Origin of the sequence: Microbacterium marinilacus (genome assembly GCF_019753765.1) — a bacterium.
GTDB lineage: Bacteria > Actinomycetota > Actinomycetes > Actinomycetales > Microbacteriaceae > Microbacterium > Microbacterium marinilacus.
In genome coordinates, this window is record NZ_JAIJZW010000002.1 from 261,036 (window position 1) to 346,371 (window position 85,336).

General features: G+C 71.7%; 82 protein-coding genes, 3 tRNA genes, 1 pseudogene and 1 riboswitch. Of the genes and pseudogenes, 51 read left to right on the plus strand and 35 right to left on the minus strand.

What is annotated here, in order from left to right; translation table 11 throughout:
• Positions 1 to 99: 99 nt before the first annotated feature.
• The 4 genes from qcrB to ctaE are packed head-to-tail and all read right to left on the minus strand — an operon-like array spanning position 100 to position 4,357.
• A complete protein-coding gene (gene qcrB / locus K5S26_RS04665; protein WP_221856450.1) occupies positions 100 to 1,779 on the minus strand; it encodes a cytochrome bc1 complex cytochrome b subunit in 1,680 nt (559 codons plus the stop codon).
• A complete protein-coding gene (gene qcrA / locus K5S26_RS04670) occupies positions 1,779 to 2,852 on the minus strand; it encodes a cytochrome bc1 complex Rieske iron-sulfur subunit (protein WP_221856793.1) in 1,074 nt (357 codons plus the stop codon). The genes qcrB and qcrA overlap by 1 nt, the downstream gene beginning before the upstream one ends.
• 47 nt (positions 2,853 to 2,899) lie before the next feature.
• On the minus strand, positions 2,900 to 3,706 hold the full coding sequence (gene qcrC, locus K5S26_RS04675; protein WP_221856452.1) for a cytochrome bc1 complex diheme cytochrome c subunit: 807 nt from the start codon (positions 3,704 to 3,706) through the stop codon (positions 2,900 to 2,902).
• 21 nt (positions 3,707 to 3,727) lie between these two features.
• Positions 3,728 to 4,357: an aa3-type cytochrome oxidase subunit III gene (gene ctaE / locus K5S26_RS04680; protein ID WP_221856454.1), complete on the minus strand. Its 630-nt coding sequence runs from the start codon at positions 4,355 to 4,357 to the stop codon at positions 3,728 to 3,730.
• 131 nt (positions 4,358 to 4,488) lie between these two features.
• On the opposite strand from ctaE, the gene trpD reads away from it, so the two are divergent.
• From trpD to K5S26_RS04695, 3 genes are read left to right on the plus strand one after another with little or no spacing between them, the layout of a single operon-like run.
• Positions 4,489 to 5,562 carry an anthranilate phosphoribosyltransferase gene (trpD, locus tag K5S26_RS04685; protein WP_221856456.1) on the plus strand — a complete coding sequence of 358 codons (1,074 nt, stop codon included), beginning with the start codon at positions 4,489 to 4,491 and terminating at the stop codon, positions 5,560 to 5,562.
• A 31-nt stretch (positions 5,563 to 5,593) separates the two neighbouring features.
• Complete coding sequence (locus tag K5S26_RS04690) at positions 5,594 to 6,586, plus strand: PHP domain-containing protein (RefSeq protein WP_221856458.1); 993 nt, start codon at positions 5,594 to 5,596, stop codon at positions 6,584 to 6,586.
• Positions 6,544 to 7,812, plus strand: a complete 1,269-nt coding sequence (locus tag K5S26_RS04695; protein ID WP_221856459.1) for an MFS transporter — start codon at positions 6,544 to 6,546, stop codon at positions 7,810 to 7,812. The genes K5S26_RS04690 and K5S26_RS04695 overlap by 43 nt, the downstream gene beginning before the upstream one ends.
• 78 nt (positions 7,813 to 7,890) lie before the next feature.
• Here K5S26_RS04695 and K5S26_RS04700 read toward each other — a convergent pair whose 3' ends face one another.
• The 5 genes from K5S26_RS04700 to K5S26_RS04720 all read right to left on the minus strand — a co-directional run bounded on the left by K5S26_RS04700 (position 7,891) and on the right by K5S26_RS04720 (position 15,015).
• Positions 7,891 to 8,826, minus strand: a complete 936-nt coding sequence (locus K5S26_RS04700; protein WP_221856461.1) for a 5'-3' exonuclease — start codon at positions 8,824 to 8,826, stop codon at positions 7,891 to 7,893.
• A gap of 29 nt (positions 8,827 to 8,855) precedes the next feature.
• Positions 8,856 to 12,293 carry an error-prone DNA polymerase gene (locus K5S26_RS04705; protein WP_221856464.1) on the minus strand — a complete coding sequence of 1,146 codons (3,438 nt, stop codon included), beginning with the start codon at positions 12,291 to 12,293 and terminating at the stop codon, positions 8,856 to 8,858.
• On the minus strand, positions 12,293 to 13,948 hold the full coding sequence (locus K5S26_RS04710) for a DNA polymerase Y family protein (protein WP_221856466.1): 1,656 nt from the start codon (positions 13,946 to 13,948) through the stop codon (positions 12,293 to 12,295). Before K5S26_RS04710 ends, K5S26_RS04705 begins: the two co-directional genes overlap by 1 nt.
• Complete coding sequence (imuA', locus tag K5S26_RS04715) at positions 13,945 to 14,685, minus strand: DnaE2-dependent mutagenesis accessory factor ImuA' (protein WP_221856468.1); 741 nt, start codon at positions 14,683 to 14,685, stop codon at positions 13,945 to 13,947. The genes K5S26_RS04710 and imuA' overlap by 4 nt, the downstream gene beginning before the upstream one ends.
• 111 nt (positions 14,686 to 14,796) lie before the next feature.
• Positions 14,797 to 15,015: an SCO4848 family membrane protein gene (locus K5S26_RS04720; RefSeq protein ID WP_221856470.1), complete on the minus strand. Its 219-nt coding sequence runs from the start codon at positions 15,013 to 15,015 to the stop codon at positions 14,797 to 14,799.
• 230 nt (positions 15,016 to 15,245) lie between these two features.
• On the opposite strand from K5S26_RS04720, the gene K5S26_RS04725 reads away from it, so the two are divergent.
• From K5S26_RS04725 to K5S26_RS19130, 3 genes are read left to right on the plus strand one after another with little or no spacing between them, the layout of a single operon-like run.
• Positions 15,246 to 15,605: a helix-turn-helix domain-containing protein gene (locus K5S26_RS04725; RefSeq protein WP_221856472.1), complete on the plus strand. Its 360-nt coding sequence runs from the start codon at positions 15,246 to 15,248 to the stop codon at positions 15,603 to 15,605.
• A 38-nt stretch (positions 15,606 to 15,643) separates the two neighbouring features.
• The gene (locus K5S26_RS04730; protein WP_221856474.1) at positions 15,644 to 16,102 is read left to right on the plus strand and encodes a nucleotidyltransferase family protein; all 459 of its coding nucleotides are present in this window, start codon (positions 15,644 to 15,646) and stop codon (positions 16,100 to 16,102) included.
• A complete protein-coding gene (locus K5S26_RS19130; protein WP_221856476.1) occupies positions 16,099 to 16,437 on the plus strand; it encodes a HepT-like ribonuclease domain-containing protein in 339 nt (112 codons plus the stop codon). Before K5S26_RS04730 ends, K5S26_RS19130 begins: the two co-directional genes overlap by 4 nt.
• 78 nt (positions 16,438 to 16,515) lie before the next feature.
• Here K5S26_RS19130 and K5S26_RS04740 read toward each other — a convergent pair whose 3' ends face one another.
• From K5S26_RS04740 to K5S26_RS04750, 3 genes are read right to left on the minus strand one after another with little or no spacing between them, the layout of a single operon-like run.
• Complete coding sequence (locus K5S26_RS04740; protein WP_221856478.1) at positions 16,516 to 16,821, minus strand: hypothetical protein; 306 nt, start codon at positions 16,819 to 16,821, stop codon at positions 16,516 to 16,518.
• A 39-nt stretch (positions 16,822 to 16,860) separates the two neighbouring features.
• Positions 16,861 to 17,793 (minus strand): hypothetical protein, encoded by a 933-nt coding sequence (locus tag K5S26_RS04745; RefSeq protein ID WP_308122759.1) that lies wholly within the window; start codon positions 17,791 to 17,793, stop codon positions 16,861 to 16,863.
• A gap of 50 nt (positions 17,794 to 17,843) precedes the next feature.
• Positions 17,844 to 18,536, minus strand: coding sequence for a phosphocholine cytidylyltransferase family protein (locus K5S26_RS04750; RefSeq protein ID WP_221856479.1), 693 nt, complete (start codon positions 18,534 to 18,536; stop codon positions 17,844 to 17,846).
• A gap of 271 nt (positions 18,537 to 18,807) precedes the next feature.
• Here K5S26_RS04750 and K5S26_RS18630 point away from each other — a divergent pair, with 271 nt between their 5' ends.
• From K5S26_RS18630 to K5S26_RS04765, 3 genes are read left to right on the plus strand one after another with little or no spacing between them, the layout of a single operon-like run.
• Positions 18,808 to 20,346, plus strand: a complete 1,539-nt coding sequence (locus K5S26_RS18630; protein ID WP_308122760.1) for an ATP-binding cassette domain-containing protein — start codon at positions 18,808 to 18,810, stop codon at positions 20,344 to 20,346.
• Complete coding sequence (locus K5S26_RS04760) at positions 20,322 to 21,911, plus strand: hypothetical protein (RefSeq protein ID WP_246603591.1); 1,590 nt, start codon at positions 20,322 to 20,324, stop codon at positions 21,909 to 21,911. The genes K5S26_RS18630 and K5S26_RS04760 overlap by 25 nt, the downstream gene beginning before the upstream one ends.
• Before the next feature lie 50 nt (positions 21,912 to 21,961).
• Positions 21,962 to 22,228, plus strand: coding sequence for a DUF3039 domain-containing protein (locus K5S26_RS04765; protein ID WP_221856481.1), 267 nt, complete (start codon positions 21,962 to 21,964; stop codon positions 22,226 to 22,228).
• 42 nt (positions 22,229 to 22,270) lie between these two features.
• Here K5S26_RS04765 and K5S26_RS04770 read toward each other — a convergent pair whose 3' ends face one another.
• Entirely contained in the window at positions 22,271 to 23,593 is a 1,323-nt protein-coding gene (locus K5S26_RS04770) for a nicotinate phosphoribosyltransferase (RefSeq protein WP_221856483.1), read from the minus strand.
• 62 nt (positions 23,594 to 23,655) lie between these two features.
• Here K5S26_RS04770 and murI point away from each other — a divergent pair, with 62 nt between their 5' ends.
• The 3 genes from murI to rdgB all read left to right on the plus strand — a co-directional run bounded on the left by murI (position 23,656) and on the right by rdgB (position 25,913).
• The gene (murI, locus tag K5S26_RS04775) at positions 23,656 to 24,498 is read left to right on the plus strand and encodes a glutamate racemase (RefSeq protein ID WP_221856485.1); all 843 of its coding nucleotides are present in this window, start codon (positions 23,656 to 23,658) and stop codon (positions 24,496 to 24,498) included.
• Positions 24,499 to 24,579: 81 nt separating this feature from the next.
• Positions 24,580 to 25,317 carry a ribonuclease PH gene (gene rph / locus K5S26_RS04780; RefSeq protein WP_221856487.1) on the plus strand — a complete coding sequence of 246 codons (738 nt, stop codon included), beginning with the start codon at positions 24,580 to 24,582 and terminating at the stop codon, positions 25,315 to 25,317.
• A 2-nt stretch (positions 25,318 to 25,319) separates the two neighbouring features.
• Positions 25,320 to 25,913, plus strand: coding sequence for an RdgB/HAM1 family non-canonical purine NTP pyrophosphatase (gene rdgB / locus K5S26_RS04785; RefSeq protein ID WP_221856489.1), 594 nt, complete (start codon positions 25,320 to 25,322; stop codon positions 25,911 to 25,913).
• A gap of 55 nt (positions 25,914 to 25,968) precedes the next feature.
• On the opposite strand, the gene K5S26_RS04790 is transcribed toward rdgB, so the two are convergent.
• Positions 25,969 to 26,598 carry a LysE family transporter gene (locus K5S26_RS04790; protein WP_221856491.1) on the minus strand — a complete coding sequence of 210 codons (630 nt, stop codon included), beginning with the start codon at positions 26,596 to 26,598 and terminating at the stop codon, positions 25,969 to 25,971.
• Between the two features lie 132 nt (positions 26,599 to 26,730).
• Positions 26,731 to 26,794: riboswitch (guanidine-III (ykkC-III) riboswitch) on the plus strand.
• 10 nt (positions 26,795 to 26,804) lie between these two features.
• Here K5S26_RS04790 and K5S26_RS04795 point away from each other — a divergent pair.
• Positions 26,805 to 27,116 (plus strand): annotated as a pseudogene (locus K5S26_RS04795) (DMT family transporter); the annotation flags it as partial.
• A 41-nt stretch (positions 27,117 to 27,157) separates the two neighbouring features.
• On the opposite strand, the gene K5S26_RS04800 reads toward K5S26_RS04795, so the two are convergent.
• A complete protein-coding gene (locus K5S26_RS04800) occupies positions 27,158 to 29,593 on the minus strand; it encodes an ATP-dependent DNA ligase (protein ID WP_221856493.1) in 2,436 nt (811 codons plus the stop codon).
• A 77-nt stretch (positions 29,594 to 29,670) separates the two neighbouring features.
• Between K5S26_RS04800 and ku the strand changes: the two genes are divergently transcribed.
• Positions 29,671 to 30,546: a non-homologous end joining protein Ku gene (gene ku / locus K5S26_RS04805; RefSeq protein ID WP_221856495.1), complete on the plus strand. Its 876-nt coding sequence runs from the start codon at positions 29,671 to 29,673 to the stop codon at positions 30,544 to 30,546.
• A 37-nt stretch (positions 30,547 to 30,583) separates the two neighbouring features.
• On the opposite strand, the gene K5S26_RS04810 is transcribed toward ku, so the two are convergent.
• Both K5S26_RS04810 and K5S26_RS04815 read right to left on the minus strand, forming a co-directional pair.
• Complete coding sequence (locus K5S26_RS04810) at positions 30,584 to 31,330, minus strand: DedA family protein (RefSeq protein ID WP_221856497.1); 747 nt, start codon at positions 31,328 to 31,330, stop codon at positions 30,584 to 30,586.
• A 52-nt stretch (positions 31,331 to 31,382) separates the two neighbouring features.
• Positions 31,383 to 31,464 (minus strand) — tRNA-Leu (locus K5S26_RS04815).
• A gap of 122 nt (positions 31,465 to 31,586) precedes the next feature.
• Between K5S26_RS04815 and K5S26_RS04820 the strand changes: the two genes are divergently transcribed.
• The 7 genes from K5S26_RS04820 to K5S26_RS04850 all read left to right on the plus strand — a co-directional run bounded on the left by K5S26_RS04820 (position 31,587) and on the right by K5S26_RS04850 (position 36,222).
• Positions 31,587 to 32,792: a TadA family conjugal transfer-associated ATPase gene (locus K5S26_RS04820; protein ID WP_308122761.1), complete on the plus strand. Its 1,206-nt coding sequence runs from the start codon at positions 31,587 to 31,589 to the stop codon at positions 32,790 to 32,792.
• Positions 32,789 to 33,655, plus strand: a complete 867-nt coding sequence (locus K5S26_RS04825; RefSeq protein ID WP_221856498.1) for a type II secretion system F family protein — start codon at positions 32,789 to 32,791, stop codon at positions 33,653 to 33,655. The genes K5S26_RS04820 and K5S26_RS04825 overlap by 4 nt, the downstream gene beginning before the upstream one ends.
• Positions 33,652 to 34,593, plus strand: a complete 942-nt coding sequence (locus K5S26_RS04830; RefSeq protein ID WP_221856500.1) for a type II secretion system F family protein — start codon at positions 33,652 to 33,654, stop codon at positions 34,591 to 34,593. The genes K5S26_RS04825 and K5S26_RS04830 overlap by 4 nt, the downstream gene beginning before the upstream one ends.
• Before the next feature lie 91 nt (positions 34,594 to 34,684).
• Positions 34,685 to 34,885, plus strand: a complete 201-nt coding sequence (locus K5S26_RS04835; RefSeq protein WP_221856502.1) for a hypothetical protein — start codon at positions 34,685 to 34,687, stop codon at positions 34,883 to 34,885.
• Positions 34,882 to 35,328, plus strand: a complete 447-nt coding sequence (locus K5S26_RS04840; protein ID WP_221856504.1) for a TadE/TadG family type IV pilus assembly protein — start codon at positions 34,882 to 34,884, stop codon at positions 35,326 to 35,328. The genes K5S26_RS04835 and K5S26_RS04840 overlap by 4 nt, the downstream gene beginning before the upstream one ends.
• Complete coding sequence (locus K5S26_RS04845; RefSeq protein ID WP_308122762.1) at positions 35,303 to 35,782, plus strand: TadE family protein; 480 nt, start codon at positions 35,303 to 35,305, stop codon at positions 35,780 to 35,782. The genes K5S26_RS04840 and K5S26_RS04845 overlap by 26 nt, the downstream gene beginning before the upstream one ends.
• Entirely contained in the window at positions 35,779 to 36,222 is a 444-nt protein-coding gene (locus tag K5S26_RS04850; RefSeq protein ID WP_246603593.1) for a pilus assembly protein TadG-related protein, read from the plus strand. Before K5S26_RS04845 ends, K5S26_RS04850 begins: the two co-directional genes overlap by 4 nt.
• 9 nt (positions 36,223 to 36,231) lie before the next feature.
• Here K5S26_RS04850 and K5S26_RS04855 read toward each other — a convergent pair whose 3' ends face one another.
• Positions 36,232 to 37,551, minus strand: a complete 1,320-nt coding sequence (locus K5S26_RS04855; protein WP_246603594.1) for an MFS transporter — start codon at positions 37,549 to 37,551, stop codon at positions 36,232 to 36,234.
• Positions 37,552 to 37,783: 232 nt separating this feature from the next.
• Between K5S26_RS04855 and prfB the strand changes: the two genes are divergently transcribed.
• From prfB to serA, 4 genes are all read left to right on the plus strand, one after another.
• Complete coding sequence (prfB, locus tag K5S26_RS04860; RefSeq protein ID WP_221856506.1) at positions 37,784 to 38,893, plus strand: peptide chain release factor 2; 1,110 nt, start codon at positions 37,784 to 37,786, stop codon at positions 38,891 to 38,893.
• An 82-nt stretch (positions 38,894 to 38,975) separates the two neighbouring features.
• Entirely contained in the window at positions 38,976 to 39,542 is a 567-nt protein-coding gene (locus K5S26_RS04865; RefSeq protein ID WP_221856507.1) for a DNA polymerase III subunit gamma/tau, read from the plus strand.
• Entirely contained in the window at positions 39,539 to 39,892 is a 354-nt protein-coding gene (locus K5S26_RS04870) for a bacitracin resistance protein (RefSeq protein WP_308122764.1), read from the plus strand. Before K5S26_RS04865 ends, K5S26_RS04870 begins: the two co-directional genes overlap by 4 nt.
• Positions 39,893 to 40,116: 224 nt before the next feature.
• Positions 40,117 to 41,706, plus strand: coding sequence for a phosphoglycerate dehydrogenase (gene serA, locus K5S26_RS04875; RefSeq protein WP_221856509.1), 1,590 nt, complete (start codon positions 40,117 to 40,119; stop codon positions 41,704 to 41,706).
• 17 nt (positions 41,707 to 41,723) lie between these two features.
• Here the strand turns inward: serA and K5S26_RS04880 are convergent, their stop codons facing one another.
• Positions 41,724 to 42,266 (minus strand): TetR/AcrR family transcriptional regulator, encoded by a 543-nt coding sequence (locus K5S26_RS04880; protein WP_221856511.1) that lies wholly within the window; start codon positions 42,264 to 42,266, stop codon positions 41,724 to 41,726.
• A 90-nt stretch (positions 42,267 to 42,356) separates the two neighbouring features.
• Between K5S26_RS04880 and K5S26_RS04885 the strand changes: the two genes are divergently transcribed.
• The 7 genes from K5S26_RS04885 (at position 42,357) to K5S26_RS04915 (ending at position 50,063) form a co-directional block, all read left to right on the plus strand.
• Complete coding sequence (locus K5S26_RS04885; protein ID WP_246603596.1) at positions 42,357 to 43,883, plus strand: MFS transporter; 1,527 nt, start codon at positions 42,357 to 42,359, stop codon at positions 43,881 to 43,883.
• Positions 43,884 to 43,962: 79 nt separating this feature from the next.
• On the plus strand, positions 43,963 to 45,015 hold the full coding sequence (locus tag K5S26_RS04890; RefSeq protein ID WP_221856516.1) for a 3-isopropylmalate dehydrogenase: 1,053 nt from the start codon (positions 43,963 to 43,965) through the stop codon (positions 45,013 to 45,015).
• A gap of 46 nt (positions 45,016 to 45,061) precedes the next feature.
• Positions 45,062 to 46,171, plus strand: a complete 1,110-nt coding sequence (locus tag K5S26_RS04895; protein ID WP_221856518.1) for a branched-chain amino acid aminotransferase — start codon at positions 45,062 to 45,064, stop codon at positions 46,169 to 46,171.
• Positions 46,172 to 46,303: 132 nt separating this feature from the next.
• Positions 46,304 to 47,077, plus strand: coding sequence for a fumarylacetoacetate hydrolase family protein (locus K5S26_RS04900; RefSeq protein WP_221856519.1), 774 nt, complete (start codon positions 46,304 to 46,306; stop codon positions 47,075 to 47,077).
• Positions 47,074 to 48,342: an MFS transporter gene (locus K5S26_RS04905; RefSeq protein ID WP_221856522.1), complete on the plus strand. Its 1,269-nt coding sequence runs from the start codon at positions 47,074 to 47,076 to the stop codon at positions 48,340 to 48,342. Before K5S26_RS04900 ends, K5S26_RS04905 begins: the two co-directional genes overlap by 4 nt.
• Positions 48,343 to 48,387: 45 nt before the next feature.
• Positions 48,388 to 49,902 (plus strand): glutamate--tRNA ligase, encoded by a 1,515-nt coding sequence (gene gltX, locus K5S26_RS04910; RefSeq protein WP_221856524.1) that lies wholly within the window; start codon positions 48,388 to 48,390, stop codon positions 49,900 to 49,902.
• A gap of 89 nt (positions 49,903 to 49,991) precedes the next feature.
• Positions 49,992 to 50,063: transfer RNA gene (locus tag K5S26_RS04915), tRNA-Gln, on the plus strand.
• A gap of 86 nt (positions 50,064 to 50,149) precedes the next feature.
• On the opposite strand, the gene K5S26_RS04920 is transcribed toward K5S26_RS04915, so the two are convergent.
• The 8 genes from K5S26_RS04920 to K5S26_RS04955 all read right to left on the minus strand — a co-directional run bounded on the left by K5S26_RS04920 (position 50,150) and on the right by K5S26_RS04955 (position 57,678).
• A complete protein-coding gene (locus K5S26_RS04920; RefSeq protein ID WP_221856526.1) occupies positions 50,150 to 50,569 on the minus strand; it encodes a DUF6389 family protein in 420 nt (139 codons plus the stop codon).
• Between the two features lie 18 nt (positions 50,570 to 50,587).
• Positions 50,588 to 51,442: an ABC transporter ATP-binding protein gene (locus K5S26_RS04925; RefSeq protein WP_372454383.1), complete on the minus strand. Its 855-nt coding sequence runs from the start codon at positions 51,440 to 51,442 to the stop codon at positions 50,588 to 50,590.
• Positions 51,439 to 52,521 carry a FecCD family ABC transporter permease gene (locus K5S26_RS04930; protein ID WP_308122765.1) on the minus strand — a complete coding sequence of 361 codons (1,083 nt, stop codon included), beginning with the start codon at positions 52,519 to 52,521 and terminating at the stop codon, positions 51,439 to 51,441. Before K5S26_RS04930 ends, K5S26_RS04925 begins: the two co-directional genes overlap by 4 nt.
• The gene (locus K5S26_RS04935; protein ID WP_308122766.1) at positions 52,518 to 53,591 is read right to left on the minus strand and encodes a FecCD family ABC transporter permease; all 1,074 of its coding nucleotides are present in this window, start codon (positions 53,589 to 53,591) and stop codon (positions 52,518 to 52,520) included. The genes K5S26_RS04930 and K5S26_RS04935 overlap by 4 nt, the downstream gene beginning before the upstream one ends.
• The gene (locus tag K5S26_RS04940; protein ID WP_221856527.1) at positions 53,588 to 54,505 is read right to left on the minus strand and encodes a siderophore-interacting protein; all 918 of its coding nucleotides are present in this window, start codon (positions 54,503 to 54,505) and stop codon (positions 53,588 to 53,590) included. The genes K5S26_RS04935 and K5S26_RS04940 overlap by 4 nt, the downstream gene beginning before the upstream one ends.
• On the minus strand, positions 54,502 to 55,584 hold the full coding sequence (locus K5S26_RS04945) for an ABC transporter substrate-binding protein (RefSeq protein ID WP_221856529.1): 1,083 nt from the start codon (positions 55,582 to 55,584) through the stop codon (positions 54,502 to 54,504). The genes K5S26_RS04940 and K5S26_RS04945 overlap by 4 nt, the downstream gene beginning before the upstream one ends.
• Positions 55,584 to 56,660, minus strand: coding sequence for an iron-siderophore ABC transporter substrate-binding protein (locus K5S26_RS04950; RefSeq protein ID WP_221856531.1), 1,077 nt, complete (start codon positions 56,658 to 56,660; stop codon positions 55,584 to 55,586). Before K5S26_RS04950 ends, K5S26_RS04945 begins: the two co-directional genes overlap by 1 nt.
• 157 nt (positions 56,661 to 56,817) lie before the next feature.
• On the minus strand, positions 56,818 to 57,678 hold the full coding sequence (locus K5S26_RS04955) for an AraC family transcriptional regulator (protein WP_221856532.1): 861 nt from the start codon (positions 57,676 to 57,678) through the stop codon (positions 56,818 to 56,820).
• A gap of 144 nt (positions 57,679 to 57,822) precedes the next feature.
• Here K5S26_RS04955 and K5S26_RS04960 point away from each other — a divergent pair, with 144 nt between their 5' ends.
• Complete coding sequence (locus tag K5S26_RS04960; RefSeq protein ID WP_221856534.1) at positions 57,823 to 59,520, plus strand: ABC transporter transmembrane domain-containing protein; 1,698 nt, start codon at positions 57,823 to 57,825, stop codon at positions 59,518 to 59,520.
• Complete coding sequence (locus K5S26_RS04965) at positions 59,517 to 61,271, plus strand: ABC transporter ATP-binding protein (RefSeq protein ID WP_221856536.1); 1,755 nt, start codon at positions 59,517 to 59,519, stop codon at positions 61,269 to 61,271. Before K5S26_RS04960 ends, K5S26_RS04965 begins: the two co-directional genes overlap by 4 nt.
• Before the next feature lie 25 nt (positions 61,272 to 61,296).
• On the opposite strand, the gene K5S26_RS04970 is transcribed toward K5S26_RS04965, so the two are convergent.
• Positions 61,297 to 61,974, minus strand: a complete 678-nt coding sequence (locus K5S26_RS04970) for a TetR/AcrR family transcriptional regulator (protein WP_221856538.1) — start codon at positions 61,972 to 61,974, stop codon at positions 61,297 to 61,299.
• A 126-nt stretch (positions 61,975 to 62,100) separates the two neighbouring features.
• Between K5S26_RS04970 and K5S26_RS04975 the strand changes: the two genes are divergently transcribed.
• From K5S26_RS04975 to K5S26_RS04995, 5 genes are all read left to right on the plus strand, one after another.
• The gene (locus K5S26_RS04975) at positions 62,101 to 63,945 is read left to right on the plus strand and encodes an ABC transporter ATP-binding protein (RefSeq protein ID WP_221856540.1); all 1,845 of its coding nucleotides are present in this window, start codon (positions 62,101 to 62,103) and stop codon (positions 63,943 to 63,945) included.
• Positions 63,942 to 65,714 carry an ABC transporter ATP-binding protein gene (locus K5S26_RS04980; RefSeq protein ID WP_221856542.1) on the plus strand — a complete coding sequence of 591 codons (1,773 nt, stop codon included), beginning with the start codon at positions 63,942 to 63,944 and terminating at the stop codon, positions 65,712 to 65,714. Before K5S26_RS04975 ends, K5S26_RS04980 begins: the two co-directional genes overlap by 4 nt.
• The gene (locus K5S26_RS04985) at positions 65,714 to 66,454 is read left to right on the plus strand and encodes a siderophore-interacting protein (protein WP_221856544.1); all 741 of its coding nucleotides are present in this window, start codon (positions 65,714 to 65,716) and stop codon (positions 66,452 to 66,454) included. Before K5S26_RS04980 ends, K5S26_RS04985 begins: the two co-directional genes overlap by 1 nt.
• Complete coding sequence (locus K5S26_RS04990; protein ID WP_221856546.1) at positions 66,451 to 67,026, plus strand: ECF transporter S component; 576 nt, start codon at positions 66,451 to 66,453, stop codon at positions 67,024 to 67,026. The genes K5S26_RS04985 and K5S26_RS04990 overlap by 4 nt, the downstream gene beginning before the upstream one ends.
• 259 nt (positions 67,027 to 67,285) lie before the next feature.
• Positions 67,286 to 68,062: a Pr6Pr family membrane protein gene (locus K5S26_RS04995; protein WP_221856548.1), complete on the plus strand. Its 777-nt coding sequence runs from the start codon at positions 67,286 to 67,288 to the stop codon at positions 68,060 to 68,062.
• Positions 68,063 to 68,081: 19 nt separating this feature from the next.
• Here the strand turns inward: K5S26_RS04995 and K5S26_RS05000 are convergent, their stop codons facing one another.
• From K5S26_RS05000 to K5S26_RS05020, 5 genes are all read right to left on the minus strand, one after another.
• Positions 68,082 to 68,639, minus strand: coding sequence for a DUF308 domain-containing protein (locus K5S26_RS05000; RefSeq protein ID WP_221856549.1), 558 nt, complete (start codon positions 68,637 to 68,639; stop codon positions 68,082 to 68,084).
• Between the two features lie 109 nt (positions 68,640 to 68,748).
• Positions 68,749 to 69,387, minus strand: coding sequence for an MBL fold metallo-hydrolase (locus K5S26_RS05005; protein ID WP_221856551.1), 639 nt, complete (start codon positions 69,385 to 69,387; stop codon positions 68,749 to 68,751).
• Positions 69,388 to 69,471: 84 nt separating this feature from the next.
• Positions 69,472 to 69,544, minus strand: a tRNA-Glu gene (locus K5S26_RS05010).
• A gap of 140 nt (positions 69,545 to 69,684) precedes the next feature.
• A complete protein-coding gene (locus K5S26_RS05015; RefSeq protein WP_221856553.1) occupies positions 69,685 to 70,794 on the minus strand; it encodes a DUF4349 domain-containing protein in 1,110 nt (369 codons plus the stop codon).
• Positions 70,791 to 71,354 (minus strand): RNA polymerase sigma factor, encoded by a 564-nt coding sequence (locus K5S26_RS05020; protein ID WP_221856555.1) that lies wholly within the window; start codon positions 71,352 to 71,354, stop codon positions 70,791 to 70,793. The genes K5S26_RS05015 and K5S26_RS05020 overlap by 4 nt, the downstream gene beginning before the upstream one ends.
• 318 nt (positions 71,355 to 71,672) lie before the next feature.
• Here K5S26_RS05020 and K5S26_RS05025 point away from each other — a divergent pair, with 318 nt between their 5' ends.
• The 7 genes from K5S26_RS05025 to K5S26_RS05055 all read left to right on the plus strand — a co-directional run bounded on the left by K5S26_RS05025 (position 71,673) and on the right by K5S26_RS05055 (position 79,387).
• Positions 71,673 to 72,671, plus strand: coding sequence for a TerC family protein (locus K5S26_RS05025; protein ID WP_221856557.1), 999 nt, complete (start codon positions 71,673 to 71,675; stop codon positions 72,669 to 72,671).
• 230 nt (positions 72,672 to 72,901) lie between these two features.
• Positions 72,902 to 74,416 carry a 3-isopropylmalate dehydratase large subunit gene (gene leuC / locus K5S26_RS05030; RefSeq protein ID WP_246603597.1) on the plus strand — a complete coding sequence of 505 codons (1,515 nt, stop codon included), beginning with the start codon at positions 72,902 to 72,904 and terminating at the stop codon, positions 74,414 to 74,416.
• Between the two features lies 1 nt (position 74,417).
• A complete protein-coding gene (gene leuD, locus K5S26_RS05035; protein WP_221856560.1) occupies positions 74,418 to 75,014 on the plus strand; it encodes a 3-isopropylmalate dehydratase small subunit in 597 nt (198 codons plus the stop codon).
• A 114-nt stretch (positions 75,015 to 75,128) separates the two neighbouring features.
• Entirely contained in the window at positions 75,129 to 76,511 is a 1,383-nt protein-coding gene (gene murA / locus K5S26_RS05040) for a UDP-N-acetylglucosamine 1-carboxyvinyltransferase (RefSeq protein ID WP_221856562.1), read from the plus strand.
• 11 nt (positions 76,512 to 76,522) lie between these two features.
• Entirely contained in the window at positions 76,523 to 77,266 is a 744-nt protein-coding gene (locus K5S26_RS05045; RefSeq protein ID WP_221856564.1) for a lysophospholipid acyltransferase family protein, read from the plus strand.
• The gene (locus K5S26_RS05050; protein WP_308122767.1) at positions 77,263 to 78,393 is read left to right on the plus strand and encodes an NAD(P)H-dependent glycerol-3-phosphate dehydrogenase; all 1,131 of its coding nucleotides are present in this window, start codon (positions 77,263 to 77,265) and stop codon (positions 78,391 to 78,393) included. The genes K5S26_RS05045 and K5S26_RS05050 overlap by 4 nt, the downstream gene beginning before the upstream one ends.
• Positions 78,293 to 79,387, plus strand: coding sequence for a D-alanine--D-alanine ligase family protein (locus K5S26_RS05055; RefSeq protein WP_221856568.1), 1,095 nt, complete (start codon positions 78,293 to 78,295; stop codon positions 79,385 to 79,387). The genes K5S26_RS05050 and K5S26_RS05055 overlap by 101 nt, the downstream gene beginning before the upstream one ends.
• A 15-nt stretch (positions 79,388 to 79,402) precedes the next feature.
• Here K5S26_RS05055 and K5S26_RS05060 read toward each other — a convergent pair whose 3' ends face one another.
• Entirely contained in the window at positions 79,403 to 79,882 is a 480-nt protein-coding gene (locus K5S26_RS05060; RefSeq protein WP_308122768.1) for a DUF3515 family protein, read from the minus strand.
• Positions 79,883 to 79,977: 95 nt separating this feature from the next.
• Here K5S26_RS05060 and thiL point away from each other — a divergent pair, with 95 nt between their 5' ends.
• A complete protein-coding gene (gene thiL / locus K5S26_RS05065) occupies positions 79,978 to 80,973 on the plus strand; it encodes a thiamine-phosphate kinase (RefSeq protein ID WP_221856570.1) in 996 nt (331 codons plus the stop codon).
• Between the two features lie 11 nt (positions 80,974 to 80,984).
• Here thiL and K5S26_RS05070 read toward each other — a convergent pair whose 3' ends face one another.
• Positions 80,985 to 81,557 (minus strand): RsmD family RNA methyltransferase, encoded by a 573-nt coding sequence (locus K5S26_RS05070; RefSeq protein WP_221856572.1) that lies wholly within the window; start codon positions 81,555 to 81,557, stop codon positions 80,985 to 80,987.
• Positions 81,558 to 81,609: 52 nt separating this feature from the next.
• Between K5S26_RS05070 and K5S26_RS05075 the strand changes: the two genes are divergently transcribed.
• The 4 genes from K5S26_RS05075 (at position 81,610) to rpmF (ending at position 85,248) form a co-directional block, all read left to right on the plus strand.
• Complete coding sequence (locus K5S26_RS05075; RefSeq protein WP_221856574.1) at positions 81,610 to 83,790, plus strand: ATP-dependent DNA helicase RecG; 2,181 nt, start codon at positions 81,610 to 81,612, stop codon at positions 83,788 to 83,790.
• A 111-nt stretch (positions 83,791 to 83,901) separates the two neighbouring features.
• Complete coding sequence (gene coaD / locus K5S26_RS05080) at positions 83,902 to 84,414, plus strand: pantetheine-phosphate adenylyltransferase (protein WP_308122769.1); 513 nt, start codon at positions 83,902 to 83,904, stop codon at positions 84,412 to 84,414.
• A gap of 131 nt (positions 84,415 to 84,545) precedes the next feature.
• A complete protein-coding gene (locus K5S26_RS05085; RefSeq protein WP_221856816.1) occupies positions 84,546 to 85,034 on the plus strand; it encodes a YceD family protein in 489 nt (162 codons plus the stop codon).
• Positions 85,035 to 85,038: 4 nt separating this feature from the next.
• Entirely contained in the window at positions 85,039 to 85,248 is a 210-nt protein-coding gene (gene rpmF / locus K5S26_RS05090; protein WP_050721097.1) for a 50S ribosomal protein L32, read from the plus strand.
• The last annotated feature ends 88 nt before the right edge of the window (positions 85,249 to 85,336 follow it).

Here is an 85,336-nt window from a genome sequence, read left to right on the forward strand (position 1 = left end):
TGTTTTCGGGGGTGTTGCGGGGCCTCGGGGTCATCCCGGTGCGGGGGGCTGGTCGATTCCGCGGAATCGACCAGCCCCTCTCTTTCGGCTCTCGAGCCGTCAGTGCTTGTCGTCGTGGCCCGACTCGAGCTCGGACGGACCGGGACCGTACTCGTGCAGCTCGTGCTTCTGGTGCTCGACGGCGGCGGTGAGCTCGGTCTGGGTCAGCGGAGCGAGGCGGTCCTCGAAGAACCAGCGCGAGAAGCCGGCGCGCATCCGCTCGCTGAGCGGGATCCGCCCCCGATCGTTCGGACGCAGCACGAGAGGCGCGTAGTTCTCGACGTCCACGAGCTTCCAGCGCTCGTACTCGTCCACGGGGCGGTGCACCTCGCGGTACTCGCCGCCGGGCATCCGCACGATGCGTCCCGACTCGTAGCCGTGCAGCGCGATCTCGCGATCCTTCTTCTGCAGGGCGAGGCACACGCGCTTCGTCACGAAGTACGCGATGACCGGGCCGAGGATGAGCGTCGCCTGGAGGAAGTGGATGACCCCCTCCATGGTGAGCATGAAGTGCGTCGCCACGATGTCGGACGAGGCCGCGGCCCACAGCACCGCGTAGAAGACCACGCCGGCGGCGCCGATCGCCGTGCGCGTCGCGGCGTTGCGCGGACGCTGGGCGATGTGGTGCTCGCGCTTGTCACCGGTGATCCACGCCTCCAGGAAGGGGTAGATCGCGACGGCGACGATGAACAGACCCAGCACGGCGACGGGCACCAGGATGCCGAGCGACAGCGTGTACTCGCCGAGTCGGATGTCCCAGTTGGAGGGTGCCAGGCGCAGGGCGCCGTCCGCGAAGCCGATGTACCAGTCGGGCTGGGTGCCGGCGGAGACGGGCGAGGGGTCGTACGGGCCGTAGTTCTGGATCGGGTTGATCTGGAACAGCGAGGCGATCAGGACGATCACGCCGAACACGATGAAGAAGAAGCCGCCCATCTTGGCCATGTACACCGGCATCATCGGGTAGCCGACGACGTTGCCGTTGGTCCGACCGGGGGCCGCGAACTGGGTGTGCTTGTTCACGATCATCAGCAGCAGGTGCACCGCGACGAGCGCGATGACGAGCAGTGGCAGGATCAGGATGTGCAGCGTGTACAGGCGCCCGACGATGTCGGTGCCGGGGAACTCGCCGCCGAACAGCATGAACGAGGTCCACGTTCCGATCAGGGGGAGGCCCTTGATCATGCCGTCGATGATGCGGAGGCCGTTGCCCGACAGCAGGTCGTCGGGGAGCGAGTAGCCGGTGAAACCCTCGGCCATGACCAGGACGAACAGCACGAAGCCGATGACCCAGTTGAGCTCGCGCGGCTTGCGGAACGCGCCCGTGAAGAACACGCGCAGCATGTGCACGCCGATGCCGGCCACGAACACCAGGGCGGCCCAGTGGTGGATCTGGCGGACCAGGAGGCCGCCGCGCAGGTCGAACGTGATGTGCAGCGTCGACTCGAGGGCCGAGGACATGGCGATGCCGCGCATGGGCTCGTACGCGCCGTTGTAGTGCGTCTCGACCATCGACGCCTGGAAGAAGAACGTCAGGAACGTGCCGGAGAGCAGGACCACGACGAACGACCAGAGGGCGATCTCGCCGAGCATGAACGACCAGTGGTCGGGGAAGACCTTGCGGCCGAGGGCCTTGACCATGCCCGAGATGCTGGTGCGCTCGTCGATGTAGTTCGCGGCGGCGCCGACGAAACGTCCGCCGAGCGGAGCCTCGGTCTTCTCAGGGGCTGTGGTGGTGCTCATCAATGACGCTCCCAGAAGCTCGGGCCGACGGGCTCGGTGAAGTCGCTCTGCGCGACGAGGTAGCCCTCGGCGTCGACGGCGATGGGCAGCTGCGGCAGCGGGCGCGCGGCCGGGCCGAAGATGACCTTGGCGTGCTCGGTGACGTCGAACTGCGACTGGTGGCAGGGGCAGAGGAGGTGATGGGTCTGCTGCTCGTACAGGGCGACGGGGCAGCCGACGTGGGTGCACACCTTCGAGTACGCGACGATGCCGTCGTAAGACCAGTCCTTGCGGTCCTCGTCCTCCTTGAGCTGCTCGGGCAGCAGGCGCATCAGGAGGACGATGGCCTTCGCCTTCTCCTCGAGGTAGCCGTTGTCGTGGCTGAGGCTCGCGAGCGACTCGGGGATGACGTGGAACGCCGAGCCGAGGGTCACGGACGACGCCTTGATCGGGGTGCCCTCGGGGTCGAGGGCGAGGCGCTCGCCCTCCTTCCACATCGTGTGCTTGAGCAGCGCGACGGGGTCGCCCGCGGTGGGGTCGTCCGGCGTGGAGTGCGGCGCGAGGCCGCGGAACAGAGTGATGCCCGGGATGATCGATGCGGCGACGGCGGCGAACAGCGAGTTGCGGATCATCTTGCGACGACCGAAGCCCGACTCCTCGTTCGCGACCCGGAACACCTCGACGGTGGCGTCGCGGGTCTCGTCGCTGCCGCGGGTCGTGTGGCGCTCCTCGATGTACTCCTTGTCGCTCATCAGCGCCTTGGACCAGTGGATGGCGCCCACGCCGATGGCGAGCAGCGCGAACGCGATGCCGAGCCCGATGTAGAGGTTGTTGTTGCGGATCGACATCATCGACCCGTCCTCGATCGGGAAGAGCATGTAGGCGGCGACCGCCCAGATGCTCGCCGCCACCGAGAGGTAGAACAGGGTGTAGACCGTGCGGTCGGCGGCCTTCTCGGCCTTCGGGTCCTTGTCGGTCATCCGCACGCGGTGCGGGGGCAGACCGGGGTTCTGCACGGGGTCGGCCACCGAAACGGCGAGCCCGGGGGAGGGCTTGTACGCCTCCACCTCGTGCGTGTCGCTCTCGTGCGCCATGGTGCTCCTCGTCACGTCCTCTTCGTTCGCCATCAGTTCGTCAATGCTCAGTTCGATCGCGCGGTGATCCACACGGTGATCGCGATGAGCGCACCGATGCCGAAGATCCACACGAAGAGACCCTCGGACACGGGGCCGAGCGATCCCAGCGTGAACCCGCCCGGTGCGGGCTGGTTCTGCTGGTAGAGCAGCGCCGAGATGATGTCGCGCTTGTCCTCCGGCGTGAGGTTCATGTCGTTGAACACGGGCATGTTCTGCGGGCCGGTCACCATGGCGGCCCAGATGTGCTGCGCGCTGGTGTCCTGGATGTCCGGCGCGTACTTGCCCTCGGTCAGCGCGCCACCGGCGGCGGCGACGTTGTGGCACATGGCGCAGTTGATGCGGAACAGCTCCGCGCCCCGCGAGACGTCGCCCTCTCCGTCGAGGTAGTGCTCATCGGGGATGTCGGGGCCTGGGGCCACCGACTGCACGAAGTCGGCCATCGCGAGGATCTGCTCCTCGGTGAACTGGACGGGCTTCTGCGGCGCCTGCACGTCCTGGCGCTGCATCGGCATGCGGCCCGTCGAGACCTGGAACTCGACCGCGAGCGCGCCCACGCCGTAGAGCGAGGGGCCGTTGTCGGTGCCCTGCAGGTCGAGGCCGTGGCAGGTGGCGCAGTTGGCCTGGAACAGCTTCTCGCCGTCGTCGACGGTGAGGGTGCTCTGCGCGGCGGTCGGCTCGGTGGCGGCCACCGCGGCCGTCGCGCCGGCGTACACGCCGCCGGTCAGCAGGAGGCCGATGCCGATGAGCGCGGCGGCGGCGAGGGGGGAGCGACGGCCCTTGCTCTGTCGGGACATCTTCTTCTCTCGTGACATAAGGGTGATGCAGCTCCGCTCTTACTTGAGGAAGTAGATGACAAAGAACAGGGCGATCCAGACGACATCGACGAAGTGCCAGTAGTAGGACACGACGATGGCGGTGACCGCCTCCTTGTGACGGGGGCGCTTGACCGCGTAGAAGCGGCCGATCGTCAGCAGGAACGCCACGAGTCCGCCGGTCACGTGCAGGGCGTGGAAGCCCGTCGTGATGTAGAACGCGGAGGCGTAGGGGTCGGCGCTGATCGGCATGCCCTCGATGACGAGCGTGGCGTACTCCCAGACCTGACCCGAGACGAACACGGCGCCGAGGCCGAACGACACCCAGAACCACGGCACGACGCCCCAGCCGATGAGCCTCTGCAGGAAGCGGCTCTTGAACGTGAGGCCCTCGGCGGCGAACACGCCGAGCTGGCAGGTCACACTCGACAGCACCAGGATGATCGTGTTCACCAGCGCGAAGGGCACGTTCAGCAGGTCGGTGCGCTCCGCCCACAGCTCCGGGGACGTGCTGCGCAGCGTGAAGTAGATCGCGAAGAGGCCCGCGAAGAACATCACTTCGCTGCCGAGCCAGACGATCGTCCCGACGGCGACAGGGTCGGGTCGCTTGACTGTTCTCGGTGCCGGGGCGAACGTAGCTGATGTCGTCACCCGTCCATTATGGCCGATCCGAGGGGGTGATCTTGGCAACTTCGACAACGCGTCGAAGTAAGGGGAGCCTAAGTGCCGCCTGGGATCGGGGCGTGAGAACGCCGTCAATACGCCCTGGCTAGGATCGTCCTATGGCGGAACCGACCTGGCCGGATGTGCTCACCAGCGTCCTCGCGCGACGCGACCTCAGCGTGTCGGAGGCCACCTGGGCGATGCGCCAGGTGATGCAGGGCGCCGCGACGCCGGCCCAGCTCGGCGGCTTCCTGCTCGCGCTCCGCGCCAAGGGCGAGTCGGTCGAGGAGATCATCGGTTTCCGCGACGCCATCCTCGAGGCGGCCGTGCCGCTCGACGTCGATCCGAACGTGCTCGACATCGTGGGAACGGGCGGAGACCGTTACGGGACCGTGAACATCTCGTCGACCGCGTCCATCGTGATCGCCGCCACCGGGGTGCCCGTCGTCAAGCACGGCAACAAGGCGGCCAGCTCGAAGTCCGGCTCCTCCGACGTGCTGAGCGCGCTGGGCATCGACCTGCGCCTCCCGCCGGAGGCGGTCGCCGGCGTGCTCGACCGTGCCGGCATCACGTTCGCGTGGGCGGCGGCGTTCCATCCGGGCTTCCGCCACGCCGGGCCGGCGCGCGCCGAGCTCGGCGTGCCGACGGTGTTCAACTTTCTCGGTCCCCTGGTGAACCCCGCACGCGCCGAGGCGAACGCGGTGGGCGTGGCGAACCCGGACGTCGTGCCCCTCATCACGGGCGTCTTCCGCACCCGCGGCGCCACGGCGCTCGTCTTCCGCGGCGAGGACGGCCTCGACGAGCTCACCACCACGGGGTACAGCCGCATCTGGGAGATCTCCCGCGGCGACGTGCACGAGTTCGACATCCACCCGCGCGACGTGGGTCTCGCGACCGCCTCGATCGACGATCTGCTGGGCGGCGACCCCGACCACAATGCCGGCGTGCTGCGTCGCACGCTGGACGGCGAGCAGGGCGCGGTGCGCGACATCGTGCTGCTGAACGCCGCGGCGGGCATCGTCGCGTACCGGCTGTCGCAGGACCCGACGCAGATGCAGCGGGGCATGGTCGATCGCCTGGTCGAGGCGCTCGACGAGGCGGCCTCGGCGATCGACGACGGACGCGCCACGGCCAAGCTCGACGCTTGGGTCGCGGCCTCGCAGGAGCTGTCGGCGACGCAGCCGCCCGCATGAGCCCGCTCGACCCTTCCGGAGGGAGGCATGCGTGGACCCGATCGAGGCGCTGAACGAGATCGCGTTCCTGCTCGAGCGAGAACGCGCCTCGACGTTCAAGGCGAAGGCGTTCCGCAATGCCGCCGCGACGGTGTCCGCGCTCGACGAGGACGCGCGTCGCGACCCCGAGCGACTTCGCCGGGCGAAGGGGATCGGGGCGTCGACCTTCGCGGTGATCGAGCAGGCCCTCGCCGGGGTGGTCCCCGACTATCTCCACGACCTGCGAGAGCGCACGGGAGGCGTCCGGCGGTCTGAGCTGCGGGGCCTTCTGCGAGGCGACCTGCACGCGCACAGCGACTGGTCGGACGGCACGACCTCGATCGGCGACATGGTGACGGCCGCGCGCGGTCTCGGGCACGAGTACCTCGCGCTGACGGACCACTCGCCGCGGCTGAAGGTCGCGCGGGGCCTCTCGCCCGAGCGGCTGCGGCGGCAGCTCGACGAGGTCGGGCGATTCCAGGAACAGGACTTCGTGCTGCTGAGCGGCATCGAGGTCGACATCCTCGGCGACGGCGCGCTCGACCAGGAGCCCGAGCTCCTCGACGAGCTCGACGTCGTCGTGGCCTCGGCCCACTCGGAGCTGCGGATGGACGCGGGCGCCATGACGCGGCGCCTCGTGACCGCCGTGTCGAACCCGCGCGTGACCGTGCTGGGGCACGTGACGGGCCGGCTGGTGTCCGGGGCGCGCGGGACGAGACCGCCGTCGACGTTCGACGCCGACGCGGTCTTCGAGGCCTGCGCGACGTCCGGCGTGGCGGTCGAGATCAACTCGCGCCCCGAGCGGGAGGATCCGCCGGACGAGCTCATCGTCCGTGCGCTCGAGGTCGGCTGTCTGTTCGCGATCGACTCCGACGCCCATGCACCCGGCCAGCTGTCGCTGCTGGACCACGGCGCCGAGCGTGCAGAGCGGCTGGGAGTGCCGGCCGAGCGGATCGTGACGACGTGGCCGCTGGCCCGCCTGCGGGCATGGGCGTGGGGCGCATGAGCGGGCGCGTGGCGGCGCGCGCGGCCTTCCCCTGGCTGGTGGTCGCGGGCGTGCTGGTCGCGGCGCTGAGCCTGCGCGGGCCGATCCTGTCGGTCACCCCGGTGCTGCGCGACATCGAGCACACGTACGCCCTCGACGCGGCCACCGCGTCGCTGCTGACGACCTTCCCCGTGCTGATGTTCGCCGCGATCACCCCGATCGCCGCCGTGGTCGTCCGGCGGGCGGGCGCCGAGATCGCCCTGCTCGCGTGCCTCGTCGCGGTCGCGGTGGGGACGCTGATCCGCGCGATCCCCGGTTTCGGCTGGATGCTGGTCGGGATGATCGTGATCGGCGCGGGCATCACGGTCGGCAACGTCGTCATCCCGGTCATCATCGGCCGCGACGTCCCGCCCGCCCACGTGGCCACCGTCACGGCCGCGTACACCGCCGCGCTGAACGCCGGATCGCTGGCCACCACCCTCGCCACGGCTGGGATCGCGCAGGCGACCGGCTGGCCGCTCGCACTGCTGCTGTGGATCGTGCTCACGCTGCTCGGCATCCTGCTGTGGGCGCTGCACCTGTGGCGCGACCGCCTGCCGGACGTGCCGTGGGACGAGCGGGGGTCGGGCGAGGCGCCCCTGACCACCGCCACGGTCCCCGTGGTCATGGGAGCGCGGCCACGAGGCATCCTGCGGCAGCCCGTCGTCTGGCTGCTGCTCGCGGCGTTCGGCTGCCAGTCGGCGGCCTACTACGGCATGTCGACCTGGCTGCCGGCGATGCTCGGCGACCTGACGGGCGCCGACGCGACGGCCGCGGGCGCGCTCGCGTCGCTGTTCCAGGGCGTCGCGATCCTCGGCCCGTTCATCGTCCCCGTGCTCGCCCGGCGGCTGCCGCTGGCGGTGCCGGCGACGCTCATCGCACTGTGCTGGCTCGGGTTCGCGGGCGGGATGCTCCTGGCGCCCGAGCTGTTCGTGCTGTGGGTCGTGCTGGGCGGCGTCGCGCATTCGGGCGGCTTCGTCGTGATCTTCACCGTCATGGTGGGGGCGTCGCGGACCACCGCGGAGACGGCGACGATGTCGGCGGTCGTGCAGGGAGGCGCCTACGTCGTGGGCGCCTCGAGCGCGCCCTTGCTGGGTGCGCTGCACGACGCCACCGGCGGATGGGCGGCCCCGCAGTCGGTGGTGCTCGGCCTCACCGTCGCGTTCGCGGCGTGCCTGCTGGCCGCCGTCGCTCGCGTGCGGCGCTGACGCGAGAGGCTCCGCGGAGGCTCTCGGTCTGTCCGGTCTGGTCATCGGCCGGCGGGCCGCCGACGTGAGGCGCGGGCGTCAGCCCAGCGCCGCGATCGCTCGCTCCATCGCCGTCCCGAGGTTCCAGCGGTCGGCGAGCTCCCGGGCCGCCGCGATCGCCTTCTCGTCGAGGCCGGGCAGCGCGTCGTCGACCGCGCCCAGGGCGAGATCCGTCGCGACCGCCACCACTCGCGGCGCGACGTCCAGGTAGTCCGCCGCCTCGGCGAGCTTCGCCCGCACGCCGGCCGACATGCCCTCGCCCGCGTCGGCCGCCGCCCGGATGCCGGCGAGATCGCCGTGGGCGGCGAGCAGCGTCGCCGCCGTCTTCTCTCCCACGCCCTTCACGCCCGGCAGGCCGTCCGAGGCATCGCCGCGCAGCGTCGCCAGGTCGGCGTACTGCGCGGCATGCACGCCGTACTTGGCCACGACGACCTCGTCCGTCACGATCTCGAGGTTGCTCATGCCGCGAGCGGTGTAGATCACCCGGACGTCGCGCTCGTCGTCGACGAGCTGGAACAGGTCCCGATCGCCGGTGACGATGTCGACGGGGTGCGCCGACGTGGTCGCGAGGGTGCCGATGACGTCGTCCGCCTCGTGCCGCGCGGCGCCGACGACCGCGATCCCGAGCGTCGCGAGCGCCTCGCGGATGACCGGGATCTGCGCCTCGAGGGGATCGGGCACCTCCTCGACGTCCGGGCCCGAGGCGACGTCCGGGCCCGAGGCGACGGTCTCCTCCACCCGGTGCGCCTTGTACGACGGGATCAGGTCCACGCGCCACTGCGGGCGCCAGTCGTCGTCCCAGCACGCCACCAGGTGCGTCGGCTCATAGGCGGAGACGAGCTTCGCGATCATGTCGAGCAGCCCGCGCACCGCGTTCACCGACGTCCCGTCGGGGGAGTGCACCTTGTCGGGCACGCCGTAGAAGGCCCGGAAGTAGAGGCTGGCGGTGTCGAGCAGCATCAGGCGCGAGGTCACGGGATCAGTGTCCCAGATCCCCGCACGGCTCACCGGAAGTCCCGGGAGTTGTGGCTCACGCCCACGCGGAGGTCCTCGAAGCCGTCGGCGACGAGGTTCGTGACCCCCTCGGGGGACCGCTCGAGGATGCCGCGCGCGATGAGGGCCGGGCTGTCGCGCACGACGCGGCGATGACGACCCCACACGCCCGCCGAGCAGATCACGTTGACCAGCCCGTGCTCGTCCTCGAGATTGAGGAAGGTGATCCCTGAGGCCGTCGCCGGCCGCTGCCGGTGGGTCACCAGTCCCGCCACCTCGACGCGTCTGCCCGACTCGTGCGTGCGCAGCCGGTCGGACGACAGCACCCCGCGAGACTCCAGCGCCCCACGGAAGTGCGCCAGCGGGTGATCCGTGGTCGACAGGCCCGTCGCCCACAGGTCGGCGGCGAGCACCTCGTAGCTGCTCTGATCGGGGAACAACGGCGGCTGCACGCCGTCCACGCCGAACGGGGCGGTGCTCTGAGGGGCGGAGTGCGGGAGGAACTCGGGCCGGTCCTGGGCAGCCGACCCGGCGAGCCAGATCGCCTCGCGGCGGGACAGCCCGAGCCCGTCGAACGCGCCGGCCGTCGCCAGCGCCTCGACATGGGCCTGCGTGATGCCGGTGCGGCGCACGAGCTCGTGCAGGTCGCGGTACTCCCCGCCCCGCTCGCGCTCGGCGACGATCTGGCGCGCGGTCTCCGGACCGATGCCCGTCACCGCGCCGATGCCGAGCCGTACCGCGAACGCGCCGTCCCGTCGGTGCGCGACCGACTCGTCCGGCGCATCGGGGTCGTACCTCGTCGGCGCCGGGTGGGCGCGGACGACGCAGTCGTCCCGCCCGGTGGCCGCTGCCAGCGCATGATCCTCCACCGGCTCGAGCGACTCGGTCGCGCCGGAGCGGTTGATGTCCGGGCGCCGCACCGTCACCCCGTGACGCCGGGCGTCGGCCGTGAGGGTCGCGCCGGAGTAGAAGCCCATCGGCTGCGCACGCAGCAGCCCGGCGAGGAAGGCGGCGGGGTAGTGCAGCTTGATCCAGGACGAGGCGTACACCAGCAGCGCGAACGACAGCGAGTGCGACTCGGCGAAGCCGAAGTGCGCGAAGGCCTGGATGCGAGAGTAGATCGCGTCGGCGACGTCGACGGGGATGCCGTTGGACGCCATCCCGGCGTAGAGCTTGTCCTTCAGCCTGTCGATCTTCTCGAGCCCGCGCTTGGACCCCATGGCGCGCCGCAGCAGATCCGCGTCCTCGGCGCTGCAGTCACCGACGGCCACGGCCATCTTCATCAGCTGCTCCTGGAACACGGGGATGCCCAGGGTGCGCTCCAGCACCTCCTCCAGCTTGGGGTGGTCATACGTGACCTCCTCGTCGCCCATCTTGCGGCGCACGAACGGATGCACGGCGCCGCCCTGGATGGGGCCGGGCCGGATCAGCGCGATCTGGATCGCGAGATCGTAGAACTCACGCGGCCGCAGGCGCGGCAGCAGCCCCATCTGCGCGCGGGACTCGACCTGGAAGACCCCGATCGAGTCGGCACGGCACAGCATGTCGTAGACCGCGGGCTCCTCCTTCGGCAGGGTGTCGAGGGTCCAGGACTCGCCCGTGGCATCGCGGATGAGATCGAAGCAGTGCTGCAGCGCCGAGAGCATCCCGAGGCCCAGCAGGTCGAACTTGACCAGGCCCATCGAAGCCGCATCGTCCTTGTCCCACTGGATCACCGTGCGCTTCTCCATGCGGGCGTGCTCGATCGGCACGATCTCTCCGATCGGCCGCTCGGTGAGGACCATCCCTCCCGAGTGGATGCCCAGATGCCGGGGCGCCTTCAGCAGCTCGGTCGCGTAGACGATCACCTGGTCGGGGATGTCGTGGTCGGCGCCGGTCTCGAGCACCGCGCCCCACCCCTCCACCTGTTTCGCCCAGGCGTCCTGCTGCCCGGGCGAGTAGCCGAGCGCACGGGCCATGTCGCGCACGGCGTTCTTGGGGCGGTACTGGATGACGTTGGCCACCTGCGCGGCGTTCTCGCGCCCGTACTCGTCGAACACCCACTGGATGATCTCCTCCCGCCTGTCGGAGTCGAAGTCCACGTCGATGTCGGGCTCCTCGTCCCGCAGCGAGGACAGGAAGCGCTCGAACGGCAGCCGGTACTGGATCGCGTCGACCGCCGTGATGTCCAGCAGATAGCAGACGGCGCTGCTGGCAGCGGATCCCCGGCCCTGGCAGAGGATGCCCCGGCGCCGGGCCTCCTGGACGATGCCGTGGACGATCAGGAAGTACCCGGGGAAGTCCTTCCTCTCGATGACGTCGAGCTCGCTCTCGATGCGGTGCCGGTCCTCCTCCCGGAGCCCGGGATACTTCGCCGGCACGGCGTCCCACACCAGCTTCCGCAGGTAGGACATGGGCGTGTACCCCTCCCGGACCCTCTGCTTCGGCAGCGCGGGCTTCATGCTGCGCAGCGAGAAGGCGAGCTCGTCGGCGAGGGGCACGGTGCGGGAGACGGCGCCGGGGTAACGGGCGAAACGCGCGGTCATCTCGGCTCCGTCGCGCAGGTGCGCCGAGTCATGGGCAGGCAGCCAGCCGTCGAGGTCGGCCATGCTGCGGGTCGCCCGCACCGCGGCGACCGCCTCGGCCAGGCGCGCCTTCTCGGGGGAGGCGTAATGGACGTTGTTCGTCGCGATCAGCGGCAGGCCGCGCTCGCCGGCCAGGGCCGCGAGCACGTCGTTGCGGCGGCTGTCGAGCGGATCGCCGTGGTCCGTCAGCTCGACGTGCACGCTGTCCCGGCCGAACAGGTCCACGAGACGGTCGAGCGCCGCGGCCGCCTCGGCGGGCGCGCTCGCCGCCGTTCCCCGCGCGAGCGCACGCCTGACCGCTCCCTTGCGGCAGCCGGTGAGGATCACCCAGTTCCCGTCCGCCCGCTGCGCGAGCTCGTCGACGTCGTAGAGCGGGCGGCCCTTCTCGGCGCCTCGCAGCTGGGCGCTCGTGATGGCGGCGGCGAGGCGATGGTAGCCCTCCTCGCCGCGGGCGAGGACGAGGAGATGCTCGCCGACGGGGTCGGGCACTCCGTTCTGCGGCGCGGACAGCCCGAAGGACAGCTCTGCCCCGAACACCGTCCTCAGCCGGGTGGACTCCGCGGCCTCGGCGAAGCGCACCAGGCCGTAGAAGCCATCGTGATCGGTGATCGCCAGGCCGTGCAGGCCGAGCCGCTCGGCCTCCTCGGTCAGCTCCTCCGGCGAGGAGGCGCCGTCGAGGAACGAGAACGACGAGTGCGCGTGCAGCTCGGCGTACGGCACCGCGTCGTCGGGGCGTCGGATCTCGGGTGCCTCATAGGCACCGCGCTTGCGGCTCCACGCCGGGCTGTCGCCGCCGTCGGCTCCCACGGGACGCGGGTCGGGCCGGCGTCCGCTGAGCGTGCGCTCCAGCTCCGACCACGGGATCGCCGGGTTGTTCCATCCCATCAGCCGTACCGCCCCTCCACCCGCCACCCCTCGCCGTCGAGGACGAGGAGCCAGGCGGTCTCGGTCTCGTCGACGACCTGAAAACGGAACGCCCGCCGCGCCGCCGTCCGATCCCATTGCCGCTCGATGACCGGCCACGGGCCCGCCCAGGCGGTGATCCTCCGTCCGTCGACGAGAGCAGGGGGCGCCGAGAGCCGCTGGCGCTCGTCGACGAGGACGGGAGCGCCGTCCGATGCCGTGACGACGGCGGCGCGCCGATCGCGGAACACCTCGCTGGGAAGGGGTGACGGAAGCGACCCCGGCCAGGGCAGGTCACGGGCGCGGGCGGGGCGCTCGGCGTCTCCCCACGGCACGCGGCGTTCGCGCTCGCCGAGCCAGCGCCCGCCGGCGAGCATCGGGGTGACGACGCCGCGGTGGCCGAGCAGCGCCTGTACGCGCGACATGGCGTGGTGCAGGCGCTCGTCGGGCCCCTGGCCGAGCAGCGCGGGCTGGTGATGCGTGACGTCGTCGACGGCCTCGGGCTCGATGCGCACGAGGGCGACGCCGCCCCTCAGCCGCCGCGCGGAGGAGGTCGCATCGGGGTGGGAGGACTCGTCTTCGAGGGCGGCCTGCAGCTGCCAGCGCACCCGGTCGACCAGGGCGGCGGCGTCGAAGAACGTGGGGTGCAGCCAGACGCGCTCGCTGCGACCGCCTCGATCGTCGAGCAGGGTGATCCGGGCCTCGGTGCACACCAGGTCGGTCTCGTCGAGCCCCGCCGAGACGGCATCCGCGGTCGTGCGCACGGCGAAGGCGACCTGATCGGCGAGCTCGAGGGGCGGCTCGAACTCGATCTCGCGGGCCAGCTCGGGCGGTGGGACCCGTGGCACCACGACCCGGGAGTCGGCTCCGCCGGCCAGGGCGTGCAGACGTGCGCCGTGCTCGCCCAGCCTCTCGCGCACCGAGGAGACGTCGAGCGCGGCGAACTCGCCCAGGGTCTGCACCCCCAGGCGTGCGAGCAGGGAGACCAGCTCCTCGTCGCCGCCCAGTGGGGACAGGGCGGCGATGGTGAGCGGGCGGAGGAAGTCGGCGGAGGCGCCGCGGGGGACGATCGCGACGCGCCGATCCGTGTGGAACGGCGTGGGGCCTCGCAGCCTCACCGCCTGTTCGGCGGTGAACAGACCGTCGGCGACGGCGGCGCGGGCATCCGGAACGCCCGATGCCGCGAGCTCGTCGAGCAGGGCTCCGGCCGCCTCCCTCTCGCCGCCGTAGAAGCGGGCGGGCCCGCGGGCGCGGATGGCGCACAGCCCGGAGCGCAGCGGCTGGACGCCCGGCGCGAGCCGTTCGAGACCGGCGAGGAGGGGCAGGAAGGCCCTCTCGTCGCGTTCGGGGTCGGCGGCGACCAGCCGGAGCGACGGGCAGGCGCCCTGGGCGTCGCGTCGTCGCTGGTTGCGGCGCACGCCCTCGAGACGTGCGGAGGCCGAGCAGGCGACGACCCTGTTCGCATGCATGATCGCGATCGGGGGGACGTCCTCCGGCGGCCCCTGCGAAGCCGCGGGGGAGACCCCGGCATCGTCCGTCGCTCCCGCCCGTGCGGCGGTGCGGGCCTCGCTGCGCAGCAGAGCGGTCACCGGCCAGTCGGGCAGCCATAGGACGATGACGCGTGTGGAGGAGGTCACCCGGCCACCGCCTCGAGGGAAGCGGGGTCGGCACGCCTCACCGTCCGCCAGGCCGGCCGCACGGCGGCGACGACGGAAGCGGGCGCGCCCAGCGGGCCGGGAAGCTGCACGCGCACGGACCGGGGGACGGGGAAGCGCCGTCCGACGGCCGTCACGGTGACCTCGCGCACCGCGAGCAGGCCGTGGCCCTGCCCGAGGCCGCTCCATGCGGCGTCGTGCAGGCGCAGCGTCGCCTCGGCCTGGGGCCAACGGCCCTGGACGAGCAGCACGCCCCCGCGATCACGGAGCTTGGCGCCGATGCGGGCGGTCTCGGAGTCTCGCGCGGAGTGCGACGGCCGTACGGCGACGACGGGGAAGACCTCGGCGACGGCGGCGGTGACGGCAAGCCAACGGTCTCCCGGGGAGGGGACCATCGCGAACCGCTCGAGGTCCACGCCGTAGCCCTCGGCGGCCTCGGCAGCCAGCTCGGGCATGCCGATGGCCGCGCACCACGACCCTGCACGCGACGGAGCGGCCATCAGCGCGAGGAGGAGCCCGGTGCCGCCGTCGACGCTGTACACCGAGCCGGGACGCAGCCCGCCGTCGGGGAAGAGCGAGGCGAGGGCGTCGTGCACGGGGATCGCGTCGACCTGCGCGCTGCGACGCTGCATGCGCGTGATCTGACCGCGCAGGCGCTGGACCTCAGCCGCGGTATGCGGCCTCGCCGTGGCCGTCTGCGTGGGATCGTGAAGTGCCATCCCCATCCCTCAAGAGTAGAACGCGTGTTCGAAGAAGTCGATCTTCCATCGAACGATAGTTCGTACATCCGACATCCCGCATCGGGCTGCCGGAGGGTGGGAATGCGGCGGTCAGAGCCGAGTGAGCGCGACGACCCCCGCGACGGCGGAGGCGGCGGCGAGCAGCAGCGCGAAGCCGATCAGCACGGCGTGCACGGTGAGGAAGCGCGTGGGACGCCCGGCGGCGTCGCGGGCGCGGGGGTCGCGGGCGACGCGGCGGAAGAAGGTCGGCCAGACGAGCGCGTTGAAGACGGCGTTCGCGAACAGCAGCACAGCCAGGAGAAGGGTCACGCCACGAGCCTAGGACGCCCGTTCCGGTGATGCCGATGTCACCCGCCGAGCCCGTACGACTCCGGCGAGCCCGCAGCGGATCTGGTGCAGGCTCGCCGGACGGGTGCGTGCTCGGTGCAGCCTCACCGCATCACGTCGACCCACGCGATCGCCTCCCGGTGGAACCTCTAGGACGCCCGTAGGGGAGTTGTCCCCATGCCGGAATGCGGGATATCGCCCACCATGACCGCATGGACAAACCGACTCCTGCGGCGCGTCTCATCGACCCGCATTCCCCCGCCGCCGCCAAGGTGGGCGAGCGCATCGCGGTGCTGCGGCGCGAGGCGCGACTCAGTCGCCCCATGCTCGCCGACTGCGCCGACCTCGACGTGAGGCACCTGCAGCGCATCGAGCGCGGCCACGGCAATCCCACGCTGCTGAGCCTGATGCAGATCGCCGTCGCCCTCGAGGTGCCGCTCTCGCGGCTCGTCGAGGGGCTCGAGCCCGAGGACATGCCGCAGACCCGGCGTCCCTACGGGCACTCGGCGAGGGACAGGCAGACGCGTCGTCGCTATTTCGCCGGTAACGGAGCCCTCGACTATAAACGTTGATCATGTACATATTCATGTACATGATTTAGGATCGCCCCATGGTCGCCGCCGAACGAGTGCTGGGCGTCGCGGAGGCGCGGGCGCAGTTGTCCGCGCTCCTCAGCGGCTTCCGTGAGGATCCGCATGCGGGGCCGGTGGCGATCGGCGCGCACCGTCGCCCCGTGGCCTACCTGGTCCCGGTCGATAGCGACCTGCAGGTCGCGTCGCGTCCTCTGCTCCCTGAGCTCCGACGGCTGGCGAGAGTGATCGAGCGCCTCGCTCAGGCGAGCGGGCTGGCCGATGTCCGCGTCTTCGGATCAGTCGCGCGCGAAGAGGACAGAGGTGACAGCGACCTGGATCTGCTCGTGACGCCGAGCGAGGGGGCGACGTACTTCGACTTCGCACGGTTCGCCCAGGACATGGAGTCGCTGACGGGCCGCACGGTCGACGTCATGAGCGATCGGTCGCTGCGAGCCGGGGCCGATGACGTCATCCTTCGCGAGGCCGTCGCTCTGTGAAGCGCGCGGACCGCGTGCCGCGGTGGCTCGACGACCTCGCAGAGGCGCTGGACACGGCGGCGTCCCTCGTCGCGCGGGGTCGGCGGGCGTATAACGGGGATCCTGCGATCCCGCTGGCGTTCGAGGCGCTCAGCATCCGCGTCGGTGAGATCGCCAAGCGGCTGACGACCGCCGATCCCGGCAGATTCTCCGCGGAGATCTGGTCGGATGCGGCGCAGCACCGCGACTTCGTCGCCCACCACTACGACCGCGTCGACCGCGACGTGCTCTGGGAGACCGTCGCGCGCGCGTTCCCCGCGCTGCGCGCGGAGCTCCAGCAGGTTAGAGAGGCCTGAGGCATCTCAGCGTCGGATGTCCATTCGTCCGAGGGGGGCGTCGGATCCGCGCCGCCGGGGCGATCCACGTCTTCGTCGTCAGACGACGAAGGACCACACCCACTCCCGGTCGTCGTCGGGGAGGAACCAGGCGAGCGTGACGGTGGTGTCGTCGAGATCGCAGCCGCACAGGCACAGCTCCCGGGACTCGCCCGGGGGCATCCGTCCCCACGCCTCGAGCTCGGGCGGCGTCGCGTCGTCGGCGACGTACACGCGCACGTACTCGAGCGCCTCGGAGCCCTCATTGACCAGCAGCGGATGCGCGGCGTCGTCGCGGACCACATGCCAGGGAACGCGGTGGGCGGAAGGGGCGGGGGACTCGGCGGGGTCGACGGCTCTCAGCATGCCGGCGACGTTACGAGCGGCCCTCGACGCGGGGTGGCGTCAGGGCTCTTCGCGCGACGTCTCGGGGGAGGACTCGACTGATTTCGGAGCTGTGGACGACCGATGCGGCAGGATCCTGCCCACGCCCCGCCCCATGGCGCCGGCGCCCGACGCCACCGCCGAACCGGCGCGCCTCACGCCCCGCAGCGCGCTGTGCTCGAGGCGCTCCGCGCCCGGAGACGGCTCGAGCTCTTCGGGGAGCCGGGAGGGCGCCGGCCCGAACGCCTTGCGCGACGCGACGACCACGCGCCGCCCGAGGAGGTGGTTGCCCGCCCCGCCGATCGCGGCGCCGACCCCGAACGGCAGCGCCTTGCCGATGATCGAGGCCCCGCCGCGCTTGGCGAACTGGCGGATGAACGAGGCCTTCAGGCGGTCGAGCGCCGGTCCCACGGCGGCGCGGGGCAGGGTCTTCGTGATCATCTCGCCCCAGTAGGACGAACGGCTGCTCGTCCCGGCCGCCTGGCCGGCGAGCTGGCGCACGAGATCGACGCCCTCGTCGCCCAGCATCAGCGTCAGCACCAGGGCGCGAGCGCGATCGGGAGAGTCCAGTGCGATGCCGTGCACCTCGGCGAGCGACTGCGCGTACAAAGCCGTCGCCTCGAGGAAGCCGACCGTCTCGGCGCCGGCGAGCGTGAGGGTCACCGCCGTGCCGATGCCGGGGACCACCGCGGTCGCGCCGACCGCCGCACCGCCGGTCGTGACCGCGGCCAGATACCGCTTCTCGAGCACCCGCGCGATCTCGGCGGGCGTCGCGTCGGGGTGCCTCAGGCGGATCGAGCGGATGTGCGCGACGACGGCCGGTCGTTGCACCCGGATCACCCGGTCGAGCACGCGCACCAGGAACGGGTGCTCGTCGTGCCCCGAGGGCGGCAGGCCTCCCTGCCACGGCGCGTCGGCCGGGAGCGAATGGATGGTGTGGACCTTGTCGGACACGCGCGTGATCCTATGGCGTCAGCGCGAGGACTGTCTGAGGGGGCGGCTCGTCAGACGAAGAGGTTCGCGTGCTCGAGGTCGTCCGCCGTGTCGATCTCGACCGCGTAGAGGTCGGAGATGTCCATGGGCTGCAGCTTCACGCCGTCGTGGGCGATCGCGAGCTCGAGGCCGCGCTCGAAGTAGTCCTGGTCGTCGACGCGCGCGAGGTGACGCATGAACGCCGGCTTGTCCGCGCGCGAGATGTAGTTGATGCCGACGGCCTCGCCGATGCCGCCCACGACCGTCTTCGACAGCTGGTCGATGTGACCGGTCTCGTCGATCGTGTACTTGACCTCCTCGTCGCTCACCTTGGCGGTGTTGACGGTGACGAAGGACTGGTCCCGCTCGATGAGCGAGATCGCGCGGCCGAGCACGCGCGGGTCGAAGACGACGTCGCCGTTCATCCAGAGCACGCTCTTCTTGCCGGTGGCGTGAAGGGCGCGCAGCAGGCTCTTCGAGGTGTTCGTCTGGTCGTACCGCTCGTTGTGCACGTAGCTCGCGTCGGGGAACGCGTCGATCACGGTCTCGGCCCGGTAGCCGACCACGGTGGTGATCTTCGAGTCCGGCCCGAAGGCCGCGTGGATGTTGTCGCGCTGCTGCTGCATGATCGAGCGGCCGTCGCTGAGCTCGGTGAGCGGCTTGGGCAGCGCGCGACCGAGGCGCGAGCCCATGCCCGCGGCGAGAATCACGATTCGGAAAGACATCTGTTCGCTCCTGACTCGTAAGGGCCCGCAGGTGCGCGGGCGCCTTCGCGTCCTGACTGTGTGGTCATCGGCCGAACCGGCCGTTGACATGCTGTGTTTGCGATCGATTCACCGATCGGTCACCTCGATGTGCCATTCAATGGTAGCGATCAGCTGCTGGGAACGGGCAGAGATGCCCGCTGATCGGCGATTCCGTCCGTCGGGCGTCACGGATCGACGACAACCCGGTGCCGTCCCGGTCCTGTCCAGCGTCGGTTGCTACGGTGAGGAAGTGACCTCTTCGCCCCTGGATGACGACGCCGGCACCCCGACATCGCAAGGGGACGGCTCCGCGGCGGAAGCCCCGCGCAAGCGCCCGGCCGCGAAGCGGCCCGCCCCTCGGAAGACCGCCGGTCCCCGCGATCCGCGGAACGGAGCGGAGGGCGCCGAGGAGGACGCTGCGAAGCCGCGCAAACCCGCCGCCCCGCGCAAGCCGGCGGCCAAGCGCCCCGCTCGCAGTGCGGCCTCGGGGAGCGCTCCGCGGAAGGGCACGAAGACGTCTGCGGCGCGAAACGCGGCAGGCCGAGAGACCGTCGCCGAGCCCGCCTCGGGCCCCACTGCGCCCGCGGAAGCCGCTGAGGGCGGCGAGCCGGCGGAGATCGCGACGAGCGCGCCGGAAGCGACCGGGGAGCACGTGGTCGCGGGCGAGGGCACGACTCCCGCCGGCGACGCCGTCGCCGAGGACCTCGTCGACGACACGCTCGCCGACGAGACGACGCAGGCCCCTCCGGCCGTCCCCGAGGACACGCCGGAGGGATCCACCGACCTTGAAGCCGCGGTGGACGAGGCTCCCACCGAGCCCGAGCCCGAGCCCGAGCCCGAGCCCGAGCCCGAGCCCGAGCCCGAGCCCGAGCCCGAGCCCGAGCCCGAGCCCGAGCCCGAGCCCGAGCCCGAGCCCGAGCCCGAGCCCGAGCCCGAGCCCGCAGACGCGGAGGTCGACGTGACCGACGCCGCCGCCGAGCCGGAGGCGGCCCTGGACACCGCCACGGTGCCCGAGGACGCCGCTGACGTGCCGCCCGCGCTCCTGCTGCGAGGGGTGTCCCGTTCCTACGCGGGGAACACGGCCGTCGCCGGAATCGACCTGACGGTTCCGGCCGGCTCGTTCTACGGGCTGGTCGGCCCGAACGGGGCGGGCAAGACCACCACGCTGTCGATGATCGCCGGACTGCTGCGCCCGGACCGCGGTGAGATCCGCGTCGGAGGCGTCGACCTGAAGAAGGACGCGCGGGCCGCCAAGGCGCTCATGGGCGTGCTGCCCGACCGCATGCGCACGTTCGACCGCCTCACCGGTCGTCAGCTGCTCTACTACTTCGGGGTGCTCCGGGGCCTGCGTCCCGACGTCGTCGCCCAGCGCACGGCCGACCTGGCGCGGGCCTTCGACCTCACCGACGCGCTCGGTCGCGTCGTCTCGGACTACTCCGCCGGTATGACCAAGAAGGTCATGCTCGCGGGGGCCATGATCCACTCGCCGCGCCTGCTCGTGCTCGACGAGCCGTTCGAGGCCGTCGACCCGGTGTCGTCGGCGAGCATCCTGGACATCCTCGGCACCTATGTGGCCCACGGCGGCACCGTCCTGCTCTCGAGCCACGGGATGGACCTCATCGAACGGGTCTGCACGCGCGTCGCAGTGATCGTCGCCGGCCAGGTGCTCGCGGAGGGCACGGTGGACGAGGTCAAGGGCGAGCTGACGCTCGAGCAGCGGTTCGTCGAGCTCTCCGGCGAGGTCAGCAGCATGGAGGGCCTCGAATGGCTGCACTCCTTCTCCGACTGACGCCGGTGCTGCGTCTCCGTCTCGCCCTCATGGCGGGCGCGCTGCGGGGCCCCGCCTCGCAGACGGTCTGGCGCGCCCTGGGGCTGCTGACCGTGATCGCGGTCGTCGTCCTGGTGGGCGCCGGCACGCTGTCACTGGTCGATGCGCCCGCGCCCGTCGCGTTCGCGCTGCTCGTGCTCGCGGGGTCGGCCATCACGCTCTCGTTCGCCGTCGGGCCCGTCGTCGCGGGGGCCGTCGACCCGCTCGATCCGCGCCGGTTCGCGGTGCTCGGGATGGAGCCGCGTCCCCTGGCGTGGCGGCTCGCCGGTGCGGGGATGTTCAGCGTGCCGGCCCTGGCGGTGCTCGCGTTCGACGTCTGCGCGGCGGTCGTCTGGGCGGCCCATGGCGTCCCCGGCATCGTGTGCGCGCTGACCGCGATCCTGCACGTCGCCACCTGCGTGGTGCTCGCGCGCCTCAGCATGGCGTTCGGCTCGGCCGTGCTGCGCACACGGCGCACCCGCGAGCTGTCGGGCCTGTTCGTGCTCGGGATCGTCGTCGTGCTCGTGCCGGTCGTCGTCTTCCTGTCGTCGCTCGAGTGGCAGGGCCAGGTGCCGAGCGCGCTCGCGACGGCGGCCGACGTGCTGGCGCTCACGCCGGTCGGGGCGGCGTCGGCGCTGCCCGGTGCGATCGCGCTCGGTGACACGTCGGCCGCCTGGCTGTCCGGCCTGGTCGGCGTCGTCACGCTCGCCCTCGCCGTCGTCGGCTGGGTGCTCGCCGTCGAGCGCGCGCTCACGACCACCGAGAACCCCGTCGAGGCGCGGGGCCGTGGCGGCCTCGGCTGGTTCGCGCTCGTGCCCGGCACGGCGGCGGGAGCGATCGCCGCCCGCGGCCTCGTCTACTGGCTGCGCGACAGCCGATACCTCGTGAACATCGCGATCATCCCCGTGGCGGGACTGCTGCCGGCGGTCCCGCTGCTGATCGCGGGCGTGCCGCCCGAGGTGGTCGCGCTCGTCCCCGTTCCGATCATGGCCCTCTTCTTCGGCTGGCTGCCCCACAACGACGTGGCCTATGACTCGAGCGCCGTCTGGCTGCACATCGCGAGCGGTGTGCGCGGCATCGCCGATCGCATGGGCCGCCTGGTGCCGGTGCTCGTGATCGCGGTGCCGGTGCTCGCGGTCGCCATCCCCGTCGCCACGGCCGCCTACGGGCGGTGGGCCGCGCTGCCCGCTATCGTCGGCGTGGCGGTGAGCCTCTTCCTGGCGGGGCTCGGGCTCTCGAGCGTCGCATCCGTCGTGGCGCCGTACGCCGTCTCCCGCCCGGGGGACAGCCCGTTCCAGCAGCCCCAGCGGTCGGAGTCGAGCGGTGTCGCGGCGCAGGCCGTCGTGATGATCGGCGCGCTGCTGCTGAGCGCTCCCGCGCTGTGGCTGGGCTGGCTCACGGTGACCGACGACATCGGTCGCGCCTTCGCCACGATGTGGACGGGCATCGGCATCGGCGCCGGCGTGCTGGTGGTCGGCCTCCTGCTCGGAGCCTGGCTCTTCGAGCGCCGCGACGTGCGGATCATGGAGTTCGCGGCCACGACGTGAGGCCCGCGAACCCGTGCCGGGAGGCAGGCCCACCGCTAGACTCGGGGACCATGAGCACCCCTCTCGACACTCCTGGTGACGGCGGCACCGCCCTTCTCGATCGCGAGCTCGAGAAGCTCCTCGAAGAGGAGGAGATCGAGCCGGGCGATCACGAGCGCTTCTCCCATTACGTCCAGAAGGAGAAGATCCTCGAGTCGGCGATCACGGGCAAGCCGGTTCGAGCGCTGTGCGGCAAGAAGTGGACTCCCGGCCGCGATCCCGAGAAGTTCCCCGTGTGCCCCACCTGCAAGGAGATCTACGAGTCGCTGAACTCGTGATCTCCGGCGCGTCCTGAGGCGCGAACGATCCCTGGGCGCCCGTCAGGCGTCGAGGTAGACCGTCGGGATGGCGGGGTCGGAGCGGCTGAGGGCGAGGGCGCGGATCGGCAGCTCCTCGCGGACGCGCAGGTGGTGCTTGCGCGCGGACTCGACGCCTGCCGCTCCCTCGTGGTCGGATACGGGCTCGCCGTCGACGACCAGCGGCACCTGGAGGGGGCGCGCGTCGGGGTGGTCCCCGGGCTGAGCGAGCTGCTCGAAGCCGTCGGCGATCTCGACGAGCTCCTGCGTCGCGACGCCGGCGTCCAGGCTGCGGAACGCGCTCTTCCTGCCGCCCTGCGAGCCCTTGCCCTCGGCGGTCTTGGCGACCGAGACCCATCCGCCCGCCGCGTCCTGGCGAGCCACGAGCTTGTAGACCATGCCCGCTGTCGGGTGTCCCGAGCCGGTCACGACCGAGGTGCCCACCCCGTAGGCGTCCACGGGCGAGGCGGCCAGGGCGGCGATGGCGTACTCGTCCAGGTCGCTGGTCACGGTGATGCGCGTGCCGGTCGCTCCGAGAGCGTCGAGCTGGGCCCGCACGGTGGCGGCGACGGCCGGCAGGTCGCCGGAGTCGATGCGCACCCCGCCGAGGCCGGTGCCCGCGACGGCGATGGCCGTCTCCACGCCGCGCGCGATGTCGTAGGTGTCGACCAGCAGCGTGGTCTCCGGTCCGAGGGCCTCGACCTGCGCGCGGAACGCGTCCTCCTCGCTGTCGTGCAGCAGCGTCCACGAGTGCGCGGCGGTGCCCATGGTGGGGATGCCCCAGCGCCGGCCGGCCTCGAGATTGCTCGTCGCGCCGAACCCGGCGATGTAGGCCATGCGTGCAGCGGCGACCGCCGAGGACTCGCCGGCGCGCCGCGATCCCATCTCGGCCAACGGCCGGTCCCCGGCGGCGATGCTCATGCGGGCGGCCGCCGTCGCCACGGCGGAGTCGTGGTTCATGACGCTCAGGGCGACGGTCTCGAGGATCACGGCGTCGGCGAAGCTGCCCTCGACCGTCAGGATCGGCGAGCCCGGGAAGTACAGCTCGCCCTCGCGATAGCCGGCGATGGACCCCTGGAAGCGGTACGACTCCAGGTAGGCGACGGCCTCGGGGCTGACGACGTCCGCGTCGCGCAGGTAGCGCAGCTCGTCGTCGCCGAAGCGGAAGTCGCGCAGCAGGCCCAGCAGCCGGCCCGTGCCGCCCACCACCCCGAACCGGCGCCCCCCGGGCAGGCGGCGCGCGAACAGCTCGAACACGCAGTGCCGCGAGGCGGTGCCGTCACGCAGCGCGGCATCGAGCATCGTGAGCTCGTAGCGGTCGGTCAACAGGGCCGTCGAGGCACTCATAACGGCAACACTACTGCCGCCTCCCGGGCTCCCGGCGCAGCCGCCGGGTACGCTGGGACATCATGAACGACGCGCCGATCGGCATCTTCGACTCCGGGGTCGGCGGCCTCACGGTGGCGCGCGCGATCGGCGATCAGCTGCCGCGCGAGTCGATGCTCTACATCGGCGACACCGCGCACTCTCCCTACGGCCCGAAGCCCATCGCGGACGTGCGCCGTTATGCGCTCGAGGTGCTCGACACCCTGGTGGATCAGGGCGTCAAGATGCTGGTGATCGCGTGCAACACGGCGTCGGCGGCCATGCTCAGGGACGCCCGCGAGCGGTACTCGGTGCCGGTCGTCGAGGTGATCGGGCCCGCCGTCCGAACGGCGATGTCGACCACTCGCAACGGGCGCATCGGGGTGATCGGGACGGTCGGGACGATCGGGTCCGGCGCCTACCAGGACATGCTCGAGGTGAACCCCGGCATCGAGGTCTTCACGGCCGCATGCCCGCGGTTCGTCGAGTTCGTGGAGGCGGGGGACACCGACTCGCCCCAGGTGCTCGCCGCAGCGGAGCAGTACCTCGCCCCGCTGCGTGACGCCGGGGTCGACACGCTCGTGCTCGGCTGCACCCACTATCCGTTCCTCAAGGGCGCGATCAGCTACGTGATGGGCCCCGACGTCTCGCTCGTCTCCAGCGACTCCGAGACCGCGAAGGACGTCTACCGCCAGCTGGTCGGTCGTGACCTGCTCGCCGGCCCGACGGCGACGCCCCGGCACGAGTACGAGGCGACGGGAGCGGCCACGCAGGACTTCATCGTGCTCGCCAACCGCCTGCTCGGCCGGGAGGTGCGCGACGTGCGCCTCGTGCGCACGGGCGCCATCGACCTGAGCACGCTGTCCTCCGGGCACGCGTCCGGCTGAGCGGCCGGGCACCGCGCCCGCTCCGACTCCGACGCAGACAAGACCATCAGACGCCACACCATCAGACGGAACAGGGATCCCATGACCACGACCCGCGCCGACGGCCGCACCCCCGACCAGCTGCGACCCATCACCATCGAGAGGGGATGGAGCAGCCAGGCCGAGGGGTCGGCGCTCATCAGCTTCGGCGGCACGAAGGTGCTGTGCACCGCGTCGTTCACGGGCGGCGTGCCGCGCTGGCTGACGGGCAAGGGCAAGGGGTGGGTCACCGCGGAGTACGCGATGCTGCCGCGCGCGACGAACTCGCGGGGCGACCGCGAGAGCGTCAAGGGACGGATCGGCGGGCGCACGCACGAGATCTCCCGCCTGATCGGACGCGCGCTCCGCGCCGTCGTGGACACCAAGGCGCTGGGGGAGAACACCATCGTCATCGACTGCGACGTGCTGCAGGCCGACGGCGGGACGCGCACCGCGGCGATCACCGGCGCCTACGTCGCGCTCGCCGACGCGATCGAGTGGGGTCGTGAGAAGAAGTTCATCGCGCAGCGCTCGCAGGTGCTGAGCGACTCCGTGGCCGCGGTCTCCGTGGGGATCATCGACGGCGTCCCGATGCTCGATCTGCCGTACGTCGAGGATGTGCGCGCCGAGACCGACATGAATGTCGTCGTCACCGGCGGCGGCAAGTTCGTCGAGGTGCAGGGCACGGCCGAGGGGGCGCCGTTCGACAAGGCCGAGCTCGACGCGCTGCTCGCGCTCGCCGTCGCGGGCGCCGCCGAGCTGCGCGAGCACCAGCTCGCGGCGCTGGGACGGGACGCCTGAGCATGGCGCAGGTCGTGCTCGCGACGCACAACCCGCACAAGGTGGCGGAGTTCCAGGCCATCGTCGCTCGCGTCCGTCCCGATCTCGAGGTGGTCTCCTACGACGGCCCGGAGCCGGTGGAGGACGGCACGACGTTCGCCGAGAACGCGCTGATCAAGGCGCGTGCCGCGGCTGCTCACACCGGCCTCGTGGCGCTCGCCGACGACTCGGGAGTGTGCGTGGACGTCCTCGGCGGCTCTCCCGGAGTGTTCTCGGCCTACTGGGCCGGGCACGCCAAGGACGACCGGGCGAACCTCGCCCTGCTGCTCGACCAGATCTCCGACATCCGTGATCCGCACCGCGGCGCGCACTACAACTCGACCATCGCGCTCGTGACGCCGGACGGCCGGGAGCACACCGTCGAGGGACTGTGGCCCGGGCGCCTCGCGGAGGCGCCGCGTGGTGACGCCGGCTTCGGCTACGACCCCGTCTTCGTCCCCGCCGAGCCGGCGGGCGACGAGCGGACGGTCGCCGAATGGAGCGCCGAGGAGAAGAACGCGGTCTCGCACCGCGCCCGGGCGTTCGCCGCGCTCGAGCCGCTGCTCGCCTCGATCTGAGCGTCGACCGCCGCACGAGCGGGCAGCCGTCCGCGGCGACGCCGCGAACGAGTGCTCAGTGGACGACGGCGAGGAGCACGCCGACGATCACGAAGAGCGTGCCGAAGAGGCGGTTCAGCAGACGCTGTCCGGAGGTGTGCGCGGTGAGTCGCGCGAGGCCCCGAGCCGCCGTCGCGAAGACGCCCCACATCACCACGATGTCGACCGCGACCACCGTCGCCGTCAGCACCAGGTACTGCGTGAGCAGCGGCAGGTCCGGGCGGACGAACTGTGGGACGAAGGCGACGAAGAACACGATCGCCTTCGGGTTCGTGAGGTTCACCAGGAGCCCGCGCCGGAACATCGGCCACGCGCGCTCGCGCAGCGGCACCGCCACCACGCCGTCGTCCTCCACCACGGTCGGCCGCGCGAGGAACTGCCGCACGCCGAGCAGGATCAGGTAGGCGGCGCCCGCATACCGGATCACCTCGAACAGCACGGGCGAGGCCGCCACCAAGGCTCCCAGCCCCGCCGCGACGATCGCGACGTGGACGACCAGGGCCGTCTGCTGGCCGAGGATTCCCCAGATCGCACGACGCCACCCCGATGCGATGGAGTTCGCCATCGTGTTGACGGCGCCCGCGCCGGGCGTCAGCGAGATGATCACGCTCGCGCCGAGCAGGGCCAACCAGAGCGTGGGCGACACAACAACCGATGCTAGGGCGTGCCCGCCGACACCCGGGCGCATGTGACGGTGCGTTCTCTGTCAGGCGTCTTTCATCGTCGTCCGGTCCGCCGGCTGCCCGGGATCTGTTCAGGCACCCGGGGCACAATGAGGGCAGAGCCCGTCAGCGGCTCCCGGACGATGGTCAAGTACCCGGTGCGCGACAAGACTTGCCGAAGGAGCAAGCCATGTCCTGGATCGTCCTCGTCGTGTCCGGTGTCCTCGAGGCCGTGTGGGCCACGGCCCTCGGCAAGTCCGAGGGGTTCACGAAGCCCGTTCCGTCGGTGGTTTTCGCCGTCGGTCTGCTGGCGAGCATGGCCGGGCTCGCCTGGGCCATGCGGGACATCCCGACCGGTACCGCCTACGCCGTATGGGTCGGGATCGGCGCCTCGCTCACGGTCGTCTACGCGATGGTGACCGGCGACGAGTCGGTCTCGTGGCTGAAGGTGCTGCTGATCCTGGGTCTCGTCGGCTGCGTGGTCGGCCTCAAGCTCGTCGGCGACGGCGAGCACTGGGCCCGAGACGCCGAGCTGCCGGGCCGTCACGCCTCGCGTGCGACCTCGGCCGGGCTCTTGTCGGAGCGGAGACCCCGCCACCGGGCCTGGCGCAGGTTTCCGCCGGGCGTCCACTCGGCGAACTCGACCTCGCCCACGAGCTCGGGCCGCACCCAGAGCGCCTCGCGCGCGTCGGCTGCGGGCACGCCGTGCAACGGGCTCTCTTCCACGCGCAGCGGCTCGAGCATCGTTCCCAGCTGCCGCAGCGCGCGGTCGCTGAACCCGGTGCCCACCCGGCCGACGTACCGCAGCCCGTCGTCGTCCGGCACGCCCAGCAGCAGGGAGCCGATGGAGCCCGAGCGACCGCCTTTCCCGGGGCGGATGCCGCCGATCACGACCTCCTGGGTGCGGGTCAGCTTGAGCTTCGTCCAGCGCTCGGAGCGGCCCGCGCGGTAGGTCGAGCGCGGGTCCTTCGCCACCACGCCCTCGAGCCCGTGCTCACGGGCGATCGCGAGCGCCTCGTCGAGGTCGTCGAAGACCGGCGGCACGTCGACCGCGGCGCCTGCGCCCTCGGCGATCCGCTCCAGCACCTCGCGTCGAGCGGCGAGGGGCCGTCGCGCCAGGTCGGCGCCGTCGGCGGCGAGCACGTCGAACAGATAGAGGCGCACCGGGGTGCGCCGCGCCTCGGCAGCCACCTCCGCGGCCTTCGTCAGATGCATCCTGTTCTGCAGCAGCGCGAAGCTCGGCCGGCCTCGGCCGTCCAGGGCCACCACCTCGCCGTCGACGACCGCATCGGCTGCCTCCAGCGACACGGCGCCCGGGGCCGTCAGCTCCGGATAACGATCGGTGATGTCGGCACCGCTGCGGGCGAACAGGCGCAGGCGGCCGTCCGCCCAGACGCCGAGCGCGCGCACCCCGTCCCACTTCATCTCCACCCAGTCGGCCGCGCCCGTCGACGCCACGAGCCCCGGTGTGGAGGACGTCGCAAGCATGGGCTTCGGCGAGGCGATCCGCCCATCCGGCGATGTGACGTCCTCCACGTCGTCAGCTGCCGGTGCCGGGGCAGATCCGTCATGCTCTCGGAAGACCTGACGCTCCCTCCCCTGCGACTTGGTGCGGTGCAGCAGCCACTGCGACTTCTCGCCGCTGCCGGTCGTCCGGATCAGTGCGAGGCGAACGCCGCCGTCGAGAGGCCCGCCGGCCCGGCCGTGCAGCGTGAAGATGACCTCGTCGTCCCGCCACTTCTCCAACTCGAACGACCCGTCGTCCCAGATGTCCATGTGCCCGGCGCCGTATTCCCCTTTCGGAATGTCGCCCTCGAACGACGCATACGACAGCGGATGGTCCTCGGTCTGCACCGCCAGGTGATTGCGACCGCTGATCTCGGGCACGCCCTTCGGCACCGCCCAGCTGGCCAGCACGCCGTCTCGCTCGAGCCGCAGGTCGAAGTGCAGGCGCCGAGCCTGGTGGCGCTGGATCACGAAGCGCGATCCGTGCGACGCGTCCGCCGGGTCGCCGGGCATCGGCTCAGGTGTGCGCGAGGCGTCGCGCTTGGCGACGTACGTCGCGAGCGCCGTCGCGGAGGGCTCGCCCGGAGGCGCAGGGTCGAGGGCCGCCAGCGGGTCGCCCATCCGCTCGACGCGCTCGAGCACCTCGTCGAAGCGCAGCTGCCGCAGGTCGGGGTCGTCGAGCTCGTCCCACGTGCGCGGGGCCGCGACCCAGGGCTGCGACCGGCCTCGCAGCGAATACGGGGCGATCGTGGTCTTCTTGCCGTTGTTCTGGCTCCAGTCGACGAGCACGCGGTCGGGGCGAGCCGACTTGCTCATCGAGCTGACGACGAGGTCGGGATGATCCGCCTCGAGGGCCTGGGCGAGAGCCTTCGCGACGGCCGACACCTGGGCGCTCGTCTGCGATCCGGGCAGACGGGCATAGAGGTGCAGGCCCTTGCTGCCGCTCGTGACGGGCTGCGGATCCAGGCCCATGCCGGCCAGGATCGAGCGCGCGAGCCGGGCGACCTCGGCGCACTCGGGCAGCCCCGCACCGGGGCCCGGGTCGAGGTCGAGCACCAGCCGGTCCGGGCACAACGGCTCGCCGTCGGCGCCGAAGCGCCACTGCGGCACGTGCAGCTCGAGGCTCGCCACCTGAGCGAGGTACACGAGCGCGGCGGCCTCGTCGGCGAGCGGGTACGCCTTGGGGCCCGTGGAGTGGCGGATCGTCTGCCGCGGCAGCCAGTCGGGCGCCCCGCGCTCGAGGTCCTTGGCGAAGAAGGACGGCAGCGGGGAGTCGGCGGTGCCGACGCCCTCCACCCAGCGCTTGCGGGTCACGGGCCGGCCGGCGACGTGGGGCAGCAGTACCGGAGCGATCCGCGACATGTAGCCGATCACCTCGCCCTTGGTGGTTCCCGTCTCGGGGTAGAGCACCTTGTCGAGGTTCGTGACGCGCAGGCGACGGCCGCCCACACGCACCACCTGCTCACCCGTCATGCCGACAGGCTATTCGGCCGATCCGCCCCGAAATCAAGCCCCTGGTCGAGCCGCACGCGCTGGTGTTCACTGGCCCCATGCGATCGATCTGGAAGGGCGCGCTCACGTTCGGTCTCGTGAACGTCCCGGTGAAGGTGTACGCGGCGACGGAAGACCACGACGTCAGCCTGCACCAGGTGCACTCCGAGGACGGCGGCCGCATCCGCTACCAGCGACGCTGCGAGGTGTGCGGCCAGGTGATCGCGTACGCGGACATCGACCGCGCCTACGACGACGGCGACCGCACGGTGGTCCTGACCGACGACGACCTCAAGTCGCTGCCCTCCGAGCGCAGCCGCGAGATCGACGTCGTCGAGTTCGTCCCCAGCGACCAGGTCGACCCCATCACGTTCGACAGGTCGTACTTCCTCGAGCCCGACTCGTCGTCTCCGAAGGCGTACGTGCTGCTGCGGCGCACGCTCGAGAGCACCGATCGCACGGCGATCGTGCGGTTCTCGCTGCGCCAGAAGACGCGGCTGGCGGCGCTGCGCGTGCGCGGCGACGTGCTGATGCTGCAGACGCTGCTGTGGGCCGACGAGGTGCGCGAGGCCGCGTTCCCGGCGCTGGAGGAGAAGGTGAGGATCTCGTCGAAGGAGCTCGAGCTGTCGGCCAGCCTCGTCGACAGCTTCTCGAGCGACTTCGACCCGGACCAGTACGTCGACGAGTACCAGCAGGAGCTGCGGACCCTCATCGCCGCGAAGCTCGACAAGGGCGACGCCATCGACACGGAGGCGACGTTCGGCGAGCAGGAGGACGAGGGCGGTGAGGTCATCGACCTGATGGAGGCCCTCCGGGCGAGCGTCGAGCGCTCGCGCGCCGCCCGAGGCGGGAAGGGCGACACCGACGAGAAGGCCGCTGCGGACAAGGGCGACGGGGAGAAGCCGAAGCGCAAGAGGACGAAGAAGGCCTCCTGAGGCGGCGCCCGCCCGCGCCGGTCGCGGCCCGGAAGGGCTAGAACCGGATGTCGGGCTTGCCGTCGCCGTCGATGTCTGCACCGCGCTCGAAGACCTCGGGCTCGAGCACCAACCGCTCGGCCGGAGGATGTGCGGCGTCCCGATGCGCCTTGTGCCGCTCGGAGAAGTAGTGCCACAGCGTCACGAGCGCGGTGCCGGCGACCGCGGCGATGAGGATCAGGTCGATGTACTCGGTCACGAGGTGACGCACGAACGGGATGTAGGCGATCACGTAACCGATCATCGTGAGGCCGAAGCCCCACAGCACGGCGCCGATGAGGTTGTAGAGGCTGTACTTGCGCCACGGCATGTGGCCGACGCCCGCCGCCACCGGCGCGAAGGTGCGCACGACCGGCACGAAGCGCGCCAGCACGATCGTGATGCCGCCGAAGCGCTCGAAGAACGCGTTGGTGCGTTCGACGTTCTTGGTGCTGAAGAGCCCCGACTCCTTGCGTTCGAACACCCGGGGGCCGCCCTTGTGCCCGATCAGGTAGCCGACCTCGCCGCCCACGAACGCCGCGAGGGCGATCAGCCCGCTCACCAGCCAGATGTTCACGCCGAACACGTCGTTCGTGTGCGTGAGCAGCCCCGAGATGACGAGCAGCGTGTCTCCCGGCAGGAGGAAGCCGACCAGCAGTCCCGTCTCGGAGAACACGATCAGGCACACGACCGCGAGGGCCCATGGGCCCGCGGCCTCGATGATGGCCTGCGGGTCGAGCCAGGGGATGAGGGCCAAGGAGCGCACCGGGGGTCCCGTCTCGTATCTGCTGCTGCGGTGTAGGGGGAGGACAAAGCCGTGCGGAAGGTGGGACTTGAACCCACACGCCGTGAGGCACAGGAACCTAAATCCTGCGTGTCTGCCGATTCCACCACTCCCGCGGGTGGGTTCAGTCTACGTGCGAAACACGCCGCTGATCCGGGGATAGCCCCCGTCCTGGAGCCGGCCATCCGGCTGTGGATAACTTCCGCGGGTTCCATCGGCGGATTGCCATCATGACCGGGTGAGACAGCCGCATCCGGATCGGGGAGCCGCCACCGCGGCGCTCGTCGAGCGTGTGCGCGACCGGTTGCGCGCGGATCGCACCGACCCGGCCGGCGCTCCGGACGCCGTCGAGCGGATCGCACGCGCCGAGGTGCGCCGCCACAACGACGTGGCGCTCGCCCGCGGCACCGCGACGATCGACGACGAGCCGGCGCACGTGCGCCAGGTGCTGGCGGCGGTCACGGGCTACGGTCCGCTGCAGCCGTACCTCGACGACCCCGCGATCGAGGAGATCTGGCTCAACGCGCCCGACCGCGTGTTCGTCGCGAGGGACGGGGTCTCGCAGCGCGTGCCGGTCGAGCTGACCGAGGCGGGCGTCCGCGACCTGGTCGAGCGCATGCTGCACTCCACGGGGCGCCGGGTCGACCTGTCGCAGCCGTTCGTGGATGCCTCCCTGCCGGACGGCTCGCGCCTGCACGTCGTCATCGGTGGTATCGCGCGGCGCCACTGGGCCGTCAACATCCGCAAGTTCCTGCCCGCCCACCGCTCACTCGAGCACCTGGTCGAGCTGGGCTCGCTCAGCGCGGAGGCCGCCGCGCTCCTCCGCCTCGCGATCGGCAGGGGGCGCAGCGTGCTGGTGTCCGGCGCGACGCACGCGGGCAAGACGACGATGCTCGCGGCCCTCGTCGCGGCGGGGCCGCCCGCGCATCGCGTCGTCACGGTCGAGGAGACGTTCGAGCTGTCCGTGGACGCGCCGGACATCGTCGCGCTGCAGGGACGTCAGCCGAGCCTCGAGGGCACGGGGGAGATCACGCTGCGTCGACTCGTGAAAGAGGCTCTGCGCATGCGGCCCGATCGCCTCGTCGTCGGGGAGGTTCGCGATGCCGAGGCGCTCGACCTGCTGCTCGCACTCAACACCGGCGTGCCGGGCGCCGCGACGATCCACGCCAACTCGGCCGTCGACGCGCTCGGCCGCCTCGCGGCGCTGCCGTTGCTGGCCGGCCGCAACATCGACCGCGGCTTCGTGCTTCACGCGGTCGCGTCCAGCGTGGATCTCGTCGTGCACTGCGAGCGCCTCCCTGACGGCACCCGTCGCGTCGCCGAGATCGTCGAGCCGACGGGACGTGTCGTCGGCGAGCTGCCCGAGGTGCGGACACTGCACCGCGCAGACGACGCACGCGAGCCGGGGCCGGCCGGAAGCCGCGTGCGGGGAGCGCACGCATGATCGCGCTGTGGGGCGTGCTGCTGGGCGGCGGGCTCCTCTTGACCCTCTCGCCCTGGCTCTGGCCGCTCCGCGCCGACCCTCCGCGTCCCAGGCGGCACCGGCGTGCCGGGAGGATCTCCCGGCTCCTCGCCGCCGCGGGCTTCCCGCACGTCGCCGAACGCGTCGTCGTTCTCGCCTGCGCGGCGTGCGCGCTCGCCGCCGGTGCCGTGGCGTGGCTCGCGGCCGGGGTGCCGACGCTCGCCGCGCTCGGCGCCGTAGCGGGCTCGGCGACGCCCGTCGTGTGGCTCCGTTCCCGCGGGTCCAGGCTGATCCGGGCGCGCCGTGGGCTGTGGCCCGACGTGTGCGACCTGCTCATCGCGTCGGTCAGGGCGGGGATGTCGCTGCCGGACTCCCTGTCGAGTCTCGCGGCGTCGGCGCCGCCGGCCCTGCGCGCCGCGTTCGCCGGATTCCAGCACGACATGGCGGCGTCCGGACACTTCGACTCCAGCGCCGATCGGCTGAAGGCTGCGCTGGCCGACCCGATGGGCGACCGGATCGTCGAGACGCTGCGCATGGCGCGTCAGGTCGGCGGCACAGAGCTCGTGCCCGTGCTGCGCGCCCTGTCCGCGTCCGTGCGAGCCGACGCGACGCTGCGCGCGGAGGTGGAGTCGCGGCAGTCATGGACGAAGGGCGCCGCGGTGCTCGGCGTGGTGGCGCCGTGGGTGATCCTCGCGATGCTCGCGCTGCGCCCCGAAGGCACCGAGGCGTACGCGAGCGCCGAGGGGATCGTGCTGGTGATCGTCGGCGCGGCGGTGTCTCTCGTGGCCTACCGCGTCATGATCCGGATCGGGAGGCTTCCGGAGGCCAGGCGGTGGTTCGCATGACCTGGGCGACGGATGCGGCTGTCGCGGTCCTGCTCGGCGGCTCGCTCGGCGCGGGCGTGTGCCTGCTCCTCGTGCTGGTGCCGCGCATCGGCGCGCCCTCGCTGTCGCGCCGCATCGCGCCCTACATCAGGGAGGCGACCGACCCGGCCGGCACCACGGCGTGGAACCTGCTCGGGCGCGCCGGAAGCGCCGCGCTCGAGTGGTCCGTGGTGTTCGCGCGCGCGACACGAGGGGCAGCACGTGTTCTCGGGACGTCGGAGGGACTCATGACCCGCCTGGCGCAGGCGGGCCGGCCCGCGGACCCCGCCCTCTTCCGTGCCCGGCAGCTGGCGTGGGGAGTCGCCGGCGCCGCCGCCGGGGCGCTCGCCGTCGTGGTGCTCGCGCTGGCGGGGGCTTTCACGAGCCCGAGCCTGCTGCTGCCGCTCGCCGGCGGCGTGGGCGCGATGGTGCTGTGCGACGCGACACTGACGGCGCACGCCCGTGCCCGGTCCGCCCGCATCGCCGACGAACTGCCGACGGTGCTGGAGTTCCTCGCCCTGTGCCTGGCCGCGGGTGAGGGCATCCTCGACAGCCTGCGCCGGGTCGGCGGCGCCGGCTCGGGCGAGCTCACCGCCGAGCTTCGCGAGGTGGTCCTGGACGTCGGCACCGGTGTGAGCCTGCCCGACGCGCTCGCCGCGATGTCGCGTCGCATGCGGGTGCCCGGTCTGTCGCGGGCGGTCGAGCACATCGTCGCGGCGCTCGACCGCGGCGCGCCGCTCGCCCAGGCCCTGCAGGCGCAGGCCTCGGACGCGCGAGAAGAGGCCAAGCGGACGCTTATCGAGACCGCCGGGCGCAAGGAGATCCTGATGCTCCTCCCGCTCGTGTTCGGCCTGCTGCCGCTCAGCGTCGTCTTCGCGGTGTTTCCGGGGGTGTTCATGCTGCGGCTCGGGATCGGCTGATCCGCCGGCGTCTTCCCGTGTGACAGGACAAGACGGAGACCAGGACAAGACGGAGACCCGGACAAGACGGACCAAGAGGAGAGGAAGAGAAATGGACCGACCCATCACGACCATCGCCGGCCGAGCCCGCACAGCGTGGGGAGAGCTCTGCGACGACGAGCGAGGCGACGTGCCTGGCTGGGTGCTGATCACCTTGATGACCGCGGGGCTCGTCGTGCTGATCTGGGCGCTCGCCGGTCCGGCGCTGTCCGGGCTGTTCGAGCAGGCGATCTCGCGCGTCTCGGGGCTGTGACCCGCTCGCCCTGCCGCCCGCGAGCGGGCAGCCTCACGGCGCACTCCTTCGCCGGTGAGGAGTGCGCGGAGCATGAGCGGGGCTCCGGCCCGGCGGAGTTCGTGCTCGTCGGAGCCCTCCTCACCGTGCTCACCCTGGCCGTCCTCCAGCTCGGTCTCGCGGTCTACGTGCGAAACGTGGTGCACGACGCCGCGGTGGAGGGCGCCCATCAGGCCGCCCTCGCGGACGCGACTCCCGCGCACGGCGTCGAGCGCACCCGGGAGATCATCGTGCGCGCCGTGGGCGCCGCCTACGCCGATGACATCTCCGCGTCCCACGAGAGCATCGGCGGCATGGCCTCGATCACCGTCGCGGTGCGCACGACGCTGCCGGTGGTCGGGCTCCTCGGCATCCCCTCGGCCCTGGAGGTGGAGGCCAGTGCGCCCGTCGAGACGCTGCGCTGAGGCGCTCCGCACGATCCGGGGCCGCCTGCGCGCGTCCGCGGGGGACGACACCGGGTCTGCGGCTCTCGAGTTCCTCACCGCGGGGGTGCTGCTGCTCGTGCCGCTCGCGTACCTCGTGATCGCCCTCGGCGAGGTGCAGTCCTGGCTGCTCGGGGCGGAGACGAGCGCGCGAGTAGCCGCGCGGGCCATCGCCCTCGGCCCGGATGCAGGGAACCCGGACGCCGTCCTCGAATCGGTGACCCGCCAGTACGGCATCGAGGCGTTCGACGCCGACGTGTCGTGCGTCCCCGCCGTCACATCCTGCCCCGCAGCCGGCGCCACCGTCATCGTGACCGTGAGCACTCAGGTCACCCTGCCGCTGATCCCGCCGGTGCTGGGCCTCGATCGCCTCGCCACGGTGCCGGTGCAGGCGAGCTCGGTGCAGAAGGTCTCGGAGTACTGGGAGAGCCGATGACGACGCCTCCCATGGGTCCGCCGTCCGCCGACCCGGTCGGGGACGAGGACGGCAGCGTGCTGCCCCTCGTGCTGGGGTACGCGGTGCTCGCGATCGCGTTGATCCTCGTCTGCGCGAACGCGACATCGCTCTACCTCTCGCAGAAGCGCCTCGACGCCCTCGCGGACGCCGCCGCGCTCGCCGCGGCCGACGGCTTCGCGCTCACGATCGAGGACGGCACCCCGCACGTGCGGCTCGAGCAGGACCGCATGCGCGAGCAGGCCCAGGCGGTGGTCGACGCGATACCCGGGGAGGCGACGCTCGCCTCGGTGACGTCCTCCGACGACGTCTCGGTGCGGGTCGTCGTCTCCGGCTCGTGGGCGCCGCCGGTCTTCGCACCCTTCGTGCCCGATGGCGTGCCGCTCAGCGCGACCGCGACGGTGCGCAACGCGTTGGACTGACGCGCATGCTCAGTCTCGCCGTGGCGACGGCACGAACCGCGGCACCCAGCGGATGAAGCCGATGGCGCCGAGCAGGCCGACGGCGCCGATGACGGCGGTGCCCGCCGACAGCGAGACGAGCGCTGTCAGGGCCGACACGATCAGCGGGCTCAGCGCCCCGCCCGCGTCGGTGAGCGTCCGCCAGGCCCCCAGGAAGGCGGCCGGGTTCTGCTTGGGGGCGACGTCGGCGCCGAGCGTCAGGAGGATGCCGCTCGACAGGCCATTGCCGACCGCGATCACGAGGGCGAACACTCCGAACCACATCGCCGCCGACGGCAGGTCGTGGGTGAAGGACATCGCGATCATCGCCCCGCCCATCAGCAGCAGCGACGGCACAGACGCCCACAGCCGGCCGAAGCGGTCCATCACCTGGCCGCTGGCGTAGAACAGCGCGAACTCCAGCGCGCCGGCGATGCCGACGATCAGCGCGATCGACGACGAGTCGAGACCGATGGACAGGCCCCACAGCGGCAGGAGCGCGGGGCGGGACGCGCGCAGGAACGACAGCGAGGCAGCCGCCACGCCGAGCCGCGACAGTACCGCACGATGCCGCCAGATCGTGCCGAACATCCCGATCCGTTCCGTGATCGGGATCGACCCTGTCACGGCCTCGCCGGTGTCCTCGGACGGCGCCGAGTCGTGATCGATCGACTCGCGGGCCGCCGCCCGCTCCGCACGGGCCGCCTGCGCGGCCTTCTGCTCGGGGTCGGGGCCGAAGGTGACGAGCAGCCCGACGAGCACCAGGCACGCGCCGAAGAACCAGATGCTGGCCTGTTCGCGCCCGAACAGGGCGAGGAGGCCCGCCGAGACGAACGGGCCCGTGAACGCGCCGAGCCGGAAGGAGCCGCCGAGCAGCGACAGAGACCGAGCGCGGTACGCCAGCGGCACGCGCGTGGTCATGAACGTGTGTCGGGCGAGGGCGAAGGCCGCCGCGCACAGCCCGATGACGAAGGTCGACGCCATCAGCACGCCGAGATGCCGTGAGAGCAGCATGCCCGCGATGCCGACGAGCGACACGACGGACGCCGCGGTCATCGTGTAGCGCTCGCCGAGCCGCGAGACGAGCCATCCGGCCGGCAGGTTTCCGCACAGCTGGCCCACCACGATCATCGCCGTGACGAGGGCCGCGGTCGCCAGGTCGGCGCCGAGCTCTTGCGCGATGATCGGCAGCAGCGGCAGGATCGCGCCCTGCCCCAACGAGTACAGAGCGGTGGGGCCGTAGACCATCGGCGCGTAGCGACGGATCGCCTCCGCGGCTGTGCCGCCGCCCGGGCCGGTGTCTCCTGTCATCGCTCCCCACGCTACCCCCGGCGCCCGCCGCCCCTGGGCGGAGCGCGGCTCGGTCGTCGCCCGGAGAACGGGCAGATCGGCGTGGATCAGTTCAGACCGCCGCGGATCTCACCGGCGGTGACCGACGTGCCCGCTCTCGGCAGGTGGGAGCGACGGGCCCGAACGGTGGGGGAGCGCACAGCCGAAGGTGGGACGCACGACGCCGACCCGGCCCGCGATAGGCTGGGGCGTCATGCTTGAATACGATCCTTCCGCCGAGATCCAGGCGCTGCGCTCCACGTTCGCGAACATCCGAGAGGTCGTCGACGTCGACGCCGTGCGCGCCGAGATCGCGCGCCTCGAGGACGAGGCGGCCGCCCCCGGCCTGTGGGACGACACCGCGAACGCCCAGAAGGTGACCAGCGCGCTCAGCCACGCGCAGGCGTCGCTGACGCGTGTCGAGGGGATCGAGCGCCGCCTCGACGACCTCGAGGTGCTGGTGGAGCTCGCCAACGAGATGGGCGACGAGGACTCGGTCGCCGAGGCGCGCAAGGAGATCACCGACCTCGAGAAGGTCATCGGCGACCTCGAGGTCAAGACCCTGCTCGACGGCGAGTACGACGATCGCGGCGCGGTCGTGACGATCCGCTCGGGCGCGGGCGGCGACGACGCCACCGACTTCGCCGAGATGCTCATGCGCATGTATCTGCGCTACGCCGAGCGCAACAAGTACCCGGTGAAGGTGCTCGACACCTCGTACGCCGAGGGCGCGGGCATCAAGTCCACGACCTTCGAGATCGACGCGCCGTACGCCTACGGCATCCTCTCCGTCGAGGCCGGCACGCACCGCCTCGCCCGCATCAGCCCCTTCGGCTCGGCGGACAAGCGCCAGACGAGCTTCGCCGCCGTCGAGGTCATCCCGGTGATGGAGGAGGCGCAGGAGGTCGAGATCCCCGAGAACGACCTGCGCGTCGACGTGTTCCGGTCGTCCGGCCCCGGCGGCCAGTCCGTCAACACGACCGACTCGGCCGTGCGCCTGACCCACCTCCCGACCGGCATCGTCGTGTCGATGCAGAACGAGAAGTCGCAGATCCAGAACCGCGCCGCGGCGATGCGCGTGCTGCAGACCCGCCTGCTGCTGCTGCAGAAGGAGGAGGAAGCGGCAAAGAAGAAGGAGCTCGCCGGCACCATCACGGCCAGCTGGGGCGACCAGATGCGCTCGTACTTCCTCTACGGTCAGCAGCTTGTGAAGGACCTGCGGACCGGATACGAGGTCGGCAACCCGGCCAGCGTGTTCGACGGCGACCTCGAGGGACTGATCAACGCCGGCATTCGCTGGCGCAAGCGCAAGATCGAGGACTGATCGCGCACGGCCGCGCCGGTGCCGGGTGCCGCCCGACACGGCGGGTCGAACGCCCGACGCCCGGGTCGATAGGCTGACCGACATGAGCTCGCGCGACGACGACGCGCTGTCCTGGGACGGCGACGACGACTCGACCCTGGTGGCGGGCGACGGACGTGCGGCGGAACGCACGCCCGAGCGGTCCACGCAGCGGCGGCCCGAGCCGTCGGAGTCGCTGCCTCGCGGCTGGCGCGCCGTCGGGCGGGGGAGCGGCGAGGTCGTCGCGGCCTCCGGCGAGTCGGACGAGACTCCGCCGGCCGCAAAGACGACGGGCGAGGGCGAGGACGAGGCCGGCAGTGGGCCCGCCCCGATGGGCAACGTCGCGCTCATCTGCTTCGGTGTGCTCGGCGGCGTCTACACGCTGTACGTCGTGGGCTGGATCCTCGGCGGCCTCCGGCTGCGCGAGCAGCTCACCGGCGGAGCCGGGGTCGCCGACGCGATGAGCGAGGCGGCGCTGTGGCTGGGCATCCTCGCACCCGTGATCTGGTTCGCCGTCACGCTCTACGTCACCCGCGGCAAGCCGAGCTGGCAGCGGTTCGCGGGCCTCGTGCTGGGCGTCCTGCTGCTCGTGCCGTGGCCGTTCGTGATGCTGGGAGCCGTGGGACTGTGACCGAGGAGAAGACCGTGCGCGCCGCCCGGACCACGCCGACGTGGATCGTCGCGACCATCTCGGGCGTCTTCGGGCTGCTGTTCGCCTACGCGGTGTGGACCGCGATCAGCTACCTCGTGCAGTGGATCCAGGCCGCGGGCGCCGCGGGGCTCTCGCTGTCGGCGATGGGCTGGATCGTGTGGATCCTCGCCGTGGCGATGCCGATCGCGGTGTTCGCCCTCGCCTTCTCGCTCGGCAGGCGCCGCGGCCCGCTCACCCTGACGCTGTTCCTGCTGGCGGGCCTGGCGCTCGTCGCGGTGTTCTGGCTGGACGTGCTGGCGTACGTCACGCCCGACCGCATGCTGGGCTGACGAACCCGCGATCGTCGTCGTCCCGCCGACGGATCGGTCGGCATCCGCGCGACACCCCGCGTCGGTCGGGAGCGCCGCGGCGCCTCCGATAGAGTGGCCGTGACGATCGCGCCCCGGTCCGATGGAGGGCCCGCCCCTGACGGGGCGACCACGTGGCGTGCGGCGCGACGACAATCCCCACACCCTGCGCGACCCCCATGCGCACGCACCGAAGGATCTCATCCGTGCCGAAGCCCGTCGTCCTCCTCGCCGAAGAACTCTCTCCCGCAACGATCGAGGCGCTCGGCCCCGACTTCGATGTTCGCACGGTGGACGGAACCGACCGCGCGGCCCTGTTCGCGGCGCTGGCGGACGCCCACGCCGTCCTGATCCGGTCGGCCACGAAGATGGACGAGGAGGCGATCGGCCGCGCCCCGCAGCTGAAGGTGATCGCCCGCGCCGGCGTCGGCCTCGACAACGTCGACATCAAGGCCGCCACGACCGCCGGTGTGATGGTCGTGAACGCGCCGACGTCCAACATCATCTCGGCCGCCGAGCTCACGTGCGGCCACATCCTGAGCCTGGCTCGCCGCGTGCCGAAGGCGGCGGCCTCGATCGCCGCCGGCGAGTGGAAGCGCAGCGCGTTCACCGGCGTCGAGCTGTACGAGAAGACTCTCGGCGTGATCGGCCTCGGCCGCATCGGCGCGCTCGTCGCCGCCCGCATGCAGGCGTTCGGGATGCGCGTGGTCGCCTTCGACCCGTACGTCACCCCGCAGCGCGCGCAGCAGCTCGGGGTCGAGCTCGCGACGCTCGACGAGCTGCTCGCGCAGAGCGACTTCGTCACGATCCACATGCCGAAGACGCCTGAGACGACCGGCATGATCTCGACCCCGCAGCTGCAGCGGATGAAGCCGACGGCGTACGTCGTGAACGTCGCCCGTGGCGGCCTGATCGACGAAGCCGCGCTGGAGCAGGCGCTGAAGGACGGCGAGATCGCCGGCGCCGGCCTCGACGTGTTCTCGAGCGAGCCGCCGGCCGACACGCGGCTCACCGGCCTGCCGAACGTCGTGGCGACGCCGCACCTCGGGGCGGCCACGGAGGAGGCCCAGGAGAAGGCGGGCGTCTCGGTCGCGAGGTCGGTCAAGCTGGCGCTCGAGGGCGACCTCGTGCCCGACGCCGTGAACGTCGCGGGCGGCGTGATCGACCCGTTCGTGCGCCCCGGCATCGCGCTGGTCGAGAAGCTCGGCCAGGTGTTCAGCGGCCTCGCCAAGAGCGCGGTCACGAGCCTCGACATCGAGGTGCGCGGCGAGCTCGCGGCCTACGACGTCAGCGTCTACCGTCTCGCCGCCCTCAAGGGGATCCTGTCGAACGTCGTCAGCGAGACGGTGTCATACGTGAACGCGCCGCTGTTCGCCGAGCAGCGCGGCATCGAGACGCGCATGACGGTCGAGCAGGAGAGCCCCGAGTACCGCAACATCACGATCCTGCGCGGCACGCTCGCGGACGGCAGCGTGCTGAGCGTGGCGGGCACGCTCGCCGGCACGCGGATGGTGCAGAAGATCGTCGGCATCAACACGTACGAGATCGAGGTGCCGATCGACCGGCACCACGTCGTGCTGATCTACAAGGACGGCCCCGGGGTCGTCGCGATCTACGGTCAGAAGTTCGGCGCCGCCGGCATCAACATCGAGGGCATGCAGGTGGCCCACGAGCAGGCCGGGCTGGCGCTCAGCATCGTGACCGTCGACCAGCGCGTGCCCGACGAGGTGCTCGACGAGATCGCGCGCGACGTCGACGCGACGCTGGTCACGCAGATCGAGATCGCCGAGGACTGATCCCCGTCGGCGGGCGATCAGCCCGCCGCGTCCTCCACGAGCCGGATGAGCGCGGCGAGGTCGTCCCCGGTCGGAAGCGGGCCGGGGACGCCGCCGCCGTCGAGCGCGGCGTTGAGGTACAGGCCGTCGCCGACGAGCATCACGAGGTCGAGCGCGGCGGCGTCGCGCGTGTGGGGGCGCAGGAGGTCCTCCCACCGCTCCCGCACCGCGCGAAGGGCGTCGGCGGCGGCGGGGTGGCCGCCGTGCGCGAGCCGCGCGACCGCGACGATCGCGCGGTCGAACGGGGTGTCGCTCTCGCCCGAGCTGCGCAGGTAGTACGAGATCGTGCCGTCGGGGGCGGAGCGGCCGCGCTCCACGTCCTCCTCCGCCAGCGCGTCGAGGCGGTCGACCAGCGCGCGCTCGAGGTCGTCCTTCGAGGCGAAGTGGTACAGCAGCCCGCCCTTCGAGACGCCCGCCGCGGCGGCGACGGCCTCGATCGTCGCGGCGCGGTCGCCCTCGGCGATCAGGATCGTCTCGAACGCGTCCAGCACCTTGTCGCGTGCGCGCGGCGGTCGGCTCATCGGATCAGCCTCTCATGCCCGGCATCTGCCCATCTTGAGCAGTTACTATACCAACCAGACGGTACAGTAATGAGTGGAGCGAGGAGCACCATGTCGCACGCGACGACGATCGAGCAGACCGGACGCAAGGCCGGATGGCGCGGCTGGGTGGCGCTCGTCGCCCTGATGCTGCCCGTGCTCCTGGTCTCGGTCGACAACACCGTGCTGAGCTTCGCCCTGCCGGGGATCTCGGCCGATCTCGAGCCGACCGGTGTCGAGCAGCTCTGGATCATCGACGCGTACTCCCTGGTGCTCGCCGGGCTGCTCGTCACCGCCGGGTCGCTCGGCGACCGGTTCGGGCGGCGCCGCATGCTGCTCATCGGGGCCACCGGGTTCGCCGTGGTGTCGACGCTCGCGGCGTTCGCGCCCAGCGCCGAGCTTCTGATCGCCGCGCGCGCGGCGCTGGGCGTCTTCGGCGCCCTGCTCATGCCCTCCACGCTGTCGCTGCTGCGCAGCATCTTCACGCACCGTGACGAGCGGCGTCTCGCCCTCGCCGTGTGGGCGACGATGTTCTCGGCGGGCGCCGCACTGGGCCCGATCGTCGGCGGCGTGATCCTCGAGCACTTCTGGTGGGGCGCGGTCTTCCTGCTGGCGATCCCGATGCTCATCCCCATGCTCGTCCTCGTGCCGCTCGTGGTTCCGGAGAGCCGAGACCCGCGACCGGGCCCGCTCGACCTCGTGAGCGTCCTGCTGTCGATGGCCGCCACCGTGCCCGTCGTCTACGGGATCAAGGAGCTCGCGGTCGCAGGGCTCGGCGGCCCGTCGCTCGTGCTGTTCATCGTCGGAGGCGTCTTCGGCTGGCTCTTCGTCCGTCGGCAGCGCCGGCTGGCGGTGCCGATGCTCGACATGGCGCTGTTCCAGCGGATGGGCTTCACCGGCGCGATCCTGGTCAACCTGCTGAGCGTCACCGCCCTCGTCGGCTTCCTGTACTTCGGTGCGCAGCACCTGCAGCTGATCGTGGGGCTGAGCCCCGTGCAGGCGGGCCTCGTGCTGGTGCCGGGCATGGCGGCGATGATCGTCGCCGGGATCGGGGTCGTCCCGATCGCGCGGCGCGTGGCGGCGCGCGTGGTGATCCCGTCGGCCCTCGTGCTGTCGGTCGCCGGCTACCTGCTGGTGGCGTGGGGCGGCGCCCACGACCTCGGGGTGCTCATCGTCGCGTTCGCCGTGCTGGGCATGGGCATCGGGGCGGCCGAGACGGTGTCGACGGACCTCGTGCTGACGAACGCACCGCCCGAGAAGGCCGGCGCCGCGAGTGCCGTGTCCGAGACCGCGTACGAGCTCGGGGCCGTGCTCGGCACGTCCATCCTGGGCGGCATCCTGACCTGGTGGTACCGCGCGAACCTCGTGGTGCCGTCCGGCATCCCCGCCGAGGGCGCGGAGGCCGCACGGGAGACGCTCGCCGCCGCGATGCACGTCGCCGACCAGGCGGGCGGCACCGTGGGGGAGGCGCTGCGTGAGGCGGCCGCGGTCGCCTTCGACGGCGGGGTCGTCATGACGTCCCTCATCGGCGCGGCGCTCGTGGTCGTCGCGGGCATCGTCGCGGCCACTACGCTGGACAGGCGCCGGGAAGGCGCGTGACGTCGTCCCTCCCGTGCCGGCGCCGGTGCCTCCGGTGCGAGCAGATCCGGTGCCCCCGGCCCGAGCAGAAGGAGAGTCGATGACGCGGACCGTGAAGCTGGCAGTGATCCCGGGAGACGGCATCGGCCCCGAGGTCGTCGCCGAGGCCGAGAAGGTGCTCGACGCGGCGACCGCCGGCTCGGACGTCGTCTTCGACAAGACCCGGTTCTCGCTGGGCGCGGGGCGCTACCTCGAGACCGGCGACACGCTGACCGACGACGATCTGGCCGCGATCAAGTCGCACGACGCGATCGTCCTGGGCGCGGTGGGCGGCGTGCCCGGCGACCCGCGTCTCAAGGACGCCAACATCGAGCGCGGCCTGCTGCTGAAGCTGCGCTTCGAGCTCGACCACTACGTCAACCTGCGCCCCTCCAAGCTGTACCCCGGCCAGCCCGGTCCGCTCGCGGACCCGGGCGACATCGACTTCGTCGTCGTGCGCGAGGGGACCGAGGGGCCGTACGTCGGCAACGGCGGATCGATCCGCCGCGGCACGCCGCACGAGGTCGCGAACGAGACCAGCGTGAACACCGCCTACGGCGTGGAGCGCGTCGTGCGGTTCGCGTTCGAGCTCGCCGAGCGCCGCTCGAAGCGGCTCACGCTCGTGCACAAGACCAACGTGCTGGTGAATGCCGGATCGCTGTGGCAGCGCACGGTCCAGGAGGTGGCGATTGGACATCCCGACGTCGCCGTAGACTATCTGCACGTCGACGCGGCCACGATCTTCCTGGTCACGAACCCGGGTCGCTTCGACGTGATCGTCACCGACAACCTCTTCGGCGACATCCTCACCGACCTGGCCGGCGCCGTCACAGGCGGGATCGGGCTCGCGGCCTCCGGGAACATCAACCCCAGCGGCGAGCACCCGTCGATGTTCGAGCCCGTGCACGGCTCGGCGCCGGACATCGCCGGCACGGGAACCGCCGACCCCACGGCGGCCATCGGATCCATCGCGCTGCTGCTCGACCATCTCGGGCTGCGCGACGAGGCGGATCGCGTCTCACGCGCGATCGAGGACGACATCAGCGAGCGGGGCGCCGAGCCCCGCACCACGGCACAGGTCGGCGACGCGATCGCCGCCCGTCTGCAGGCGTAGCCTGGGCGCAGCCCCTCGTCTGCCGGAACCCGAGACAGGACACGACATGACCGACACCACGCTCTCCGAGCCCGACGCAGCCCTCGCCCCGCTCGAGTTCGCCGTCACGAAGAACCTGGCCGCGAAGTCGCCGGCCGTCCGCGAAGAGATCCTGCGAGACCCGGGCTTCGGCACGCACTTCACCGACCACATGGTCGACGTCTGCTGGTCGGCCCGCGGCGGGTGGCATCGCCCGCGCGTGCAGCCCTACGGTCCGATCAGCCTCGACCCGGCCGCCGCCGTGCTGCACTACGGCCAGGAGATCTTCGAGGGCATCAAGGCGTACCGTCACGCGGACGGCGGGATCTACACGTTCCGTCCCGAGCAGAACGCCCTGCGCCTGCAGCGCAGCGCCCGCCGCCTGGCGCTGCCGGAGCTGCCGACGTCGTACTTCCTGCAGTCGCTGCACGAGCTGATCGCGGTCGACGGCGGCTGGGTGCCGTCCGGCGAGGACCAGAGCCTCTACCTGCGTCCCTTCATGTTCGCCAAGGAGGCGTTCCTCGGCGTGCGCCCCGCGAACAAGGTCGCCTACTACCTGATCGCCAGCCCGGCCGGTTCGTACTTCACGGGCGGCGTGAAGCCGGTGAAGATCTGGCTGTCCGAGACGTACCAGCGCGCGGCGAAGGGCGGCACGGGCGCGGCGAAGACCGGCGGCAACTACGCCGCGAGCCTGCTGCCGCAGGCCGAGGCCTACGAGCAGGGCTGCGACCAGGTCGTCTTCCTCGACTCCGACGGCAACATCGAGGAGCTCGGCGGCATGAACATCCTGTTCGTGAAGAAGGACGGCACGCTCCTCACTCCGTCGTCCGACAGCATCCTCGACGGCATCACGCGCAACTCGATCCTCGAGCTCGCGCGCGACCGCGGTCTCACGGTCGAGCAGCGCGCGGTGTCGCTCGCCGAGTGGCGCGAGGGCGTCGCCTCGGGCGACATCACGGAGGTGTTCGCGTGCGGCACCGCCGCGGTGATCACGCCGATCGGCGCGCTCAAGGCCGCCGGCTTCGAGGACGAGCAGCCGATCGGCGAGCTCGCCCTGTCGCTGCGCGAGGAGCTCACCGACATCCAGACGGGCCGCCGCGAGGACACCCGCGGCTGGCTGCACCGGCTCGACGCCTGACGCGATCACATGTCTCCGTTCGGCAGGGGATCAGGGCGTCGAACCCTGCCGAACCGAGACCTGGTCCTCGCGGCCGCCATCGGGCGGCGGGCATGCCCGGAGGCGAGACGTCGTCGTCTGTAGGCTGAAGCGGTGAAGATCGCTCGCTTCAGCCACAACGACACCATCCGCTACGGCATACTCGACGGCACCGATCTGGTCGTGCTGGCGGGGGATCCGATGTTCGCGGGCTTCGACACCAGTGGTGAGCGCGTGCCGCTGTCGGATGCGGCCCTGCTGGCCCCGGTCATCCCGCGCTCCAAGGTCGTGTGCGTCGGGCGCAACTACCGGGACCACGCGGCGGAGCTCGGCAACGACGTGCCGAAGCAGCCGCTGCTGTTCTTCAAGCCGAACACGTCGGTGATCGGACCCGGCGACTCGATCGTGCGCCCGCCGCAGACGCAGGACACCCAGTGGGAGGGCGAGCTCGCCGTCGTGATCGGCCGCATCGCCAAGAACGTCAAGGCGGAGGACGCGCTCGACTACGTGTTCGGCTACACGATCGCCAACGACGTGACCGCGCGCGACCTGCAGAAGCCCGACGGGCAGTGGGCGCGGGCGAAGGGCTTCGACACGTTCTGCCCCCTCGGCCCCGCGATCGAGACGGACTTCGACTACACGAAGGGCGAGGTCATCACGCGGCTCAACGGCGAGGTGAAGCAGCAGGCGCCGTTCAGCGACATGATCTTCGACATCCCGTTCCTGCTGGAGTACGCCTCGGCGGCGTTCACCCTCCTCCCGGGGGACGTGCTGCTCACGGGCACTCCGGCCGGCGTCGGGCCGTTCCAGGCGGGCGACACGGTGGAGGTCGAGATCCCCGGCCTCGGCGTGCTGCGCAACACGGCGCGCGACGCGCTGACGGCGTGACCGCGGAACCCGCCGCCCCGGCGATCGAGGAGGTCGCGCGGATCCAGTCGCGCACCGTCCGCGTGCTGGCGGCGGGCCAGGTGCTGGGCGGCGTGTCGTTCGGCGCGACGGTGTCTCTCGGAGCCCTGCTGGCCGCCGATCTCTCGGGGCAGGAGTCGCTGTCGGGCTTCGCCACCGCGTCGGTGACGCTCGGCGCGGCCCTGTGCGCGATCCCGCTCGCACGCCTTGCCGGTGCGCGGGGGCGCCGCTTCGCGCTCACGCTCGGCAACGTCTTCGCGCTGATCGGCATCGCCGTCGTGATCACCGCGGCGGCCGTGCGCTCGTTCCCGCTGCTGCTGGTCGGCGTCGTCCTGATCGGGGCGGGGAACGCGGGCAACCTGCAGTCGCGCTTCGCGGCGACCGACCTCGCCGCGCCGGCGCGTCGCGGGCGCGACCTCGGCACCGTGGTGTGGGCGACGACGGTCGGCGGGGTGCTCGGGCCGCTGATGATCACGCCGGGGGAGATCCTCGGCGGAGCCATCGGCATGCCGCCGCTCACCGGCGCCTACCTGTTCTCGATCGTGGCCCAGGCGGCCGCGCTCGCCCTGTATCTCGTCGCCCTGCGGCCGGATCCGCTCGTCCTCGCCCAGCGCATCGAGCGGGCGTCGACGAGGGTGAGGGCTGCCGGTGTCGACGCGGACCGCCCCGTCGCGGCGCGCTACGCGATGTTCGCGGTCGCGGCGTCGCACGTCGTGATGGCGTCGGTCATGGCGATGACGCCCGTGCACCTGTCGCATCTCGCCGTCGGCGGTCCGGCGGGGCACGGCGACCACGCCGACCCGACGGCCGTGACGCTGCTGGTGGGCATGACCATCGCGCTGCACGTCTTCGGGATGTACGGCGCATCGCCGCTGTTCGGCTATCTCGCCGACCGGATCGGGCGCGTCCCCACCGTGCTCGTGGGCCAGGGGCTGCTGGCGGTCTCGCTCCTCGTCGCCGCCGCGTGGCCCGACGCCCAGGTGGCGGTCGTGGTCGCGCTGTTCCTGCTTGGGCTGGGCTGGAGCGCGGCGACCGTGGCGGGGTCCGCACTGCTGACCGAGAGCACGCCGCTCGCGCTGCGGCCGCGCCGCCAGGGCCTCAGCGACACCGCCATGACCGCCTCGGCGGCCGTGGGCGCCGTGCTGGCCGGTCTGGTGCTCGGCGCGTTCGGGTACGGCGTGCTGGCGCTGTTCGCGCTGGTGCTGGTCGCGGCCACGACGCTGCTGTCGCCGCTCGGCCGGCGCTGACCCCGGCGCCGGTGGCGCGCGGCGCCGGCAACTAAGCTGGTGTGGATGTCTTCTGCACCTGATCCCCGCACCACGACCGCGACCGGCGCCGACGTGCGCGTGCGGTTCTGCCCCTCGCCGACCGGCCTGCCGCACGTCGGCCTGATCCGAACCGCGCTGTTCAACTGGGGCTATGCGCGCCACCACGGCGGCAAGCTCGTGTTCCGGATCGAGGACACGGACGCCGCGCGCGACAGCGAGGAGAGCTATCAGCAGCTGCTCGATGCGCTGCGCTGGCTGCACATCGACTGGGACGAGGGCGTCGAGGTGGGCGGCCCGCACGCGCCGTACCGGCAGTCCCAGCGCACCGAGCTGTACCTCGAGGTGCTCGAGAAGCTGAAGGCATCGGGAGCCGTGTACGAGAGCTTCTCGACGGGCGAGGAGATCGACGCCCGCAACGAGGCGAGCGGCCGCGCCAAGCAGCTCGGTTACGACAACTTCGACCGCGACCTCACGGACGAGCAGAAAGCCGCCTTCCGCGCCGAGGGGCGCCAGCCGGCGCTGCGCCTCCGGGTGCCCGACGAGGACATCACCTACGTCGACCTGATCCGTGGCGAGGTCACGTTCCCCGCCGGGTCGTTCCCCGACTTCGTGATCGTGCGCCCGAACGGCGCGCCGCTGTACACGTTCGTGAACCCGGTCGACGACGCGCTCATGGGCATCACGCACGTGCTGCGCGGGGAGGACCTGATGCCGTCGACCGCGCGCCAGCTCGTGCTGTACGCGGCACTGGTCGACGCGGGCATCGCCTCGTTCGTGCCCCGGTTCGGCCACATGCCGCTGGTGCTCGGCGACGGCACCAAGAAGCTGTCGAAGCGCGACCCGCGCGCCGACCTCTTCCTGCACCGCGACCGCGGCTTCATCCCTGAGGGGCTGCTCAACTACCTCGCGCTGCTGGGATGGTCGATCGGCCCCGACCGCGACATCTTCTCGCTCGACGAGTTCGTCGCGGCCTTCGACATCGCCGACGTGAACCCGAACCCCGCCCGCTTCGACCAGAAGAAGGCCGAGTCGATCAACGGCGACCACATCCGCATGCTCGCCCCGGACGACTTCGCCGCGCGCATCGTCCCGTACCTCGCGAAGGCCGGCGTCGTGGGGGAGGAGCCCACCGACGCGCAACGCACCCTGATCGCGGCGGCGGCGCCGCTCATCCAGGAGCGCCTCCCGCTGCTCGGGGATGCCCCCGGCCTGCTCGGCTTCCTGTTCGCCGACGACGTGTCGTACGACGACGACGCGGTCGGGGCTCTGCCGGACAACGCGGCCGAGGTGCTGAACGCATGCGTCGCGGCGCTGCAGCTCGTGCCCGCCGACGAGTTCCGCGCCGAGGGCGTCCAGGCGGCGCTCTCGACCGCGCTGATCGACGGCCTCGGCCTCAAGCCGCGGGTCGCCTACGGCCCGCCGCGCGTCGCCGTCTCCGGCAGGCGCGTGTCGCCGCCCCTGTTCGAGTCGATGGAGCTGCTCGGCAAGGACGCGACCCTGCGCCGCCTGGCCGCGCTCGTCGAGCGGCTGACCGCATAGGGCGACACGCCATGGTGCGGGGCCCGGTTTGGACCGTCCCGAGGAGTCGGGTAAGCTAGACCCTCGGTACGGCTTCGGCCGGTAGCCATTGGGGTATGGTGTAATTGGCAACACGGCTGATTCTGGTTCAGTTGTTCTTGGTTCGAGTCCAGGTACCCCAGCTTCAAGAAAACCCCCGGTCGATCCGGGGGTTTTCTGTTTCCGACGGCGCGGCGGCTCGTGCCCTCTTCGCCGGTCGCGGGCCTGCTCAGTCGAACCCGGCGGCCCCGATGCGCCAGAACCCGTCGGGCGATCCGGTCGGGATCAGCGGCTCGATCCACGCGGTGACGGCCTCGACCACGGCGTCCTCCAGGTCCTCGTGCGACCACCCGTGCGGTCGAGACGGCACGTCGGGCTCCCAGCCGGTCTCCGTCCAGACCACCTCGAAGAGGTGGCGGTCGTCGTCGAAGCGACGGTCGAGGGCGAAGGCCTCGCGGCCCTCGAAGCGCGCCCAGACGTCGAACGGGCCCTCGCCGTCCTGATCGAGGAACACGTCGACGACGATGCCGTCCACACCCTCGCCTGCGCCGCGCGCCGTTTCGTCGAAGCGTGCGAGTCGTTCGGCGGTCTTCTCCGAGCCGGCGGCGAGGATCCGGCGCACGGCGGCACCGTAGTCGTGCGTGTCCATGGCCTCACCGTATCGGCGTCAACCGGCCGCCGGTCCCGATCGCAGCACGCGGCGGGGGATGACGAGCGGGGTGCCGGTCTCGGGGTCGGGCTGGATCACGCACGGCAGGTCGTAGACCCGCTCCACGAGCTCGGCCGTCAGGACCTCGGACGGGTCGCCCGAGGCCACCACCTCGCCGTCCTTCATCACGATCAGGTGATCCGCGTACCGGGCGGCCTGGTTCAGGTCGTGCAGCACGACGACGATGGTGCGCTGCAACTGCGAGCGCAGCGTCTCGAACAGCTCGAGCAGCCCGTACTGATGGGAGATGTCGAGGAACGTGGTGGGCTCGTCGAGCAGCAGCACCGGCGTCTGCTGGGCGAGCGCCATGGCGACCCAGACGCGCTGGCGCTGCCCACCGGAGAGCTCCTCCACGAGGCGGCCCGACAGGTCCGACGTGCCGGTCGCCTCGAGCGCCGCCGTCACGGCCGCCTCGTCCTCCGTCGACCAGCGGTCGAACATGCCCTGATGGGGGTGGCGGCCGCGGGCGACGAGGTCGGCGACACGGATGCCGTCCGGCGCGAGCGACGACTGCGGCAGCAGCCCGAGCCGCGTGGCGAGCCGCTTGGTGGGCATCGCGTGGATGTCGGTCCCGTCGAGCAGGATCGCGCCGTCCGCGACCGGCAGAACCCGCGCGACGGCACGGAGCAGGGTCGACTTGCCGCACGCGTTCGGCCCGATGATCGCGGTGTACGACCCCCGCGCGACGGCGATGTCGACGCCGTCGACGATGATGCGCTTGTCGTAGCCGGCGCGGACGTCGATCGTGCGGAGGGCCGCGGTGTCGTCCTCGGGGACGGCGTGCGGGTCGGTGGCGGGCGTCATCGTGGTCATGTCCTTCTCCGGAACTCCGAGATCAGCAGCCAGGCGAGATAGGCGCCGCCCAGCGAGACGGTGACGACGCCGACGGGCATCCCGACGCGCTGCGCGAGCACGTCGGACGCGAGCAGCGTGAACGCTCCCACCACCGCCGAGGGCACCAGCAGCAGGCCCGAACCGCGCACCAGGCGCCGCGCGATCTGCGGAGCCGCGAGCGCGACGAACGAGATGGGGCCGGCGGCCGCCGTCACCAGAGCGGTCAGCGCGACGCCGAGCACGACCGCGGCGGCGCGCACACGGTTCGCGGGCAGGCCGAGCGACCGGGCCGCGTCGTCGCCGAGCTCCAGCTGCCGCAGGCCCGGCGCGAGCGCCGCCAGCGCGGCCAGCATCACGGCCAGCAGCGCGACCATGGGCCAGAGCTGCTCGTGGCCGAGAGCGTTGAACGACCCCGCCGCCCAGACCGCGGCGAGCATCGCGGTGTCCACGCTCACCGACAGCATGAGCGCCGAGTTCAGCGACGACAGCAGCGCCGCGACGCCGATGCCCATGATGATCAGCCGGAACGACTGCACCGATCCGTTGCGCGTCGCCAGCAGGTACACGACGGCGGCGGTCACCACGCCGCCGACGATCGCTCCGGCGGCGATGTCGAGGTAGCGCGTCGAGCCGAGCAGCAGCATCACCGCGATGGCGCCCGTGTACGACCCGGACGAGAACCCGATGATGTCGGGCGAGCCGAGCGGGTTGCGGGTGAGGGACTGGAAGATCGCTCCCGAGACGGCGAGAGCCACGCCGCACGCGATCGCGAACAGCGCACGGGGCAGCCGCCAGCCGACCACCAGCATGCGCGCCTGGTCGTCGGCGGTGCCGAGCAGAGCGCCGATCACCTCGTCGAGCGGCACGGGATAGGTGCCGAGGCCGAGCGAGACGACGCCCAGCACGACGGTGGCGATCACCAGCGACGCGCAGATCGCGAGGGAGCGCGCGCTCAGCAGGGCGGACACCCGCGGCAGCCGCAGCGCGACGGCGCGGTAGCCGTGATCCAGGCCGTTGCCCGCCACGCGCGTGCCGCGGTCGTGCACCGGGGCGGTCACAGGCCGCTCACCGTCCTCCGCCGCGCGAGCAGGATCAGCACCGGCGCCCCGACGATGGCGGTGACCAGGCCGACCCGCAGCTCGCCGCTCGGCAGGATGATCCTGCCGACGACGTCGGACAGGAGCAGCAGCACGGGGGACACCACGATCGTGTAGGCGAGGATCCAACGCTGGTCGGGGCCGACGAACCAGCGCACCACGTGCGGGACCATGAGGCCGACGAAGCCGATCGGCCCGGCGAGGGCGGTGGCCGTGCCGGCCAGCAGCGTCACGGCGAGGATCACGACCACGCGGATGCGGCCGGTGCGCACGCCCAGCGCCGCGGCGAGCTCGTCGCCGAGGGCGAGCGCGTTGAGCGACCGCGACACGGCGAGCCCGAGCACCAGCCCCACGAGGATCAGCGGCGCGAAGGACAGCACGATGTCGAGCTGCCGCCCCCCGATCGCCCCGACTCCCCAGAAGCGCATGTCGTCGAAGGCGTCACGGTCGCCCAGCACGATCGCGGTCGTCAGCCCGCCGAGCACGGCGCTGATCGCGACACCGGCGAGCGTGAGCTTCGCGGGCGTCGCACGTCCGCCGCCGACCGCGCCGAGCGCGTACACCATGACCGTCACCGCACCGGCGCCGAGCAGCGCGAACCAGACGTAGCCGAGCGGTGCGGCAAGCCCCAGGAAGCCGACGGCCAGCGTCACGGCGAACGTCGCACCCGCGTTGACGCCCAGGATCCCCGGATCGGCGAGGGGGTTGCGCGTGTACGCCTGGATGAGCGCCCCGCACATGCCGAGCGCCGGTCCGACGACGAGGCCCACGACGGTGCGCGGCACCCTCAGCTCGAGGATCATCACGTGCTCGTCGACGTCGGCGTCGTACGACCACAGCGCGTCCCAGATCGTCGGCAGCGAGATCGCCCTGGCCCCCACGCCGATGCTCAGCAGGACCACCACCGCCAGCACCGCGATCGCGAGCACCAGGCCGGCGAACCGCAGCGAGCCGCTGCGAGCGACCCCGGCGTGCTCGCCGTGCTCCTCCTGCGCGCGGGACGTCACGGCTCCCGCCGGGGTGCCGCTCACAGTCCGGCGGCCTCGTAGAGTCGCTGGACCTCGTCGACGATCTCCTCGGTCTCGCGATCGCTGTCGTACAGCTCCCGCACGCGGTTGTGGAACTCCTCGCCGAGCGCGTCGTACCGCTCCCGCCACTCCTCGGCCCGGTCCGTCCAGTAGCCGACGATCTTGTACGCGTCGGCGGGCAGCGAGCGCTCACGGCGCAGGTGGGTGCGGATCTCGCGGGTCACGCGGGTCTCGGAGGCCACCCAGACGTACGCGTCGTCGGCGACGTCGGCGCGGCGCACGGCCGCGGCGAGCTCGCTCGGCGCGTGTCCGTTGCCGGTGCCGCGCAGCCACACGATCTCCGCGGCGTCCCCGGGCGCGTCGGGGAGCAGCTGGTGCTCGGTGCCGCGCACCTCGAGCACGAGCGTCGTCGGCACGTCGGCGGCGGTGAGCTCGGCGATCCGCAGAGCCGCGGGCAGAGCGGGCTCGTCGGCGACGAGGATCTGCCGACGAGCCCAGACGGGACGGTCGTAGAGCGCCTTCGGCGGGTTCACGCCGACCTGCTGGCCCGGTCGTGCCTGCGCCGCCCACGCGGCGGCGATGCCCCCGTCGTGCTCGACGAAGTCGATGTCGACCTCTCCGGGGCGGTGGGCACGGATCGTGTACGTCCGCATCTCCGAGGGGGCGACGCCGTCGGCGAAGTCCCAGCCGCGCTCCGTCGCGAACGGCAGGCGCACGTCGTCCTCCGGCCGGTCGGGGAAGAACAGGCGCACGTACTCGTCGCCCACGCTCGTCGTCGGATAGTCGTGCATGTCGTGCCCGCCGAGCGTGATCCGCAGCATCCCGGCGCCCACGCGACGCGTCGCGGTGACGATGCCGAGGTGGATGCGCGGCGCGTAGTCCTCCGGCAGGCCGGGGTAGTAGGTCGAGGCGCTCACCCGGCGCTCCGCACGACGGCGCCGCCGTCGACGGCTGCCGACAGATCGTCGAGGTATCCCTGCTCGATCATCCAGGGAATGGTGATCGGCGTGGGGCCGTTCGATGCGCTCACGATCTTCGTGTTCTCCAGGATGAGATAGTTTCCGTTCGCCATGGGCTCCCACCGGGAGACCAGTGCGTTCTCGAGAGTTGTGGCGGTGTTCTCCGGGGAGCTCGACCAGTACAGGACGACGTCCGTGTCGATCGTGTCGAGCTCCTCCAGGCTCACGCCCCCGTACCAGATGCCCTCCTCATGGTCGGCCGTGGCGGACTCGAGGCTCGGGCTGTCCAACAGGCCGAGCGAGCGGTGGAAGACGACCCGCGGATCGTCGGAGATGTACAGGGCGAGCTCGGTCCCGCCGTCCTGCCCGAGGGTCAGGCTGTACACGAATGAGGTCCCGTCCAGCTCCGGGTGCTCGGTCAGGGCGTCCGCGAGGACGGCCTCGGTCTCGTCGATCACGTCCTCGGCCTTCTCGCCCTCGCCCAGAGCCGTCCCGACGAGCCGGGCGAGGTCCTGCCATGTGCCGTAGATGTAGGGCTGGTCGGCGTGCGCGACGGTTGGCGCGATCTCGGTCAGCCGCTCGTACTGAACCTCTGTGAGGCCGGAGGTGGGGGCAAGGATCAGGTCGGGCTGCAGAGCGAGGATCTGCTCGTAGTCGGGGCCGTCCTCGGTCGCGGTGATGAGCGCCGGCAACTCCTCCTGCATCTCCTGCTCGATGTAGGCGCGGGTCCACACGTTGTAGCCGTCGGCGTCACCGCTCCAGGTGTTCTCCGGGATGCCCACCGGGACGATCCCGAGCGATGCGATGACGTCGGCGGTGGAGCCGCCGAGCGTGACGATCCGCTCGGGCTCGGCCGAGATCTCCGTCTCTCCGTAGACGTGCTCGATCGTGACAGGGAAGCTCGCGTCCGCGGCGACGGTCTGGTCGCCGGAGGTCCCGGACGCGTCCTGTCCGGCGTCCGCCGTGCAGCCCGCCGCGGCGACGGCCACGCTCGCGAGCACGGCGAGCGCCGTGGCGCGGGTGCGTCGGGGCGCCATCAGTCCGCCTCTCGCACGACGGCGCCGCCGTCGATCGCGGACGAGATGTCGTCGATGTAGCCCTGCTCGATCGCCCACGGGATGCTCAGCACGTCGGGGCCGCTGGTGGCCATGCCGAGCGTGGTGTCCTCGACGATGTAGTAGCGCCCGTCGGCGATCGGATCCCAGCGCGAGAACACGGGGTGGGTCTGCGTGTACTCCGTGTCCTGGGGGCCGTTCGACCACGCGACCACGACGTCGGCCTCGACGGCGTCGAGCTCCTCCAGGCTGAAGCCCGTGTAGAAGACATCGGAGTCCAGGCCCTCGCTCGCGGCGGCGAGGGCGGGACTGTCCACCATGCCGAACTCGTGGAGCAGCGAGACCCGGGGATCCTCGGTGATGTATGCCGCGATCTCGGTGGAGCCCTCCGAGAGCGTGAGGCTGTAGATGAAGGAAGATCCGTCGAGGTTCGGATGCTCGGACGCCTCTGCGTCGACGGCGGCCTCCGTCTGCGCGATCAGTTCAGACGCCTTCGCCTGCTCGCCCAGGATCTCGCCGATGACCTCCGTGTGCTCCTGCCACGTGCCGGCGGTGAACGGCCGCTCCAGGTACGCGACCGTGGGGGCGATCTCGCTCAGCCGCTCGTACTCCGCCTCGGTGAGGCCCGAGTAGACGCCGATGATGACGTCGGGCTGCAGCGCGAGGATCTGCTCGTAGTCTGGGCCGTCCTCGGTGAACGTGATGACCTCCGGCATCTCCGCCCCGAGCTCGTCCTCGACCTGGTCGCGGAACCACGGGGTGAACCCCTCCTCGTCGCCGCCCCAGGTCTCGGGAACGCCCACCGGAACGACGCCGAGCGCCGCGACGATGTCGTGGTTCATCCAGCTCAGCGTGACCACGCGCTCGGGCTTCTCCGGGATGACCGTCTCGCCGAGGGCGTGCTCGACCGTCAGCGGGAAGGTCCCCGACGCCTGTCCGCCGTCGGCGGCGGCCGAGGTCTCGGAGGCGCCGGGATCGGCGGGGGCGGAGCAGGCGGAGGCGGTCAGGGCGATGGCGGCCAGCAGAGCGATGGCGCCGGAGCGGCGGAAGGAGGGCATGGGACCTCTCAGGGACGGTGCGGGGAGGGGAGATCGGCAGCCAGGTAAGGCATGCCTTATCTCAGGCTAGGGAGCCGATGTTGTCGCGGGCAGACAGGTGGTGTCGCGCAGGTGACACGCGACCGGCTCCGTGCGGAGCCCGTCCAAGCCCGAGGCGTCAGCTGCCGGGGGTGCGGGGGAGGAACCGATGGGGCGGCCTCCCCATGACCCGGTGGAACGCCGCGCTGAACGCGCTGACGGTCGCGTACCCGACCCGACGTGAGACGACTCCCACCGGCACCCCGTCGCCGAGCAGGCGCACGGCCGCCGACATCCGCGCGGCCGTGCGCCACTCGCTGAACGTCATGCCGACCTCGGCGCGGAACGCGCGGGCGAGGGTGCGGGTGCTCATCGACGTCAGCCAGGCCCAGTCCGCGATCGAGCGGTCGTCCGCGGGGTCGGACATGATCGCCCGCGCGATCGGCGCGATCCGCTCGTCACGCGGCAGGGGCAGCTCGATGGCGGGAAGCTCCTCGTCGACGATCATCTCCAGGCACACGCGCTGGGCCCGCAGGCGCTGCGGCTTGGGCATGCCCGAGACGGCCAGGAACGCCAGCATCTCGCGGAGAGCCGCGTTGACGACCACCGTGTGCACCTCACTCGTCGCCGGGGCCGCGACCGGCTGCCCGGGGTCGTCCTCCACCGGCCAGGCGAACGGCATCACGTACACGGCGGCGAGGGTGGTGGACGCGGCCCGGCTCGTCGAGTGCGGAGTGCCCGACGGCACCCACAGGCCCTGGCCCACCGACAGCGAGTGCCGGGTGCCCTGCACCTCGACGTCGGCGGCGCCGCGGCTCGGCCAGAAGACCGTGTGCTCGGGATGCGCGTGGCGCTCCGGTGCGCAGCCGTCGGCGTCGTCGACGTATGTGTGGCGCAGGAAGCGGGTGGTGAGCAGGTACCCCTCGGGCACGACGACGTTGCGGAGGAGCGCATCCGGGTCTCCGGGCGTTGCGGCGGCAGCGCTGCGGGCGAGGGGCATGGCGGGGTCCTCTGCTCGTGACGTCCGCGTCGGTTCGGGGGACGGACGTCGTATCGGGTGAGTAAGGATACCCTCGCTCGTGGTGTCGCCTGCGCGACACTTCTCGTCGTCCGCGGGCTTCGCGCGCTGCCTAGCGTGATGGCGATGCACACCGAGAGCCCCTCGTCGACGCCGACCCCCGGCGGCCTGATCCGCCATGCCCTCACGCGCGGCGGACGCGGCTGGCGCCTCGCCGGCGCGACGACGGGCTACATGCTGCACCAGGCGAGCGAGGCGGCCGTGCCCATCCTCATCGGCGTGGTCATCGACCGCGCGGTCATGCCCGGGGATCTCGGCGCCCTCGTGCTGTGGCTCGGGGTGCTCGGCGCCGTGTTCGTCGTGCTGTCGCTGAGCTATCAGTCGGCGAGCCTGGCCATGGTGCGCGTGTACGGTCACGGCGAGCACGATCTCCGCCAGCTCGCCGTGGCGAGGGTCCTGCATCCGCGTCGTCTGGCGCCCCGCCCCACGGGGGAGGTCCTCTCCGTCGCCACGAGCGACACGTATCGCGTGGCCGGCGTCGCGTGGAGCATCGCGGAGCAGGGCGCGACGCTCTCCGCCCTCCTGACCGCGGTGATCGCGCTGCTGGTGATCTCCGTGCCGCTCGGCTTGGGCGTGCTCGGCGGCGCGCTCCTGGTGCTGTGGGGCATGACCGCGCTGGCGCGGCCGATCGAGCGCATCGGCCTGGCCGAGCAGGGGGCGGTGGCGCGGGCCAGCGACGTCGCGACGGACGCGATCGCCGGGCTGCGCGTCGTGCACGGCCTCGCCGCGCACGATCAGCTCGTCGAGCGGTATCGGATGGCGAGCGCCGCATCGCGCGACGGCGCGGTGCGCGCCTCCCGGTCGCTGCTGGTTTATCGGGCCGTCAGCACGGCGGTATCGGTCTGCTATCTCGCCGCGCTCGCGGCGGCGGCGGGGTGGATGGCGCTGCAGGGCGCCATCACCCCCGGGCAGCTCGTGACGGTGGTCGGCCTCGCCCAGTTCCTCCAGGGGGCGCTCGATCACATCGGCACCTTCGGGGCGAACTGGGCCCACAAGCGGGCGTCCGCGCGGCGCCTCCACGAGCTCGTCGCCGAGCCGTACGCTCTGCCCGACGGCGCCGGGACAGCCCCCGAGCCGCGGTCTCTGCGCTGGACGGCGCCCGGCGGGGTCGTCGAGACGCTTCCCGGCGCGATGGTCGGCGTCCGGGTGCGCGATGCCGCGCAGGCGCGCGAGGCCGCGGCGGCGCTCGGCTTCCGCACGGTGCCGGCGGCGGGCGAGCTGAGCCTGGGCGGCCGGGATGCGCTCACGATCGGTCCGAACGCCTATCGGGCCCACGTGCTGGCGCCGCCCCACGATGCCTTCGTCTTCACCGGCACGCTGCGCCGGAACGTCCACCTCGACGATCGAGCGCCCGACGACGGCGCGGTCGATGATGGCGCGGCCCACGACGGCTCGCGCGAGCGGCGCTCGCTGGACGACGCGGTGCTCGCCGCCACGGCGCTGGACGACGTGATCGAGCACGCGGGCTCCGTGGACGCCCCCGTCGGGGAGGAGGGGCGGCGGCTGTCGGGAGGGCAGCGTCAGCGGCTGCTGCTCGCCCGCGCCCTGCACGCGCCGGCCGACGTGATCGTGCTGGACGAGCCCACCACGGCGCTCGACCCGGTCACGACACGGCGTGTGGCGCACGGCCTCGCCCGCAGCGGCCGGACGATCCTGCTGATCACGAGCGACCCGCTGCTGCTCGACGCCTGCGCGCGGGTCGTCGACCTCGGCGCGCCGTCCGCGTCGCGGTCGGGAGCCGGCCGCGAGGAGGTCCCGGCATGACGGCCCCGAGGCTGCCCGTCGCGTCACCGCGAGACACCCTGCGCGCCGTCGGCTCGCTCCTCGCGCGTCGCCGAGGGGCTCTGCTCGCGACCATCGCGCTCCTGGTCTCCGGATCGGCGAGCGCCCTCGCCATCCCGCCTCTTCTCGGGTGGATCGTCGACGTCGTGGTGGACGGGGGCGGCACCGAGCGCATCGGTCTCGCCGCCGCGGGCCTCGTCGGAGCGGGAGCGCTGTCAGCCGTCTGCACGTGGTGGGGAGGGCGGCTGCTGGTCGCGTGCCTGCAGTCGATGCTCGCCGAGCTGCGTGAGGAGGTGTTCGCGACCGCGATGCGTCTGGATGCCGGGGAGGTCGAGCACGCCGGCAGCTCCGATGTCGTCTCGCGTCTCACCGGCGACGTCGAGGCCGTCACCGAGGCCGGATCGGGGGTCCTTCCGCGCTTCCTCGGCGCGCTCTTCACGATCGTGCTGACCGCCGTCGGGATGGCCGTGCTCGACCCGTTCCTCGCGCTCGCCGCGTTGGTCGCCGTCCCGCTGCAGGCGGTGGCGGTGACGCGTTTCCTGCGACGCTCACGGCCGCTGTACGTGCGGCTGCGCCGCGAGGAGTCCGATCGTGGGCAGGCCATCATCGAGAGCGTCGCGGGCGCGGAGACGGTGCGGGCTCACGGGCACGAGCATCACCGGCTCGGTCTCGTCGCCGAGCGCAGTCTGACCGCTGTCGAGACGCAGCGCGTCACGACCCGCGCGCGCAACGTCTTCAACGGCACCCTGAACCTCGCCGAGCTCGTCGGGCTGGCAGCCGTGCTGGCGGCGGGGCTCTGGCGGGTCGAGACGGCGGGGCTGACGATCGGGGCCGTCACCGCCGCCGCGCTGTTCTTCCACCGTCTGTTCGGGCCGATCGGCGCGCTGCTGTCGAGCATCGACGACCTGCAGCGCGCACAGGCGGGGCTCGAACGTCTCGTCGGTGTGCGCGGAGCCGCACGCCCGGCTCGCCCGGTACAGACGATCCGGGACTCCTCGGTGCGGCTGCGCGGGGCGTCGTTCGCCTACCCGGGCTCGTCCTCGCCGCGCCCCGCTCTGGAGGACGTCGACCTCGTCGTGCCCCCGGGGGCGACGGCCGTCCTCGTCGGTGCCAGTGGGTCGGGCAAGTCGACGATCGCCCGCCTCGTCGCGGGCCTCGCCGAGCCCGACGCCGGCGAGGTGCTCGTGGGCGGAGCGCCGGCGGCGCGGGCGGCGCGGGCGGACGGGCGCCCCGCCGTGATGCTCGTGACCCAGGAGACCCATCTGTTCTCGGGTTCGCTGGCGGACAACCTCCGACTCGCGCGCGCGGATGCCTCGGACGCCGACCTCGTCGCCGCGCTGGAGGGCGTCGGCGCCGGGTGGGCCGTCGGCCTGCCGGGCGGCCTCGACGCCGTGCCGGGCGGTGACCTCGACGAGCAGCGTCTGCAGCAGCTCGCACTGGCCAGAGTGCTGCTGGCGGACCCGCCGGTGGTCGTGCTGGACGAGGCCACCGCGCACGCCGGGGCGGACGCCACCCTCGACCGAGCGGTCCAGGCGGTGGTCTACGGGCGCACGGCCCTGGTGGTGGCGCATCGACTGTCGCATGCGGAGGGAGCCGATCTCGTCGTCGTCTTCGAGCGAGGCCGCGTCGCCGAGCGCGGCACGCTCGAAGAACTCGTCGCGCGCGGGGGTGCGTTCCGGGCGCTGTGGAGCGCCTGGCGCGGGGCGGGAACGGGCGCCGGCGCATCGGGCTGAGGCCTGTTCTCCCGGGGTGAGCGGCTCAGCGCGCCTCGAGGCGGTGCGCGACGCCGTCGATGACGAGGTCGACCTTGTCCTGCCACCAGCGGCTCGGGCGGCCCGGCTCGCCCATCGCGTAGCGCATGGCTTCGAGGTACTGGCCCGACAGTGCAGGGTCGGCGATGGTCGCACCGGCCTCCGCCATGCGTGCCAGAACCTGCTCGCTGTAGCTTCCGCCGCCTTCGACGGGGCGATGCAGCGACTCGATCGTGAGGAACGCGTCGGCGGTCATGTCGCCGATCGTGTCGACGATGAGCGCCGCCTCGCGGAGCTCGAAGCCGAGACCGGTCGTGAGGTGCTCGACGACCCGGTAGGACTGCGCGACCAGCTCATCGGGCACCGTCTTCATCTCGCGCAGTCGCTGCGCCAGGCCCGGCGTGCGCGCGAACATCCGCCACATCGCCTGCGCGCACGTGCGCAGGTACTCGGCCCAGTCGTCGTCGGGCTCGGGCCAGTCGGAGCGGGCGACGGCCAGGGCGACGGCCGCGTCGAGCATGTCCTCGACACCGTCGACGTGTCGGTACAGGGTCGACTGATCGACGCCGAGCCGGGCCGACACCGACGTGATGGTCGCCTGGTCGAGCCCGAGCTCCAGGACGGTGTCCAGAATCGCCTCGCGGGAGGTCAGAGGGGGTCGGCCTCGGCGCGGTCGAACGGGCATCGCCCCATGGTACTCAGCACCGGGCGGCCGACAGCCGAGGTCGTCGATTAGGCAAGCCTTGCCTATCTGTAGTGGGAAGGATACGCTCGGGCTGTTTTGCAATACACATTTGCAAAAGGAGGCAGCATGGGGACGAGCACCGATCGCGCAGAGGCGAAGGCCGAGCGGGCCCGCGGACGGGAACGGCAGCGCGCGGCGAACGCCCTGCTGCTCGGCCCCGTCCGCTCCCGCCTCGCGGCTGCGAGCGCGCTGACCGCCCTGTCCTCCCTCTGCGCGGTGGTGCCGTTCATCCTGATCGCCGAGGTATGCCGCGAGCTGCTCGGCCCCGCTCCCGACTGGGACCGCACCTGGACCCTGCTGCTCGTGTCGCTCGGCATCCTCGGTCTGCGCGGACTGCTGTCCTCCGTCGCGCTGCTGTGGTCGCACCTCATCGACTCCGAGCACCAGTTCACGCTGCGCCGCCTGCTGGCCCGCAAGCTCAGCCGCGTGCCGCTCGGCTGGTTCACCGAGCGCAGCTCGGGCGAGGTCAAGAAGCACCTGCAGGGAGACGTCGAGGCGCTGCACTACCTCGTCGCGCACGCGCGGCTGGAGTTCGTCGCCGCCGTCACCCTCCCGGTGGCGACGCTCGTCTACCTGTTCGTCGTCGACTGGCGCCTCAGCATCGTGGTGACGGCGACACTGGCGGGCTACGCAGTCGTCATGTCTCGCATCATGGGGGAGGGGTACACCGAGAAGATCGCCTCCTACGAGCAGTGGAACGCGAAGGTCTCGGCATCGACGATCGAGTTCGTCGACGGCATCCAGGTCGTCCGCGCGTTCGGGCAGCCGAGGCGCGGGCATCACCGCTACCAGAGGGCGATCGAGGGCTACTCGGCGTTCTACACGGCGTGGGTCACCCCCATCACCAGGCTGGAGGGATTCGGCAGCCTGCTGCTGAACCCCGTCGTCGTGATGGTGCTGGTGCTGGTCGCGGGCCTCGGGCTCATCGGCGCCGCCGGGGCTCGCCCCGACGTCCTCATCCCGTTCATCTTCCTAGGGCTCGGCATCGGTGGCAGCGTCCTCGCCCTCGGGTACGGCGCGCAGGCTCTGCGACAGGCGTCCGCCGCCGCCGTCCGGCTGTGGGAACTCACCGAGACCCCCGACCTCACCGACCCGGCCGACGGGCCGGTCCCCGGCTCGGGGCTGGTGCGCTTCGAGGACGTCTCCTTCGGCTATCGGGAAGGCCACCTCGTCCTGCGCGGGATCGACCTGGAGCTGCGGCCCGGCACCATCACCGCGCTCGTCGGCCCGTCCGGCTCGGGCAAATCGACGCTCGCCCGGCTGCTCCCGCGCTTCTTCGACGTCACCGCCGGCCGCATCACCGTGGACGGCCACGACATCCGTACGCTGCGGTCGCGCGACCTGTACCGGTCTGTGGGCTTCGTGCTCCAGGACGTGCAGCTGATCGCGGGGACGGTGCGCGAGAACCTCCTGCTGGGGCGCCCCGACGCGGACGACGACGCCGTCGAGCGCGCGACCCGTGCCGCCCAGATCCACGATCGGATCCTCGAGCTGCCCCGCGGCTACGACTCCGAGATCGGGGTGGACGCGCGCCTGTCCGGAGGGGAGGCGCAGCGGCTGTCGATCGCACGGGCGTTGCTCGCCGACGCGCCGATCCTCGTGCTCGACGAGGCGACCGCCTTCGCCGACCCGGAATCGGAGGCGGCCATCCAGGACGCCCTCGCGGTGCTCGTCGCGTCGCGCACCGTGCTGGTCATCGCCCACCGGCTCCACACGATCGCCGACGTCGACCACGTCGTCGTGCTCGACGAGGGCCGGGTCGTGGAACAGGGGCCGCCCGCGCAGCTGAGAGAGGGCGGAGGACTGTTCTCCCGGCTGTGGCAGGCGAACGGACGTGCGCTGCAGGAGGTCGAGGAGGTCGCGAGCGCGCCCACCACGGCCGTCGACAACACCGAGGAGGTGTCCGCATGATCCGCAACGTCCTGAGGCTGGTGCCGGAGTCCCACCGAGCGATGGTGCCCGGATATCTGGCGATGATCGTGCTGAGCGCCCTCGCACAGGCGGCCGCATACGTGCTGCTGGTGCCGATGCTGGGTGCGGTGCTCTCCGGCCGCGTGCAGGACGCGTGGGGCTGGACGGCGGCGATCGCCGGCGCTGCGCTGCTGGTGTGCGTGGGCGGGTATCGGCAGTCCGTCATCGGCATCCGCATCGGCATCGGCATGGCGCTGTCCCTGCAGACGCGCCTCGGCGACCACATCGCCACGCTGCCGCTCGGCTGGTTCGGATCGGCGACGGCCGGACGCGTGTCTCAACTCGTCAGCGCGAGCGTCCGCGACGTCATGGGCGTGTTCGCACATCTGCTCGCACCGATGCTGACCGGCGTCGTCGTCCCGGTGGCCGTCGCCCTCGGGATGCTGTTCGTCGATCCGCGGGTAAGCCTCGCGATGCTGCTGAGCGCCCCTCTGCTGTACCTCGTCAACCGATGGGGACAGGGGGTCTACTCGCGCGCGGAGAAGCGCGTCCACGCCGCCGCGGAGGAGTCCGACTCCCGCGTCATCGAGTTCGCCCAGGCTCAGCCCGTGCTGCGGGCGTTCGGGGCGGCGGGGGACGGCAACGCCGGGCTGCAGGGGGCCCTGCAGGCGCAGCGGCGCGTGGGGCGGGGACTCGTCTGGGCCTCGGTGCCGGGACTCGTCGTGTTCTCGCTGCTCGTGCAGCTCACCTTCGTGCTGCTCGTCTTCCTGGCGGTCGCGCTCGCCGCGGGCTCGGAGCTCTCGGTGCCGTCGGCCATCGCCCTGATCGCGGTCAGCTCGCGCTTCGTCGAGCCGCTGAACCAGTCGGCCGAGCTGACGACCGCGATGCGCGGCGCCGCCAACGCCGCCGACCGGATCACCGGACTGCTGGCGACCGAGCCTCTGCCCGAACCCGAGGAGGATCCCCGTCCCGTCGATGCCTCCGTGCGCTTCACGGACGTGCGATTCGCCTACGACGGCGGCGCCCCGGTGATCGACGGCGTCTCGTTCGAGGTGCCCGCGGGCACCACGACGGCGCTGGTCGGCCCGAGCGGCAGCGGCAAGACGACGCTGCTGCGGCTGGCCTCGCGCTTCTACGATGTCGATGCGGGCGAAGTGGCGGTCGGCGGGCATCCGATCGCGGGCTACCGCTCCGGCACGCTGATGGCGCAGTTCTCGCTCGTGTTCCAGGACGTCTACCTGTTCCATCAGACGATCGAGGAGAACGTCCGCATCGGGCGGGTCGACGCGACCGCCGACGACATCGCGCGGGTGGCCGGGATCGCGCGCGTCGACGAGATCGTCGAGCGCCTGCCCGACGGCTGGAGCACGGACGTCGGCGAGGGAGGCACGTCGCTGTCGGGAGGCGAACGGCAGCGGGTGTCGATAGCCAGGGCCCTGCTCAAGGACGCTCCGATCGTGCTGCTGGACGAGGCGACGAGCGCGCTCGACCCCCGGAACGAGGCCGCGGTGGTGCGAGGTCTTCGAGAGCTGACGAGGGACAAGACGGTGATCGTCGTGGCCCATCGCCTGTCCACGATCCGGCACGCCGACCAGATCGTGTTCCTGGACGCCGGACGGATCGTCGAGCGGGGTACCCATGACGAGCTCCTGGCGGCGGACGGCCGCTACGCGCGGTTCTGGAACGAGCGCTCCCGCGCCTCCGGGTGGCGCCTCGCCGCTGCCGCCGAGCCGGTCGGGGCGTCGACGGTCGTCGAGGAGGCCCGCTGATGGCCAACTGGCAGCGCGGGATGATGCGGCTGCTGCGCATCGCCAACCACCCTGCCGAGGTGATCGCGGTCGACGACCTCACCCCCTGGTATCGGCGGATCCTGTTCCGCTCGCCGGAGGTGGTCGCGGCGGTCGACCCGTTCCCGACGCTCTGGCTGCGTCTGTGGGCGCCCGACCCGCGCCGAGGAGAGGGAGCGGTGGCGCAGCGCGGCTACACGTTCGTGTCGCTGGACGCCGCGGGGCAGACCTTCGAGCTGGACTTCGTGCTGCACGACGTCGCGGGGCCGGCGGGCGACTGGGCGAGGCGGGCGCGCATCGGCGAGCGGGTCGAGGTCGCGCTGACGCCGGCGCGCATCGAGATCCCGGACGGCACCGACACGCTGCTCCTGGCGGGCGACGTCACCGCGCTGCCCGCCATCAACACGTGGCTGGAGTCGGTGCCGGCCGGCATCTCCACGCACGTCCTCGTCGAGGACGACCACGCCGATCGCGACGCGCTGCCGCAGACGCCGCGGCCGCGGGGCACCTGGCAGTGGGTGACGCGCGAGGGGGATCGCGGCGCGGCCCTCGCTCGCGCGGTGCTGAGCGTCGCCTCGGCGGGTGACGGCCTCTACGCATGGGGCGCGGGGGAGAAGACCCTGGTGAAGAACCTGCGCGGGGCTTTCCGCGACCACCTGCGCCTCGACCGTGCGCACCATTTCACGCAGTTCTACTGGATCGAGGGGAAGGCGACGGGATGAGGAACCTGCCCACTCGGCTGCTGCTGACCTGCGCTGCGATCGGGGTCGCGGCGGGCATCGTGCTGCTGCCCGTCTTCGGCTTCTTCTCGGCCGCGGCGATCGCGGTCATGCCGCTCGGCTATGCCGCGCTGCTGGGCGCCTGGTTCTTCGCGGGCGTCCTCATCCAGTCGCTCACGCACCGAGCGGGCACGGCACTGGTGGCCAGTCTCGTGGCGGGGCTCGTCGCCGCGCCCTTCACGCCGTACGGCTTCACGACCGTCGCGTCGACGGCGACCGTCGGCCTCATGCAGGAGCTGCCGTTCCTCGCGACCCTGTATCGCCGATGGCCGGCCTGGCTCTTCTATACGGCGAATACGCTCATCGGCGTGCTCTACGCGTTCCCCGCGCAACGCCTGCTGGCGGTGGACGCGGCCGACTGGGTGAGGGCGGCGATGTATCCGGTGGCGGGGCTCAGCGCGCTGGCGTTCACCTGCGTCGCTCGCGTCATCGCCCGCCGCCTGGAGCGCACCGGCGTCACCCAGGGGCTGCGTCCCGGGGGCCGTCCCGGCGCCGTTCGATCTGTGGGCGACTGAGCTTATATCGCTTCGCGTGCCTCGGTGTCAAGGGTGAGCGAGTGATTAGCGGATCCGGCCGGTCATGGCCGATCCTTTACGTAACGCTGGTCGTCCTCCGGGGGGAGAGCGACGGCGAGTCTTGTCGGAGGCTTCGGGTGGCCCCGGTGAGGCGTCGGGTAACAGGATCCATCCCTCCGGGTCGAGCGACACGGCTCCCCGGAGGGATGATCCCTCCGATCGGGTGAGTGCGGCTCGCCGCGTCGGCGAGAATATGCACATGGGGGCGATCCACACCGGCGGGCTGCGCGCGCGTGACCGCGGCGAGGCCGTCTCGACCGCGTGGTCTGCGCTCTGGAACGTCGCCCGGCTCGCCGTCGTCGTCGCGATCGTGCTGGCGACGATCGAGCAGGGCCGATTGGCGATCGCGGCGGCCGAGGGCGCGGGACTGCCGGCGGGAACCGCCCTGGCGCGCCTGTTCAGCTTCTTCACCGTCCAGTCGAACGTGCTCGCGGCGACGGTGCTGGCCGCGGTCGCGGTCCGGGCGTTCGTCACGCGGTTCCGAGCGGACGGACCCGTCGTCGCCACGGCATTGGTGGCCGTCTCCGCCTACATGCTCGTCACCGGCATCGTCTACAACGTCGTGCTGCGCGCGGCCGGCGGGACCGACATCATGACCGGATGGTCGAACGACGTCCATCATGTCCTGGCGCCGGCGTTCCTGCTTCTCGACGTCCTGATCGGTCCCGGCCGCACAGCGGTCCGGTGGCGTGCCGTCCTGATCGCGCTGGCGTACCCGCTCGTCTGGGTGGCGTGCACGCTCCTGCTCGGCCCCTTCCTCGTCTCGCCGTCGACCGGCATGGCCCCGTGGTACCCGTATCCGTTCCTCGATCCGGCCTCGGCACCGGACGGCTACGTCGCCGTCGGCGTGTGGGTCGCCGGGATCGCGGCGCTCATCGCCGCGCTGGCGGCCCTCGTCGTCCTCACCGGGCGTCTCCGCGGGCGACGGGCCGCCCGTCGCGTGCGCGCGCGGGATCGCCCGTCGTCGGCCGGGTGAGGAACGGGCAGCGAGGGGCTCAGCGCCCGGCGGGGACGCGGGACGCGCCGAACCTCGTCGCGCGCACGACCTGTACGACGCCGAGGACCAGCAGCGAGGCGCCGACGAACAGCCACAGCAGCGTCACGTACAGCGGGGCGAACAGCAGCAGGACACCGGCTGCCAGGCTGACGACGGCGTAGAAGATCGTCCAGCCGCGCCCCACCGTCGCCGTCGTGACCGTGGTCAGCGCGACGACGCCTTCGACGATCCACGTGATGCCGATCGCCACGGCGACGAAGAGCGCGAGGAACGCGGTAGTGGCCGCCAGGTTGGCGAGCGCGTACACGCCCGCCGCGACGAACAGCAGGCCCACGAAGACATGGCCGATCCGCGACCAGCCGCGCAGCGAGCTCTTGCGCACGCCGATGAAGGCATACACCAGGCCGGCGACGAGCGCGTAGACGGCGATGATGCCGGTACCTACGGCGGCCGTCTTCAGCGGCCATAACAGGATCAGCAGACCGACGACGATCCCGATGACACCGGCGATCGCGAAGGCGGCGCGCACGCCGCGGATCGCACCGTCTGCGGTCATGTCCGGTCCTCCATCTGTCGCATGGGGACGATCATGCCCTCCGCCGAGCACTTTTATCAATCGTGGAAGTCTCACTCGGCAGCGACCGGGCCCGGCGGACCGCGCAGCCTCAGACGTCGATGCTGTCACCCGGTTCAAGGGCGTTGAACGTGCCGCCGCCCTGCTCGGTCGCCCACTTCAGCCTCGCCAGGTGGCCTGCCCGCCCGACGACCGAAAGGGTCATGTCGTGCGTGCCGAACGCCCGCCGCGGCTCGACCGCGAGCAGGAAGTCCATCGCGTCGCCGAGTCGCAGCCACGGCGCGCCGACGGGCACCGCCAGGGTGCCGACCTCCACGCCCTCCGGGATCGCATACGAGTCGCCGGGGTAGTAGAGCTCGTCGTTGACCAGCACACCCACGTTGTCGATGGCGGGCAGGCTCGAGTGGATCTCCTCGTGCCGGCCGCCGAAGAAGCGCAGCGAGAACGGGCCTGCGGTCGTCTCATCGCCCGGCGAGACCACGACCGTCTCCCGGTCGTGCAGCGCGGACGCCACCGCCGCGGTCGTGAAGATCGGCACCGACGGCGCGGCGGCGAAAATGCGGTCGAGCTGCTCAGGCGTCCAGTGATCGGCGTGCTCGTGGGTGATCACGACGGCCTCGAGCGCGTGCAGGTCGTCGAGCACCGACGTGAAGCTGCCCGGATCGATGAGCAGGGTGCGGCCCTCGGCCTCCACGCGGAGCGCCGCGTGCTCGTGCTTCGTGATGCGCATGTCCCGAGTCAAGCAGAACGCTCGGGGCTGAGGGCGAGAAAGACGAAGAGCCCGGATCTGATGATCCGGGCTCTTCGAGCGGTGTGACCCCAGCGGGATTCGAACCCGCGTTACCGGCGTGAGAGGCCAGCGTACTAGGCCGCTATACGATGGGGCCTTGCCTTCGGGCCCTTTCGGGCCCCGTTCCCGTTTCCGGCAACTAGAAGATTATGGCATGACTTCCCGGCGCTGAACAAATCGGGGCACGCCCCGCGCGGATCCCGCGCGTGTCGCTCGGTCGGAGCGGCATGCCCCGTGTCACTCCGCCGTCTTCCGGCGCCGTCGCACGGCCCGGACGACGCCCCAGACCACCAGGGCGGCGATGCCGATCGCCACGATCCAGGGGAGCAGGAAGCCGAGCGCGACGACGATCCCGTTGGCGGTGGCGAGCAGTCCGTTCCATCCCGCCGAGAGGCCGTCCCCGAAGCCGGCCGGATCCGGCTCGACGGCCGGCGCCTCGGTCAGCAGCGACACCGACAGGGTCGACATGGCGACCTGGCCCTCGAGGGACTCGAGCTGCTGCTCGAGGGATTCGAGCTCCGCCTGACGCTGGGACAGGGTGGTCTCGACGTTCACGAGGTCGCCCACGTCGCCGGCCTGGGCGAGAAGCTCGGTGAGCCGGTCCACAGAGGCGCGGGTCGCGTCGATGCGGGCGCGCAGGTCGACGGCCTGGGAGGTGACGTCGTCGGTGCCGACTCGCGTGCTGGCGACCTCGCCGACATCGTTCAGCTCGCGCATCACCTCGTCGAGCGACTCGGCAGGGACCCTCACGGTGACGTAACCGCCGTCGTCCGGCACCCACACGGCGCCCCCGCTCTCCAGCGCGCCGTCGTAGGACCTGTCGGCCCCGATCGACAGCTGCTCCACCCATCCCTCGTGCTCGGTGGCGAGCTGCACGATCGCGTCAGCCGCCTCCGCGGCGTCGTCGACGACGATGCTCGCGGAGCCCGACCGGATCACCTCGCGCGGCGTCGCGGCGCCGTTCTCCGCCGCCGCACCGGACTCCGCCGACGTCGGAGCAGACCCGCTCGTCGCGGTGTCTCCGCCGGCATCCAGCAGCGCCTGCTCGTCCGCGTCCTGCGCCGAGCGCGCGTCGGGCGCGGACTCCACCGCGCTGTCAGCGCTCTCCGCAGTGCTCATGCCGCCGGACCCGAGGCCCTGCAGCACGGCGGGGGAGATCACGGCCGCCACCGCCACGACCGCCGCCGCCACACCGACGCCCTGCCAGACGCGTCGCCTCCGGCGCGCCCGGGACGGGCGCTCGACACGCTCCTCGGCGATCGCCTCGAACACGCGGTGCTCGATGCGGTCGAGCGTCTCGTCGGTGACCTCGGGCAGTCCGCCGTCATCCGTCTGCTGCGCGTTCATCGCGCCTCCTCCATCGATCGCGTCTCGTCGGTCACGCCCCGCAGCCTCGTGCGGATCCGCGAGAGACGGTTGCGGACGACCCCGTGGCTGACGCCGAGCTCGTCGGCGGCGGCCTGATAGCCGTAGCCCTCGCCGACGCACAGGCGGAAGATCTGCCGGTCGAGCTCGCCGAGGCCGTCGACGGCGCGCAGGATCCGCTCCACCAGGTCGGCGTCGATGACCTGCTGCTCGACGTCCACGGTGTCGGGTGCGCGGTCGTCGAGCTCCGCGGCCTCCGCGCGGCGCAGGGCGCGCTTCCGATTGGCCGCCTGGAACCGGCAGATCGTCGCGAGCCACGGCAGCAGCGACTCGCCCGCCAGCTCCAGGCCGGCGAGCTTGCGCCACGCCACGACGAACGTCTCCTGCGTCACGTCCTCGGCGTCGGCCGCCGAGCGCAGCAGACCGTAGGCGATCCAGTACACGGGGCGCGCGTGGCGGCGGTACAGCTGCCGGAACGCGGCCTCGCTCCCGGCCGCCGCCCATTCGACGAGCGTGGCGTCGCCGGTGCCGTCGTCGGTCATCGATCCATCCGATCCCGAGGGGATGCCCTCGTCGTCTCTCACCCTGTCAGTGTCGGCGGGCAGCCGATCGTCTCGGTTCCGTCACATCGGCCGCCGCAGACCGCTCGCGAAGGCGTGGCGCGGATCGCGCGCCGACGCATCGGCGTGCGTCGAGGGCTCGCTATCCTTAAACCGCGAGGGGGAGTATCCCGTCAAAGCGCGCTCGTCATCACGGATCTCGACGGTGGGATCCCGGGCACGCACCGCCTGCGACATGGCGGGGGAGAGACTCTCGTCGCATCACCGTGCCTCCGCGAGGCCGTACCTGAAAGGCCCTGGATGGACCTGTATCTGCCCCCGTGGTTCGAGATCGGATCGCTCGTCGTGCTGACGGCGATCCTGATCGGCGACCTGCTGCTCATCCTGAAGCGCCCGCACATCCCGTCGACCAGGGAGTCGACGCTGTGGGTCGTCTTCTATGTGACGCTCGCGCTGATCTTCGCGGGAGTGATGTGGGTCGTCGCCGGCGGGCAGTACGCCCAGGAGTTCCTCCTGGGCTGGATGACCGAGTACAGCCTCTCGATCGACAACCTGTTCGTCTTCGTGCTGATCATGGGCCAGTTCGCCGTGCCGCGGAAGCTGCAGCAGGAGGTGCTGATGGTGGGCATCATCATCGCCCTCGTGCTGCGCGGCGCGTTCATCCTGCTGGGTGCGGCCCTGATCGAGAACTTCTCGGCGATCTTCTACCTGTTCGGCGCTTTCCTCATCTACACCGCGATCCGCCAGGCGCTGCCGGAGAAGCTCGAGGACGACCAGAAGCAGGAGAGCGCGATCGTCCGGTTCCTGCGCCGGTTCATCGACATCAGCGACCACTACGACGGCAACAAGCTGCGCACCGTGGTCGACGGCAAGAGGTTCTTCACCCCGATGCTGCTCGTCTTCGTCGCGATCGGCGTGACCGACCTGATGTTCGCGATCGACTCGATCCCCGCGATCTACGGGCTGACCCAGAGCCCGTTCATCGTGTTCACCGCGAACATCTTCGCGCTGATGGGGCTCCGCCAGCTCTACTTCCTGCTCGGCGACCTGCTCGAGCGCCTCAAGTACCTCCACTACGGCGTGGCCTTCATCCTGGCCTTCATCGGCGTGAAGCTGTTCTTCCACGCCATGCACGTCAACGAGCTGCCCTTCATCAACGGCGGGCAGCACATCGAGTGGGCTCCCGAGATCAACAACTGGGTCTCGCTGGGCGTCATCATCGCCTCGATGGGCGTCGCGACGATCGCCAGCCTCATCTCGTCGGCTCGCGAGAAGCGGCGCGAGGGCGTCGAGAGCTGAGGGTCCTGAGGGGTGGCGCGAGAACTGCTGAACCGGTGGGGCTCGCGCCGCCCCCTTCTACGCACACTGATCGGGAAAGCGGCACCTCGCGTGCAGGATGCTAGGCTGAGCGCATGCGGTTCGCCGGACGTCTTCTCCTTCTGCGCCGCGACGGGACCTCGCTCTAGGCCCTCCCCGTCGCGGAGTTCGTCGAGGCCGATATCCGACGAAGTCAACGGAGAGACAGCAGCATGAGCGACGCCAGCCCCACCACCCGCCCCCTGACGGACATTCCCGAGCGTCCCCGGACGCTCGCGGAGAAGGTCTGGGACGACCACCTCGTCGTCAAGGGCGAGGGCGGACAGCCCGACCTGATCTACATCGACCTGCACCTCGTGCACGAGGTGACCAGCCCCCAGGCGTTCGACGGCCTGCGGGCCGAGGGCCGCCCGGTGCGGCGGCTGGACCTCACCATCGCGACCGAGGACCACAACACCCCGACGCTCGACATCGACAAGCCGATCGCCGACCTGACCAGCCGCACGCAGATCGAGACCCTGCGCCGCAACGCCGCCGAGTTCGACGTGCGCCTGCACTCGCTGGGCGACAAGGAACAGGGCATCGTGCACGTGGTGGGCCCGCAGCTCGGCCTGACGATGCCCGGCATCACCGTCGTGTGCGGCGACAGCCACACGTCTACCCACGGCGCGTTCGGCGCGATGGCCTTCGGCATCGGCACCAGCGAGGTCGAGCACGTCCTCGCCACGCAGACCCTGCCGCTGAAGCCGTTCAAGACCATGGCGATCACCGTGGAGGGCGAGCTCAGGCCCGGGGTGACCGCGAAGGACATCATCCTCGCCGTCATCGCCAAGATCGGCACCGGTGGCGGCCAGGGCTACGTGCTGGAGTACCGCGGCAGCGCCATCCGATCGCTCTCCATGGAGGGCCGGATGACCATCTGCAACATGTCGATCGAGGCCGGCGCCCGCGCGGGCATGGTCGCCCCCGACGACACGACGTTCGCGTACCTGAAGGGGCGCGACCACGCGCCGAAGGGGCAGGACTGGGACGACGCGGTGGCGTACTGGCGCACCCTGCCGAGCGACGAGGGGGCCGTCTTCGACGCCGAGGTGTTCATCGACGCGAACGAGCTCGAGCCGTTCGTGACGTGGGGCACCAACCCGGGCCAGGGCGCGTCGCTGAGCGACAGCGTGCCCGACCCGCGCTCGTTCGAGGATCCCAACGACCGTGCGGCCGCCGAGCGCGCCCTGCAGTACATGGATCTCGTCGCCGGCACCCCGCTGAAGGAGGTGCCGGTGGACGCCGTCTTCATGGGGTCGTGCACCAACAGCCGCATCGAGGACCTCAGGGCGTTCGCGTCGATCATCCAGGGGCGCAAGAAGGCGGACGGCGTGCGAGTCATGGTGGTCCCCGGCTCGGCGCGCGTGCGCCTCGAGGCGGAGGCCGAGGGCATCGACCTGATCGTGAAGGAGTTCGGCGCCGAGTGGCGTTTCGCCGGCTGCTCCATGTGCCTGGGCATGAACCCCGACCAGCTCGCTCCGGGAGAACGGTGCGCCTCGACCAGCAACCGCAACTTCGAGGGCCGGCAGGGCAAGGGAGGACGCACCCACCTGGTGTCTCCCCTCGTGGCCGCGGCCACGGCGATCCGAGGCACGCTGTCGAGCCCGTCGGACCTGGACGGGATCGACGGCGAGTGGGACTCGGCCGTCGAGGGAACACGCCGAGTCGAAGCGCAGGAGGCCTGACATGGAGAAGTTCACGACGCACACCGGTGTGGCGGCGCCGCTGAAGCGCTCCAACGTCGACACCGACCAGATCATCCCCGCCGTCTTCCTCAAGCGCGTCACGAAGACGGGCTTCGAGGACGCGCTGTTCCACGGGTGGCGGCAGGACCCCGGGTTCGTTCTGAACCAGGAGCCCTTCCGCGCCGCGTCCGTGCTCCTGGCGGGGCCCGACTTCGGCACCGGATCGAGCCGCGAGCACGCCGTCTGGGCGTTGCGCGACTACGGCTTCAAAGTGGTGCTGAGCCCGCGCTTCGCGGACATCTTCCGCGGCAACTCGGGCAAGCAGGGGCTCGTCACGGGCGTCATCGCCGAGGCCGACCTCGAGCGGTTCTGGGCCGCGATCGACGCGCAGCCCGGGGTGGAGATGACCGTCGACCTCGAGGCGCGAACCGCCAGTCTTGGCGACTTCACGGCCGCTTTCGAGATCGACGATTACACTAGGTGGCGGCTCCTCGAAGGGCTCGACGACATCGGGCTCACGCTGCGCAACGAGGACAGGATCGCGCAGTTCGAGGCCCGCCGCGAGGCGTGGCGGCCACGGACGACACCCGTCTCGTGAGCCCGGGGCGACCGCTCCGTACGGATGGGCGGTCCTGAAAGGGGCCGGGCTCCGATCGCGCCTCGTCAGAAGAAGCGGCCGACCGCCGCGAGAACCCTAGTGAGGCACCATCACATGACACTCCTCGGCGACGCGCACACCCCGGGCACCCCGGCAGCGGCGATCTCGGAAAAAGTGGCCGGCGAAGTCCTCGAGATCCGCGGCGGGCGTCCGCTGAAGGGCCAGGTCGACGTGCGCGGGGCGAAGAACCTCGCGACGAAGGCGATGGTGGCCTCGCTCCTCGGCGAGACGCCGAGCATCCTCCGGGACGTCCCGGACATCCGCGACGTCGAGGTCGTCCGGTCGCTGCTCGAGGTGCACGGCGTGCACGTCACCGAGGGCGACGAGCCGGGCGCGCTCGTGCTCGACCCCTCCGACGCCAAGTCGGCGAACTTCGAGGAGATCGACGCCCATGCGGGGTCTTCCCGCATCCCGATCCTGTTCTGCGGTCCGCTGCTGCACCTGCTGGGTCAGGCCTTCATCCCCGACCTCGGCGGGTGCCGCATCGGCGACCGGCCCATCGACTTCCACCTCGACGCGCTGCGCAACTTCGGCGCCATCGTCGACAAGCAGCCGAGCGGCATCCGCCTGTCGGCTCCCGAAGGGCTGCACGGCGCGCACATCGAGCTGCCGTACCCGAGCGTGGGGGCGACCGAGCAGGTGCTGCTGACCGCGGTGCGGGCGAAGGGCGTCACGGAGCTGCGCAACGCGGCGATCGAGCCCGAGATCATGGACCTGATCGGCGTGCTGCAGAAGATGGGCGCCATCATCTCCTACGAGCCGAACCGCGTCATCTTCATCGAGGGCGTCGACGAGCTGCGCGGCTACGACCACCGCTCCCTGTTCGACCGCAACGAGGCCGCGTCGTGGGCCGCGGCCGCGCTAGCCACGGACGGCGACATCTTCGTCAAGGGCGCCCGCCAGTACGAGATGCTCACGTTCCTGAACGTGTACCGCAAGGTCGGCGGCGACTTCGACATCACCGACGAGGGCATCCGCTTCCGCCGGGGCAAGGCGCCGCTCAAGGCCATCACGGTCGAGACCGACGTGCACCCGGGCTTCATGACCGACTGGCAGCAGCCGCTGATCGTCGCTCTCACCCAGGCCAACGGGCGCTCGGTGGTGCACGAGACCGTGTACGAGAACCGCCTGGGCTTCACCCGCGCGCTCGTCCAGATGGGCGCCGACATCGTCGTGCACCCGAACGGGCTCGACGGCGAATACCGTCGCGTGCCGCGCCGGGAGCTCGAGCAGGCGGCCGTCATCAACGGCCCGACGCCGCTCCACGGTGCCGACATCGTCGTGCCCGACCTGCGCGGAGGCTTCAGCTACGTCGTCGCCGCCCTCACCGCCGAGGGCACGTCGCGGGTGTCGGGCGTGGGCATCATCAGCCGCGGCTACGAGAAGTTCTTCGAGAAGCTCACCGCTCTCGGCGCGGACTTCGACGTCGTCGGCTGAGCGAGGCGGGGATGAGCTCACCCGAAAAGAATCGGCCCAGCTGGTTCTGGCCGCTGGCCGTCGCCGTCGTCCCGTTCGTCGGGCTGCTGGCGAAGATCGAGATCGTCGGTCGCGAGAAGCTGCCGCGCACGGGCGCCTACGTCCTCTCGCCCAACCACGTCAGCGAGCTCGACCCCCTGATCGTCGCCGTCGCGGTGTGGCGGCTGGGCCGCGCGCCGAGGTTCATGGCGAAGGACAGCCTGTTCCGGGTGCCCGTCCTGGGCGCCGCGCTCCGCGCCACCGGCATGATCCCCGTCGCGCGGACGTCATCGCGCGACTCCGCCGCGCAGACGATGTCGCAGGCCAAGGCCCTCGTTGAGGACGGGCGCGGCGTGATCGTCTACCCCGAGGGCACGCTCACGCGCGACCCGGATCTCTGGCCCATGCGCGGCAAGTCGGGTGCCGTGCGGCTCGCCCTCGCGGGCGACCTGCCTCTCATCCCGGTGGCGCACTGGGGCGTGCAGGACATCATGGGGCGCTACGCCCGCGGCATCAGCTTCTGGCCGCCGCGCAAGCGCGTGCGCATCTCCGTCGGCGACCCCGTGGACATCTCTGACCTGCGCGGTCGCGCCCACGATCAGGCGACCGTGACGGAGGCCACCGACCGCCTCATGGCCGCCATCGCGACGCTGCTGGCGGACATCCGCGGCGAGCAGGCGCCGGCGAAGCGATGGGACCCCTCGTCGCACGGGCAGTCCGAGACGGGTCGTCTGTGAGCCGCCGCCCGGAGCAGCCGAAGGTCGTCGTCATCGGAGCGGGCAGCTGGGGGACGACGTTCGGCAAGATCCTCGCCGACGGCGGCGCGCAGGTCACGATGTGGGCGCGCCGAGCCGAGCTGGCTCACGAGATCGACGAGGCCAAGCGCAACTCCAAGTACCTGCCGGGGATCAACCTGCCGCGCTCGATGCGCGCCACGCACGACCTGGAGCGCGCGATCGACGGCGCGACGCAGATCTACCTGTCCGTCCCCAGCCAGTCGGCGCGCGACACGCTGCGCGACATGCGACCGTACGTCGGCGATCCGTCCGTGCCGCTCGTCAGCCTGATGAAGGGTGTCGAGAAGAAGACCAACCTGCGCATGAGCCAGGTGATCGAGCAGGAGCTGGCGTGCGATCCGGCGCGCATCGCCGTCGCGAGCGGCCCCAACCTCGCCCTCGAGATCGCGCAGCAACAGCCCACGGCTGCCGTGATCGCGTCGAGCAGCCAGGAGACCGCCGACGCCGTCGCACGGCGCGCCCGCAACGCGTACTTCCGCAGCTTCGTGAACACGGACGTCATCGGCACGGAGTTCGGCGGCGTGCTGAAGAACCTGATCGCGGTCGCGATCGGCATCGTCGACGGCGTGGGCTACGGCGAGAACACGAAGGCGTCGATCATCACGCGCGGGCTCGTCGAGATGACCGACTTCGCGGTCGCGTACGGCGCGCAGCCGGGAACGCTGCAGGGGCTCGCGGGGCTCGGCGACCTGATCGCCACGTGCCAGTCGCCGCTGAGCCGCAACAACACCGCGGGCAGGCTCCTGGGGCAGGGATACAAGTTCCAAGAGGTCATCGCGCAGATGAACCAGACCGCCGAGGGGTTGGCCTCGGTCGGCCCCGTCCTGAAGCTCGCCAAGGACGCCGGCGTCGAGATGCCGATCGTGCAGCAGGTCAAGATGGTGCTGGACGGGCGGATGAACCCGCGCGAGATCGCGCCTCATCTCACCACAGACGACGACACGCCGCAGGGCGAAGGGACGCAGAATGGCCAGGACGACCGTGGCGGTGCTCTTCGGAGGGCGATCGAGCGAGCACTCGATCTCCTCCGCGACGGCGGGCGGGGTGCTCGGAGCGATCGACCGTGACCGTTTCCGGGTGATCCCCATCGGCATCACCCGCGACGGCGTGTTCGTGCTCGAGCAGGACGACCCCGAGAGGTTCGCCCTCGACGCCGAGCGGCTGCCGGAGGTCGGCGACAACGGCACGCGCATCCTGTGGCCCGTCGCCGGTGGCGAGCGCCGACTGCGGGTGCAGCGCGATGACGGCTCCGTCGAGGACCTCGGCGTCGCCGATGTCGTGCTGCCGATCCTGCACGGCCTGCACGGCGAGGACGGCACGATCCAGGGCTTCCTCGACATCCTCGAGCTGCCGTACGCCGGCGGCGGGGTGCTCGACTCGGCCGTGTGCATGGACAAGCACTTCATGAAGATCGCCCTGCAGGCCGAGGGGCTCCCGGTGGCCCCCTGGTCGACCGTGCGGGCGGCGCGGTGGGCGGACGACCCGGAGTCCGTCCGCGCCGAGGCGGCTGCGCTCGGCTACCCCGTCTTCGTGAAGCCCGCGAGGGCCGGATCGAGCGTCGGCGTCTCGAAGGCGCACGACGCGTCCGAGCTCGACGAGGCGATGCGCATCGCCCTGGCCGAGGACGACAAGGTGCTGGTCGAGAGCGGCATCGCCGGCCGCGAGATCGAGGTCGCGATCCTCGAGGGTCGCGACGGCGGGCGCCCCCGGGCCTCGCTGCCCGGCGAGATCGTGCTGACGACGCGCGAGTTCTACGACTTCGAGGGCAAGTACCTCGGCGGCGACGGCGCCGACGTGGTGTGTCCGGCGGCGCTCACACCGGACGAGACCGAGCGGATCCGCGAGGTCGGCCGGCGCGCATTCGAGGCGGTGGACGGTCGCGGGCTGGCCCGCGTCGACGTCTTCCTCACGTCGGACGGCGAGGTCGTGATCAACGAGCTCAACACGATGCCGGGATTCACTCCCATCTCGATGTACCCCAAGTGCTGGATCGCGTCCGGCATGACCTATGCCGAGCTCATCACGGAGCTCGTCGAGCTCGGCCTGGCCCGCGCGGCCTGATCGCCGGGGCGCGGCTCAGGGCTCGACGGGCGCCGGCGTCGCCTGGTCGGGATCGACGCACTCGGTCTCGGCCGGGATCGCCTGCACGATACGGCTGATCACCGGAAGCACGTCGGAGGGGCTCACGTCCTCGGTGTTCACGTAGACCTGCGTGGCGGGAGTGCGGCCGTACGTCGTGATGCGCTGGTACGGCAGCTCCGAGGCGTCGACGATCCAGTCGACACCCTCGAACGTCACGCACTGCAGCGTGGTCGGGCCCGGCGGGGTCACGCCACAGCTCAGGATCACCGCCGTCGGATCGCCCCAGGCCGCGGTCGCCTGCGCGTCCGTCCATCGGCGCTGCAGATCGCCGAACGCGTCGGGCAGCCGCACGCTCACGTCCGCGCAGAGCGGGTCGTTCGCATCCTCCGCAGGCTCGAGTGTCACGGTCGCCGCGCATCCGGCCAGCCCGAGGCTGAGCATCAGGGCGGACGCGGCGGCGAGACGGCGGATCACCGTCCCAGCCTACGGTCGCGTGGCTGGACGCGAGGTGGCGGTCGGCGGCGACGTGCGGCCGCGGTCCCTCACCGCGCAGCGCCTACGCTGAGGGAATGCGCGATCACGCTCCTGACCCCACGATCGGCGAGCTCAGCGAGGGCGAGATCCTGCGGCGCATCGCCGCGCGGACCGGGCGCGCCGTGGCGGCGGAGGTGGGACCGGGCGACGACGCCGCGGTGGTGGGCACGCCGTCCGGATCGGTCGTCGCGACGACCGACACGCTCGTGCACGGACCGGACTTCCGCCTCGCCTGGTCGAGCGGCTACGACCTCGGCTGGAAGGCCGCCGCGGTGAACCTCGCGGACGTCGCAGCGATGGGAGCGCGCCCGACGGCGCTGCTCGTCGCGCTCGCGATGCCGAACGACACGCGTGTCTCGTTCGTCGAGCGGCTGGCGGACGGCCTCCGCGAGGCGTGCGACGCCCTCGCGCCCGGGTGCGCCGTCGTGGGAGGCGACCTCACGGTGTCGCCGACGCTGACGCTCGCCGTCACGGCCCTCGGCGACCTCGAGGGACGGCGCGCGGTGCTGCGCTCCGGCGCACGGCCCGGCGACGTCGTCGCGATCGCCGGCGAGCTCGGCGTGGCCGCCCGGGGACTCGCCGTGCTGTTCGATCGCTTCCGCGACGGTGCCGGCGCGCCCGTGCCGCCGCAGGCCAGGCGGCTGGCTGCCGGGGAACCCGAGGCTCTCGCGGCGCAGCTGCGCCCGTCGCCGCCGATCGGGCTCGGTGCGGTCGCGGCGATCGCGGGGGCGACGGCGATGATGGACGTGTCCGACGGCCTGGGCCTCGACGCACGGCGGATGGCCGACGCCTCCGGGGTGGCGATCGACCTGGACGCCCGCGCGCTCGGCGACGATCCGACACGCGTGATCGAGGGCGGCGAGGACCACGCGCTGCTCGCGACGTTCGCCGCCGACGTGCTGCCCCCGGGGTTCCGCCCGATCGGCCTCGTGACCGAGCGCGTCGAGCACGCGCTGCTCGTGGACGGCGTCGCCTACGGCGGTGCCGGGGGATGGGACCCGTACCGCGACTGGGACGCCGTCTCGGGCTGAGGCGGGCACACTCAGCTGCGCGGCGGCTGCCCCCACCAGAGGGCGGTGTCGCCGTACGCGCGGTCGCGCAGCGGCTCCAGGCCCGCGTCCTGCCAGGCGGGCGGACCCGAACGGGACGAGCGCTCGACGACCACCAGGGCATCCGCGGACAGCGCTGGCGCGAGCGTCGCGAGGTCGTGCGTGAGCTCGTCGTCGGGCAGGTCGTACGGGGGGTCGAGGAACACCAGGTCGAACGGGCCGGCCGCTGCGCGCAGATAGGCCCCGACCGTCGTGGCGTGCACCCGCACCGGAGGTGCTGCGGCGCCGATCGAGCGGCGCACGCCGTCCGCGTTGCGCTGCGCGAGCCGGACGGCGGGGCGGGCGCGTTCGACGAGATCGACCGCGGACGCGCCGCGGCTGGCGGCCTCGAGGCCGAGGGCGCCCGAGCCCGCGTACAGGTCGAGCACGCGCGACCCGTCGATCGCATCGGCTGCCTCGAGCGACCCGAAGAGCGACTCGCGCACGCGATCGCTGGTGGGCCGGGTGCCGGTGGGAGGCACGTCGAGGCGCACGCCGCCCGCAGCCCCCGCGATGATGCGAGTCACCCGTCCACAGTACCCAGCCGGGCCTGTCGCACCCCGCGCCTAAACTCAGGTCATGCCGTTCACGCTCGACACGCCGCTTCTCGTGGCGCTGGGAGACAAGCCGGCCAAGGCCCTGTCGCGCGCGTTCGGCATGTCCGCGGCCGGCGACCTCGTCGCGCACTACCCGCGCCGCTACGCGCTGCGCGGCGAGCTGACGCCCATCCGCGGCCTTCCGGTGGGCGAGCTGGCGACCGTGATCGCCGAGGTCGTGTCCTCGTCGTCGCGACCGATGCGCAACCGGCGCGGCTCGATGCTCGAGGTGGTCATCGGCGACGGCGAGGGGCACCTGACCCTCACATTCTTCGGCCAGGGGTGGCGCGAGAAGGAGCTGCAGCCCGGTCGGCGCGGCGTGTTCTCGGGCAAGGTCAGCGCGTACCGCAGCCAGCTGCAGTTCTCCCACCCCGACTATCAGCTGTTCGAGGACGACCGCGCTCCCGGCGTCGCCGAGGCGGACGAGATCGTCCGCACGCCGATCCCGATCTACCCGGCGACCTCCGTCGTGTCGAGCTGGACCCTGCAGAAGTGGATCGGCGACGTGCTCGACCACCTGGGCGACGTGCCCGACCCGCTTCCCGAGGCGTTGCGTACGGAGGAGCGCCTGTTGACGGCCCGCGAGGCGCTCGAGTGGATCCACCGACCGCAGCAGAGGGACCAGATCGACGCGGCCCGCGCCACGCTGCGGATGCACGAGGCGCTCGTCCTGCAGACGGCGCTGGCGCAGCAGCGCCAGTCGGTGCGGATGATGTCGGCGACGACCCGTGCAGCCCGGCCGGCCGGGCTTCTCGAGCGCTTCGACGCCGCGCTGCCGTTCGAGCGCACGCCCGACCAGGTCACGGTCGGCGCGCAGATCGCGGCGGACCTCACCGCCGAGTGGCCGATGAACCGGCTCGTCCAGGGCGAGGTCGGGTCGGGCAAGACCCTCGTGGCGCTGCGCGCCATGCTGCAGGTCGCCGAGTCGGGCGGGCAGTCGGCGCTCATCGCGCCGACGGAGGTGCTCGCCGCGCAGCACCTCCGATCGATGACCCGCATGCTGGGCCCCGCGCTCGCCCCCGAGCTGATGCCCACCCTGCTGACCGGGCAGATGCCGGCCGCGCTGCGGCGGAAGGCAGCTCTGCGGGTCGCGTCGGGCCAGGCGCTCATCGTGGTCGGCACCCACGCGCTGCTCAGCCAGGGCACGACCTTCGCCGACCTGGGCCTCGTGGTGGTCGACGAGCAGCATCGCTTCGGCGTGGAGCAGCGCGAGACGCTGCGAGCCAAGGGTACGAGCCCCCACGCCCTCGTGCTGACGGCCACGCCCATCCCGCGCACCGTCGCCATGACCGTCTTCGGCGACCTCGACGTGTCGACGATCAGGACGATGCCGGCCGGTCGTGCCGGGATCGAGACGTTCGTGGCGCCGATCGCCGAGAAGCCGGCCTGGTTCGGCCGCGTCTGGGACCGGGCGGCCGAGGAGGCCGACAAGGGCCATCAGGTGTTCGTCGTGTGCTCGGCGATCGACGCCGAGAAGGCGGCGGCGGCTCCAGGGGCGGACGACGGCACGGGCGAGGCGGCGGCGCCTGTCGAGGGAGAGGCGTCACGACCGCACTGGGGCGTCGTGCAGGTCGCCGAGATGCTGGCGCGTCATCCGCGCGTCGGCAGGCTGCGTGTCGCGACGCTGCACGGCCGGCTGCCTGCCGAGGAGAAGGACCGCATCATGCAGGACTTCGCGCGCGGCGACGTCGACGTGCTCGTCGCCACCACCGTCATCGAGGTCGGAGTCGACGTGCCGAACGCCTCGACCATGGTCATCCTCGACGCCGACCGGTTCGGGGTCTCGCAGCTTCACCAGCTGCGCGGTCGTGTCGGGCGCGGGGGAGTGCCGGGGCTGTGCCTTCTCGTGACGGAGGCCGAGCAGGGCACGGTCGCGCGTGAGCGCGTCGAGGCGGTGGCCGCGACGCTCGACGGCTTTGAGCTCGCCGAAGTCGACCTGGAGCTGCGCGGAGAGGGCGACGTGCTCGGCGACGCGCAGTCCGGCGTGCGCTCGTCGCTGCGCCTGCTGCGCGTCGTGAAGGACGCGGAGCTCATCGCCCAGGCGCGCGGTCAGGCCGAGCGCATCCTCGAGGCCGATCCGACGCTCGCCGGGCACGCCGGTCTCGCGGAGGCGCTGGAACGCCGCGTCACGCAGGAGGAGCGGGCCGCCCTCGCCAAGTCGTGACGGATAGGGTGGCCTGTGATGCGTCGCCTTCGGCGACCAGGTCGAGCGATGCGTCGCTCGTCGACCACGTTGAGCGAGTCAGCAGAACGAGCGAGTCGAAATGAGAACGAAGTGACTGAGTCGAAATCCAGCCGGATCGCCGTCGTCCCCGGATCGTTCGACCCGCCGACCCTGGGGCATCTCGACGTGATCCGCCGCGCGGCCGGCCTCTACGACGAACTGCACGTGCTCGTCGTCCACAACCCCGACAAGGCGGCGATGCTGCCGATCGCGCAGCGCATGTCGCTGCTGGAGGAGTCGATCGCCGCAGAGGGCGTCGAGGGCAAGGTCGTGGTGGGGTCTTGGAGCGTGGGCCTGCTCGTCGACTACGCGCAGGAGGTCGGCGCGGGCGTGCTCGTCAAGGGCATCCGCTCCCAGGTCGACGTGGCGTACGAGACCCCGATGGCGGTCGTGAACCGGCACCTCGCCGGCATCGAGACAGTGTTCCTGCTGCCGGAGCCGTCGCACGCCCTCGTGTCCAGCTCGCTCGTGCGGCAGGTGGCGGGGCTCGGCGGCGACGTCTCCCCGTACGTCCCGGGAGCGGTCGCGCGCTTCCTCGCCAAGGCCAGCGCCAACGACTTCTGAGATCCTCGGTCGCAGCGCGGCCGGTCTGCGGTCCGGCGCCGAGGGCGCGCGGGTAGCATCGAAGGGTGAGACCTCGATTTTCCGGACCGTTCGTGCTGTCCGCGCACGACATCTCGCGCAAGCCGGGCGAGATGCGCGAGCACACGCTGACCATCCCGGCGCCGGCCCGCTGGGGCGAGGGCATCGTCTCCGTCCCGGCCGGCAAGGAGCTCAACCTGGAGGTGCGCCTCGAGTCGGTGCACGAGGGCATCCTGGTGTCGGGGACCGTCGACACCGAGTACGAGGGCGAGTGCGGGCGGTGCCTGCGGGAGATCGCCGCGCCCGTCGAAGTCGAGTTTCAGGAGCTTTTCGAGTATCCTGGGCAGGAAGCGGCTGACTTCGAGGTTCAAGACGACCACGTGGATCTTGAAACTCTTGTCAGAGACGCGACCGTTCTGGCGCTCCCGTTTCAGCCGGTCTGTCAGCCGGATTGCCCCGGCCTCGATCCGGTCACGGGTGAGCGGCGGACGGAACCGGCAAGCGAGCAGGATGCGCCCGTCGACCCTCGATGGGCAGCGCTCCAGAACCTCACCGACCACGGATCGGCGTCTGACGCCGCCCGCGATACAGAAGAGAGCTGAAATCATGGCTGGTAACCCCCCGAAGCGGAAGGTCTCCCGCTCCAACACCCGTTCGCGCCGCGCGCAGTGGAAGGCCGAGGCCCCCGCGCTCGTCAAGACGGTCGAGAACGGCAAGGTCGTCTACAGCCGTCCGCACCAGGCCAAGGTCGTCACCGACTCGCAGGGCACCGAGCTGTTCCTCGAGTACAAGGGCCGCAAGGTCGCCGACGTCTGATCGGCAGCCCGTGACGCACACCGCTCGCGGGCTCGCGCACCTGACCGAGAAGCTCGGCGTCGACATCGACGCCGAGCTTCTCGGCTTG

What these genes read in the sequence shown, in the direction of transcription:
- qcrB (WP_221856450.1), bottom strand. Translation starts at nt 1,779, where the DNA reads ATGAGCACCACCACAGCCCCTGAGAAGACCGAGGCTCCGCTCGGCGGA.
- qcrA (WP_221856793.1), bottom strand. Translation starts at nt 2,852, where the DNA reads ATGGCGCACGAGAGCGACACGCACGAGGTGGAGGCGTACAAGCCCTCC.
- qcrC (WP_221856452.1), bottom strand. Translation starts at nt 3,706, where the DNA reads ATGTCACGAGAGAAGAAGATGTCCCGACAGAGCAAGGGCCGTCGCTCC.
- trpD (WP_221856456.1), top strand. Translation starts at nt 4,489, where the DNA reads ATGGCGGAACCGACCTGGCCGGATGTGCTCACCAGCGTCCTCGCGCGA.
- K5S26_RS04705 (WP_221856464.1), bottom strand. Translation starts at nt 12,293, where the DNA reads ATGGGATGGAACAACCCGGCGATCCCGTGGTCGGAGCTGGAGCGCACG.
- imuA' (WP_221856468.1), bottom strand. Translation starts at nt 14,685, where the DNA reads ATGGCACTTCACGATCCCACGCAGACGGCCACGGCGAGGCCGCATACC.
- K5S26_RS04725 (WP_221856472.1), top strand. Translation starts at nt 15,246, where the DNA reads ATGGACAAACCGACTCCTGCGGCGCGTCTCATCGACCCGCATTCCCCC.
- K5S26_RS04730 (WP_221856474.1), top strand. Translation starts at nt 15,644, where the DNA reads ATGGTCGCCGCCGAACGAGTGCTGGGCGTCGCGGAGGCGCGGGCGCAG.
- K5S26_RS04740 (WP_221856478.1), bottom strand. Translation starts at nt 16,821, where the DNA reads ATGCTGAGAGCCGTCGACCCCGCCGAGTCCCCCGCCCCTTCCGCCCAC.
- K5S26_RS04750 (WP_221856479.1), bottom strand. Translation starts at nt 18,536, where the DNA reads ATGTCTTTCCGAATCGTGATTCTCGCCGCGGGCATGGGCTCGCGCCTC.
- K5S26_RS04760 (WP_246603591.1), top strand. Translation starts at nt 20,322, where the DNA reads ATGGCTGCACTCCTTCTCCGACTGACGCCGGTGCTGCGTCTCCGTCTC.
- K5S26_RS04765 (WP_221856481.1), top strand. Translation starts at nt 21,962, where the DNA reads ATGAGCACCCCTCTCGACACTCCTGGTGACGGCGGCACCGCCCTTCTC.
- K5S26_RS04770 (WP_221856483.1), bottom strand. Translation starts at nt 23,593, where the DNA reads ATGAGTGCCTCGACGGCCCTGTTGACCGACCGCTACGAGCTCACGATG.
- murI (WP_221856485.1), top strand. Translation starts at nt 23,656, where the DNA reads ATGAACGACGCGCCGATCGGCATCTTCGACTCCGGGGTCGGCGGCCTC.
- rph (WP_221856487.1), top strand. Translation starts at nt 24,580, where the DNA reads ATGACCACGACCCGCGCCGACGGCCGCACCCCCGACCAGCTGCGACCC.
- rdgB (WP_221856489.1), top strand. Translation starts at nt 25,320, where the DNA reads ATGGCGCAGGTCGTGCTCGCGACGCACAACCCGCACAAGGTGGCGGAG.
- K5S26_RS04800 (WP_221856493.1), bottom strand. Translation starts at nt 29,593, where the DNA reads ATGACGGGTGAGCAGGTGGTGCGTGTGGGCGGCCGTCGCCTGCGCGTC.
- ku (WP_221856495.1), top strand. Translation starts at nt 29,671, where the DNA reads ATGCGATCGATCTGGAAGGGCGCGCTCACGTTCGGTCTCGTGAACGTC.
- K5S26_RS04825 (WP_221856498.1), top strand. Translation starts at nt 32,789, where the DNA reads ATGATCGCGCTGTGGGGCGTGCTGCTGGGCGGCGGGCTCCTCTTGACC.
- K5S26_RS04830 (WP_221856500.1), top strand. Translation starts at nt 33,652, where the DNA reads ATGACCTGGGCGACGGATGCGGCTGTCGCGGTCCTGCTCGGCGGCTCG.
- K5S26_RS04835 (WP_221856502.1), top strand. Translation starts at nt 34,685, where the DNA reads ATGGACCGACCCATCACGACCATCGCCGGCCGAGCCCGCACAGCGTGG.
- K5S26_RS04850 (WP_246603593.1), top strand. Translation starts at nt 35,779, where the DNA reads ATGACGACGCCTCCCATGGGTCCGCCGTCCGCCGACCCGGTCGGGGAC.
- K5S26_RS04855 (WP_246603594.1), bottom strand. Translation starts at nt 37,551, where the DNA reads ATGACAGGAGACACCGGCCCGGGCGGCGGCACAGCCGCGGAGGCGATC.
- prfB (WP_221856506.1), top strand. Translation starts at nt 37,784, where the DNA reads ATGCTTGAATACGATCCTTCCGCCGAGATCCAGGCGCTGCGCTCCACG.
- K5S26_RS04865 (WP_221856507.1), top strand. Translation starts at nt 38,976, where the DNA reads ATGAGCTCGCGCGACGACGACGCGCTGTCCTGGGACGGCGACGACGAC.
- K5S26_RS04880 (WP_221856511.1), bottom strand. Translation starts at nt 42,266, where the DNA reads ATGAGCCGACCGCCGCGCGCACGCGACAAGGTGCTGGACGCGTTCGAG.
- K5S26_RS04885 (WP_246603596.1), top strand. Translation starts at nt 42,357, where the DNA reads ATGTCGCACGCGACGACGATCGAGCAGACCGGACGCAAGGCCGGATGG.
- K5S26_RS04890 (WP_221856516.1), top strand. Translation starts at nt 43,963, where the DNA reads ATGACGCGGACCGTGAAGCTGGCAGTGATCCCGGGAGACGGCATCGGC.
- K5S26_RS04895 (WP_221856518.1), top strand. Translation starts at nt 45,062, where the DNA reads ATGACCGACACCACGCTCTCCGAGCCCGACGCAGCCCTCGCCCCGCTC.
- gltX (WP_221856524.1), top strand. Translation starts at nt 48,388, where the DNA reads ATGTCTTCTGCACCTGATCCCCGCACCACGACCGCGACCGGCGCCGAC.
- K5S26_RS04920 (WP_221856526.1), bottom strand. Translation starts at nt 50,569, where the DNA reads ATGGACACGCACGACTACGGTGCCGCCGTGCGCCGGATCCTCGCCGCC.
- K5S26_RS04925 (WP_372454383.1), bottom strand. Translation starts at nt 51,442, where the DNA reads ATGACCACGATGACGCCCGCCACCGACCCGCACGCCGTCCCCGAGGAC.
- K5S26_RS04945 (WP_221856529.1), bottom strand. Translation starts at nt 55,584, where the DNA reads ATGGCGCCCCGACGCACCCGCGCCACGGCGCTCGCCGTGCTCGCGAGC.
- K5S26_RS04950 (WP_221856531.1), bottom strand. Translation starts at nt 56,660, where the DNA reads ATGCCCTCCTTCCGCCGCTCCGGCGCCATCGCTCTGCTGGCCGCCATC.
- K5S26_RS04955 (WP_221856532.1), bottom strand. Translation starts at nt 57,678, where the DNA reads ATGCCCCTCGCCCGCAGCGCTGCCGCCGCAACGCCCGGAGACCCGGAT.
- K5S26_RS04960 (WP_221856534.1), top strand. Translation starts at nt 57,823, where the DNA reads ATGCACACCGAGAGCCCCTCGTCGACGCCGACCCCCGGCGGCCTGATC.
- K5S26_RS04965 (WP_221856536.1), top strand. Translation starts at nt 59,517, where the DNA reads ATGACGGCCCCGAGGCTGCCCGTCGCGTCACCGCGAGACACCCTGCGC.
- K5S26_RS04970 (WP_221856538.1), bottom strand. Translation starts at nt 61,974, where the DNA reads ATGCCCGTTCGACCGCGCCGAGGCCGACCCCCTCTGACCTCCCGCGAG.
- K5S26_RS04975 (WP_221856540.1), top strand. Translation starts at nt 62,101, where the DNA reads ATGGGGACGAGCACCGATCGCGCAGAGGCGAAGGCCGAGCGGGCCCGC.
- K5S26_RS04980 (WP_221856542.1), top strand. Translation starts at nt 63,942, where the DNA reads ATGATCCGCAACGTCCTGAGGCTGGTGCCGGAGTCCCACCGAGCGATG.
- K5S26_RS04985 (WP_221856544.1), top strand. Translation starts at nt 65,714, where the DNA reads ATGGCCAACTGGCAGCGCGGGATGATGCGGCTGCTGCGCATCGCCAAC.
- K5S26_RS04990 (WP_221856546.1), top strand. Translation starts at nt 66,451, where the DNA reads ATGAGGAACCTGCCCACTCGGCTGCTGCTGACCTGCGCTGCGATCGGG.
- K5S26_RS04995 (WP_221856548.1), top strand. Translation starts at nt 67,286, where the DNA reads ATGGGGGCGATCCACACCGGCGGGCTGCGCGCGCGTGACCGCGGCGAG.
- K5S26_RS05000 (WP_221856549.1), bottom strand. Translation starts at nt 68,639, where the DNA reads ATGACCGCAGACGGTGCGATCCGCGGCGTGCGCGCCGCCTTCGCGATC.
- K5S26_RS05005 (WP_221856551.1), bottom strand. Translation starts at nt 69,387, where the DNA reads ATGCGCATCACGAAGCACGAGCACGCGGCGCTCCGCGTGGAGGCCGAG.
- K5S26_RS05015 (WP_221856553.1), bottom strand. Translation starts at nt 70,794, where the DNA reads ATGAACGCGCAGCAGACGGATGACGGCGGACTGCCCGAGGTCACCGAC.
- K5S26_RS05020 (WP_221856555.1), bottom strand. Translation starts at nt 71,354, where the DNA reads ATGACCGACGACGGCACCGGCGACGCCACGCTCGTCGAATGGGCGGCG.
- K5S26_RS05025 (WP_221856557.1), top strand. Translation starts at nt 71,673, where the DNA reads ATGGACCTGTATCTGCCCCCGTGGTTCGAGATCGGATCGCTCGTCGTG.
- leuC (WP_246603597.1), top strand. Translation starts at nt 72,902, where the DNA reads ATGAGCGACGCCAGCCCCACCACCCGCCCCCTGACGGACATTCCCGAG.
- leuD (WP_221856560.1), top strand. Translation starts at nt 74,418, where the DNA reads ATGGAGAAGTTCACGACGCACACCGGTGTGGCGGCGCCGCTGAAGCGC.
- murA (WP_221856562.1), top strand. Translation starts at nt 75,129, where the DNA reads ATGACACTCCTCGGCGACGCGCACACCCCGGGCACCCCGGCAGCGGCG.
- K5S26_RS05045 (WP_221856564.1), top strand. Translation starts at nt 76,523, where the DNA reads ATGAGCTCACCCGAAAAGAATCGGCCCAGCTGGTTCTGGCCGCTGGCC.
- K5S26_RS05055 (WP_221856568.1), top strand. Translation starts at nt 78,293, where the DNA reads ATGGCCAGGACGACCGTGGCGGTGCTCTTCGGAGGGCGATCGAGCGAG.
- thiL (WP_221856570.1), top strand. Translation starts at nt 79,978, where the DNA reads ATGCGCGATCACGCTCCTGACCCCACGATCGGCGAGCTCAGCGAGGGC.
- K5S26_RS05075 (WP_221856574.1), top strand. Translation starts at nt 81,610, where the DNA reads ATGCCGTTCACGCTCGACACGCCGCTTCTCGTGGCGCTGGGAGACAAG.
- K5S26_RS05085 (WP_221856816.1), top strand. Translation starts at nt 84,546, where the DNA reads ATGCGCGAGCACACGCTGACCATCCCGGCGCCGGCCCGCTGGGGCGAG.
- rpmF (WP_050721097.1), top strand. Translation starts at nt 85,039, where the DNA reads ATGGCTGGTAACCCCCCGAAGCGGAAGGTCTCCCGCTCCAACACCCGT.